97 protein-coding genes and 1 pseudogene (1 of these 98 only partly in view) are annotated in these 115,343 nt (G+C 67.4%); 38 read left to right on the top strand and 60 right to left on the bottom strand.

Features of this window, described 5'->3' with window-relative positions:
* Positions 1–161 precede the first annotated feature (161 nt).
* From VGR67_09790 to VGR67_09750, 9 genes are all read left to right on the top strand, one after another.
* Complete coding sequence (locus tag VGR67_09790) at positions 162–2,483, top strand: M1 family aminopeptidase (protein HEV8336696.1); 2,322 nt, start codon at positions 162–164, stop codon at positions 2,481–2,483.
* Positions 2,484–2,551: 68 nt separating this feature from the next.
* Positions 2,552–2,740: a hypothetical protein gene (locus tag VGR67_09785; GenBank protein ID HEV8336695.1), complete on the top strand. Its 189-nt coding sequence runs from the start codon at positions 2,552–2,554 to the stop codon at positions 2,738–2,740.
* Positions 2,741–2,882: 142 nt separating this feature from the next.
* Positions 2,883–3,380: a VOC family protein gene (locus VGR67_09780; protein ID HEV8336694.1), complete on the top strand. Its 498-nt coding sequence runs from the start codon at positions 2,883–2,885 to the stop codon at positions 3,378–3,380.
* Positions 3,370–3,792, top strand: a complete 423-nt coding sequence (locus tag VGR67_09775) for a gamma-glutamylcyclotransferase family protein (protein ID HEV8336693.1) — start codon at positions 3,370–3,372, stop codon at positions 3,790–3,792. The genes VGR67_09780 and VGR67_09775 overlap by 11 nt, the downstream gene beginning before the upstream one ends.
* Positions 3,793–4,081: 289 nt before the next feature.
* Positions 4,082–4,510, top strand: coding sequence for an SRPBCC domain-containing protein (locus VGR67_09770; GenBank protein ID HEV8336692.1), 429 nt, complete (start codon positions 4,082–4,084; stop codon positions 4,508–4,510).
* 203 nt (positions 4,511–4,713) lie between these two features.
* A complete protein-coding gene (locus VGR67_09765; GenBank protein ID HEV8336691.1) occupies positions 4,714–5,832 on the top strand; it encodes a prephenate dehydrogenase/arogenate dehydrogenase family protein in 1,119 nt (372 codons plus the stop codon).
* A 29-nt stretch (positions 5,833–5,861) separates the two neighbouring features.
* A complete protein-coding gene (locus tag VGR67_09760) occupies positions 5,862–6,359 on the top strand; it encodes an isoprenylcysteine carboxylmethyltransferase family protein (protein HEV8336690.1) in 498 nt (165 codons plus the stop codon).
* A gap of 303 nt (positions 6,360–6,662) precedes the next feature.
* Positions 6,663–7,148 (top strand): anthrone oxygenase family protein, encoded by a 486-nt coding sequence (locus VGR67_09755; GenBank protein HEV8336689.1) that lies wholly within the window; start codon positions 6,663–6,665, stop codon positions 7,146–7,148.
* 211 nt (positions 7,149–7,359) lie between these two features.
* Positions 7,360–7,692 (top strand): hypothetical protein, encoded by a 333-nt coding sequence (locus tag VGR67_09750; protein ID HEV8336688.1) that lies wholly within the window; start codon positions 7,360–7,362, stop codon positions 7,690–7,692.
* Between the two features lie 609 nt (positions 7,693–8,301).
* On the opposite strand, the gene VGR67_09745 is transcribed toward VGR67_09750, so the two are convergent.
* From VGR67_09745 to modA, 4 genes are all read right to left on the bottom strand, one after another.
* Positions 8,302–9,423: a porin gene (locus tag VGR67_09745; protein ID HEV8336687.1), complete on the bottom strand. Its 1,122-nt coding sequence runs from the start codon at positions 9,421–9,423 to the stop codon at positions 8,302–8,304.
* 225 nt (positions 9,424–9,648) lie between these two features.
* Positions 9,649–10,755 (bottom strand): molybdenum ABC transporter ATP-binding protein, encoded by a 1,107-nt coding sequence (gene modC / locus VGR67_09740; protein ID HEV8336686.1) that lies wholly within the window; start codon positions 10,753–10,755, stop codon positions 9,649–9,651.
* A complete protein-coding gene (gene modB / locus VGR67_09735) occupies positions 10,755–11,426 on the bottom strand; it encodes a molybdate ABC transporter permease subunit (protein ID HEV8336685.1) in 672 nt (223 codons plus the stop codon). The genes modC and modB overlap by 1 nt, the downstream gene beginning before the upstream one ends.
* Positions 11,423–12,205, bottom strand: coding sequence for a molybdate ABC transporter substrate-binding protein (modA, locus tag VGR67_09730; protein HEV8336684.1), 783 nt, complete (start codon positions 12,203–12,205; stop codon positions 11,423–11,425). Before modA ends, modB begins: the two co-directional genes overlap by 4 nt.
* Positions 12,206–12,345: 140 nt before the next feature.
* Between modA and VGR67_09725 the strand changes: the two genes are divergently transcribed.
* Complete coding sequence (locus tag VGR67_09725) at positions 12,346–12,810, top strand: LysR family transcriptional regulator (protein HEV8336683.1); 465 nt, start codon at positions 12,346–12,348, stop codon at positions 12,808–12,810.
* A gap of 291 nt (positions 12,811–13,101) precedes the next feature.
* On the opposite strand, the gene VGR67_09720 is transcribed toward VGR67_09725, so the two are convergent.
* The 5 genes from VGR67_09720 to VGR67_09700 form a co-directional block, all read right to left on the bottom strand.
* Positions 13,102–13,479, bottom strand: a complete 378-nt coding sequence (locus VGR67_09720) for a tetratricopeptide repeat protein (protein HEV8336682.1) — start codon at positions 13,477–13,479, stop codon at positions 13,102–13,104.
* A 192-nt stretch (positions 13,480–13,671) separates the two neighbouring features.
* Complete coding sequence (locus tag VGR67_09715; protein HEV8336681.1) at positions 13,672–14,181, bottom strand: hypothetical protein; 510 nt, start codon at positions 14,179–14,181, stop codon at positions 13,672–13,674.
* 10 nt (positions 14,182–14,191) lie between these two features.
* Positions 14,192–14,947: a succinate dehydrogenase/fumarate reductase iron-sulfur subunit gene (locus tag VGR67_09710; protein HEV8336680.1), complete on the bottom strand. Its 756-nt coding sequence runs from the start codon at positions 14,945–14,947 to the stop codon at positions 14,192–14,194.
* Complete coding sequence (locus VGR67_09705; protein ID HEV8336679.1) at positions 14,944–16,761, bottom strand: fumarate reductase/succinate dehydrogenase flavoprotein subunit; 1,818 nt, start codon at positions 16,759–16,761, stop codon at positions 14,944–14,946. The genes VGR67_09710 and VGR67_09705 overlap by 4 nt, the downstream gene beginning before the upstream one ends.
* Complete coding sequence (locus VGR67_09700; protein HEV8336678.1) at positions 16,761–17,582, bottom strand: succinate dehydrogenase; 822 nt, start codon at positions 17,580–17,582, stop codon at positions 16,761–16,763. Before VGR67_09700 ends, VGR67_09705 begins: the two co-directional genes overlap by 1 nt.
* Positions 17,583–18,043: 461 nt before the next feature.
* Between VGR67_09700 and VGR67_09695 the strand changes: the two genes are divergently transcribed.
* The gene (locus VGR67_09695; protein HEV8336677.1) at positions 18,044–20,653 is read left to right on the top strand and encodes a tetratricopeptide repeat protein; all 2,610 of its coding nucleotides are present in this window, start codon (positions 18,044–18,046) and stop codon (positions 20,651–20,653) included.
* Positions 20,654–21,079: 426 nt separating this feature from the next.
* Here the strand turns inward: VGR67_09695 and VGR67_09690 are convergent.
* The 5 genes and pseudogenes from VGR67_09690 to VGR67_09670 all read right to left on the bottom strand — a co-directional run bounded on the left by VGR67_09690 (position 21,080) and on the right by VGR67_09670 (position 24,534).
* Positions 21,080–21,388 (bottom strand): annotated as a pseudogene (locus tag VGR67_09690) (ankyrin repeat domain-containing protein).
* A gap of 302 nt (positions 21,389–21,690) precedes the next feature.
* Positions 21,691–22,608, bottom strand: a complete 918-nt coding sequence (locus VGR67_09685) for a winged helix-turn-helix domain-containing protein (protein HEV8336676.1) — start codon at positions 22,606–22,608, stop codon at positions 21,691–21,693.
* 28 nt (positions 22,609–22,636) lie between these two features.
* On the bottom strand, positions 22,637–23,683 hold the full coding sequence (locus VGR67_09680) for a methyltransferase (GenBank protein ID HEV8336675.1): 1,047 nt from the start codon (positions 23,681–23,683) through the stop codon (positions 22,637–22,639).
* Between the two features lie 50 nt (positions 23,684–23,733).
* Positions 23,734–24,084, bottom strand: coding sequence for a redoxin domain-containing protein (locus VGR67_09675; protein ID HEV8336674.1), 351 nt, complete (start codon positions 24,082–24,084; stop codon positions 23,734–23,736).
* A gap of 3 nt (positions 24,085–24,087) precedes the next feature.
* Positions 24,088–24,534, bottom strand: a complete 447-nt coding sequence (locus VGR67_09670) for a hypothetical protein (GenBank protein HEV8336673.1) — start codon at positions 24,532–24,534, stop codon at positions 24,088–24,090.
* Between the two features lie 207 nt (positions 24,535–24,741).
* Here VGR67_09670 and VGR67_09665 point away from each other — a divergent pair, with 207 nt between their 5' ends.
* Positions 24,742–25,566, top strand: a complete 825-nt coding sequence (locus VGR67_09665; GenBank protein ID HEV8336672.1) for an RMD1 family protein — start codon at positions 24,742–24,744, stop codon at positions 25,564–25,566.
* A gap of 50 nt (positions 25,567–25,616) precedes the next feature.
* Positions 25,617–25,811 (top strand): hypothetical protein, encoded by a 195-nt coding sequence (locus VGR67_09660; protein ID HEV8336671.1) that lies wholly within the window; start codon positions 25,617–25,619, stop codon positions 25,809–25,811.
* 85 nt (positions 25,812–25,896) lie between these two features.
* Here the strand turns inward: VGR67_09660 and VGR67_09655 are convergent, their stop codons facing one another.
* The gene (locus tag VGR67_09655) at positions 25,897–27,084 is read right to left on the bottom strand and encodes a hypothetical protein (protein ID HEV8336670.1); all 1,188 of its coding nucleotides are present in this window, start codon (positions 27,082–27,084) and stop codon (positions 25,897–25,899) included.
* A 396-nt stretch (positions 27,085–27,480) separates the two neighbouring features.
* On the opposite strand from VGR67_09655, the gene VGR67_09650 reads away from it, so the two are divergent.
* From VGR67_09650 to VGR67_09630, 5 genes are all read left to right on the top strand, one after another.
* A complete protein-coding gene (locus tag VGR67_09650) occupies positions 27,481–27,603 on the top strand; it encodes a hypothetical protein (protein ID HEV8336669.1) in 123 nt (40 codons plus the stop codon).
* A 120-nt stretch (positions 27,604–27,723) separates the two neighbouring features.
* A complete protein-coding gene (locus VGR67_09645) occupies positions 27,724–28,098 on the top strand; it encodes a response regulator transcription factor (GenBank protein HEV8336668.1) in 375 nt (124 codons plus the stop codon).
* Positions 28,099–28,263: 165 nt separating this feature from the next.
* Complete coding sequence (locus VGR67_09640; protein HEV8336667.1) at positions 28,264–28,575, top strand: hypothetical protein; 312 nt, start codon at positions 28,264–28,266, stop codon at positions 28,573–28,575.
* Between the two features lie 167 nt (positions 28,576–28,742).
* Positions 28,743–29,132 carry a PRC-barrel domain-containing protein gene (locus tag VGR67_09635; protein ID HEV8336666.1) on the top strand — a complete coding sequence of 130 codons (390 nt, stop codon included), beginning with the start codon at positions 28,743–28,745 and terminating at the stop codon, positions 29,130–29,132.
* Between the two features lie 216 nt (positions 29,133–29,348).
* Positions 29,349–30,077 carry an SIMPL domain-containing protein gene (locus VGR67_09630; GenBank protein ID HEV8336665.1) on the top strand — a complete coding sequence of 243 codons (729 nt, stop codon included), beginning with the start codon at positions 29,349–29,351 and terminating at the stop codon, positions 30,075–30,077.
* Positions 30,078–30,107: 30 nt separating this feature from the next.
* On the opposite strand, the gene VGR67_09625 is transcribed toward VGR67_09630, so the two are convergent.
* Together VGR67_09625 and pepE are read right to left on the bottom strand one after the other, a co-directional pair.
* Entirely contained in the window at positions 30,108–32,138 is a 2,031-nt protein-coding gene (locus VGR67_09625) for a M13 family metallopeptidase (GenBank protein ID HEV8336664.1), read from the bottom strand.
* Positions 32,139–32,482: 344 nt separating this feature from the next.
* Entirely contained in the window at positions 32,483–33,196 is a 714-nt protein-coding gene (gene pepE, locus VGR67_09620) for a dipeptidase PepE (protein HEV8336663.1), read from the bottom strand.
* Between the two features lie 285 nt (positions 33,197–33,481).
* Between pepE and VGR67_09615 the strand changes: the two genes are divergently transcribed.
* The 4 genes from VGR67_09615 (at position 33,482) to VGR67_09600 (ending at position 38,399) form a co-directional block, all read left to right on the top strand.
* Positions 33,482–34,009, top strand: a complete 528-nt coding sequence (locus tag VGR67_09615; GenBank protein ID HEV8336662.1) for a hypothetical protein — start codon at positions 33,482–33,484, stop codon at positions 34,007–34,009.
* Positions 34,000–35,646, top strand: coding sequence for a type IV pilus twitching motility protein PilT (locus VGR67_09610; protein HEV8336661.1), 1,647 nt, complete (start codon positions 34,000–34,002; stop codon positions 35,644–35,646). The genes VGR67_09615 and VGR67_09610 overlap by 10 nt, the downstream gene beginning before the upstream one ends.
* A 65-nt stretch (positions 35,647–35,711) precedes the next feature.
* On the top strand, positions 35,712–36,074 hold the full coding sequence (locus VGR67_09605; protein ID HEV8336660.1) for a hypothetical protein: 363 nt from the start codon (positions 35,712–35,714) through the stop codon (positions 36,072–36,074).
* A gap of 162 nt (positions 36,075–36,236) precedes the next feature.
* Complete coding sequence (locus tag VGR67_09600) at positions 36,237–38,399, top strand: prolyl oligopeptidase family serine peptidase (GenBank protein ID HEV8336659.1); 2,163 nt, start codon at positions 36,237–36,239, stop codon at positions 38,397–38,399.
* Between the two features lie 203 nt (positions 38,400–38,602).
* On the opposite strand, the gene VGR67_09595 is transcribed toward VGR67_09600, so the two are convergent.
* From VGR67_09595 to VGR67_09560, 8 genes are all read right to left on the bottom strand, one after another.
* Positions 38,603–39,775 carry an ABC transporter permease gene (locus VGR67_09595; protein ID HEV8336658.1) on the bottom strand — a complete coding sequence of 391 codons (1,173 nt, stop codon included), beginning with the start codon at positions 39,773–39,775 and terminating at the stop codon, positions 38,603–38,605.
* Between the two features lies 1 nt (position 39,776).
* Positions 39,777–40,937, bottom strand: a complete 1,161-nt coding sequence (locus VGR67_09590; protein HEV8336657.1) for an ABC transporter permease — start codon at positions 40,935–40,937, stop codon at positions 39,777–39,779.
* The gene (locus VGR67_09585) at positions 40,934–41,650 is read right to left on the bottom strand and encodes an ABC transporter ATP-binding protein (GenBank protein HEV8336656.1); all 717 of its coding nucleotides are present in this window, start codon (positions 41,648–41,650) and stop codon (positions 40,934–40,936) included. The genes VGR67_09590 and VGR67_09585 overlap by 4 nt, the downstream gene beginning before the upstream one ends.
* Positions 41,651–41,684: 34 nt before the next feature.
* Positions 41,685–42,851, bottom strand: a complete 1,167-nt coding sequence (locus tag VGR67_09580; GenBank protein HEV8336655.1) for an efflux RND transporter periplasmic adaptor subunit — start codon at positions 42,849–42,851, stop codon at positions 41,685–41,687.
* A 115-nt stretch (positions 42,852–42,966) separates the two neighbouring features.
* The gene (locus VGR67_09575; GenBank protein HEV8336654.1) at positions 42,967–44,625 is read right to left on the bottom strand and encodes a hypothetical protein; all 1,659 of its coding nucleotides are present in this window, start codon (positions 44,623–44,625) and stop codon (positions 42,967–42,969) included.
* A 253-nt stretch (positions 44,626–44,878) separates the two neighbouring features.
* Entirely contained in the window at positions 44,879–45,295 is a 417-nt protein-coding gene (locus VGR67_09570; GenBank protein HEV8336653.1) for a DUF2752 domain-containing protein, read from the bottom strand.
* Positions 45,295–46,080 carry a YIP1 family protein gene (locus tag VGR67_09565; GenBank protein ID HEV8336652.1) on the bottom strand — a complete coding sequence of 262 codons (786 nt, stop codon included), beginning with the start codon at positions 46,078–46,080 and terminating at the stop codon, positions 45,295–45,297. Before VGR67_09565 ends, VGR67_09570 begins: the two co-directional genes overlap by 1 nt.
* A gap of 471 nt (positions 46,081–46,551) precedes the next feature.
* A complete protein-coding gene (locus VGR67_09560; protein ID HEV8336651.1) occupies positions 46,552–47,367 on the bottom strand; it encodes a diguanylate cyclase in 816 nt (271 codons plus the stop codon).
* 113 nt (positions 47,368–47,480) lie between these two features.
* Between VGR67_09560 and VGR67_09555 the strand changes: the two genes are divergently transcribed.
* From VGR67_09555 to VGR67_09535, 5 genes are all read left to right on the top strand, one after another.
* Positions 47,481–50,288 (top strand): alkaline phosphatase family protein, encoded by a 2,808-nt coding sequence (locus VGR67_09555; protein HEV8336650.1) that lies wholly within the window; start codon positions 47,481–47,483, stop codon positions 50,286–50,288.
* Positions 50,285–51,175: a tRNA pseudouridine(38-40) synthase TruA gene (truA, locus tag VGR67_09550; protein HEV8336649.1), complete on the top strand. Its 891-nt coding sequence runs from the start codon at positions 50,285–50,287 to the stop codon at positions 51,173–51,175. Before VGR67_09555 ends, truA begins: the two co-directional genes overlap by 4 nt.
* Before the next feature lie 350 nt (positions 51,176–51,525).
* The gene (locus VGR67_09545; GenBank protein HEV8336648.1) at positions 51,526–52,881 is read left to right on the top strand and encodes a hypothetical protein; all 1,356 of its coding nucleotides are present in this window, start codon (positions 51,526–51,528) and stop codon (positions 52,879–52,881) included.
* A gap of 160 nt (positions 52,882–53,041) precedes the next feature.
* Positions 53,042–55,462 carry an ABC transporter permease gene (locus VGR67_09540; protein ID HEV8336647.1) on the top strand — a complete coding sequence of 807 codons (2,421 nt, stop codon included), beginning with the start codon at positions 53,042–53,044 and terminating at the stop codon, positions 55,460–55,462.
* Between the two features lie 678 nt (positions 55,463–56,140).
* On the top strand, positions 56,141–56,437 hold the full coding sequence (locus VGR67_09535; GenBank protein ID HEV8336646.1) for a hypothetical protein: 297 nt from the start codon (positions 56,141–56,143) through the stop codon (positions 56,435–56,437).
* A 343-nt stretch (positions 56,438–56,780) separates the two neighbouring features.
* Here the strand turns inward: VGR67_09535 and VGR67_09530 are convergent, their stop codons facing one another.
* The 14 genes from VGR67_09530 to VGR67_09465 form a co-directional block, all read right to left on the bottom strand.
* A complete protein-coding gene (locus VGR67_09530; protein ID HEV8336645.1) occupies positions 56,781–57,080 on the bottom strand; it encodes a cytochrome C oxidase subunit IV family protein in 300 nt (99 codons plus the stop codon).
* Positions 57,080–57,829, bottom strand: coding sequence for a cytochrome c oxidase subunit 3 family protein (locus VGR67_09525; protein ID HEV8336644.1), 750 nt, complete (start codon positions 57,827–57,829; stop codon positions 57,080–57,082). Before VGR67_09525 ends, VGR67_09530 begins: the two co-directional genes overlap by 1 nt.
* Positions 57,819–59,444 carry a cytochrome c oxidase subunit I gene (gene ctaD / locus VGR67_09520; protein ID HEV8336643.1) on the bottom strand — a complete coding sequence of 542 codons (1,626 nt, stop codon included), beginning with the start codon at positions 59,442–59,444 and terminating at the stop codon, positions 57,819–57,821. Before ctaD ends, VGR67_09525 begins: the two co-directional genes overlap by 11 nt.
* The gene (gene coxB / locus VGR67_09515; GenBank protein ID HEV8336642.1) at positions 59,441–60,445 is read right to left on the bottom strand and encodes a cytochrome c oxidase subunit II; all 1,005 of its coding nucleotides are present in this window, start codon (positions 60,443–60,445) and stop codon (positions 59,441–59,443) included. The genes ctaD and coxB overlap by 4 nt, the downstream gene beginning before the upstream one ends.
* Positions 60,435–61,295: an SCO family protein gene (locus VGR67_09510; protein HEV8336641.1), complete on the bottom strand. Its 861-nt coding sequence runs from the start codon at positions 61,293–61,295 to the stop codon at positions 60,435–60,437. Before VGR67_09510 ends, coxB begins: the two co-directional genes overlap by 11 nt.
* Positions 61,292–61,708, bottom strand: coding sequence for a hypothetical protein (locus VGR67_09505; protein HEV8336640.1), 417 nt, complete (start codon positions 61,706–61,708; stop codon positions 61,292–61,294). Before VGR67_09505 ends, VGR67_09510 begins: the two co-directional genes overlap by 4 nt.
* A complete protein-coding gene (locus tag VGR67_09500) occupies positions 61,695–62,897 on the bottom strand; it encodes a hypothetical protein (protein ID HEV8336639.1) in 1,203 nt (400 codons plus the stop codon). Before VGR67_09500 ends, VGR67_09505 begins: the two co-directional genes overlap by 14 nt.
* Entirely contained in the window at positions 62,894–63,502 is a 609-nt protein-coding gene (locus VGR67_09495; protein HEV8336638.1) for a cytochrome c, read from the bottom strand. Before VGR67_09495 ends, VGR67_09500 begins: the two co-directional genes overlap by 4 nt.
* Positions 63,486–64,031 carry a DUF3341 domain-containing protein gene (locus VGR67_09490; GenBank protein ID HEV8336637.1) on the bottom strand — a complete coding sequence of 182 codons (546 nt, stop codon included), beginning with the start codon at positions 64,029–64,031 and terminating at the stop codon, positions 63,486–63,488. The genes VGR67_09495 and VGR67_09490 overlap by 17 nt, the downstream gene beginning before the upstream one ends.
* A complete protein-coding gene (nrfD, locus tag VGR67_09485) occupies positions 64,018–65,412 on the bottom strand; it encodes an NrfD/PsrC family molybdoenzyme membrane anchor subunit (GenBank protein ID HEV8336636.1) in 1,395 nt (464 codons plus the stop codon). Before nrfD ends, VGR67_09490 begins: the two co-directional genes overlap by 14 nt.
* Positions 65,409–68,402, bottom strand: a complete 2,994-nt coding sequence (locus tag VGR67_09480) for a TAT-variant-translocated molybdopterin oxidoreductase (protein ID HEV8336635.1) — start codon at positions 68,400–68,402, stop codon at positions 65,409–65,411. The genes nrfD and VGR67_09480 overlap by 4 nt, the downstream gene beginning before the upstream one ends.
* Before the next feature lie 39 nt (positions 68,403–68,441).
* The gene (locus VGR67_09475; GenBank protein HEV8336634.1) at positions 68,442–69,086 is read right to left on the bottom strand and encodes a cytochrome c3 family protein; all 645 of its coding nucleotides are present in this window, start codon (positions 69,084–69,086) and stop codon (positions 68,442–68,444) included.
* A gap of 134 nt (positions 69,087–69,220) precedes the next feature.
* Positions 69,221–69,475, bottom strand: coding sequence for a glycine zipper domain-containing protein (locus VGR67_09470; protein ID HEV8336633.1), 255 nt, complete (start codon positions 69,473–69,475; stop codon positions 69,221–69,223).
* A 117-nt stretch (positions 69,476–69,592) separates the two neighbouring features.
* Positions 69,593–73,492, bottom strand: a complete 3,900-nt coding sequence (locus VGR67_09465; protein HEV8336632.1) for a myxosortase-dependent M36 family metallopeptidase — start codon at positions 73,490–73,492, stop codon at positions 69,593–69,595.
* 474 nt (positions 73,493–73,966) lie between these two features.
* Between VGR67_09465 and VGR67_09460 the strand changes: the two genes are divergently transcribed.
* From VGR67_09460 to VGR67_09450, 3 genes are all read left to right on the top strand, one after another.
* Entirely contained in the window at positions 73,967–75,397 is a 1,431-nt protein-coding gene (locus VGR67_09460) for a HAMP domain-containing sensor histidine kinase (protein HEV8336631.1), read from the top strand.
* Complete coding sequence (locus tag VGR67_09455; protein HEV8336630.1) at positions 75,394–76,818, top strand: sigma-54 dependent transcriptional regulator; 1,425 nt, start codon at positions 75,394–75,396, stop codon at positions 76,816–76,818. The genes VGR67_09460 and VGR67_09455 overlap by 4 nt, the downstream gene beginning before the upstream one ends.
* Before the next feature lie 269 nt (positions 76,819–77,087).
* Positions 77,088–77,708 (top strand): hypothetical protein, encoded by a 621-nt coding sequence (locus VGR67_09450; GenBank protein HEV8336629.1) that lies wholly within the window; start codon positions 77,088–77,090, stop codon positions 77,706–77,708.
* A gap of 89 nt (positions 77,709–77,797) precedes the next feature.
* Here VGR67_09450 and VGR67_09445 read toward each other — a convergent pair whose 3' ends face one another.
* Positions 77,798–78,481: an HAD family hydrolase gene (locus VGR67_09445; protein HEV8336628.1), complete on the bottom strand. Its 684-nt coding sequence runs from the start codon at positions 78,479–78,481 to the stop codon at positions 77,798–77,800.
* 77 nt (positions 78,482–78,558) lie between these two features.
* On the opposite strand from VGR67_09445, the gene VGR67_09440 reads away from it, so the two are divergent.
* The gene (locus VGR67_09440) at positions 78,559–79,515 is read left to right on the top strand and encodes a hypothetical protein (protein HEV8336627.1); all 957 of its coding nucleotides are present in this window, start codon (positions 78,559–78,561) and stop codon (positions 79,513–79,515) included.
* Positions 79,516–79,615: 100 nt separating this feature from the next.
* Here VGR67_09440 and VGR67_09435 read toward each other — a convergent pair whose 3' ends face one another.
* The 5 genes from VGR67_09435 to ispG form a co-directional block, all read right to left on the bottom strand.
* Positions 79,616–80,911 carry a phosphoribosylamine--glycine ligase gene (locus VGR67_09435; GenBank protein HEV8336626.1) on the bottom strand — a complete coding sequence of 432 codons (1,296 nt, stop codon included), beginning with the start codon at positions 80,909–80,911 and terminating at the stop codon, positions 79,616–79,618.
* Positions 80,912–80,995: 84 nt separating this feature from the next.
* Complete coding sequence (locus VGR67_09430) at positions 80,996–82,516, bottom strand: AcvB/VirJ family lysyl-phosphatidylglycerol hydrolase (GenBank protein ID HEV8336625.1); 1,521 nt, start codon at positions 82,514–82,516, stop codon at positions 80,996–80,998.
* Positions 82,513–85,164, bottom strand: coding sequence for a bifunctional lysylphosphatidylglycerol flippase/synthetase MprF (mprF, locus tag VGR67_09425; GenBank protein HEV8336624.1), 2,652 nt, complete (start codon positions 85,162–85,164; stop codon positions 82,513–82,515). Before mprF ends, VGR67_09430 begins: the two co-directional genes overlap by 4 nt.
* A 10-nt stretch (positions 85,165–85,174) precedes the next feature.
* The gene (locus VGR67_09420) at positions 85,175–85,963 is read right to left on the bottom strand and encodes an AcvB/VirJ family lysyl-phosphatidylglycerol hydrolase (GenBank protein HEV8336623.1); all 789 of its coding nucleotides are present in this window, start codon (positions 85,961–85,963) and stop codon (positions 85,175–85,177) included.
* Complete coding sequence (ispG, locus tag VGR67_09415; GenBank protein HEV8336622.1) at positions 85,960–88,047, bottom strand: (E)-4-hydroxy-3-methylbut-2-enyl-diphosphate synthase; 2,088 nt, start codon at positions 88,045–88,047, stop codon at positions 85,960–85,962. The genes VGR67_09420 and ispG overlap by 4 nt, the downstream gene beginning before the upstream one ends.
* A gap of 546 nt (positions 88,048–88,593) precedes the next feature.
* Here ispG and VGR67_09410 point away from each other — a divergent pair.
* Complete coding sequence (locus tag VGR67_09410) at positions 88,594–88,908, top strand: 4a-hydroxytetrahydrobiopterin dehydratase (protein HEV8336621.1); 315 nt, start codon at positions 88,594–88,596, stop codon at positions 88,906–88,908.
* A gap of 11 nt (positions 88,909–88,919) precedes the next feature.
* On the opposite strand, the gene VGR67_09405 is transcribed toward VGR67_09410, so the two are convergent.
* From VGR67_09405 to VGR67_09385, 5 genes are read right to left on the bottom strand one after another with little or no spacing between them, the layout of a single operon-like run.
* Entirely contained in the window at positions 88,920–91,862 is a 2,943-nt protein-coding gene (locus VGR67_09405; protein ID HEV8336620.1) for a tetratricopeptide repeat protein, read from the bottom strand.
* Positions 91,863–91,911: 49 nt separating this feature from the next.
* Positions 91,912–94,674: a zinc-dependent metalloprotease gene (locus VGR67_09400; protein ID HEV8336619.1), complete on the bottom strand. Its 2,763-nt coding sequence runs from the start codon at positions 94,672–94,674 to the stop codon at positions 91,912–91,914.
* Positions 94,675–94,685: 11 nt separating this feature from the next.
* Positions 94,686–95,012 (bottom strand): hypothetical protein, encoded by a 327-nt coding sequence (locus VGR67_09395; protein HEV8336618.1) that lies wholly within the window; start codon positions 95,010–95,012, stop codon positions 94,686–94,688.
* 26 nt (positions 95,013–95,038) lie between these two features.
* A complete protein-coding gene (locus tag VGR67_09390) occupies positions 95,039–95,359 on the bottom strand; it encodes a TMEM14 family protein (protein ID HEV8336617.1) in 321 nt (106 codons plus the stop codon).
* Positions 95,360–95,396: 37 nt separating this feature from the next.
* A complete protein-coding gene (locus tag VGR67_09385) occupies positions 95,397–96,191 on the bottom strand; it encodes a hypothetical protein (protein ID HEV8336616.1) in 795 nt (264 codons plus the stop codon).
* 223 nt (positions 96,192–96,414) lie between these two features.
* Here VGR67_09385 and VGR67_09380 point away from each other — a divergent pair, with 223 nt between their 5' ends.
* Positions 96,415–96,711, top strand: coding sequence for a hypothetical protein (locus VGR67_09380; GenBank protein ID HEV8336615.1), 297 nt, complete (start codon positions 96,415–96,417; stop codon positions 96,709–96,711).
* 7 nt (positions 96,712–96,718) lie between these two features.
* Positions 96,719–98,566: a lipase maturation factor family protein gene (locus tag VGR67_09375; protein HEV8336614.1), complete on the top strand. Its 1,848-nt coding sequence runs from the start codon at positions 96,719–96,721 to the stop codon at positions 98,564–98,566.
* Positions 98,567–98,596: 30 nt separating this feature from the next.
* Here the strand turns inward: VGR67_09375 and VGR67_09370 are convergent, their stop codons facing one another.
* From VGR67_09370 to VGR67_09360, 3 genes are all read right to left on the bottom strand, one after another.
* Positions 98,597–103,660 (bottom strand): M36 family metallopeptidase, encoded by a 5,064-nt coding sequence (locus VGR67_09370; GenBank protein HEV8336613.1) that lies wholly within the window; start codon positions 103,658–103,660, stop codon positions 98,597–98,599.
* Between the two features lie 97 nt (positions 103,661–103,757).
* Positions 103,758–105,176 (bottom strand): sulfatase, encoded by a 1,419-nt coding sequence (locus VGR67_09365; protein ID HEV8336612.1) that lies wholly within the window; start codon positions 105,174–105,176, stop codon positions 103,758–103,760.
* Positions 105,177–105,683, bottom strand: a complete 507-nt coding sequence (locus VGR67_09360; protein HEV8336611.1) for a VOC family protein — start codon at positions 105,681–105,683, stop codon at positions 105,177–105,179.
* 172 nt (positions 105,684–105,855) lie between these two features.
* Here VGR67_09360 and VGR67_09355 point away from each other — a divergent pair, with 172 nt between their 5' ends.
* The 4 genes from VGR67_09355 to VGR67_09340 are packed head-to-tail and all read left to right on the top strand — an operon-like array spanning position 105,856 to position 109,839.
* On the top strand, positions 105,856–106,668 hold the full coding sequence (locus VGR67_09355) for an SDR family oxidoreductase (GenBank protein HEV8336610.1): 813 nt from the start codon (positions 105,856–105,858) through the stop codon (positions 106,666–106,668).
* A gap of 2 nt (positions 106,669–106,670) precedes the next feature.
* Positions 106,671–108,140 (top strand): aldehyde dehydrogenase, encoded by a 1,470-nt coding sequence (locus VGR67_09350; protein HEV8336609.1) that lies wholly within the window; start codon positions 106,671–106,673, stop codon positions 108,138–108,140.
* Positions 108,137–108,583, top strand: coding sequence for a Rid family hydrolase (locus VGR67_09345; GenBank protein ID HEV8336608.1), 447 nt, complete (start codon positions 108,137–108,139; stop codon positions 108,581–108,583). Before VGR67_09350 ends, VGR67_09345 begins: the two co-directional genes overlap by 4 nt.
* Positions 108,580–109,839 (top strand): SGNH/GDSL hydrolase family protein, encoded by a 1,260-nt coding sequence (locus VGR67_09340; protein ID HEV8336607.1) that lies wholly within the window; start codon positions 108,580–108,582, stop codon positions 109,837–109,839. Before VGR67_09345 ends, VGR67_09340 begins: the two co-directional genes overlap by 4 nt.
* Here the strand turns inward: VGR67_09340 and VGR67_09335 are convergent.
* The 7 genes from VGR67_09335 to VGR67_09305 all read right to left on the bottom strand — a co-directional run.
* Positions 109,808–110,632, bottom strand: coding sequence for a methyltransferase domain-containing protein (locus VGR67_09335; GenBank protein HEV8336606.1), 825 nt, complete (start codon positions 110,630–110,632; stop codon positions 109,808–109,810). The genes VGR67_09340 and VGR67_09335 overlap by 32 nt on opposite strands.
* Positions 110,633–110,651: 19 nt before the next feature.
* Positions 110,652–110,846 carry a hypothetical protein gene (locus VGR67_09330; GenBank protein ID HEV8336605.1) on the bottom strand — a complete coding sequence of 65 codons (195 nt, stop codon included), beginning with the start codon at positions 110,844–110,846 and terminating at the stop codon, positions 110,652–110,654.
* Positions 110,847–110,910: 64 nt separating this feature from the next.
* Positions 110,911–111,534, bottom strand: coding sequence for a cyclase family protein (locus VGR67_09325; protein ID HEV8336604.1), 624 nt, complete (start codon positions 111,532–111,534; stop codon positions 110,911–110,913).
* Positions 111,535–111,538: 4 nt separating this feature from the next.
* Positions 111,539–112,321 carry a tryptophan 2,3-dioxygenase family protein gene (locus tag VGR67_09320; GenBank protein ID HEV8336603.1) on the bottom strand — a complete coding sequence of 261 codons (783 nt, stop codon included), beginning with the start codon at positions 112,319–112,321 and terminating at the stop codon, positions 111,539–111,541.
* Entirely contained in the window at positions 112,312–113,646 is a 1,335-nt protein-coding gene (locus tag VGR67_09315; protein ID HEV8336602.1) for an NAD(P)/FAD-dependent oxidoreductase, read from the bottom strand. Before VGR67_09315 ends, VGR67_09320 begins: the two co-directional genes overlap by 10 nt.
* A gap of 11 nt (positions 113,647–113,657) precedes the next feature.
* A complete protein-coding gene (gene kynU, locus VGR67_09310; GenBank protein HEV8336601.1) occupies positions 113,658–114,965 on the bottom strand; it encodes a kynureninase in 1,308 nt (435 codons plus the stop codon).
* A gap of 14 nt (positions 114,966–114,979) precedes the next feature.
* On the bottom strand, positions 114,980–115,343 hold the 3' end of the coding sequence (locus VGR67_09305; protein HEV8336600.1) for an amidohydrolase family protein. The gene runs 665 nt beyond the window's last position; only the last 364 of its 1,029 coding nucleotides appear in the window; the start codon falls outside the window, past its right edge; the stop codon is at positions 114,980–114,982.

The raw sequence follows: 115,343 nt of genomic DNA, 5'->3' as shown, positions 1-115,343 counted from the left end.
CAGGTTGACCACGACGGAGGACAATGGCGGTGGCGGCCCTCCCTGCCAGCGCGGCGAGTATTGCCCGGCGGAGATGGACATGGCCCCAGTATCTGCGTAAGCTGGAGGCCTTCCTCAGGTTTTCGGCTCAAGGAGCCGTGTGCGTCGAATCGGAGGACGCGATGCCCAGATCAGCCCGCTTTCTCTTCCCGTCCCCAGGCGCGGTTTGCTTCCTCCTGCTGGCCGGACTCTGGCTGCTCACGGTCGACGGTCCTTGGGCTGCGGAAGGACCTGCCGCCGCGGAGACCGCTCGTCTCGAAGAGGTCTTCAACGGCTTCTACCGCGTCGGTCTCGACCTGGATCACCCGCTGCACGTCGAGAACCTCGCCTTCCAGAAGGACGCGATGGATCTGACGCTGAAAAGCGGGACGCTCTATTTCGCGCAGCCGTTCGAAGGTGTGATTACCGGCGCCTACTTCTCAGGACAGGGAACCGTCAAGGTCACGCTTCCCAACGCGACGGAAAAGAAGTCTCTCAAGCGTTGGACCGGCAAGGACACGTTCGACGAGCCGATCACCGAGGCGGTGCTTCGTTTCGACGATGGAAGCGAGAAAGTCCTGTCCGACGCGAAAGCCGGCGGGACCCCCGTGAAGGACGCTCAGGGATCGTGGGAAGCGCACAGCAAGGTCGACTACAACTCGGGGGACTTTCAGCTCGATTTCATGGAAAGCCGGCTGGGCAACGTGAAGAATCATGATTTCCTCTATCTCGAGGCCAGAACCGCCGACAACCGGAAGATCTACTTCGGCCACATGCCGGGAAACCGCGTGGAGAACGCTCTCCTGGGCGAAAAATCGGGCGGTGCGGCCGGTAAGCGTCTCTATGAGCCATGGAGCTCCTTCCACAAGAGGAGTGATTACGATGGGAAGGGAAACTACAACCTGATGCCGGAGGCGGACGACAAGCACGCCGCGGCGCTTCGCAACGTGGACATGACGGTCGAGATCCCCAATACGAAGTCGGTCCTTATCGACGCTCTGGTCACCGTGGAATCCCTCACGGAGGGCTTGAAGCTTCTCCGGTTCGATCTGGTGAACAACCTTGATGCCTCGTCGTGGGATGAAAAGGGGAGGCCGGTGACCGTGACCCGCGTGGCAGACGCCTCCGGCGCCGATTTGCCCTACGTTCACAAGTGGCATCAGCTTCTCGTCCTCCTGCCCAAGCCCCTGAGCCGGGGAGAAAAGACGCAAATACGAGTCGGCATCACCGAAGACACCATCATTCAGCTCACCCTGCGGTCCTATTGGATCTATACGACCTATTCCTGGTTTCCTCAGATGGGGGATCACGGGGGCCGCTACACCTTCGATTGGAAGGTCAAGATCGCCAAACCGCTGAAGGCGGCAGGCTCCGGGGAATTGGTGAGAGAGTGGGAGGAAGGGAAGATGAACTGCGGCGAATGGCGGAGCACCGTCCCGGTCATGTTCCCCTCGTTCATCTTCGGGGAGTTCGTGACCACGGATGGCGTTTACCAAAGAGAGGCGCCAGGCTCGGGGGAGGTGGCGTTGCGTCTCTACGCCGTTCGCGGCGGAAGCGGCGGCCCCGCGCTCAAGCCCGAGAACATCCTCTACAACGTACAGCAGGGAATCAAGGCCTATGAGAGTCTCTTCGGCCCGTTTCCCTCTCCGGATCTGGACATCACCGAGATGGCTCAAGGATTGGGCTTCAGCCAGAGCCCTCCGGGGGTCCTGTTCCTCAGCGGCGTCATGAGCGGAACCGGCGGGGGAGGGCGGGCCGATCAGGTGCTCTTCCACGAGCTGGCCCATCAGTATTGGGGAACGCAGGTGGGGTGGGTGGCCTCCGAAGATGATTGGATCAGCGAATCCTGGGCCGAGTATTCCGCCGGATTGATCACCGAAGGGATCGATCCCAAGAAATTCGCGGCCATGAGAAAGGATTGGAAGAAATTCGCCGCGGAATCCGAGCATGAGGCGACGATCGCCACGGCCTACCGATCCGAATGGCGCCTGGGCCTTCTCTACAGCAAGGGGCCGTACGTCGTGCACATGCTGCGAAGCTGGATGGGCTGGGAAAAATTCGCAAAGCTCGTCGGCAACATCCAGTCCAAGTACAAGGGGCGCAACATCAACACCGATACCCTGGCCCGGGAGGCGAGCAGCTTGATGGGCTACGACATGTTTCCCTTCTTCGACCAGTGGATCCGGGGCACCGGAATCCCGAAGGTGCACTATTCCTGGACCGCCGCCCCCGATGCCGACGGAAAAGTGCTGGTCACCATCAAGACCCGGCAGGAAGACAAGGAGAACTTCAAGGTCCTGCTGGTCCCCATCGCCTTCGATTTCGGCAAGGAGAAGCCGGTCGTGGTCAGCAAGCCGATCGTCAGCGCGGAGTCGGAGATCAAGATCAAGGTTCCCATGACCCCGAAGGACGTGCGTCTCGATGAGGAGGCGAGCCAGCTCGCCGATTTCATTCACGACAAATAAAAGCGCTCGAGACGCGTGCTCCCGTCCGCTGCCCGGTCGCCCCTCCGAGCCCATGCAACCTTTCCCTCTTGGCCAGAGTCATGCCCGCCGCGATCACCCGCTTTGGCGGCGAGATCATCGACCCCCGCCGCGGCTGGAGCGTCACCACCGGCGCGCTCCGCGCCTATCCGGGCGAAGCGCTGCGCGGCCGGGGGAGAGGTCTGACGGACCTCGCCCGGCAGGCGCCCGACCTGACGGTGACCCCGCCGGCTCCCTGAGATCACCCCTCGAACAAGGCGGCTCTCGAGCGGCCGGGAGAGGCGTGGGCGCCTCTGCGTTTGTGGGTTATTCTGGGGGCAAGGAGGGTCGGTTCGGTCGGAGCCTCGCGAGCTTGTTGGTCGAGGCCGAAAGGAGAACATCATGAGTCTCAAGCAGAGGATCACTCCGTGTCTGTGGTTCGACGATCAGGCCGAAGAGGCGGCGAAGTTCTACACGGGCATCTTCAAGAATTCGAAGATCACGACGATAAGCCGCTACGGGGAGGCGGGGCAAGAAATCCACCGGCGGCCGCCGGGTTCCGTGATGACGGTGGCGTTCGAGCTCGACGGGCAGGAATTCACGGCGCTCAACGGCGGACCGGTGTTCAGGTTCAACGAAGCGGTCTCGCTCCAAGTCCATTGCAAGACGCAGGACGAAGTGGATTACTATTGGGAAAGGCTCTCTCAGGGTGGAGACGAAAAGGCGCAGCAGTGCGGCTGGCTGAAGGACAAGTTCGGCCTCTCCTGGCAGGTCGTCCCGACCGTCCTGGTCGAGATGCTGACCGACTCCAACGCGGAGAAATCCCAAAGGGCCATGAAGGCGATGCTTCAAATGAAGAAGCTCGACCTCGACAAGCTCAAGCGGGCCTATGCCGGATAGCGCTCCACGAACGGTCGAGATATTCTTCTATGGCCTGTTCATGGACGTGGAGCTTCTCCGCCAGCAAGCGCTGGTTCCCAGGCGCCCGCGGCGCGCTTTCGTCGACGGATTCGAGATCCGCATCGGCGCGCGGGCCAGCCTCGTACCCGCGGCCGGCGGGCGCGCCTACGGCATGCTGATGGCGCTCCCGGCACCCGAGATCGCCCGGCTGTACCGGGCCCCCGGGCTGGAGCGATACCTGCCGGAAGCCATCCTGGCGCGCACGATGGAAGGCGAGGCGGTCCCGGCGCTCTGTTACAATCTGGCGGAGCCGCCAGGCCCTTCGGAGCGCAACGAGGCCTATGCCGCCCGGCTCCGGGCCGTGTTGTCGGCGCGGGGATTTCCCGAAGACTATGTAGCCTCCGTCCGTTAGTCTGGAGCGCGCGGCCGGCCTCGGCGGGCTCGTTCCTTCGACGCCGGGATCCGGCGCTCGCCCGCCTGCAGCGGCCCGGGGCCAACCCGCCTGAGATTCCGAGATGCGGCCGGGCGGCCGGCGGCCCGGCCCATCCAGGCGCACCTCTTTAGACCCTGCCCCTCCTCGGCGCGCCGGCGTCAGGGCCTTGAAGCCGGCTCCCCAGACAGACCATGCTAGACTCGCCATGAGAGGGGTACGGCCTGCCGGGAGCGCTTGGCGCCGTCCCGGCCCATCGAGAGGAGCTCCCATGGAGAAGAACTTGATCGCTCAGGCCTCCACCGACATCGACGCCTCTCCGAAGGAAGTTTGGAAGGCGCTTCTCGACCCCGAGGCGATCCGGCAATACATGTTCGGCGCCCGCGTCGACTCCGACTGGCGGGAAGGAAGCCCGATCGTCTGGCGCGGAGAGTGGAAGGGAAAGGCCTACGAGGACAAGGGGGTCGTCCTGCGCGTCAGACCGGAGCAGAAGCTCGAGTACAGCCACTTCAGCCCGCTTTCCGGCATGCGCGACGACCCGGAGAACTACCACACCGTCACCATCGAGCTCGCCCCGCGGGGAAATGGCACGCGCGTCACGCTGGCGCAGGACAAGAACCGCACGGAAGAGGCCCGGGACCATTCGCAGAAGAACTGGGAGATGATGCTCCAAGACCTGAAGAAAGTCGCCGAGACCTAGCGTCGCGTGTCCGGAATTCCGTTACGTCCGGTCCGCCGTTCCATCCAGGCAAGCCGCGCCCTCGCTGGCGGGCCGCGTTGGGCACCCGGCGATCAGGCGCGTGCCATCCGGCCTTCTGGGCGGCCTCGAGGCTAAGGCGATTTCTGAGGCGCAACCCTTGCGCCGCCGGGGGCCGGGACGTCCGAGCCGACGAGGTCGGATGCATGCGATCCAGAGACTCCGGAAGCGGTTCCCTGCCGCCCGATTCGCCGCGGGATGAAAACCTGGACGATCTGCGCGATCGCATCAGCCGGATCGATCAGGAGCTCGTGGCGATGGCCGCGCAGCGCGTCGCGCTCGCGCGGCGGGCGGGGGAGCTGAAGCGCCGGCGGGGAATCCCCACGGTGGACTACGCTCAGGAGAGGATCGTCGTGGAGCGTGCGCGCCGGGCCGCCCGGGAGCTGGGTCTCGGATCGGCAGTGGCGGAGGAGCTCATGGCCGGGCTCATCCGCGCTTCGGTGACGGCGCAAGACGACGACAACCTGCGCCTGGCGGCCGTCGGAACGGGGAAGACGGCGGTCGTCGTGGGAGGGGCCGGCCGGATGGGCCGGTGGATGGTCGGTTTCCTCTCGGCTCAGGGATTCCGCACCGGCGTCCTCGATCCGGCCGCCCCGGCGGAGACGAACGACGCGACCCGGCGGGCGCTCCCGTCCGCCGATCTCGTCGTCTGCTCCACCCCTCCCGCCGCTACAGCCAGGCTCTATCTCGACTGGCTCCAAGAGCCCCCTTCCGGGGTCGTGGTCGATATCGCCAGCATCAAGACTCCGCTGATCGAACCGATCCGGGCGCTGCAGCGCTCGGGCGGCCGCGTCGCCTCGATCCATCCGATGTTCGGTCCCTCCACCTACCTGCTGCGCGACGCCGACGTGGTGGTCTGCGACACGGACGACTCCGGAACGCTGGAGACGGTGGAGAGCCTCTTCCAGCCGACGACCGCCCGGCTGGTCCGCGTGCCGCTGGTCGATCACGATCGGATCATGGCCGATCTACTGAGCCTCGCCCACGCCTCCGCCATCGCTTTCGCCCTCGCCTTGCCCGCGACGAAGCCCCCGGTGCGGAGCACCTCCTTTCGCGCGCTGGAATCGCTCGCCGCGGCGGTCGTTCGCGAGAGTCCGGAGGTGTATTACGAGATCCAAGCGAAGAACCCGCACTCGCCCGCCGCCCTCGAGCGCTTGCGCGCGGCGCTGGACCGCCTGACCGCTTCCATTCGGGCGCAGGATGTGGATGGATTCCGTTCCCTTCTCGAGGAAGGAAGGACCCGGACGCCCGAAACGCCGGGATGAGCCGGTAACGTCCGGGGAGGCCCCCGCTGATGGCCCCATCGACGATGAACGGCGTCCTCCGGGACCCAAGCTCCGATTCCCCGGAAGTCGTCGCTTTTCCGCCCATGCTTTACTTGACCGCCTTCGCCATCGGTCTGGTCATGCATTTCCTCTTTCCCATCGGCCGCCTTCTCTCGCTTCCGGCCAGGCTGCTCGGCGTTTTCCTCATCGCGGCAAGCGGCGCCCTGGCGATTCCGGCGAAGAGGGCGATGCGCCGCGCCGGCACCAACATCAACCCCAAGCTCCCGGCCACCGCGATGGTCACCGACGGACCATTCCGCTACACGCGGAACCCTCTCTATCTCTCGCTCGCCGCTCTCTACGCCGGGCTGGCGCTGCTGATCGGCGCCGTCTGGCCGCTGGTGTGGCTCGTGCCTTTGATGATTCTCGTCCACTGGGGGGTGGTGCGCCGGGAGGAGCGTTATCTGGAAGCGAAGTTCGGGGACGCCTATCGAGCCTACAAGGCGAGGGTGCGAAGGTGGATCTAGCGCCTCGGGAGGGGCGGCAAACGCGCATCGTTCAGGGAGGGTGGCGCTCGCTGCTCGGTGCGGGCATGACTCGGCGCCCCAAGGCCGAGGCGGGAACGCCAGCGCGCCACGAGTAGCGCCATAGGCCCGCGCCTGCCCTGTCGACCCGCGGGCCGCCCCCCATTCCTTGCCGTTTTTCCTCGCCATCCCGGGACGACACAATGCGAGTTGAGGGGCCGGAGGACAGTTGGATTTGATGACCCTGGTGCCCCGACGCGGGCGGCCTGCGCCTGGAGCGTCGAGGCGCGACTGAGGAGGTCGTGCATGACCCGTCGCATCGTCTTGTTTGCGGGAATCCTGCTGACGGCCCTGGTGACGGGCGTGTTCTGGGGAACCTGGTTCACGCTCACGCGCTCGCTCGAGGCGTTTTCCCCCGCGGAATTCCTGCACATCGGGAAGACGATCATCGCGAACGTCGCGGTTCCGATGCGGCTCCTCATGCCCTCGGCCCTGTTCCTCTTGGTCGCAGCGGTATGGCTGCACCCGGCGAAACGTTCCGCGAGCTTCGCCCTCCTGGTCGCGAGCCTGGGACTCCTACTCGCCACGCTGCTGATCACTCTGCTGGTGGAGGTGCCGATCGACAATGAGATCCGCCGGTGGACCGTCGCCACGCTACCCGAAGACTTCGAGGCGAAGCGCCTGACCTGGAAGAGTTTCCACGCCTGGAGGACACTGACGTCGGTCGCGAGTCTGGGGGCGCTCCTGGCGAGTGTTCTGTCTCCCTCGGGCTCCGGCTACGCGAGTCGCTAGACGACGATAGCCCGCCGGGAGGCTCCCCGAGCGGCTCTCCAGCCGGTCAGGCGGAAAATTTTTGCCTTAGGGCGGCCGAGATTGTATAGTAACGGCTTCCCGGTCACTGAAAGGAGGGGCGTCAGACGCCTAGAAGAGTCTTCTTCTGCAGTTCTTTTGAGTGGGTGGGCTGGGTCCTGTATCGAAAACCACAATCGAAGGGGAGGTAGGCATGAGGAAAGTGGCGTTGATGACGGCAGTTCTTTTCGCCCTGGCGGCGGTTCTCGTTCCGGCGGGCTCGGCCCTGGCCGGCGACAAGGGCGGCAAGAGCCATGAGGCGAAGGGCGAGGTGGTTTCGGTCAACGTGGATACCAAAGAGCTGACCTTCAAGACCGACGCGGGCGAGACCAAGACGGCTGCCGTCCTGGGCAAGGCCATCGACACCTTGAAGAACCTGAAGCCCGGCGACAAGGTCACGCTGACCTGCTCCGACAACGAGAAGGGCGAGCACCTCGGAATCAGCGACATCAAGGTGACGCCTGCGTCGGGTTCCTCGGGTTCCTGAGAAACCGGCCAGATCCAGTCTCAGAGCCAAGCTGATTTCCACGGCCCGGAGAAAAGCTCTCTCCGGGCCTTTTTTTTGGCTCGTCATCGAGCTTCGTCACAGTTCACCGGGGCGGTAGACGCGCGTGAGGTGGACGCGTATCATGGCCTGGGTCCTGTGGGAGAACAGAGCGGAATGAGGCACCGATACTTGGCCGTCATGGCTCTGCTGCTGCTGAGTGCTCCTTGGCTCACGGCGGCTTCCCCATCAAGATCGTCGCCCAATGGAATGCGCCCCCGGGCGGAAGAACGAAGATCGAAAAAGTCATCGCTTTGGGCATCGCCGAGGATCGAGAGCTGCGCCGTCGATTCGAAGACAAGCTGGTGAGCCATCTGCTGGGAAGGAAGATTTCCTCGGTGACCAGCTACTCGTTGGTGCCCGATCTCATGCATCCGGAGAGCCGCGAGGAAATTCTCCAGCTTCAAGTCGGGCATTCAGGTCGGGAAGGCGTTCAGCCGGACCTTTGCGGTCTGGGCACGGCCCGAGGCCTCCTGGGGAGGGCATCCCCGGGAGGACTGGGCGCTGGAGGTGGCGATAGTCTGGACCGCCAAGTGAGCCGAGCCGCGGCCCTCACCAGATCGAGACGATCGACAGGCGAATCTCCTCGTTATGGAGCGGCACGGGCGTCTCGGAGCGATGCGTCCAATCAGTCTGAATCCTCACCTTCTCGCCCGGCGCAAACCAGTTGAGCCCGAACGTACGGGCCCGGATCGAATCGACCCCGGCTCCGCGATCGGAGTCCAGCTTCTCGTATCGTGCCGTGAGCTGGAAGCGGCCCGGCGGGCCGCCTCCGGGCAGGAGCAGCCCGGCCTGAGTGTAGTAAGTGTCGATGTGCCGGGTGTTCAAGGCCGGGTTGGCGTAGTCGTCCCGCCGGTCGAGATAGGCTCCTTCGAGCGTGAGCGACCATCGTCCGGTGAAAGGCTCCTCGTAGTAGACGTCCGCGGCCAGCGAACGGTAATTCCTCAGCTCCGTCGTAAAACCCGAATCGTCCCGCGAATCAAGGCGCCGATCCTGCCGATCCCCCTGGATCCCGAACTGCAGGACGCGCTTTTCGCCGAGCGTCGTGCCCGGATAACTGACTCCGGTCTCGCGCGTGAACCAGTTCCAGGAGAGGCGGGTGGAACCGCGCAGGGAGCTTTGGCTCGTCGTTCTCTCCTGATCGGAGCCGTCGAAGAGCGCGGCGCGATATTGGAAGCCGCCGGCATTGCCCCACACCATCCCACCCACGTCGCGCGATCCCTCGCGGGCGGGCCGGAGAGCGGTCAATCCGGCCCGTTCCACCAGGAGCAGGTCGAAGTCCCCTTGAAGGTTCTGGCGGAGAAACGGTACTTTGAACTGTCCGGCGAGCAGTTGAAAAGCGTCAGCCGGCTTGTAATTCAGGTAGGCATCCTTGACGCGGAATCCGGCGTCTTCGGCGAATATCTTGCTGGCGACGTTGTCCTGGCCGAACTGCAGGTATCCATCCAGACGAGGGGACAATTGCGCGCGCATGAGGAGCCGGGCCCGGCGAATCATGAAATCGGTCGTGCTCCCGTCCTGGGCCGGAGTGCCGGCCGGATACGGAAAATCGGGCCCCTCGCGGACTGCCCAGATCATGAGCCTGGCTTCGAGCTCGAGCTTTCCCTTCTCCCCCTCGGCCAGCGTGATCCAGGCGCGCGCCTCGGAACCGGATAGGGCGAGCAGAAACGCCAAGCCGAGGAGTGCTCTCCGCCAGGATCGACCGACACCAAACATGTTCGTCCTCCTCCATGATTGACCGTGGGGCGCGAATCCTGCGAACGGTAACACTCGAAACGAACTCCCTTCAAACCGAGTGAGTTTTACCGCGGGACGCTGCGCGAGCCGGAAAGTTTCGACAAAAGCAAGAACATCCGCTGTGCCATCACGGGTAGGCGGCGGAACGATACTACCCCGGTTTCAGAGCGCCGCGAGGACGCGGCAGGCCTGGGCCTTGAAGACGAGGTGGACCGGAAGACCGGGCCGCAAATCCAGCTCCCGGCGGGAGCGGGGCGTGATCGATGCGAGGACTGACTGTCCGGTCCCGGCCAGCTCGATCGTGACGGGGACGCTTGCCTCGACGCCGTCCCCCTCCGCCGCCTCCGTGACTTCTCGGACCACGCCCGGCAGAACGTTCTGCGCCGAGAGGCCGCGGGGAGGGTCGATCGCCAGGATCAGATCCTCGGCGCGCAGTCCGATGATCACCTTGCGGCCCCGGACCAGGCCGTCTCCGCGCAGGCGAACCCGGCATCCGGAGGCAAGGGCGACGCATGTCATACCCTCCTCTTCTTCCCCCACCTCCCCCCGCAGCGCGTTCTCGAATCCCTCGTCCCGTGCTATGGGGAAGACCCTCGGATCCGCGAAGGCTCTCTGCGCCGGGCCGCAGGCCAGCGTTCTTCCCTCTTCGAGAACGAGAATCTCGTCGCACAGGATCCGGATTTCGGTCGGATCGTGCGAGACGAGGATCGTCGGCAGCGAGAACTCCTCGCGAACCCGGAGAAGAAAGGGGAGGATCCGCCGGCGCAGCGGCAGGTCGAGGCCAGCGAGGGGCTCGTCGAGCAGCAGAAGACTGGGCCCGGAGCAGAGAGCGCGAGCCAGGGCGACTCGCTGCTTCTCGCCGCCCGAAAGCTTTCCAACCGGACGACGCTCCAGGCCATTCAGCTCCAGGACACGAAGCACTCTTTCGGGATCCAGGCGCCGGGGCGATCCTGCCGCGCGGCGCGTCCCGGCGAGCACGTTCCCCAGGACGTCGCGATGCGGAAACAAGAGTCCCTCCTGAGGCACGTAGCCCAAGCCGCGGTGCTCCGGAGGGAGGTTGATCCCCGACTCCGAATCGAGACAAAGACGGTTGGCGACGGCGACCACCCCGGACGCATCGGAGCGCAGGCCGGCAATCACCTCGAGGATCGTGGTCTTGCCCGCCCCGGAGTGACCGAAGATTCCCAGGAACTGAGAGCTCGTTTCCCAGCGGACCCTGAGAATGAAGCGGTCGAGAGGAACCGTCAGGTCGATCCGCAGCGCCGGCATCAGGCGGCCCTGCGATCCGGCTTCAGGAGAAGCTCCACGCACCAGATCGCGGCAAAAGCCAGGACGACGGTGATGCCGACGAGAATCATGGCTTCGCGATCGCGCCCCACCTGCATGTCGTTGAAGATCGCCAGGGCCAGCGTCTGGGTCCGGCCGGGAATGTTCCCGGCCACGATGACCGTGGCTCCGAACTCGCCGAGAGCGCGGCCGAATCCCAGGATCGCCGCGGCCAAAAGGCCGGATCGGGCCAGGGGCAGGGTGACGCCGAGGAAGGCGCGCCAGCGGCCGACCCCGAGGGTGCGGGCCACCGCCTCGAGGCGGGGATCGACCCGCTCGAACGCCACGCGGGCGGTGCGCGCGACCAGCGGCAGCGCCATGATGGCCGAGGCGAGGGCCGCCGCCTTCCAGGTGAGGAGCAGCCCCGGGTCGAATCCGAGGGTCCGCTCGCCCAAGAGACCGTCACGCGCGAGCAGGCGAAGCAGAAGATAACCGATCGCCGTCGGTGGCAGGACGAGCGGCAGGGCGGTCAGCGTTTCCAAGACGCTCTTGCCGCGCACGTCGTAGCGGGCGAGAAGCCAGCCGAGGAAGACTCCGGGAGGTAGGATGACCGCGGTCGCCGCGGCAGCGACCTTCAGGCTCAGGAGCAACGGAACCAGGGCGTCTCCGCTCACGAAGGATGCGCCAGCACGACGAATCCATAACGCTCGAAGGCGCGCGTCGCCTCCAGGCCGGTGAGCCAGGCGAGCAATCGCCGCACCGCCGCGGGATCCCCGGGGCCCTTCAAGGCGGCTAGCGCGTACGAAATGCGCGGGCCGTCCGCGGCCGGGACCTCGTACAGGATGCGCACCTTCCTGGAGATCGCGACGTCGCTCCGGTAGACGACCCCGGCATCGGCGGCGCCGCTTTCCACCAGGCTCAGGGCGGCGCGGACGTCGAGCGAAGGGACGATCCGGCCTTGCAGCGCGTCCCAAAGCCCGGCTTTTTCGAGCCAGGCCCTGGCATATTCCCCGGCGGGCACGGCCTCGGGATTGGCCAGGGCGAGCCGGCGGATTGCCGGCTGGTTCAAGTCCGCCGGTCCTTGAAGCGCGATGGCCGTATCGGCTGGGCCGACCACGACGAGGCGGTTCGAAAGCAGGGAGAGCCGGGAGGATCCGTCGACGAGCCCAGCGGCGGCGACCTTGTCCATCCAGGCCTCGTCCGCCGACAGGAACAGATCGGCCTTCCCGGCGGCGATAATCTGCCGGGCGAGATCGTTGGAGCCTCCGAAGTTGAACACCGGACGGATCCCCACCTGCGATTCGCAGCGAGGCGCGAGATCCTCGAGGACGTCGCGCAGGCTGGCGGCGGCGTAGACGGAAATCTCGATCGGCCGCTTTGGCGCGGCGGCGCCCAGCCCGCCTGCGAGGGCGGCGGGGAGCAAGAACGCTGCGATCCGGCGATAACTTCGCAAGGGCGTCCCCCGATCCGGCGGAGCGGCGTTTTCGGCAAGGCGCGCATTGTATATCATGGGATATATTGAGGGCAATCGCGGGCGCGAAGATTCGGCCCCACGGGCCCATCTCCGGATCCGTCAGGGTCGGAAAGGAAAGCATGCAGCGGCGGTGGGAAGCGCGACCTCGATGGCGGCTGATCGGCGGCCAGGAGATCGCCCTGGGGCCCGGGAAGGCGGATTTATTGGAGGCGATCCAGCGCCACGGCTCCATCACCGCGGCCGCGCGGGATCTCGGGATGTCCTATCGAAGAGCCTGGCTCCTGGTGGAGACGATGAATCGCTGTTTCCCCACGCCCCTGGTGGCGACGTCTCGATGGCGCGGGCGGGGAGCGTCGCTTTCCGAGGCGGGAAGGGAGGTTCTCAATCTCTATCGCGACCTCGAGCGAAAGAGCCTCCGGGCTGCGCGGCAGCCACTGCGCCGCCTGGAGGCGCTCCTGGGGATCGCGGCCACGAAGCCGGCCGGCTCGACGCGCGGATCGAAGCGAAGGACCGCGCGGCGTCGCCCGGCCGTGGGAGAGGGGCCACGCCCCGAGCGCCGCACGCGGCGGGCGGATGGGCCCTGATGCAGGATCCGAAGCGGACCACCTGGTTGCCGACCGGCATCTCCTTCTTGCGCATTTCGGCCCGGCCCGCCGGCGGCTGCCACGCGGCCGAATTGCCCTGCTCCGCGGTCTCGTAGCCGAGAAGGTCGTAGGAATCGATGACGAACGGCAGGCCTTCACCGGTGAGCGGAGCCGGCTTCGAAGCGATCTGGAAATGCAAGTGGGGGCCGACGGCGTTCCCGGTGTTCCCGACGTGGCCAAGCACCTCTCCGCGGCGCACCTTCTGGCCGGGGCGCACCAGGATGTCTGCCTTCAAGTGAGCATAGAGCGGCCCAGCCATTCGAAGGCCTTTTCCCGCTCTTTGAGCCGGGCGTAGGCGCGGCCGATTCGGAAGCGGACGCCCGCTTGCATCATCGGCATTCCGGCCAGGAGCGGATCGGCCTTCTGCAGCGCCTCGAGGGCTCGCGCCGTCTCCCCGATCTCCCAGAGCGACTGCCCCCACTGGTACCAGGCCGTGCCGTTGTCGGGCTCCTGGCTCGTGACCGTCTCGTAGGCCTTCGCCGCCTCCGCGAATCTGCCGGCCCGGTAGAGAGCCGCCGCGTCGCGCATCGCCGGCGATTCGCTCTGCGCTCGCGCCAGCGCCGGCCACAAGAGGGCCGCCGCCAGGGACGCCAGGATGATTCGTCTCATTCGATTCCTCCTCGAAGACTGGGGAAGACGACGCCGGCCCGGGCCGGCGTATCGGGTTTCCGTCGATGCGGCTTTTGTAAGCCACCCCGGCGCGGCGCGCTATCAAATTCTTGCTCGTGGGAAGGGGAGGCGGGAGCGGCCCGGGCGGCGGGGATCAGAGACTGAAAAGGAAGCGGGCCGGAACGGCCCCGCTCAGACGGGAGCGTCGTCCCGGAAAGCGGCCTCGCTTTCCTCGGCCGAGGCGCCCGACTCCTCGATGCGGTTGATGAGACGGGCGCAGGCGTTCCAGTGAAGAATGGCTTCCTCGTTGCCCGCGGGACTTATCGGCTGGGCGCTCTCGAAGAGGCGCATCGCTTCGCGCAGCCAGTCCGCTGCGACGCGGGCGGGTCGGTCTCCGGCCAGCTGGGACTTTCCCCAGCGCTCGCAGAGGATCCCGTCGTAATAGGCGCGATCGTACTCGCCGCGCAGGCGGGCAAGGACTTCCCGCGCCTCCTTGATCCCCGCGTGAAAGCCCGGCCGTCCGAACTGATCCGTCAGGCACAGCAGAAGCATGACCAGCGCTTCCTGGCGATCGGGGTCGGTTTGCAGGATGTCGCGGCAGATGCTCTCCGCCTGCCGCGGCTGGCTGAGGAGCCGATACCGATCGGCTTTCCGGAGCGCCTCGGGGATCGCTTCGCGTGAAATCGGTTTCATCTCGAACATGCCGGAACCTTTACGGGCGGCCCGCCGGCCGGAGCCAGTCCCACAGCTTCTTCAAGGGATCGTAGCGGCGGTCCACCAGCCGCTCCTTGAGGGGAATGATGGCGTTGTCGGTGATGGTGATGTTCTCCGGGCAGACCTTGGTGCAGCATTTGGTGATGTTGCAGTAGCCGATTCCCTGGGCGGCTCCCAGCTCGTCGATCCGATCCTCGACGTCGAGAGGATGCATCTCCAGCGCGGCCGCGTGGACGAAGAAGCGCGGGCCGATGAAAGCGTCGTGCCGGTGGTGCTCCCGCAGGACGTGGCAGACGTCCTGGCAAAGGAAGCACTCGATGCACTTCCGGAACTCCTGGACCCGCTCGACGTCCTCCTGCGACATCCGCCACGTCCCGTCCGGCGCGTCGGGTGGACGCGGCTTGAACGGCTTGATTCGTTTCTTCACCTCGAAGTTCCAGGAGACGTCGCACGCCAGGTCCCGGATGCGGGGGAAGGCGCGCATCGGCTCCACGGTCACGGGGGCCGCCAGCGAAAGCTCGGAGAGGCGAGTCATGCACATCAACCGGGGTTTTCCGTCGATTTCCGCCGAGCAGGAGCCGCACTTGCCGGCCTTGCAGTTCCAGCGCACCGCCAGGTCTCCCGCCTGCTCCGCCTGGATCTGCAGGATGGCATCCAGGACGACCATTCCTTCGACGACCTCGGTCGAGTAGTCCTGGAATTCGCCGCCGCGCGCGTCCCCGCGCCAGATTCGGAACGTGGCGGACGTCATCAGCCCTGCTCCTTGACGATGGCCGCGAGATCGGGCCGCATGTCGGGAATAGGCCTCCGCTCTACGAGCATGGCGCCGTCCGGGGCCGCCTTTACGACGACGTTGAACCGTCCCGCCTCCGGATCTTTCTTCGGATAATCCTCGCGGAAGTGGGCTCCCCGGCTTTCCTTTCTCGCGAGAGCCGAGCGCGTGATAGCCTCGGAAATCGTGAGCATGCATCTCAAGTCGAGGGCGGTATGCCAGGCCGGGTTGTACTGGCGGTTTCCCTCGGCGCGCACCTTTTCCGCGCGCTTTTCGAGCGAGGCGATTTCCTCCAACGCCCGCCGCATCTCCTGTTCGGTGCGGACGATTCCGACGAGATCCTGCATCGTGTTTTGGAGATCGCGCTGGATGACATAGGCGCCTTCTCCTTCGCCGGGCGGCCTCGAAAAGGGCTCCAGGGCCCCGCGGACCCGGCGCTCGACCGCTTCGGCGTCGGTCTGGCCGAGGCCTCGCTCCTTGGCGAACCGGGCGGCATACGCTCCGGCGCGCTTGCCGAAGACGAGAAGATCGGAAAGGGAATTCCCTCCGAGCCGGTTCGCGCCATGCAGCCCCGCGGCGCACTCGCCCGCGGCGAAGAGGCCGGGCACCGTCGACATCTGGGTCTCGGGGTCTACCCGCACCCCCCCCATCACGTAATGGGTGGTCGGCCCCACCTCCATCGCCTCCTGCGTGATGTCGATGTCGGCAAGTTGCTTGAACTGATGGTACATGCTCGGGAGCTTCTTCTTGATGCGCTCCTCGGCTCCGGAGATCTTCCGCCGGATCCAGGCGATGTCCAGAAAGACGCCCCCGTGGGGACTTCCCCGGCCGCTCTTGATCTCGCGCATGATGCAGCGCGCCACGTGATCCCGGGTCAGCAGCTCCGGCGGACGGCGGGCATTCCTGTCCCCCTGCGTATAGCGCCACCCCTCCTCCTCGTTGTCGGCCGTCTGGGCGCGGTAGTTCTCGGGGATGTCGTCGAACATGAAGCGCTTCCCGTCCTTGTTGAGCAGGATGCCTCCCTCGCCGCGGACTCCTTCGGTCACGAGGATTCCCTGGACGCTCGGGGGCCAGACCATTCCGGTAGGGTGGAACTGGACGAATTCCATGTCCATCAGCTCGGCCCCGGCTTCGAAGGCCAGGGCGTGGCCGTCTCCCGTGTATTCCCAGCTGTTGCTGGTGATCCGGAACGCCCGGCCGATCCCCCCCGTGGCGAGGATGATCGCTTTCGCTCTGAAGAGATGAAAGAACCCCCGCTCGCGATCATAGGCCAGCGCCCCGGCGACGGCGTCGCCGTCCTTGAGCAGCGACGTGACGGTGCATTCCATGTGAACGTCGATTCCGCGATGGACGCCGGTGTCCTGCAGGGTGCGAATCATCTCGAGTCCGGTGCGATCACCCACGTGGGCGAGTCTCGGATAGCGGTGCCCGCCGAAGTTCCTTTGGAGGATCTTGCCGTCCCGAGTGCGGTCGAACAGGGCTCCCCAGGCCTCCAGCTCCCGGACGCAAGCGGGAGCCTCCTTGGCGTGGAACTCCGCCATCCTCCAGTCGTTGAGGTAGCCCCCGCCGCGCATCGTGTCGGCGAAGTGCACCTGCCACGAGTCGCGCTCGTCGACGTTGGCGAGAGCCGCCGCGATCCCCCCTTCCGCCATCACCGTGTGGGCCTTCCCCAGGAGCGACTTGCAGACGAGGCCCACGGAGACGCCCGACGCCGACGCCTCAATGGCCGCGCGCAACCCAGCTCCGCCCGCGCCGACCACGAGCACGTCGTGTTGGTGCGCCTGGACTTCGGCCATCAGAAGATCCTCCAATCGCTCCAGATCCCCATCGAGAGCATGCGGACGTAGACGTCCGAGAAGGCCACCCAGAAGAGGCTCATCCAGGCCCAAAGCATGTGCCGGCGGTTCAGGCAGCTCACGCAGCGATAGGGCGTCCTGCCCAGCGGCCCCTTGCCCACTTCGTCGCGGCCCCCGCCGATCAGGTGCCGGAGCGAATGGCAGCTCAGCGTGTAGCCGCCGAGGAGAAAGACATTGGCGGCGAGGACCAGCGTCCCCACGCCGAGGCCGAAGCGCGTCGAACCGGTCCCCGGGTCCTCGAACCAAAGAGCCTTCCAGACGTCGGAGGCGAGAATGAAAATGAAGAGGAGGGCGACGTAGAGAAAGTAGCGATGGACGTTCTGGAGGATCAGCGGGAACGATCTCTCGCCCCAGTAACGCTGGCGCGGCTCTCCTACGGCGCAGGACGGCGGGTCCGCCCAGAATCCCTTGTAGTACGCGCCGCGGTAGTAATAGCAGGTGAAACGGAAGCCGCCCGGGGCCCAGAGAATCAGGAGCGCCGGCGAGAAAAGGAGCCACGAAGGCCACCAGGCCGGCTTCGCGCCGAACCAGGCATGGGGCGATTCACCGAAGATCTCGGGAGAGTAGAAGGGGGACAGGTAAGGTCCCCAATGGTAGTGATTTCCCTGCAGCGCCGCCCACGTCGCGTAGACGACGAAGGAGAGAAGGACGATGAACGTCAGGAGCGGCGCGAGCCACCAGGCGTCACGACGCTTGGTCTCGCCGAAGCGACGAGGCTCGGGGAGCGACCCTTCGAGGTCCGGCATTCCCTCGTTCTCCATGCGTCCGCCCTCGTGGGCGAAGACTCGCCGAGCGCCCGCTCATCGGGGATCTCGACCCCGGCGGGGCCCTATCATAGGACACTTGCCCCCGGGCGCCAAGGCTGGCAAGCACGGAGCGGTGGCGTTTCCCCACGTTCCGCCCGGCCGGCTCCGACTCGGCATCGGAGGCGACGGAGCCCGCCTGCCCCCGAAGCGAATCGACCGCCGACCTCCGATGAGCCGGGCCACCGGTGACGAGTCCTGCGGCACGCTATCCCCCCGCAGATCCGAAAGGCCAGCGACGCATTGGCATGGGAAGGCGTGGTGATTCAGATTGTCCGGTCGAGTCAGAAAACTCGTGAAACTTTTCACCGTGGCGGTGTCCGGGGGGCGCTCATCGGTGAGCCAGTCCTTTGGCTCGGATGGACAGCGTGCGCCGTGGCGGCTATCCTGCGTTCCCCGGAGCAGGAGGAGGCCCGATCGTGGCAGAGGAAACGCCGGAGCGCTGGCGCCGCATCTTCTCGATCTTCGAGGAAGCGCTGGAGCTTCCGCCCGGGAAGCGCGCGGAGTATCTCGACGCGGCGTGCGGCGAAGATGCCGATTTGAAAACCCGCGTCAGCCAGCTCCTCGAATCATCCAGCAAGCCGAGCGGCATCCTTGATGAGCCGCTGCTTTCCCCCGCCGCCCCTTTCCTCGATTCTCCGCCTCAGCCGACGAGCTCCCTTGATTCGTCAAGCGAAAGTGCATCGCCGGGCCCACCGGGCTCCGGCTTACAGCCCGGAGGAAGCCTCGGCCCCTATCGTCTTCTCCGGAAGATCGGGGAGGGAGGGATGGGCGAGGTCTGGCTCGCGGGCCAGACGGCGCCGCTGCGGCGGCAGGTGGCGCTCAAGCTGATCAAGGCGGGGATGGACACCCGCCAGGTCGTGGCGCGCTTCGAAGCGGAGCGGCAGGCGCTGGCGCGGATGGACCATCCCGCCATCGCCCGCGTCTTCGAGGCCGGCGAGACGCCGCGCGGCGCCCCTTATTTCGTGATGGAGTACGTCGAGGGGGAGCGCATCACCGCCTACTGCGACCGCGAGCGCCTCTCGACGCGCGACCGGCTGGAGCTGTTCATGCGGGTGTGCGAGGGAGTGCAGCACGCCCACCAGAAAGGGGTCATCCACCGCGATCTCAAGCCCTCGAATGTCCTGGTCGCGATCCAGGACGGCAAACCCATCCCGAAGATCATCGACTTTGGAGTGGCGAAGGCGACGGGAGAAAGGCTGACCGAGCGGACCATGTTCACCGAGCGGGGCGTCCTGATCGGAACGCCGGAGTACATGAGCCCCGAGCAGGCGGATCTCGGGGGGCCCGACACCGATACGAGAACCGACGTCTACGCGCTCGGGGTGCTTCTCTACCGGCTCCTGGTCGGCGCACTCCCGTTCGATCCGCAAGACCTGCGGCAGGCGGGCTTCGACGAGATACTCCGGAGGATCCGGGAAGTGGATCCCCCCCGGCCCAGCACCCGGATCAGCTCGATGGGCGAAGCCTCGACGGAGGCGGCGAAGAGCCGACGAACGGAGCCCGGGAAGCTGGCGAGCCAGCTGCGGGGGGATCTCGACTGGATCACCATGAAGGCGCTGGAGAAGGACCGCCGGCGCCGGTACGGATCCCCTTCCGAGATGGCCGCCGACATCTCCCGCCATTTGCGGGACGAGCCGATCCTGGCGGGGCCGCCCGGCGCCGGTTATCGCGCCGGGAAGTTCATCAGGCGGCACCGCGCCGGAGTCACCTTTGCAGCCCTGGTCCTGATCGGCCTCGCCGGTTTTGCCGTCGTGATGGCGGTCCAGGCCCGGCGAATCGCCCGGGAGCGCAACCGGGCCGCGCGGGTCTCGGAGTTCCTGACGGGGCTGTTCAAGGTGTCGGATCCGGGCGAGGCGCGCGGGAATTCGGTCACGGCGCGGGAGATCCTGGATCGGGGCGTCGACAAGATCGAGAAGGATCTCTCGAAGGAGCCCGAGGTCCAGGCGCAGCTCATGATGACAATGGGAAACGTCTATACGAACCTAGGCCTCTACAGGAAGGCCGAGCCGCTCCTGGAGAAATCGGTCGAGACCCGCCGACGGCTCCTGGGCGAGAAAAGCGACGAGACGCTCGTCTCGATGCACAATCTGGCCTTCCTGTACGGGCTCCAGAGCCGCTACTCCGAAGCGGAGAAGCTCTACGCGCATGTCCTCGTAATCCGGCGCGCGCTCCATGGGGAGAACCACCGGGACACGCTATTCTCGATGAGCGGTCTGGCCCAGATGACCATGCAGCAGGGGCGCCTCGACGAGGCGGAGAAAATCATGCGACGGGTCCTCGAGGCGCGGCGCGCCTCGCTCGGAGAGGATCATCCCGAAGCGATCGGCTCCCTGCACGACCTGGCGATCCTCACACTCGAGAGGCGGAGATACCCCGAAGCGGAGAAGCTCTACCGGGAGGTGCTCGAGAGATACGGGCGTATCTTGGGGGAAGATCATCCCTTCACGATGGCGACGATGCAGAACCTGGGAATTGCAATCAGAGCGCAGGGGCGGTACGAGGAGGCCGAGAAACTGTTCCGTGACACGCTGGAGCGGGAAAGACGCGTACTGGGTGAGGATCACCCCATGGCTCTGGAGGTGATGAACCAGCTCGCGAACCTGTACGACAGCCAGGGACGGTACGCGGAGGCCGAGGCCATCGACCTGCAAATTCTCGAGAAGCGCCGCCGCATCCTGGGTGACCAGAACCACGAGACGCTCTCCAGCTACAACAACCTGGGCAACATCTACCTCATGCAGGGACGATACGCCGAAGCGGAGTCGATGTATCGGAAGGCGCTCGAGGGGGACCTGCGCACCGTAGGGCCGGACCATCCCGACACGACCAAGGTCTACTACAACCTCGCTTGTCTCGCCGCCCTGCAGGGAGATCGCGCCCAGGCCCTCCGCCGGCTCGACGAGGCGGTGTCGCACGGATATTCGCATTGGGACGTGATGATGCGCGACTCCGACCTCGCGGTCCTGCGCGGCGATCCCGCCTTCGACGTCCTCGTGGCCCGGGCGAAAAGGAACCCCCCGCGGTAGCCCTCCCGAAACCTCAAGGCCCCGCTCGGCTCGCCGCCGCTCCCCCAGGGCTGTAGCGCGCCCCGGAGCCGCCGTTGGCCGTTTCCCCGACGGCGCTCAGGACCGGACTGCCCGGAGCGATCCGGAATCGTCCACCGTCAGCGTGGTGGCCCGGCCGTCGCGAACGGTGAAGCGGATGTGGACCGACTCCGCCCCCGCGGGATAGAAATCGAAGCCGCCGCGATGAAAGAGGAACCGCCGCGTTCCGCCCGTCCGGGCGATCCCGAGCCGGGCGTCGGCGAAGGTGACTTCGAAGCGATCCCGCGGCCCCTTTCCGAAGACGTAATCGCCGCACAGCATCTTCGCCTCCCGCTCCGCAAGGGGCTCGAGAGGCCTTTCGCTTCCCGCGGTATCGAGAGTCTTGAGAAATGCGGCCACCGACGCCGCGCCGCCCGCGGTCGCGTGATCGACCAGCGGAATGCCGTGGGGTCCCTTGACGCGCTCGATCCCCGGGAGAGCCCCGACGATCGATTGGACCACCTCGAGTTGGCCCAGCATGGCGGCCGAAAAAATCGTCGGCGGCGCTCCGCGCGAAATCAGAAAACGGGCGATTTCCCGCTGCCCCATGTGTGATGCCGCCCCCAAGGCCGTTTCCCAGTCGCCGAAGCCCCAGTCCCAGGAAGCCCGGGCGAGTGTCGGGCGGCTTTCGACCAACGCGGTGACCTTCTCCAGGCTGAAATGCGAGACGCCGACCATTTCCCGGACCAACTCGGGATCCTGCGTCGGGTAGAGCTCGTGCACGCCGCCGTCCTTGGGCTGCCCCGCAGGCGGCGCCGGCCCCGCAGCGGCCGCGGGAATCGTGGCATTCAGCACCGGGTACAGCAGCAGCGCGCTCGACTTGAGGAGAGAACGACGATCCATGCGGCTCATGGTGGCCTCCCAAAGTGAACAAGAGATCGGAGATTACGCGACCCGCGCGGGAATCACCCTGCAGGACGGCATGAGGAAAGGATGAAGGCGATCCGAGGGACGCGGCGGGATGAGCTCGGGCTTAGCAGCTAGGAGTCGAGCGGCAGAGCCGCAGGGGAGGGAGGTCGCAGCAGAGAATTGCGGACCGCGCCGGCAACCGCCTCCGCGATCTCGGATTGAAGCACGAGCCAGTCGGCTCCGGTTCGATCGAATCGGCGGGCCCACAGATGGGTCTCGTCCTCGGAGCGGATCAAATGGACGATGACGCGGGTTTTCTCTTCCCGATGCTGGAGCTGGCCCAGAACGACGTAGTCGGCGTGGAGGTCGCGGCCGATTTCCTTCACGTCCCGGAAGGTCCGCAAGCGCTGCAGGATGGCGGCATTCCCGATGACTCCCAGACGCCCGGGGCTCAGCTCCGCCAGGCGGGCGACCACCGCGTCGGAGAGGCTGCGGGAGGCGGAATCCAGCGCGGGGTTCCCCGTTTCGTTGTCGAAGGCCGCGACCGCCAGCCGAATCGTCGGCCGGGCGAAGAGGTGGCCGAGAGCGCCGCCCCGCCACAGGCCGGCGGCCAGCGCGGCCCCCCCTGCGAGAAGCAGCAGCGCGGCCAGGGCATGGGGCAAGACCCGGCGCGACCCGGAGTCTTGGGGCTCTGGCGGGTCCGGCCGAGGCTCTCCGGGCGGATCGGCGCGGACCGGAGCCAGAAACTGGAAGCCGCGGCGGGGCAGGGTCCGAATGTACGTCGCGGAATTGGCCGAATCCCCGAGCGCCGACCGGACCTGGGCGATGCAGTAGGCCAACCCGCGCTCGAAATCGACGAACGTGCCGGAGCCCCAGACGTGCCGCTGCAGCTCCTCCCGGGAGACGACCTGCCCCGGCTTCGATAGCAGAAACGCCAGAACCCTGGCGGGCTGCGGCTCGAGGCTCATCCGCACCCCGTCGCGATGAAGCTCGCCGCTTTGCGGGTTGAACTCGAAGGGGCCGAAACGGTAGATCAATTCGGTCGGCACGGAAAAACCCCGGAGTCAGGCAGGGCCGTCAGGCGGCCCGGCCCTCGACGATGCTCAGCGGGCAGGCGGTTGGAACGATCCTCTTCAACCGGAAGCCGGCCCCGGCGAGGAGATCCTGGAATTCGGAGGCGGTGCGCTCGCGCCCTCCCGTCATGGCCAGCATGTTGACGTCCAGGAGCTTTCCCCAGTGGGGGGCGTTGCCGCGCGGCACCACCGTGTCCACGACCAGCACCCGGCCGCCCGGAGCCAGCGCTTCCCGGCAGCTCTTCAGGATCTTCGTGCAGAGGGAGTCGTCCCAGTCGTGCAGGATGTACTTCATGATGTACGCGTCGGCCCCTTCGGGCACTCCCCGGAAGAAATCTCCCGCCACGAACTCGATGCGGCCGTGGAGCCCTTTCGCGTTGAGATACGGCGCCGCCTTGGCGCGCTCGACGGCGTGCGGCAGGTCGAAGAGAACTCCCCTCAGGCGGCGGTTGCGGCGCAGGATTTCCGCGAGGAGGTGGCCCTGGGAGCCCCCGACGTCGACCAGAGTGCGCAGCGCCGAGAAGTCGTAGGCCGCCGCGATGGCCGGGTTCTCAGTGCCCGAGAGGCTCGACATCGCGCGGGCGAAATCGCCTCCCTTCTCGGGGTGCTTCTCGTAGTACTCGAAGATCTTCATCCCGTGGACCCTCGGGAAGGCCGCCTCGCCGTTGCGAACGCTTTCGAGGATGTCCTGCCAGGCCTCCCAGTTGTAGTCTTCGACCATCATCACCGCGAAATCGCGCATCGAGCCGGGGACGCCGGTCCTCAGCGTGCCGGCGAGCGGCGTCAGCTTGAAGCGGCCGCCGGCGGTCTCCTTGAAGACCCCCACGCCGGCGAGAGCCCGCAGGATACGGTGCAGGGCGATCGGGTTCGCGCCGGTCTCCGCCGCCAGATCGGCGGCGGTCTTGGGGCCTTTCGCGAGGCGGTCGGCAAGCTCCAGCTTGGCCGCCACGTAGACGAGCTGGGAGACCCAGTAGCCGGTGACGAGGTCGAGCATCTGACCGGGGAGCGGCTTGCCGCCGCCGAGCTTCTTTTTTTTCACCTTTTTTTTCACCGACAGCCTCCTGGGGAACGTCTGGCGCCGTTTCATGGCGGTGGCCCCGATCATCTGCCCGGGGGAAGGCGGTCGATCGCGCTCAGGACTTCTTCAGGGCGCGCCCGCACGGTGATCGACCTGGTGAGATTGACCCAACGGATCGTCCCGCTCGAGTCGACCAGGAACTCGGCGGGCCGGGAGATGTCCTTTCCATCCGGTCCGCCCCCCGCATGAAGGAGATCGTAACGCCGGATCGCCTCCGCGTTCGGGTCGGACAAGAAGGTGAAGCTGAATCCCAGCTCCTGGCGGTGTCGGCGATTGACCTCCGGCGGATCGACACTGATGGCGAGCAGGCGGACCCGCCGCCGATCGAAGTCCCCGAGGCGTTCCTCGAAACTCCGCAACTCGGAGTTGCACAAGGGTCACCAATAGCCGCGATAGAAGATGAGGAGGGCTCCTTGGAGCGATTCTCCACCCTCGTGGCCGAGCAGCGCTGAGAGGGAGACGCTCCGGCCGTCCTGATCGGGCAGGGTGAAATCAGGCGCCGGCGAGCCGACGTGCGGCGCGCCGGACGAGACGGGGAGCTGCCGCGACGCGACGAGGACGCCGTAGCAGAAGAAGACGAGGATGAGAACCCCCAGACCCATCAAGACCGGCGCGAAAACCCTGCCGCGATAGAGCTGCGGCTCGCGATAGGCGCGGCCCAGCCCGCGGGCCAGGATCGCCAGACCCGCGCCAAAGAGGAGCAGATTGGCCCAGGGGAAGTCGCGCGTGATCGGAAAGCGCGTGAAGACCGGGACGTAGGTCAGGAAGGCGACCAGGACCGTCCCGAATCCCGCCCAGGCGGAGACGTTCCAGCGACGCTTCATGGAGACACTCCCAGAGTCCCGTCAGTATACCGTAAGGAGGGAGTCGCTTCGGGGGCGCCGCGCTTCCGGAGGGGACCGTTTGGGGCCGGATCGCACGCGCCGGCGCCGGCTGTTGACATCGCGATCGATAATCACGAGGATCGACAGGTCAACCAAGTTCCTTGGCTCCGGCTTCGCCGCTCCGCGACCCGGGAGGCGCCGCGACCCATGTCGATCGTCCCGAACGTCACGCTTCCCTTCCGGCCCGAGGCGGCGGAACGCGTCCGCGTGCGGGCCGTCTACCTCGAAGGGCAGGTCGACCTCAAGAGCTTCCGGGCGCGCCATCCCCATTACCCGGTGCTGGCCGCCGATCCGCTGGTGACCGAGCCGGTGCGCGGCAGCTATGCCGTCCTGACGAAATTCGGCTCGGTCGTGTTCTGGAAGTGCACCGACCGCACTCAGAGAGACTTCCTCGCCGACGTCGGATTGGTCATGGGAGACTCGCCCGACACGAAGATGGAGGAGGAGATCGAAGTGCTGGTCGGGGCGGGCGAGAGCGCGGTCACCTTCAACGAGGTGCGGCTCAAAGAGCTGACTCTGGACCGCATGACCATCATCTCGCTCACCGTCGCCCAGTCGGTGGCCCTGGATCACATCGAGCAGGTGGTGGCCGCGGCGCTTCGCCGCTTCGAGCCCGTGGTGAATTGCCTCCACGCCAGCGGCCGGCTGCGCCTTCCGGTGAAAGAGGTCCTGCGCGCCATCGGTTTCGCCCTTCAGGTCCGCTCGTCCGTACTGGCCAACCTCACGCTCTTCGACAAGCCGCCAGAGACGTGGGAAAGCGAGATGCTGGAGCGCCTCGACAGCCAGCTCTACGATTTCTTCGATCTGGAGGAGCGGCTCTCCGCCATCAAGGAGAAAGTCGTCTACTTCACCGACATGAGCTCGATGCTGATGAACCTGCTCAACCACCGCCGGACCGTGCAGCTCGAGCTGGCGATCCTGCTGCTGATCTTCATCGAAGTGCTGGTTTTTATCTGGTCGTTGATGCGCTGAGCATCTGCAACCTGGATTCCGGGTTCGCCGGGTCCGTCCGGGAGGTGCGCATGAAGTACTTCAATCTGTATCTCGTCGGGTACCTCCTGTTCCTGGGGGGCGTCCTGGCCGCACTCTGGAAGCTGAAGCTTCTTCAAAGGATCGGCGCGACCTGGGTTGTCATCGGCTGCGTCATCGCCGTCGGAGTCGGCTGGATGTGGGCCGTCTCGGCCGGCGCCTCGAAGAACATCAACCTCAACAAGTAGCCGTCCCCGCCAAAAAACAAGGCGCGCGCCTCACGAAACGATGGCGCGCGCCTTGAAGAAAGACGTCCCGCGAGCGGGGACGGCTCTAGCTGACGATCAGCAGGACCTCCTTGCCCTTGAAGAGATCGGGATCGAGAATCTTTACCCGGGCGCTGTGGCGGTCCTGATCGGTCTCGATCGTGAAGTCCCTGCCCTCCTGGTAGATCGCCGGAAGCACCTTCACCTTGCGAATCTCGGTCAGGCCGAAGGTCTGCGAATCCAGGTTGATCGTGGACCCTTCCCGGAGATCGATCGATTCGTCGTACTGGACGCCTTTGACGTTCTCCACGCGCTGGAGGACCGAGCTGAGGACTCCCTGATCCTTCAGCGTCCGCACGTCCGCGGCGTGGTAGAAGAGGCTGTTCTGCTGCGTCGCCATCTCGCTTTCGAGCTGGGCCTTGGCGGTCTCCAGCTGGGATTTGTCGGTCTCGAGCTGGGACTTGGTCGACTCGAGGTCGGCCTTGGTCACCTGCAGCGTCGAGACTTCCGCCTGCGCGACGTCCCGCTCGCTCTTGAAGGTGTCCCGCTCTTGGATGAGCTGGCGCTGCTTGGCCCGGCGCACCGCGAGCGGGGTCTGGCCGGCCTCACCCTGGGTCACGTACGTGCGGAAAACGTCCTGCTTCGGATCGTAGAAGAACCACACCTTGTTGCCCGGCAGCAGCTCATCGCTCAGGTCGATCTGGGAGAGAAGAGTCTTCGACTTCTCCGGGTCGACCTGCTTCTCCTGGGTCAGGAAGGCCATGGCCAGGTCGCGGTGCTTGTCGCCGTGCTTCACGACCACGAACTTGTCCGAGAGGTTCTGCTCCAGGCGCATCACGTTTTCCTGGAGTCCCCGGATGGTGTCCCGGTCGGCGATGATCTTCTGAAGGAGGGCCTTGTAGGAGACGTCCTTCTCCTCCGCCACGAGATTGTTGAGGACGTCACGCTGTTCGGGGCTCAAATCCTGGCTGAAGATCTCGCTGAACTGCAGCTGCGTCTCACCCGGCTTGCGGGACGCGTTGAACGTGTCGATCCGCTTCATCATGGTGTCGGTCGTCTTGTCGATCTCGGAACGGTCCTCCTTGAGCTGGGTGAGCAGCTCATCGGGGGTCTTCGCGGTCCCCGGCCCCTTTCTCGCGCAGCTCATCGTTCCAAAGCCGAGCACCATGAAGATCGCCGCGGCGGCGAGGCCGAAACGCGCCATCGACGCCGAACGTCCTTCGGCGGCCCGTGTGTCGAGTGTTTTGCCTATCATGGGACCTCCTGCGGGAAATGACGGCCCGCTCAATTGAGAGTTGTAAGAAGTTTGACATCAACAGCAGGATCCATGCCGACCATGGCCCCGCCCTTCGCCTCGCTTCGCCGGGAGATCTTCGCCTTTAAGCGACTCATTCCAAACATCCAAAGAGGGAATCGGGCCATCGCGAGTGGATCCAGCCCGCCAGCCGTTTGCCTAAAGAACCTACCATTCTTGTAATCGAAGGACGAATTTTGGACATCGATTTGCGAGGAGAGATCTCTACGTGATTCGCTGTAGGGAAAACACCGCGGAGGATTCCCTACCGAGAATGCAGGGAGATTCGGAGTTGTCGCTCGCGGCCGCGGGAGCCAGAGTACTGTGATCGACAACTCTCATTGAAGGAGGTCGTCCATGCAGGGTCCTCTTCGCGGTTTGCTGGCGGGCGTCGCGGCCTGGAAGCTCGGCGGCGGATGCCTGTCCACCATCCTGATCTTCCTCGTGGTGTTCTGGATGCTCGGCTACGTGAGGTGTTGAAGGCAGGGCGAGATCCCTATCCCGGAAGAGGCCCGCCGGATAGCGGTTTGGGGTGAACACCCCATACTGCCGTCGCCGCCCCCAAGCGCATAATGCCGTCTTCGAAAAAGGGGGACTCGCATGAACATCCTGATTGCCGATCAGAATCCTGGGTTCCGCAATGCTATCCGGCAGCTTCTCCAAGGGGGCGAGGTCGAAGAGGTGTGGGAGGCAGCGGACGGCGAGGAGGCGGTCGCCCTGGCCCGAGAGTTTCAGCCCGACCTTGTCCTGATGGAGATGACGCTGCCGCGGGTCAGCGGCCTGGAAGCGACCGCAATGATCAAGAAAACCGGAAAGAACGTCCAGATCGTCATCATGGCGGAGCAGACCGAGCCGGTCTACCGGCTGGCGGCGCTGCGCAGCGGCGCCGACGCCTTCATCCCGAAGGTCAGCGCCTGGGCCAGCCTCGTTCCGGAGGTGCCGCAAAAGGCGGTGAGGCGCGCCGGCGCTTCTTGAGCCCGGGTTCGCCGTCAAGACGCGCGTCTCCACCAGGCCTTTGGATCCTCGCCTTTCCCCCGGAAACCGCGAACCCGGGTAGACAAGGGCGCGTCCAGGGTTTATTCTCCTCGCTCCCACGATTCTCCGATGCGCGACTTTGACCTCGGAAGATACGAAGATACGATGAATGACCGTTTGAAATCGGCTTACGAGCTGGCGATCGAGAAGCTCAGCAGCAAGGACAAGAAGTCTGGGTCGAAATCGACCGCTCCCGAGAAGCTCTCCCCCCGCCAGAAGGAGCGGATCGCGCAGATTCGCCGCGAAACGGAGGCCAAGCTGGCAGAGCGGGAAATCCTTTTCCGCTCGGAGCACCGCGCGGCCGGGCATGATCCCGAGGCGCTCGAGAAGCTCGAGGAAGCCTACCGGCGGGACCGCGAGTCCGCTCTCTCCCGGCAGGAAGTCCGCATCAAGGAAGTGAAGCGCGGCAAGAAGTAGTACTCCTTCCTCCGCCGCCCGGCCGATCCCTCCTCCAGCGCGTCAGGAAAATCGGATGGGGTCAAAACCCTATCGCACCCGCCGATTCCGCTGCTTATCCTGATTTGCGTTCGGCCAATCCTTTTTGACGCGCGCGTGCCGGCGAGGCAAAAGAGAAAGGAGCGAGCATGCGGGAAGCGACGAGGCGGACGACGTCCCGGCCCAACGGGGGCGCGGTTCAGGCATCGAAGGTGCTCGGCGAAGAGGTCGTCAACCGCCAGAACGAGAGTCTCGGCAAGATCCAGGATATGGTGTTGGACGCGGAAGACGGCCGCGTCTCCTACGCGGTGCTCTCCTTCGGCGGGTTCCTGGGAATGGGCAACAAGCTTTTCGCCATTCCGTGGCAGGCGTTCGAGCACCACGCCGGGGAGGACAAGCTGATTCTCAACGTGGACAAGGAAAAGTTGCAGAACGCCCCGGGGTTCGAGAAGGAAGGTCGCTGGCCTGACTTCGCCGACCGCACTTGGGGAGAGAGCATTTACAGCTACTACGGGTACGACACCTACTGGGTGCCGTAACGTAGCCATGCGGGGCGCTCGCCGGCTCACGGGCAGGGTGGCGGGCGCCCCGCAGCTTCGAGCCGTTCCCCCGCGCCCCGCTGCGCCTTCCTGATTTTTCTTCCCGGCCTCCCACGATGGACATCGCCTTCTTCGGGCGCTATCCTGCTTCACCCGCGGTGGTCGTAGACGGCTCGAGTCTCGACGGACGGTCCGCACTCCAAGGAGGGAAAACCCATGACGAGTCTGAAGCGCCTGGCCGCGAGCCTGGCGTTCGCCGCGCTCGGCGTTCCGATCCCCGCGGCTGTCGCTCAGGATGCGGCCGACAAGCCGGTCCGGCCGACGATCCGCGTTTCCGGCGAGTCGACCGTCCAGGCGAAGCCCGATCAGGCCGAAATCGAGATCGGGGTCGTGACGCAGGCCCCGACGGGGCAGGCCGCGGCGGCTCAGAACGCCCAGAAGCAGGACGCCGTCCTCGCCGAGATGCGCAAGGTGCTCGGGCCCCGGGCCGAGATCAAGACGATCAGCTATTCCCTGAGCCCCAACTATCGCTATCCGAAGGAAGGGGGGCAGCCGACGATTTCGGGCTACACGGCCAGCAACGTCGTACAGGTCAAGACGCCCGATCTGCCGCAGGTGGGGCGGATCATCGACCTGGCCACGCGATCGGGCGCCAACAACGTTCAGGCGCTGCGCTTCACGCTGAAAGACGATCAGCCGGTGCGGAACCAGGCGCTGCGGGAGGCCGCGCTCCAGGCGAAGGGAAAGGCGGAGGCGCTCGCCTCGGCGCTGGGGGTGAAGATCGTCCGTATCCTTCAGGTGGAGGAAGGGGGACAGGCGCCCCGGCCGATGTTCGCCGAGGCGCGCCAGATGCTCGTCAAGGACCAGGCCGCGTCCACGCCCGTCGAGCCCGGGACGCTCGAGGTGCAGGGCTTCGTCTCGCTGGCGGTCGAGATCGGCCGCTAAGCAGCGGCCACCGGCCCGGCGCCGGCCGGATCACCACACCTCGCAGCGGCTCGCCGCCGGACGGACCATGGGAGCGTCGGCCGCGCAGCCGAATGCTCTCTGGAAATCGGCAAGGTTCGACAGCGGCCCGATGACCCGGTACTTCGCGATCGGGTGCGGATCTCCCTGGATCATCATCCGCTGCGTCTCGGGGCGGATCTCGTCTCCCCGGAACTGACCCCAGGCGACGAAGAACTGCTGGTCCGGCGTGAGGCCGTCGACCGGCGGTGCCGGCGGTTTTCCCTGTTGCGAGATCTGGTAGGCGCGGTAGGCGATCTTCGCTCCGGCGAGATCTCCGATGGCCTCTCCGAGGACGAGCTTCCCGTTGTGGTGGATCTCCGGCTCGATGAAGTAGCCGTCGAACTGGTTGACGACGCACGCGGTGCGCGCCTGGAAGCCGCGCAGGTCTTCCGCGGTCCACCAATTCTGCAAGCGCCCCTGGGCATCGTATTGGGCCCCCTGGTCGTCGAATCCGTGGCTGATCTCGTGCCCGATGACGACGCCGATCGCCCCGTAATTCACCGCGTCCGCGGCGTCCATCCGGAACGCCGGGGGCTGGAGGATCCCCGCGGGAAAGACGATCTCGTTCAGCAGCGGATTGTAATAGGCGTTCGAGGTCGGCGGCGTCATGCCCCACCGGCCGCGGTCCACGGGCTTGCCGACCTGCGCCCAGTCGTCCGCCACGTTGAACTTCCGCCCGGCGGCCGTGTTGGCCCAGAATGAGTCGCGCCGGATCTCCACCTTGCGGTAGTCCTTCCACTTGTCGGGGTAGCCGATCTTCGGGTTGAAGGTGGAGATCTTCTCCAGGGCCTTCTTCTTGGTGTCGGCCCCCATCCACTCCAGGTGCTCGATCGTCTCTCGCATCGCCAGCAGGAGGTTCTTGACCAGCTCCTGCATGCGGGCCTTCGCGGCGGGAGGGAAGTGCCTTTCCACGTATTTCTGCCCGAGCGCCTCGCCGAGGTCGGCGTCGGTCGACTCCACGCAGCGCTTCCAGCGCGGCTTCAGCTCTCCCGCTCCGGCCAGATACTTGCCGTAGAAGGCGAAGTCCTCGTTCACGAAAGGAGTCGAGAGGGCGCCGGCGGCGGAGTGCAGGAGCTGCCACTTGAGGTAGGTCTTCCATTCCGGCAGCGGCGAAGCGGTCAGGCGGCGCTCGACCTCCTGCACGAACTTCGGCTCCTGGACGTTCAGGTCGGATTTCGGCAGCGCCGCGCTCCGGAAGAAGCCGCTCCAATCGAAGTGGGACGCCAGGTGCTCCAGGGCGACAAACGTCATCTTGTGGTCGGTTTCCCGGGGGTCCCGCAAGGCGACGTTGTCGAGCGAGGCCGCCGCCAGCTTCTTCTCGAACTCGAAGACCGTCTGCGCCGCCGCTTGGGCCGCCGCCTCCTCGGTGCCGGAGAGATGAAACATCGCGGCCACGTGAGCCTGGTATTTCTCCCGGGCTTCCTGGAAGCGCGGTTCGGGCTTGAAGTAGTAATCGCGGTCGGGCAGCCCCAGGCCGGCGGCGTAGACGTCAGCGATGACGCGGCCCGGGTCGTGGTTGTCGGAGGCGGATCGCACGCCGAAGGGGACGGGAATCTGCAGCGTCTGGAACCGCCCGATCATCCGTTGCAGATCGGCCGGTCCTTTCATCGCGTCGATCTCGGAAAGCAGCGGGCGGATCGGGGCGATGCCGGCCTGCTCGATCCGTGGCTCGTCCATGCAAGAAGCGTAGTAATCGGCGATCTGCTGCTCCACGGCTCCCTTTTTCAGGCCCTTCTTCTGGGAGGCTTCATCGAGAATGCCCCGGAGCTGCTCCTTGGCCGACTCCCCGGAAGCCCAGCGGCGGCTCCATCGGGTCATGGAGGCGGGGATGGGGTTCGCGGCGCGCCAGGCGCCGTTGGCGTATTCAAAGAAGTCGCTGCAGGGATCGACGCTGCGATTCAGGTCCTCCGCGTAAACGCCGTGCTGCGGCTCGGAGCTTGCGAAGGCCGCCGCGCCCGCGCCGAAAACCAGGACAAGAACAGTCGCCAGGGTGCGCATCATCGTTACTCCTCTCGGTCTCCTATCGACGGAATATGGATAAGGATAGTACGGATAGTTACGGGACGAGTTTCCCGAAATTTCAGGACTGGGTGCCGCGTCTCCGAAATCCCGTTACATTCGGCCGTCGATCCATCCCGGCTGGCTGCGTTGCGCCTCGCTTGCGTACCGCATTGGGTACGCGGCACTTCGGCGCGCCTTGCCATCCGGGCGCCTCAACGGCCTCGATGTTAACGTGATTTCCGAGACTCAACACCGGCCTCGTCGAAGGCAGGATTCTCGTCCAGCGGGGCGGCGGGATTCAAGTCGGCCCGGTCGCAGAGGAGGACGGCGGGAGGGAAGCCGGCTCAGGTCGGCGCGCCGGAAAGGAGGAAATCGAGCGAATCACCCGGAGAAGCCTCGCGGGGCTCCCGGTTCTTGATGAAGATCCGGGCCTCCCGCGATCCTTTCAAGGTGATTCGGGATCCTTCGACGCGCAGCATCGTTCCCTCGCGCAGCCCCACGACGGGCGGGTCGTTCACCTCGTGAAACTGGCGGATCCTCTCCTCCCTCGTCTCCCCCTGATGGGTCGAGGCGGGGTCGGGATCGAGGTAGTGAGGATTGATGTTGAACGGCACGAGGCCCAGCGCGTCGAAGCTCGGCGGCTGCACGATCGGCATGTCGTTGGTCGTCTTGATCGTCAGGCAGGCGACGTTCGATCCGGCGCTCGCGCCGACGTACGGAGCGCCCGCCTCCACCCGCTGCCGGATGACGCCGAGGAGATCGAGCCGGTACAGCGCCTCCAGGAGGCGGAAGGTGTTCCCCCCCCCGATGAAGACTCCCTGAGCTTGGCGGACCGCATCTTGGGGATCGGGCGACTCGTGCAGCGAGCTGACCTCGATGCCCAAAGCGCGGAACCGCCGGCGCGCCAGGTCGGCATACGTGGTGCGATCGTGAAGCGCGAAGGGGACGAAGACGATCCGGCTCGCCTGGCCCAGGAAATCACGGAGCTCCGCCTCGCAATGGTCGAGATAGCCGCCCCCGTGCTGGGTGGAATTGCTGATGAGCAGCAACCGTTGCATGGCAGGAGCCCCCTGATTCGGAGACGAGGCATTCCGCGGACACTATAAATCGGTCCCCCAGGGCGGTAAAGCCGGAATATGGCGATCGGTGCTCCAACACGAGCCAATGCGTGCCCAATCGACTCCATCTGTCCACCTCTCTCCCTGCCCCCGTCCCGTTACAAAAGCGTTCAGGCCCCGATTCTGCGCCCGAAACGGTCCGGAGGACGGGGTGGCACAATCCCGTCCCGGGCACTAACTTAATGCGAGCGGAAGAAGCCCGTCTCACGACTCGGGGATTGAACGATGTCGCCCTTCACCCTCCTCTCCGAATACCGGATTCCGAAGCGCGAGGTTGCCGCCGAAGTCTCCTTGCTGGGCCAGCCCCGGAACGTGGTCAAGCTCTTCCTCGGCGATCGGGCTGAGAACCACAGCGGCCCCGAGAAGCCGAGCGACCTGTTGAACGGCTCCCGCCCCTTCTTTCCGGCGGTCGAGCCCCCCGACAGGTTCGTACTCCTGCATCGCGATTCGGTCACCGCTCTGTCGGTCGAGGCCGAGGTCGAATTCCCCGCCGAGGAGTCCTCAGGGGGCGCCGAGGCCGAGGCGGTCGCCAAGGTCCTGGTGGAGCTCGTCCTCCAGGACTGGACCAAAGTGCGCGGAACGGTGCAGTTCCTGATGCCCGAGGGGAGGCGGCGCCTCATCGATTTCCTGAACACCGGCGATCGGTTCCTCATCGTACGTGCAGACGGGCTGGCCCACTTGATCAACAAGCGGAGAATCGTGCGAGTCGAAGCGCTCGAGGCGGGAGGAGAGGAGGGCGATCGATGGCCCTGATCGACCGCCTGATCCTCACCATCTACAAGTACCGCGCCCAGGAGCTGATCGTGGCGCCAGGGGAGAAAGTTACCCTGGCGATCGGGGAGAGCCGGCGTTCCGTCTCGGCCGAGGCGGCCACCCGGCAGCAGGTGGAATCGTTGCTTCGGGAGATCCTCCCGGGTCACCTCGCCACCGCCGCGTCGGAGGACGGCAGCCATGAATTCCCCTATTCCTCGCCTTCGGGATCGGTGAAAGTCCGGGTGGAGCGAGGCCGGGGAACGCTGCGCCTGCGCGCCATCCCGATGCTCGGCGACGGGCTCGAGGATGAGGCCGCAGGACCGGCCCAAAGCGCCGGGGACAAGATCTCGCCCGCGCCGGCACAGGAGTCGAACCCGGCGATTCCGGCCGCTTCCGATTCCCGTCACGACCCGCGGCACCGCAGCCCTCTCCTTTCGACCATCGTGGACGATGAAGCGGGCCGGTCCTCACCGCTATCCGATTCCGCCGAGCCTGAAGCGGGAAGAGCCGCGCCGCCGATGGCGGCCGCAGCGGCTCCGGTGAGGGCGGGGGGAACCCAGGCCATGGAGGAGCTTCTCACGCGGATGGTCCGGGAAGGGTGCTCCGACCTGCACCTGTGCACCGGGACCGCCCCCTTCTTCCGCCGGGACGGCGACATGGTTCCGCTGAGGGAGGCCGCCCCGATGCCGGAAGCGGAGGTCCGCGAGCTCCTCTTCTCCATCACCCCGCGGATCAAGCGGGAAGAGTTCGAGACACGGCACGACACCGATTTTGCCTACGAGATCCCCGGCGCGGCGCGCTTCCGGTGCAACCTGTTCGTGGACCGGATGGGGGTGGGCGGCGTCTTCCGCCAGATCCCCTCGAAGGTCCCGACGGCCGAGCAGCTCGGCCTCTCCAAGCACATCCTGCAGCTCTGCGAGCTCTCCAAGGGGCTCGTTCTCGTCACCGGGCCGACCGGCTCGGGAAAGTCGACCACGCTCGCGGCCCTGATCGACTACATCAACCGGAACCGGACCGGCCATATCATCACGATCGAGGATCCGATCGAGTTCGTGCACGGCAACCAGAAGTGCCTGCTCAACCAGCGCGAGGTGGGGACGCACACCGAGGGGTTCAAGGAAGCGCTGCGCGCCGCCTTGCGTGAGGATCCCGACTGCATCCTGGTGGGGGAGATGCGCGATTTGGAGACGATCGCCATCGCCATCGAGACGGCGGAGACGGGGCACCTGGTGTTCGGAACGCTGCACACCAACACGGCCGCCTCCACGGTGGATCGGATGATCGACCAGTTCCCGGCGGACCGGCAGAACCAAGTCCGCACGATGCTCTCCGAGTCGCTCAAGGGGGTTCTGTCGCAGACACTCTGCAAGAAGAAGGGAGGAGGCCGGATCGCGGCGCTGGAGGTGCTGCTGGTGACGCCGGCCGTCAGCAACCTGATTCGCGAAGGGAAAGCCTTCCAGATCCCCTCCATCATGCAGACGGGGAAGGGGCTCGGGATGTGCACGCTCAACGACGCCTTGATGGATGTCGTGCAGAAGGGGCTGGTCACGCCGAAGGAGGCCTACTTCAAGTCGGTCTCCAAGTCGGAGTTCCGAGCGCTCCTGGAGCGCAACAACCTCAAGATCGACGCAGCCTGAAGCCGGGCCGTCTCACGGCCGAGTCGATTTGACCGTTCCTCCCGCTCCACTCTATTCTTCCCGCCATGAAGCCTCACCTCCCGCGCCTGCTTCCCAGAGACGTGTTCCTGCGGCGCGTCTTTCGATCCGTGCTGCTCTCGGCGGGGTTGATTAGCGGTTCGCTCGGGATCGGCGTCCTCGGCTATCACTTCTGCGCCGATCTCGCCTGGATGGACGCGCTCCTGAACGCATCCATGATCCTCACCGGCATGGGGCCGGTCGACCCCTTGAGGACCGCGGGAGCCAAGCTGTTCGCCTCCGCCTATGCCCTTTTCTCCGGAGTGGCCTTCCTGTCGATCGTGGCGGTCTTGATGGCTCCCGTGGTCCATCGATTCCTGCACCGCTTCCACCTGGAGCTGGGGGGAGACGATCCCGACCGGGAGCTGTAACGTCCGCGCCATCGACCCGACCCCCCCCGAATCGGCTGGTTTTTCCGCGCTGCCATCACGAAAAAAAAGCCAGGGGCATGAAGACGCCGGGATTGACCCACTGCCCCGGAATCGGTTACTTTTTTCTGCGCTACTCCAATATCAAGAGGACCCCCCATGACGATGACGAGATCAACCCGGCTCCTGGTACTCTTGCTCGCGCTCGCCCTGCCGCTCGGCGCCATCCTTTCCGATCCCGCCACCTTGAAATATCCCGAGACCAAGAAAGGCACGGTGGTGGACGACTATCACGGCGTCAAGGTCGCCGATCCCTACCGGTGGCTGGAGGATCCCGACGCGACCGACACTAAGGGATGGGTCACCGCCCAGAATGATCTGACGTTCGGTTATCTCTCCGGCCTGCCTGGCCGTGAAGCCCTGAAGAAGAGGATCACCGAGCTGTGGAACTACCCGAAGGTCACGACGCCGTTTAGGGAAGCGGGGCGCCTGTTCTACCGCAAGAACTCCGGACTCCAGCGACAGTCGGTCTTCATGACCCGCGCCACGCTCGACGGCGAGGTCAAGGCGCTGCTCGATCCGAACGTCCTTTCGCCGGATGGTTCGATTGCCGTGCGCGACTATTCGCCGTCCCCGGACGGGAAGCTCCTCGCCTATGCCACCTCCGAAGGCGGAGAGGACTGGGAGACGGTCCACGTGCGCGACGCAGTGACGGGCAAGGACCTGCCTGACAAGCTCGCCTGGGTGCGCTTCTCCTCCTCTTCCTGGACCAAGGACGCGAAAGGCTTCTTCTATTCGCGCTACCCCGAGCCGCCGAAGGGCCAGGAGAAGGCGGCGGCGCGCGACCAGAAGATGTACTATCACCGGGTCGGCACGCCGCAATCGGAGGACAAGCTGATCTTCGAAAGGAAAGACCTGCCGACTTGGTTCATCGGCGGCGGAGTCTCGGAGGACGGCCGTTACGTCGCCATCTACGCGGCGCGCGGGGCGGATCGCCGGAGCCGCCTCTACGCCCTCGATCTCGGAGACCCGCACAAGCCGGACCTCGCCGCGCCCGTAAGGCCGATCGCGGAGCAGGACGACGCCGAGCAGACCTTCCTGGGGAACGTCGGGACGACCTTCTACATCGTGACCGACCTCGACGCCCCGAAGCGCCGGGTCGTCTCGTTCGACTCGCGACACCCGGACCGGAAGAGCTGGAAGACGGTGGTGCCGGAGTCGGCCGACACGATGGAGGCGCTCGTCGTGGCGGGGCAGCGCGTGGCCGTCCAGTATCTGGTCGACGCCCAGAGCCGGATCCGAGTCTTCACCCTGGCCGGTAAGCCGGAAGGGGATATCCAGCTTCCGGGGGTCGGGACGGTGGAGCAGATGGGCGGGCGCAACGACACGCCGGAGCTGTTCTACTCCTTCACCTCGCCGCTGTCGCCCTCCACCGTCTACCGCTACGACTTCCGGACGGGGAAGACGACGCCCTTCGAGGCGCAGAAGCCGAAATTTGATCCCGCTGGGTACGAGACCAAGGAGATCTTCTGCAAGTCGAAGGACGGCACGCGCGTCCCGCTTTTCGTCAGCGCCCGCAAGGGGCTGCCGATGAACGGCGAGAACCCGACCTTGATGGAAGGCTACGGTGGGTTCGACATCAGCAACGCCCCGGTGTACGACCCCGACGTCCCCGCCTGGCTCGAGCGCGGCGGCGTCTACGTCACCGCGATCCTGCGCGGCGGCAGCGAATACGGCGAGGAGTGGCACCATGCCGGGATGCTGGAGAAGAAGCAGAACGTCTTCGACGACTTCATCGCCGGGGCCGAGTGCTTGATCAAGGAGAAGTACGCCTCCCCCTCGAAGCTGGCGATTCGCGGCGGGTCCAACGGCGGGTTGCTGGTCGGGGCGGTCATGGAGCAGCGGCCCGATCTGTTCGCCGTGGCGCTGCCCGCGGTCGGGGTGATGGACATGCTGCGCTTCCACAAGTTCACGGCGGGAGTCGCCTGGGTGCCGGAATACGGCTCCTCGGATGATCCGAAGGCCTTCAAGTATCTGCGGGCCTACTCGCCGCTGCACAACGTCAAGCCCGGCACCTGCTATCCGGCGACACTGGTCACGACCGCCGATCACGACGACCGCGTCGTCCCGGGTCACTCCTTCAAGTTCGCCGCCGCCCTTCAAGCCGCCCAGGGCTGCCCGAAGCCGGTGGTCATCCGGATCGAGACGCAGGCGAGCCACGGCTACGTCCCGACCGACCGCCGCATCGAAGAACTGGCCGATCTGTGGGCCTTCACGGCGGCGAACCTGGGAGTGCCGTTCGGCGACAAAGGCGGCGCGGCGCCGTAGGACAGGGGAGATTCGCCGAAGAGAAGCGCTCGTCGAGCTAGTGTTGCGTCTCAGAAACTATGTTAACACCGAGACCGTCGAAACGCCCGGATGGCAAGGCGCGCCGAAGTGCCGCGTACCCAACGCGGTACGCCAGCGAGGCGCAACGCAGCGAGCCGGGATGGATCGACGGTCGAATGTAACAGGATTTCGGAGACGCGACACTAGGCTTCCCGCAACGCGTTGACGATCTTGAGGCGCGCCGCGCGGGCGGCGGGGAAGAAGCCGCCGAAGAGGCCGATGGCGAGGGAGAAGACCATGCCGCCGGCGATCAGCTCGGGGGTCAGGCGGAAGTTGAAGAGGATCTCGGCGAAGGTGTTGAAGTTGTTGGTGCCGGTCGGATCGCTCAGGACGGTGTTGACGATGCCGACGGCGAGCGCCGCCCCGACCGCCCCGCCGATCAGGGCGATCAGGACCGACTCCAGTATGAAGGAGGCGAGGATCGACCAGCGCCTAAAGCCGAGCGCCCGCAGCGTCGCGACTTCGCGGGTCCGGGCTGAGACCTGCGCGTACATCGTGTTCATGGCTCCGAAGGAAGCTCCCACCGCCATCAGGATGCCGACGAAGTAGGCGAGGAACTGGAGCGGTTTCGCCGTGCCCATCTGCTCGGCGTAATAGACGTCTTCCGGCTTGGCGTCGAGCTTCACCTGCTGGTCGCCCTTGACCGCGGCGATGAAGCGATCGCGTGCGGCGCGATCGGGGGTGCGGACCCGGACGATCGAATAGCCACCGGTGCGCTTCGACTGCGACTGGACGTCATGGAGGTCGCCCCAGATCTCCGAGTCCTGCGGCGAGCCGTTGGCGTCGAACACCCCGACGATCGTCCACTTCTCGCTGCCCGCCTTGACGGTGTCGCCGATCTCCATGCCGGCGAAGCGCTGCTGCGTGCGGCGCGAGACGATCGCCTCGCTCGTCCCTTCCCGGAACATTCTGCCTTCCACGATGCGCATCGGGCGCAGGCCGAAGGCGGCCGGCAGCACGCCCCGCACGACGACGTTCGTCTTCTTGCCGTCCTTGCGCGGCACGTTGATGAGCGGCACCACCTCCGGGGAGACCAGCGGCTGTCCCTGCGCGTCCCGGGCGATCCCGGGGAGCCCCTGAATGACCGCGAAGCGCTCGTTTTCGATGAAGCTCTGGACGTCCGATTGGGCCCCGACGCGCATCACCACGACGTTCAACGGGGAGACGTTCGTCGTCAGCGTCTTGCGCACTCCCTCGGCGAGCGACAGGACCAGCAGGAAGACCATCACCACCAGCGCCACGCCCAGGATCGTCATCCCGGTGGAGAATTTCCGGACGAACAGGTTGCGGAGGTTGTACTTCAGCGGGACGGCCATGTCACACCACCTTGCGCAGGCCGTCGACGATCCGGACCCGCGAGGAGCGGATCGCGGGGACGAAGCCCGCAATCGTCCCGATCGCGACCGAAGCGGCGAGCGCCATCAGGATCGTGGTCGCCGACACGCGGAAGTTGTAGGCGAACGTCGCCACGGGCGAGTGTTTCATCCCCTCGACCAGCACGGCGGTGAAGGGGAAAGCGAACGCCACCCCGGCGATCCCGCCGAGGATCGCCAGCACCATCGCCTCCGCCAGGATGAGGGCCAGGACCTGGCCCTGGCGGAAGCCGAGGGCCCGGATGACGGCGATCTCGGTGACCCGCTCCCGGGCGCTCATCGCCATCGTGTTGGCCGTGATCAGGACGACGGTGAGCAGGACGATGATCGAGATCGAGCGCACCAGCATCTTGACGTTCCCCATCATCTCCAGGAACTGCAGGTTGAACTCCTTCTCCGGCATCGCCTTCACCGGAGCGTCGCTGTTCTCGAACATCGAGTTGATCGCCTCGGTCACCCGCGGCACGTCGTCGGGCGTCTTCACCCGCAGGAAGAAGATCCCGGTGGTCGACGAGCGCCCGGCCCAGGAGTTCTCCAGGTATTTGTTGTGGAAGAAGATGTTCGACTCGTCGCGCCCCTTGTAGATGCCGCGCAGGACGAGGTCGAGATCCATCAGGACGTAGGACCCCTTGATCTGAATCCGGTCACCGAGCTTCCAGTGATAGCGATCGATGAGCTGCTGCCCTGCGATGAAGGCGTCGCGCTCGCTCTGCCAGGCCTTGAGCTGGTCGGCGGGAATCTCCACGTCGGCGTTGAGCACCGGCCAGACTTCGGGGTCGGTCGACAGCTGGCCGAAGAAGTTCTGCGCCCGCTGGTCGATGTAGGTCCCCCCGAACCAGATTTCCGGAGCGACCGCGATCACGCCGGGGACCTGCTCGATCTTCTGCCGGTAGGCCAGCGGCATGAAATTCGCGAGCCCGGTGGCGTGCTGGACGACGATCCGTGTGGCCCCGAGCGTCCCCAGGGCGGCGTCGCCCGAGAGGGCGTTGAGCAGGGAGACCAGCACGACGATCAGGACGAGGACCAGGACGATCGAGCCGATCGTCAGGAACGCCCGGGTCTTCTTGCGGAAGACGTTCTTCCAGACGAGCCGGAAGAACTTCATCGCCGCGTCCCCGCCTGGGTCATTTCCTCGGGGCTCGCCGGCGTCAGGACCCCCTTGTCCAGGTGGACCATCCTTCCGGCCACCGCCGCGGCGCGGGGATCGTGGGTCACCATGACGATCGTCTTCTTGAACTCCTGCGACAGCCGCCGGAGCAGGTGCAGAATCTCGTCGGCGCTCTTGGCGTCGAGGTCGCCGGTCGGCTCGTCCGCCACCAGGATGGCGGGATCGGCGACGACGGCCCGCGCGATCGCCACCCGCTGCTCCTGCCCGCCGGAGAGCTGGCGCGGGTAATGGTCCATCCGATCCCCGAGCCCGACGATCCCGAGGGCGGTCTGGACGTGCTCGCGCCTCTCCTTGCGGGAGAGCCGGGTGAGGAGCAGCGGCAGCTCGACGTTCTCGAAGGCGGTCAGGACCGGGATCAGGTTGTAGAGCTGGAAGATGAATCCGACATGGTCGGCCCGCCAGCGCGCCAGATCTCCCTCCCCCATCGCGGAGACTTCGCTCTCGCCGACGAGGATGCGTCCGCGGGTCGGCTTGTCGATCCCGGCCATCAGGTTCAGCAGGGTGGTCTTGCCGGATCCGGACGGGCCCATCAGGGCCAGGAACTCCCCCGGCTCGACGGTCAGGTTGATGTCCTCGAGGACCGGGATCTCGATGGCGTCCCGCCGGTAGACTTTCGAGACATGCTCGATCACGATCTGGTGCTGGCTCACGCGCCCTCCTCTTCTTCTCGTCTTTCCCGGGCTTTCATTCCTTGATCCGGATTCTCGTCCCGTCGGACAGTTCCAGCCGGGCCGCGTCGGCCACCAGCGACTCCCCGCCGAGCAGCCCCTCCTGGATCTCCACCGCCCCCTCCTGTTCCTTGCCGGTCACGACCGCCCGGAAGCGGGCCCGCTCTGCCTGAATCAGGAAGACGCCCGGCTTTCCGTCCCGCGTGACCAGGGCGCTCTTCGGGACCTGCACCGTCGGCTTCGCGGGCTTCCCGGCGGTCGCCTCGGACGTGAAATTCACCCGGGCCGAGAGATCGGGAAGGATCTTCTCGTCGGGATCCTGGAACGCCACCTTGACCTTGACCGTCCCTTTCTGCCGATCGGCCGAGGGGATGATCTGCTTGAGGGCGCCATGGTAGGTATGGTCGGGGTAGGCGTCAAGGACGATCTCGGCCGGCTGGCTCGGCGCGAGGCGTGACAGGTTGCTCTCGTTCACGTCGGCGCCCACGTAGAGCGTGGAGAAATCGACCAGCGTCACGATGGCGCCTCCGTTGGAGGAGCCCTGTCCCGGAGAGCCGAACGGCGAGACCGCCTCGCCGACGTGCGCCCGCTTGGCCACGACGACTCCGTCGAAGGGGGCCCGCAGCACCGTGTAGTCGAGCAGAGCCCGGACGTAATTCACGCGGGCCCGCGTCGTCGACTCGCCGGCGGTCGCCGCGTCGAGGTCGGCCTGCGTGGCCAGCCCCTGCCGCTCGAGCGCCTGCTTGCGCCGGAGGTCGGAGTCGGCGTTTTTCCAGGCCGCTTGCGCGTCGGCGAGCTGGGCGTCGAGATCGGTGTGATCGAGCCGGGCGATCACGTCCCCCTTGCGGACGCGGGATCCCTCGGTGACGGCGAGCTGGGTGATTCGGGAGGTGATCTTGGGCGACAGATCGGCCCGGGTCTCGGCCTCGACGTAGCCCGAAACGGTGAGCAGGGTCAGCGCCTGACCCTGCGTGACCAGCGCGGCCGTCGTCTTCTCCACGGCGACGGCCCCGAAAAAGACGGAGGCGGCGAAGTAGGCGCCCACGGCCAGCGCCACCGCCGCCACGGAGGCCGCGATCAGCCAGGCGGTTGGACGCTTCGGCCTTTCGGCGTCGCGCCGAATCCGCAGCGAGGCCAGCTCGGGAGGCGGCTTCGGGGCCGGAGAGGATTGGGACGCTTCCATGGGCGCACGTTCCCTTGCGAGCGGGCGGTGGCGTTGAGATGATAGAAGACTCAAGTCTACCCGCAGGCCGGCGGGCAGGTCAACGGCGGCCGGGCTCCTGGCGCAGTCTGAGCCATTACTCTGGAACCCCACCGCCGGCGCCCACTGCGGCTCGATCCGGAGGCGGGGGAGCTCCCGTGGGCGCCGCCCGAGCCGGCCCTGGAGGCGCGCCCGCGGATCGGTCGACATCCCGGCGATAGAGAAAGAACCTGCCGCTCGTCCCCGCGAGTTTCCATCCATGCTCTTCCGGTTTCTTGCCCAGGTACTGGAAGACATAGCTCTCCCAATCACAGAACCATCGGACCCCTTCGGCATCCAGATAGTTCCACATCGTGTCCTGGAAGCGGAGGGCCTTGGCGTTCACCTTGCCGTCGACGTTCACGACTCGATCCCGGAAATAGCCGAGGGCCCCGGATTGGCCCGCGGCGACCAGCTCTCCGGTGGGCACGGACCGCTGGACCAGAGGAAGCTGCTGGTCGTGCCAGACGTTGCCGAGGAAGATCCACTTCGTTTCCAGGGCGGCGCATATCACCACCACCTCCGCCGCCAGCCCGGCGCCAATCAAGAGAACGATCCAGCGCCTGGTCTCATGCAAAGTGACGCACATCCAGCCGAAAGCCAGCGTGCTGAGCAGCAGAAGCGGAGCAAGGTACCGGGGATAGAAATGGATCGCCCAGCTCGAGAGGGCGTACCAGGCCGCGAGGATCGCGCAAGAGAGGAGCAGGTACCCGCCGAAGGCGAGTCCTCTCCGGGTTCTTCGGGACGCCGGATCCCCGAATCGCCGGAAACCCCGGATGGCGAGCCAGACGACCAGAATCCCCAGAAGGAGCTGCAGAAAATCGGTCGGAATGCTCTTGTAACGTCCTGTGTAGGCTGCGGGGAAGCCGTCCTCACCAAACGCCCACAGGGTTGAGCGGATCTTCGACCAGGAGAGACCCCAGGCCGTCTCAGCCTGGCCGCTTGTCGGCATCAGGGACCCGAAATAGACGTAGTTGTAGATCCACCAGGGAGCCGAGATGAGGAACGGAACCCCCGAGAGGATGGCCGCCTCCCGGAGGCGCCGGAGCCATCCGCCCGCCCCCCGCTTCAGCAACCGGTGCGCGGCGATCACGATGACGAGGAAGACGGCGTCGACTCGCGTGAGCACCACGAGTCCGAGGATGGCCCCGAGCGCCCAGAGGGTGCCGCTCCCCTCCGAGCCCAACTGGTAGACCCGCCAGACGAGGGCGAGGAAGAAGAGAAGGCATCCGGTCTCGAGCCCGTTGTAATGCTCGAGCAGGATGTCGGCGCTGCCCAGATAAAGCAGAGCCACCGTCAGGAAGACGGTCGTCCGTCTTTGCTGGTCTTCCCGGGGCAGCAGGTCTCGCCCGATGTGCCCCAGGAGAAAGGCGGTCGCCGCGCACAGTGCGAACTCGAGAATCCAGACATACCGAAGGGGCGCGTAGCGGTCCTCGCCGGCGAGCCAGAAGAAAGGTACCGTCGCGAAGGTGAAGAGCGGCTGGAAACCGTTCGTGGCGGTCGTGCCGTCGATGGTGATTCCCTGGCCCAGCGCGACGTGGCGGGCGACCGCGAAGGAATAGAAGGGATCGTCGGCCAGAGGATAATCAGCGAGCTTCTCGCGCCCGCGAATCGTCAGCGAAGCGTGCGCCAGCAGGGCGATTGCGACGAGGGCTTTGAGAATACCCGCGGACCAGCTGCTGGGCACGTCAAAGCGCTTGAGGGGAGATCGCGTCACGTCGGGAGCCCGCCGCATCTGGAGAGATATTCCAGGTTCTGAAGGCGCAATCTAGCATGGCCGATCGGCCATTGTCACGCCGCGCCTGGAGCGCATGGCACAGCGCTGCATCGCGTACCCCGCGTGGTACGCAAGCGAGATGTTGCGAGCCGGGATGGATCGACGGCCGGATTAGGAGCGGTTTGGACCCGGCGGCCGGAACCCGGACGTGGGTCAATCCGCCTCAATGTAACGGGATTCCGCGGACGACACTTCAGCGGAAGGCGATGAGGTAGAGCCAGTTCGCCCCGATGAGGAGCGCCACGGCCGCGCGGGCGGCGGCCTCTTCCCGTCGCTCCAGCCTAAGCAGGGCGAGACGCCATCCGGCGAGGCGGCAGGCGGCCGTGACGAGGCCGAGGACGACGGCGCCGGGGGCCAGCACCGCGACGAGGGGATTGTCCGCCAGCGCCACCAGCGGATGGGCGGCGGCGAGAGCGGCGAGGGCCCGGGTCGAGCCGCAGGCGGGACAGGGGATGCCGGTGAGGCTGTGCAGGGGGCACAAGGAAGGGATCCATTCCAAGGGGAGCTGCATCCGCAGCCACGCGGCGGCCGCGCCCAGCAGGGCGATGACCCCGAAGATGGCAGAGTAGGGGACGCTTCCCGGTGCGGGCGCGACGCGGACGATTCGCATCAGGCGCCGCCGCCCTTGAGCGCCGCGAAAAAGATGCCCGCGAACAGCAGGATACAGATTCCTGCCACCACGCAGCAGAGCGCCAGGGGGAGCAGGACGGCCACGGCTGCCTTGCCGGGAGGGATCTCGTGAGCTTTCGCCAGGCCGATGATCTGGCCGACGAGAGACCAGACGAGCGCCACGAAGCCGCCGCAGATCGGCACGAGATAGAAAGGCGCGGCGCTTCCCCACGCATAGGAGACGACGCGAACGGTGGCCTCGAATCCTTCGCGCGCTCCTCCGAAGACCCAGAGGCAGACGTGCAGAATGCCCGACCACAGGAAGACTACGATGAGAACCAACAGGGGAGCGAGAACGATTTTCATGATTTGCCCGACGACCTGGAACGCCGGGGAAAGGGTCTGCTGAGGGAGATCGAACCCCATGCTGCGCGCGAAGTCCAGCGCGCGCTCCCGCAGCGCCAGGTCCCAGAGGGAGCCTGCTACGACACCGACCCAGCCCAGGAGAGCCACGTATCCGAGGGCCGAGCCGAGATTCGCCCGCTTCGGCATCCTGCCGAAGAACGAGTCGGGCTCAAACAGGCAGGAACGGATGTTCTGAAGCAAGGCCGGGAAAAACCCCAGGCTCGCCCGGTTCTCCCACGGAATCCCGCCGGGGGCGGGAGCGGAAGGCGGGACGGGGCCTCCGCCTCCGGCCGCGCCGGCCGTGAGGGATCCGCCGCAGGAAGGACAGCGCACTCCCGCGTAGGCCTCAGGGATCTCCTTGCCGCAGAGCGGGCAGAACATCCTCTCTCCTCCTTGTTCAAAGTGGGCCCGATTTCACCGGCCGATAAGTTACACGTCTCGGAGGAACCACGCAAGGTGGTGTCGCGTCTCCTCAATCACGTGACATTCGGTCGTCGATCCATCCCGGGTCGCTGCGTTGCGCCTCGCTTGCGTACCGCTGTGGGTACGCGGCGCTTCGGCGCGCCTTGCGACCCGCGCGCCTCGACGACCTCGGTGTTGACGTGATTTCGGAGACGCGACACTCGTTTCTTCGGCCATTCCGAGAGTTCTCTGGGTTGTCGTTATGCGCGGGAGCTTCTCAGTGGATCTCCTGTGCGAGGGTTAGTCGTGTTTGGGTACGCGGCGCTTCGGCGCGCTTTTCCAGCCAAGATAGATCGGCGGCCGAATTCAAGACAGGTTTGGACCCGTCGGCTGGAACCCGCCGCGGGTCAAACCGTTGTGTGGGACGGGATTGAGGACATGCGAAATCGATTAGTTTGGGGTGCCGGCGCGCTTCCAGGGGACGCTTCGGACGCCCGGGCTCGAAGGAGAGCCGGGGAGATCGGGAGCGGCGTCGGAGGAGCGGCGTCGATCGGCCACGGTGAGGAGCTGGTCGAAGCTGTTCCCATCGTCCGGGTAGCTGGCGCTGCCCAGCGCCGGATGGACCCGGATCTCGGTGCCGGGGCGGGGCTCGACGCTCACGGCGAGAAGCGCCGTGCGCAGGCGCGCCTCGACGCGCCGCGCCTCCACTCGGGAGACGCCGGGAAGGACCAGGATGAAGTCCCTCGCCGCGTGCCGGATGCAGGTATCGCATCCCCGCATCTGGCCTCGCAGAGCGTGCGCCACGCCGCGCAGGAACCGATCGTGGACCGCGGGCTCCGACGCGACGGCCGCGGCGCCGGAGGGGAGGGCTTCCAGGGCGACCAGGGTCAGAGGCCGCCCTTGCGCCTCGGCGCGGCGGATCTCCTGCTCGAAGCTGACGAACAGGTAGCGGCTCTCGGAAGCTGAATCGGCCGCGGCCGGGGAGGGAAGTCGAGAGGGCGCCGGCCCGGCCGCGGGCGCCGCTTCCGCGATGCCGGAAAGGGTCGCCTCCGCCGCGGGCGGCTTCTTTCCGGAAGGCGTCGCCGTCCCCTCCTGCCGGAAGCCGCCGGAGAGGATTTCAATCACGGAGAAATAGGCGCGCTCTCGCGCCTCGGCGCCGTCGGCCCGCCGCTTCTCCCTTTCGATCCGCCGGCGCGCCGCCAGCGATCCGGCGAGGAAGCCGGCCCCGAGGACGAGCGCCAGCGTTCCGATGAGCAGGGCGTTCATGATGGCGTTCCCATGCCAGAATAAGGCTCCCAGCTCTCAATCTAGGCGCGGGGGCGCGCAAATGCAATGCGCCCGCCGCCTCGTCCCCCGAGGGAAGCGAGTATAATCGCGCCATGTCCCGGCGTTGGATTTTCCCGGTGGTCCTCTGCGTCCTCGTCTTCTCAGCCAGCCTGGTTCACGTCACCCCGGGGACCTTGGGGGTGCTGCGCGGGATGGCCGGCGGGAAGATGTTTCTCCTCGAGCCGGGCCTGCATCTCAGACTGCCGTTTCTCCAGCAGCTGACGCTTTTCCCGAGCGGCCCGTTCCAGTTCGATTTCGAGAAGGAATTCCTGTTCCGCGAGGGGAGCGGCGTCCGCCTGTCGGTCCATTTCGAAGGCGCGCTGCTGCGGGAAGCGCTCCTGGAGGTCGCGGGGCGCGCCGGCCCCCGCAACGGTCCCACCGTGGTGGCGGACGACCTCGAGGCTCTGCTGAACAGCTGGGCGGCCGATCACAGTGGCTCAGAGGTCGCGGAAGCTCCGGTCGAGATGAAGGAGCGTTTCAGCGGGGCGGCCCTGGCCAACGGCTTCCGGATCAAGTCGCTCACCATCCGCCGCTCGGCCGGCGCGGGAGCTTCCTCCGCGACCGGGACGAAGCCGTCGAACGGCGTGAAAGTCGTCCTCGTCGGGATCGACGGAGCGGACTGGCAGATCATCGACCCTCTGATGGCGGCCGGGAAACTCCCGTCGTTCGCGAAGCTCAAGCAAGCCGGCGCCTGGGCGAGCCTGCGCTCGATGGACCCGATGCTCTCGCCGCTGCTCTGGACCACCGTCGCCACGGGTAAGCCGCCCGAAGAGCACGGGGTCGTCGATTTCCTCGTTCTGGAGCCGGGCACGGGGCGGCGAACCCCCGTCACCTCCGCCTCCCGTAAGGTCCGGGCGCTCTGGAACCTTTTCAGCGAAGCGGGGCGTACCTGCGGCGTGGTAGCCTGGTGGGCGACCTGGCCCGCGGAGCGGGTGAAGGGGACGCTCGTCTCGGATCGAGTCGCCTATTCGCTGTTCGGTTCGGCGGACCACGCGGCGCTTCCGGGAGCCACCTTTCCGGAATCCTACGCCGAGACCGTGGGCCGGTTGCGGGTGGGGGAGGAGCAGATCACCGAGAGCGATCTGCGGCCTTTCGTGGAGATCACGCGAGCCGAGCTTGAGGAGGCCCGGAAGCGGGCCAAGCGGGATCCCGCCCTGGCCGCCCGGGATCCGGTCCTGCACCTGACGCGCATTCTCGCCGCCGGGCGGACCTATCACGCCTTGGCGCTCGACATTCTGGCGCGCGGTCAGCCCGATTTTTACGCCGTCTATTACCAGGAGATCGACGAGGTGAGCCACCGCTTCGCCCACTTCGCCGACCCGAAGATGGACATGGTCAGCGAGTCGGATCACCGCCGATTCCGCAAGGCCATCGAGGCCGTCTATCGGGACCAAGACCAAAAGCTCGGGGAGATCCTCATGCGGGTCGATCCTGCCAGCCTGGTTCTCGTCCTGTCGGATCACGGCTTCCGGAACGGGACGGGACGCCCGCGGGACCAGCCGCCCGACCTCGAAGGGCAGCCGGCTCGCTGGCATCGCCCCTACGGGATTTTCCTGGCCGCCGGCCCGATGGTCGTTCCCGGGGAGAAAGACCCGGCGAAGCTCCTGGACATCGCCCCCATCGTCCTGGAGGCCGGGGGACTTCCCGCCGCGGCCGACATGCCCGGGGGGTTGCCCGAGAGCCTCTTCACGGCGTCGTTCCTCGCATCGCGTCCTCTCGGCCGCATCGCGACGTACGAGACGGGGGAAAGATCTCCCTCGGCGCCCGCCTCCCCGGAGAATCCCGAAGCGCAGCGCGCCGCCGCGGCGCTCGAGGAAAACCTCCGATCCCTCGGATACATCGGCGGCGGTCCGGCCGCAAAGGCCGGGCGGGACGCCGCGCCGGCGGCGGAGTCGGCTTTCTCGCACGCGAATCTGGCCGGGATCCATCTGCAAAAGGGAAATCTGCCGGAGGCGGAGCGCGAAGCGAAGAAGGCGCTCGCGCTGGCGCCCGGATACCTTCCGGCCCTGGTGTATCTGGCGCAGACCTACGAGCGGGAGAAGCGCTTCGCGGAGGCGCTTCCTCTGGCCCGCCAGGCGGCGCGCAGCGACAGCCCCGATCGCCAAAGCGGCCTCTATCTGCTGATCGCCAACCTCTACACCGCTCTCGGAAAGCCGAACGAAGGGCTCGCCGATCTCGCCGGCTTCTCCGTCCGCCGCGGCGACGAGGCCGACCTTCATGCCGCCATGGGAATCCTCAAGAAAGCTTCCGGCGACGCCACGGGCGCCGAGGCGGAGTACCGCAGCGCCCTGGCGGCCGATCCCACCGCTCAGGCGCCGATCCCGCGTCTCTTCGATCTCGGTGCGACGCCGGCGAGGCTGCGGGAGCTGGAGGCGAGCCTGCGGGCGGCGCTGCAGAAGAACGCCGATTCGGCGTTCCACCACAACTGGCTCGGGCTCGTCTACGACCGGATGGGCCGGATCGCCGAGGCGGAGAGCGAATACCGGGCCGCGTTGAAATCCGATCCGGAGCACGTCGGCGCGCTGGTGAATCTCGGCAATTTGCTCGCGAGGCAGAGGAAGCTCGACGAGGCGGGGCCGTTGATGCGGCGCGCCCTCGGGCGAGATCCCAGGAGCCTGGAGGCGCGCGTCGCGCTCGGCGCCGTCCTCGGGATCCAGGGAAAAAGCGATGAAGCGATCCGGACGCTGGAGGAAGGGCTGGCCTTGGGCCTTTCCGCCCCGTCGCTGTACAACGCCCTGGCGATGGCCTACTTTCAGAAGAGCGATCGGCCCAAGGCGGCGGCCGCCTTGAAGGAGTCGCTCCGGCTCGATCCCGACCAGCAGTCAGCCCGAGCGATGCTGCGAGACGTGGAAAAACCTTGAAGCGCCCCGCCGCTTTTCCGAAGCGCCAGGACCGCCGTCGTCCCGGAGGGCCCTCGCGGCCCTCCGGGGCTACCCGCGGTCCGCGGCCGCCGGCGCGCCCCGTCAAGGAAATCACGCCGGCCGCCGCCAGGAAGACGAAGACTCCGGAAGGCAGGGTCCGAAACCTGCGCCTCACCGTGGAATATGATGGGAGCCGTTACCGGGGCTGGCAGATCCAGTCGCGCGATAAGACGGTGGCGGGCGTGCTGACCTGGGCGGTCGGCAACGTGATCCGCGAGCAGGTGACGCTCTTCGGCGCTGGCCGGACCGACGCCGGGGTCCATGCCGACGGCCAGGTAGCCAATTTCCGCTGCCACACCTCGATGCCGGCGGTGCGCCTCCTCGAGGCGATCAATCAGGAGATGCCCCCCGACGTCAACGTGCTTCGGGTCGAGGACGTGCCGATGGACTTCCACGCCCGGCACCACGCGAAGCTCCGCCGCTACCGCTATCAGCTGGCCCTGCGGCGCAGCGCCTTCCTCAAACCCTATTCCTGGTGGCTGCGCGATCCGCCCGATCGAGAGATGCTCCGGGTGGCGGCCTCCTACTTGGTGGGGCGCCACGATTTCACCCCCTTCGCCGACAGCGGGCGCGCCATCGAGGAGCCTCTCGTGGAGGTCTACGAGGCGGCCTTCCAGGAGCAGGCGCCGCTCCTCCACTTCCGGATCGCGGCCGATCACTTTCTCCCCAGGATGGTCCGCCGGATCGTCGGCGTCCTGGTGCGGATCGGCCACCACGAATTCCCTCCCGAGCGCCTCAAGGAATTCCTCGCCGGCGCGCTCCCTCTGCCGGAGAACACCATGGCCCCGGCCGCTGGGCTCTTCCTCGAAAAAGTCGAATATCTCTGAAGACGCCCGCCGAAAAGACCTACCGTGGATTACGGGGTCGCGAGTTTCTTGACGCAGCGCGTGGAGACGACGACCAGCCTGGCGACAGCGGCCTCCCGGCGGGGCCGCCGGAAGAAACGGCGACCGTAATTTCACAAGGATGTAATCAACCGGGGAATTCCATTCCTCCCCTGAGGGCTCCCGGCCGCGGTCGCGACTCCGATTTTCGGATCGGCGAGAAATTTCCATCGGGACGGTTGACGCCCCGGAGGCCCGAACCTAGATTCATCCCCCGTCATTTGGCCATACGAGCTTTCATTCTCAAGGCCGCCTAACGAACGAGAGACGGTCGAGCAGGAACCCACAATCCCATGAGAATTCATTCCAGATTCCTGCAGGCCGGACTACTTCTCGGGGCTTTGTGCGGCGCGCTTCCCCAGGCCGCTTCCGCCTCGCCGTTCCTCGCCGGAGGGGCCGAGGAGCGCCTGGACCGGGTCCTGCTCTTCGAATCGCTCCGGGCTGCCGGCAAGGAGCCGGCCTCCTGGGCGGCCTATGAGGCCTCGCTGCGCCAGCTGATCGGCGAGATCGATCGGAGCCTCGGAACGCAGTCTCCTTATCGGACGGCGCGAAAAATCCACAAGATCCTCCACCATAGCTTCCTGCGGCGCTACGAAGCGGCCGCCGACGGCCTCGATGCCATCCTGGATCGGGGGGAGTACAACTGCCTGTCCTCGAGCCTGCTCTACGGAATCGTGGCGCGCGCCTTCGGGCTCGAGCCCCGGGTGGTCGAAGTCCCCCGTCATGTTTACGTCCGGCTGAAGCTCGGTCCGCGCGTCGTGGACGTGGAAACCACTTCCCGCATCGGATTCGACTTCCATCAGCGCCCCGAGCCGGAAGACCAAACCCGCATCGCGGGACTCGAATACGGCGGGTCGGGGGTCCCGGGATCGCCGGCCGCGGCCGCCGGGCTCTGGATCGAGGACCATGTCGTCGATCTCGAGCGCGCCGTGGCGTTCGTCTGGCACAACACCGGCCGGAGGGCCCTGGAGGGGGGCGATCCGCTGCGCGCGGCGATCCACTTCCGGGAGGAGGCGCAATTGCAGCCGGAGCTGGCGTTGCGCTCCGAGGTGCTGACCGCTTTGCTGGCGCGGGCCTTCCGCACGGAATATGAAGCGGGCCGCTTCGATTCGGCCTACCGGATCGCCGAAATCGACCTGCAGATTTTCCCGGCGCAGACGAGCGGGCGGGACCGCCTCCAGGCAGCCGCCTTGAAGCGCATCCGCGTTGCCTCCGAGAGTGGCGACGTGGCGGAAGCGGAAAGGATCCTCGATGCCGCGTCGGCCGCCGTCTCCTCGTCCCCGGACGCGGCGCGCATGGAGCGCGGCGCCTGTCCGCTCATCGCCGCCGCCGCCGTCCGGGTCGGCGATTGGGGGGGCGCGGAGCGCATGGCGGAGCGCTTCGCGAAAGCCCAGCCGGATCGCGCCGAAGCGCAGCGGCTACAGCGTTGGGTGGCGGCCCGGGAGCGGGAGGCCGCCCTCGAAAGGGAAGCGGCCGGATGCTCCGAGGTTTCCTCCGTTCCGGCCTTTTTCGTCCCTTACGGTCTGTTCCTGGCGGGCGACCCGCCCGCAACCCCCGGCGCCGCCGACGGTCCAGCCGAATCCCCGGCCTCCGGCTTCCCCGCGGCGCCGAGATCCTCCCCGCCGGCGCCCTCCTCCGTCCGGGACTGAAGCGCCCCGCGCCGCTTTTCTCACTCTGCCCGTAACATACGCAGAAGTCGGATCGTAATAAGATCAGGATGTCCCGATCCGCCGGATGCGTTATGATGAGCCTCCTGAAGCATAGGACCCAACACTTACAGTGGGAGCACCGAGTAACCGTCATTCTAAGATGATTTCCGATCTCCGCTACGCGCTTCGCCAGCTGATCAAGTCGCCCGGCTCTTCCCTGATCGCGGTCCTCGCCCTCGCGCTCGGGATCGGCGCGAACAGCGCGATGTTCAGCATCATCAACTCGCTCTTCCTGCGTCCGCTGCCCTACGCGAACCCCGAACGGCTGGTGCAGCTGAGGTCGTCGCTTCCGGAGCGTCAGCTCAACGACGTTCCCTTCTCCTGGCCTCGTTTCCTCGTCGTGCGCGACCACCAACAGGTGTTCAGCGACCTGGCGGTCGCGGCCTTCAACGGCTTCACGCTCAGCGGCCGCGACGCCCCGGAGCTGGTCCAGGGCGTGATGGCCTCGGCCAACTACCTGGCGGTGCTCGGGGTGCGACCGCTCTATGGGCGGTACTTCTCCGCCGAGGAGGACCGGGCGGGCGGCGCCGACGTCGTCCTGATCAGCTACAACTTCTGGCAGAAGCGGTTCCTAGGCAGCCAGGCAGCGCTCGGCCAGCCCCTGACGCTCGATGGCCGGCCCCACACGATCATCGGCATCCTGCCGCCGGCGCTTTCGCGTTTCCCGTTCAACCAGACCGACCTCTGGGCCCCGCGCCCGGTGGAAGTGCCTTTCCTCGTGCCGGCGCAGATTGACAACGGCGCCTTCACTTTCCAGGTCATCGGCCGCCTCAAGCCCGGCGTCACGCTGAAGCAGGCGCGCGAGAACGTGAGCCTGCTCGCCGGGAGCTACCGGGCAAAGTATCCGAAGAACGTCGACGCTCCCGCGCAGGCGGCCGTGGACCCCCTGCTCGAGAGCCTCGTGGGCAACCAGCGTAGGACGTTCGTGGTGCTCTTTGGCGCCGTCGGCTGCGTGCTTCTGATCGCCTGCGCCAACGTCGTCAATCTGCTGCTCGCCCGCTTCACCGGCCGCAGCAAGGAGGTCGCCGTGCGCCTCGCCCTGGGTGCCAGCCGGAGCTGCGTCATCCGGCCGTTCCTCTTGGAAAGTCTTCTCGTAGCCGTGATCGGCGCGGCCCTCGGTCTGCTCTTTGCGCAGTGGAGCCTCCAAGGGTTCCTCCAGGCCGGACGGGATTTCATACCGCGCTCCCTCGAGGTCGGAATCGATCCGGCGGTGCTCGCGTTCACCGCGGGCCTCGCGTTGCTCACGGGCCTGGCGATGGGCATCGTGCCCGCGCTGCGGGCGGCGAGTCATGACGTGAACGACGCCCTGAAGGCCTCCCCACGGGGGTCGACCCGCGGCGTCGCGGAAAGCCGTTTCCGGCTGGGCCTGCTTATCGGCGAGATCGCGCTGTCCCTCGTGCTCCTGGTCTCCGCCAGCCTCCTGCTCACGAGCTTCGCGCGCCTCCAGGGCGTCGCCCCCGGGTTCCAGCCGGCAGGATTGTTCGTCGGCTTCCTCAACGTGCCCCCGAGCCGGTACGAGACCAAGCCCGAGCTCGCGAGCTTCTACCACCGCGTGCTGGAGCGCATGGCCCAGCTCCCGGGCGTGAGATCCGTGGCGCTGAACGACGCTTTGCCGCTGAGCGGCGCCAACACGCAGGCACCCATAGCGGTCGCCGGCCGCGACCTGCCGCCGCTGAGCGAGCGTCCTCTGGCGCTCCGCCACCTGGTGAGCCCGCGCATGTTCGCCACCCTCGGCATCCGGCTCCTGGCGGGGCGCGATTTCGAGGATCGAGACAGCCCCGAGGCGCCGCACGTCGTCATCCTCAATGAGACGATGGCCCGCCAGTTCTTCGGCCGCGAGAGCCCGATCGGGCAGAAGCTCGTGACCGGCATGGGCCAGATCCAGTCGGAGGTCGTGGGCGTGGTGGCCGACAACCATTCGAACGACCTGACGTCACCCCCGGTGGCGGAGTATTTCCTCCCCATCCTGCAACGTCCCGAGAATTTTGCCTCTCTGGTTCTGCGGGTGGAGGGCGATCCGGCCGCCGTCGCCTCCGCGGCGCGAGCTGCCTTGAAGGAGGTCGACGCGGGATTGCCGCTGCTGGACCCACAGACGATGACGGCGCTCATCGCCCAGACGAGCGCGGATCGGCGCCTCGTCATGGTGCTGCTCACGATCTTCGCCGGGTTGGCGGTGGTGCTCGCCAGCATCGGACTCTACGGCGTGATGGCGTATATGGTCGGCCAGCGCACGGGCGAATTCGGCATCCGGATGGCGCTCGGGGCCGGTCCGGGCGCGATGCAGCGGATGGTCGTCATGCAGGGCCTGAAACTCGCGGCCGCCGGCATCCTGCTCGGCGCCATCGCAGCGCTCGGCCTGACTCGCCTGTTACAAAGCTTCTTGTTCGATGTCCAGCCCTTCGATCCACGGATCTACGCCGGCATCTCGTTGCTGATCGGCCTCGTCGCCGTCTGCGCGTGCTGGATTCCGGCCCGCCGCGCCGCCCGCATCGATCCCCTCGTTGCCTTGCGAGCCGAGTAGCGCCCGTGAAATGGACCACCGAGTAGGTTCATGGCAGTGGACCTTCGTTCACAATCGCGAGGAATCTTGCCAATTCATGCGATTGGCACCATGGCGCTGATTGAAGCCGATGTTTCGGCGATCACACGTCAACAGTTCAATTGTCTATAACACTGCTGAATTAAGAGTGTGATAACATTGAGCACAGATTGGATATATGTATGTGTGATTTTTGCGTTAAGCGTCGTGGTGTTGCTGTTAGGTCTAACCGCTAAGGTTCCTAAGTATGATCCAAGATCCTTGGATTATCCAGTCCTGAGGTTCCTTAGGACCGCTTCTATCCTAGCTGGTATCGGAGGATTCCCAATTTGCCTGCGAATAATCGGCATGATGTTTGGGATTGGCCGCTAATTCAGCACCGGGATTCTCCCCCTTGAGACGCTGGTTCCTCCAGGGAATGTCCTTGAGTGAGAAACGAGAGCAGAATGTTCGGGAGAATCGGGCGTTTGAGCCCAGATGTTCTTCTGCCGATGGCCTCATAGCACCGGAAGGGAATTCGGCGGGCACGCGGAGCCGGTTCTGGTAACCCCTAATATCCCCCGTCCTCTCGCAGCACCGCGGTCCAATCCCAGCAGAACCTAAGAATTCCAGCGCTCTCGGTGGCGCCTTGCCTGTACATTTGAAACAGGAGGCGATTATGTGGAACAAACAAGAGTTGGGTGGCCTGAAGAGTTTGATCGGCGTGATGGTGTTACTGCTCTGCACAACTTCTCCCCCCTCAAAGCCGGGCGGACGGAGACGAGTCAGGCGCAGGTCCTGGCCGGCATCGCGGTCGCCGTAGTCACCTGTGCCTCTCATCCTTGCCTGGGTGATAGCGAGCGGGATGTCCGAAAGCAACTGCATAACAAGATCGTTTCCGACGGCACCTTCTATTACAGCGATCTCGCCACAGCCTATCCACCGGCGCGGAAGTTCCTCTCCGGAGTTGCTGAATGAGATTTCGATCCTGAGTTAGACATGGTGAGTTTGAAGATCACCGATTTCCGTGCTGAACCCTCGCTCTTCCTTCCAGAACTTGAGCGCGCACTTCCAGGATGCCAGATGGAGCGGGACGATGACTTGGATACGGACAGCACGGACGATGAGGATGAGAGCGAGGGAGACTCCACGCGCGAATGGTCCTGCTCAACACAAGGTTACAGTTCGGGGGGACATTCTCGTTGAGATCTACCTCGCTCACGGTCTGCTGATCCTGGAGATGGGTCCCTGAGGCGGTGCGTCGAGAATCGGCCGCGACGGCCCGCCTTTGGGGGTCCTGAGCCGCGGCGCCGGCCCCCCGTCACTTGCCCGGGAAGGGAATCCACCCGCGGCTGGCGTAGTCGGTCAGGACGCTGATCAACAGCATCCCGAGCCAGGAGACCGCGAGCGCCAGGGTGAGCCAGATCAGCCGGGGGTTGTAGCGCACGTGCATGAAGTAGAGGATCACCAGGGTGGCCTTGAGGGTGGCGATGCCCAGCGCCACCGCCAGGTTGAGGCGGCCGAGGTCCGCGAAAGCCGCCCAGACGGTGACGATCGTGAAGAAGATCAACAGGGCGAACACGGTGACGTAGACGCGTCGAGGAACGATGCGCTCGGACATCAGGCGTGCCTGCCGATGAGGTAGAGCAGCGGAAAGAGGAAAATCCAGATGATGTCCACGAAGTGCCAGTACAGCCCGACGATCTCGACGGGCGCGTCGGCGCCGGGGCGGAAGCGGCCGCGCGCCGCCCCGAACAGGAGCCATGTCAAAAGGCCGAGGCCGATGACCATGTGGAGGGCGTGCATCCCGGTCATCGCGAAGTACAGGGAAAAGAAGATCTGAGCGTGACGCTGGAGGTCGGCTTCGGCGCCCGGATCGACCGAGGGGACTCCCGCGGCGATCGCCGGATCGGTCGCGGGGTCGAAATGGGCCGGAGCGTTCTCCTCCGACATCATGAACGAGGCCCCTGGGATCAGGCGCTCGACGAACTTGGCGTGATATTCCACTGCCTTGATCCCCAGGAACACCCCCCCGAGAAGCATCGTCAGCAGCAGGAACAGGGAAAGCGCCCGGCGGCGGCCCGTCTGCGCCGCGTGCACCGCGAACGCCATCGTCAGGCTGCTGCCGATCAGGACGACGGTGTTCACCCCCCCGAGGAGGACGTCGAGATGGCGGCTGGCCAGGGTAAAGGCCGCCGGAAAGCTCCAGCGGTAGACGGCGTACGCCAGGAACAACCCGCCGAAGAACAGGATCTCCGTCACCAGGAAGACCCACATCCCCAGGGTCACCGCCTCGCGCTGCTGCCCGGCGTCCTCGAACTGATGGGCGTGAGCGGTCTTCGGCCCTGCGACGCGCGCTTCAGCCGGCATAGACGCCTCGCTCCGGAACCGGAATCCGGTCGTAAGCGTACGCTTCCTCGGTCACGATCGGCGGCTCCGCGAAATTCTCGGTCGCGGGGGGCGAAGAGGTCTGCCATTCCAGACCGGTGGCGCCGAAGGGATTGGCCGTGGCGGCCTTGCCGTAGCGCATCGACCAGATCATGTAGACGAGAGGGATGAGGTAGCCGACCCCGAGGATCGAGGCGCCGGCGGTCGACATGACGTTGAGCACCTGGAACTCCGGCGGGTAGGCGTAGTAGCGGCGGGGCATCCCCAGGTAGCCGACGATGAACTGCGGAAAGAACGTCAGGTTGAAGCCGATGAAGACGATCAGGGCCGAGAGGCGCCCCCACCACTCGGGATACATCCGGCCCGTGATCTTCGGCCACCAGTAGTGCAAGCCCCCCAGGTAGGCCATCACCGTCCCTCCCACCATGATGTAGTGGAAGTGGGCCACGATGAAATAGGTGTCGTGGACGTGCACGTCGATCCCCAAGGTCGCCAGCATGAGTCCGGTCAGGCCGCCGATCGTGAACAGCCCGAGGAACCCGAAGGCGTAGAGCATCGGGGTCTGGAACGAGATCGAGCCGCGGTAGAGGGTGGAAGTCCAGTTGAACACTTTCACCGCGGAAGGAATCGCCACCAGGAAGCTGAGGATCGAGAAGATGAGCCCCGCGAAGACCGACTGGGAGCTGACGAACATGTGGTGCCCCCAGACCAGGAAGCCGAGCAGGGCGATCGCCAGGCTGGAGGCGGCGACGAACGAATAGCCGAACACCCGTTTGCGGGAGAAGCAGGCGATGATCTCGCTGATGACCCCCATGGCCGGCAGAATCATGATGTAGACGGCGGGGTGGCTGTAGAACCAGAAGAAGTGCTGGAACAGGACGGGGTCGCCCCCCAGCGCGGGGTCGAAGAACCCGAGATGGAAGACGCGCTCGAGCGCCAGCAGCACGATGGTGATGGCGATCACCGGCGTCCCCAGGATGACGATGATGCTGTAGGCGTAATGGGCCCAGACGAACAGTGGAAGGCGGAACCAGGTCAGCCCGGGAGCGCGCATCTTGTGGATCGTGACGATGAAGTTCAGCCCGGTGAGGATCGAGGAGAAGCCGCTGATGAAGATGCCCAGCGCCACGGGCACGATGTTGGTCGTCGTGTAGGCGGAGCTGTAGGGAGTGTAGAAGGTCCAGCCGGTGTCCACGCCGCCGATGACGATGTTGAACAGGGTGAACACCGCGCCGATGGTGAACAGGTACCAGCTCAGCAGGTTGAGCCGCGGAAAAGCGAGATCCCGCGCTCCGACCATCATCGGGATCAGGAAGTTCCCGAGGACCGCGGGAATCCCCGGGATCAGGAAGAAGAAGACCATGACGATGCCGTGCATCGTGAACATCTTGTTGTACGTGTCGGCGTGGAAGAAGTCGCCGGCGGGGGTGAGGAGCTCCAGCCTCACCAGCGCGGCGAACACCCCTCCCAGCATGAACATCAGCGTCACCGAGGTGAGGTAGAGCAGGGCGATCCGCTTGTGATCCACCGTGAGCAGCCACGAGCGGATTCCGTAGGCGGAGTTCAGGTAATGCCGGCCGGCCGGCGTGCCGCTCATGGCGTGGGGACCTCCTTGCCGGGGGACGGCGACCGCGCCGGAGCCACCGCGGCCGCAGCCGCGCCGCCCTGCGACTCGGCGCGCGACTTGAGATATTCGATCAACTCGAGGATTCCCTCCTCGTTCACCAGCCCGCGGAACGTCGGCATCACCGGGAGGTAGCCGGCCGTCACCCTGGCGGCGGGAAACAGGATCGCCTCGCGCAGGTAGGCGGCGTCGGCGGTGACGGTCTCGCCCGTCTGCAGGCGGATCGTGCTGCCGTAGAGCGCGTCGAGCGACGGGCCGCGGTCGCCCGAGCGGGCGGAATGGCAGGTCACGCACCCCAGGTCGTTGAACAGGCGCTCCCCGGCGGCCGCCATGGGGACCTGGCCGGGCCCTCCCGAAAGCCACGCCTGGAAGGCCTCCGGCTCCATCGCCTCGACCCATCCGATCATTCCCGAATGCTGCGTGCCGCAGTACTCGGCGCAGAAAAGGTGGTAGCGGCCGGGGCGGGTCGCTTGGAACCAGGTCGTCGTGTACCGGCCGGGCAGGGCGTCGGCTTTCACCCGGAACGCCGGAACGTAGAAACTGTGGATCACGTCCTCCGAGGTCAGGTTCAGCCGGACCGCGGTCCCCACCGGGACGTGCAGCTCGTTGATCTCGCGCCGTCCCGACGGGTGCTGCAGCTTCCACATCCAGCGCTTGCCCACGACGTTCACCGTCATGGTGTCGTCCGGAGGGCGGTTCAGCCGGAAATAGACGGCGGCGCCCCAGGCGAAAATCACCATCGCCAGGACAAAGGGGATCGACGACCAGAGGATCTCCAGGACGGTCGAGCCGTGGATCGGCGCGGGCGGCCTGTCTTTCGGGCGGCGCCGGTACTTGACGGCGAAGACGATCAGAAGCACCGAGATCAGGGTCGCGAAAAACAGAGCGAGCAGCACGGTCGTCACGAACAGGAGGTCGACCTCCCGCGCCTGCGCGGAGCCTTGAACGGGGAAGAGCGGGAAGTCAGAGTGCACGGGGGGCCGACTCCGGGGCCGCCGGGGAGCGCCGGCGGCGCTCGCGGCGGAGCATCAGAAGGATCACCGAACCGGCCCCGACAGCGGTGAGGGCGCCCGCGAGCCGCATGGCGGCCAGCGCCGCGAAGCCGTAACGGCCCGTGACGGGATCGTAGTGATAGCAGAAAAGCAGGAGCCGGTCGGCGAGCCTGCCGATCTTGCCCTCCGACGACTCGACCAGTGCCAGGCGCAAGTCCCGCGGCGGGAAATCGATTCCGTAGAAGACCCGCGAGATCCGTCCGGAGGGAGTCAGGATCAGGATTCCGGCGGCGTGGGCGAACTGGCCGCTGGCCTCGTCGTAGGCGTAGCGGTAGCCGACGCTTTCGCTCAGCCTGCGGATGGCCGGCTCCTCGCCCGTGAGGAATCGCCATCCCTCCGCGGCGCCGGGACGGCCGTAGCTCCGGACGTAGATCGCCTTCTTGGCCGCCGCCAGATCGGGCGTCTCCCGCGGGTCGATGCTCACCGTCACGAGCCGGAAATCCTTCCCCGGATCGAGCGCCAGGGTGCGCAGCGACGCGACCAGCCCGTTGAGCTCCATCGTGCAGAGCATCGGACAGCGGTAGTAGTTCAGCGTCAGAATCACGGGACGATGGCCGAGAAGCTCGGCCAGGCGAACCGCCCCGCCCGACTCGTCGCGGAAAACCAGATCCCCCGGCACCTCCCTCCCGAGCCGCTGCTCCAGCCCCACGCCGCGCAACACCGCCGGGGTGGGGTCGGCGGACGCGCGGGCCGCCGCTCCCCGGCTCGTCGCCGGTGCCAGCGCCAGCGCTGCCAGCGCCGAAAGCGCCACGATCGTCCCGCGCCGCCTCATCGCCGCCCGCCCGGGGCCCCGGCCTCGGGCGCTCCCGGCTCCGCCGCGGCGGCCTTTTCCGTCATCTCGATCGCCTGATCGATCGGGATCCTGACGATTCCCGCGCCGCGATCGACCCAGCCGTAGGACGAGAGCGCCGCGTCCTCCTCGGCGCGCAGCCGCCGCAGATCGTCCAGCGGGGTGTTCTGCAGCCGCGGCTCGGGAGGGACGTTGCTTCGGGTGCCGGCGAGCGTCGAGGGGATCGCCGGCCGCCTCTCCTCGCTGAGAGCGAGGTGCGCGAAGAGGGCCTTCATCAGGAAGAGGACGGCCACCATGCCCGCGAGAAGGGTCGCCAGCAGCCAGGCGAGCGTGCGAACCCGCGCGTCACGGGCTTCGTATCGGCCCGCTGCGCCGCCGTGCCTAGCGGGCGTCATCGATCGACTCCTTCAGGAACGGATCCCCCAGCGGCAGCAGCGGCTTCCTCTCGAGGAAGCGCAGGAAGAGCGCCAGCCAGATCCCCCCGACGGCCACGGGAGCCGCCAGATCCATCCAGTGGATCGCCAGCCGCCCGGGATGGAACGCCGGGGCGATCGTCCAGGCCACGTCGAGCAGCCGCGTGAGAAGCAGCAGCCCGGCGACCTGGGCGAGCCTCCGCGGGTTTCGCTTGAGCCGCATCGACAGCAGGAGCACGAAAGGGAAGGCGAACTGGAAAACAGCCAACGCCAAGCCGAACCACTGCCACCCTCCGGTCAGCCGCTTGAGGTACCAGGGAATCTCCTCGGGGAGGTTGCCGGCCCAGATGATCAGGAACTGGGAGAAGGCGAAATAGGTCCAGACCATCACGAACGCCAGCAGGAGCTTCCCGAGATCGTGAAAGTGGCGCGGGCCGATCCTGCCGCGCAGCGGCGGCCGGGCCGCCAGGCTCGCCAGGACCAGGATCGCGAATGCCAGGGCCGAGAGCGCCTGTCCCATCACGACCAGAAGGCCGTAGAGGGTCGAGAACCAGTGAGGCTCCAGCGACATCATCCAGTCGACCGAGGCGAACGTCATCGCCAGGACGTAGAGCGCGATTCCCGCGCCCGAGAGCTTCGCCAGCCGATCCACCAGCAGCGGATCGCCGGTGCGGTCCTGGCGATCGGACCAGCGGTTCAGGACGATGGCGAGCGCCGACCAGATCGCGAAGTAGACGACGGCCCGCAGCGTGAACCCCACGGGATTCAGATAAGCGCTCTTGTGCCGCAGAATCGGATCGGCGGCGACCAGCTTCTCGTCGGCCCAGGGATAGAGGCGGCGGAGGCCCGAGAGCAGCGGCGTGAACAGGACGAACAGGAAGGGAAGCGTCATCGCGGCGGCCTCGAGGAGGCGGCGCAGCACGACTCCCCAGGCGCCGCCGGAGAGGTGCTGGAGCATCAGGATGCCGAGGCAGCCCAGCGCGATGCCGAGCCACAGCGAATAACCGATGAGGTAGGAGCGGTAGAACTGCGGCGGATCGAGAAGCCCCCCCGCCAGCAGCGCGACGAATCCCGCCACGCCGACGAGCAGCGAGCGACCGCGCAGCGCCGCGAAGCTCGGAGCGGCCGCCTCGACGGCGGGCGTCTCGCGGCGCAGGGCGGCGGGGCTCATCGGCCGTCCCTCCCCGCCGCGGGCGCCGCCGGCGGCATCGATTCGAGCCGCTTCCTCTCCTCCGGCGGCACGGCGGCGAGCGGGGCGTGCTGTGACCATTGCAGCGCCCGGACGTACGCTACGATCGCCCATCGATCCGCCACGGGGATCTGGGCGGCGAGGCCCGCCTGCCGCCCGAAGCCCCGGGTGATCACGTCGAAGAGATAGCCCGGCCGCGCCTCGCGCAGCCGATCCTGGTGCAGCGTCGGAGGCCGCGGGTAGCCGCGACGCACCACCATCCCCAGCCCTTCGCCGAGGCGATCGTGGCAGGGAGCGCAGAAGATGTCGTAACGCTCGCGGCCCCGCTCCAGCGTCTTCCGATCGACCCGCAGCGGAATCCGCGGCGCGAATTCGGCGCCGCGCCTGCCCGCGAAGTAGATTTCGTCCTCCTCGAGGTGGCCGCGCGCGACGGTGCCCGGCACGGCGGGCCGCGCCGAGCGGTCGTCGCCCCAGAAGTCGCTGTGCTCCAGCGGCCGGTAGGCGGGCTGATCCGCCATCTTCTGGCGGCACGCCATGCCGCCCAGCAGCGCCAGAGCGAGGATCAGGGGCTCAGCTCGCCACTTCATAGACCTGACCCGGCGTGAGCGATTCGAGAAACAGGCGCGTGGCGGAGGCATCGAACTTCGGATCGCTCGCCTCGATGCACAGGAAGAAGCGGTCCCGGCTGGCGAGGCGGAACTCCGGGACGTTGAACACGGGGTGATAGGGCCGCGGCAGGCCGTTGAGCCCGAGCATTCCCAGCACCGCCGCAAGCGACGCGAAGAGGATGGTCAGCTCGAAAGTGATCGGGATGAACGACGGCCAGCTGTTGAGCGGCTTCCCTCCGATGTTCAACGGGTAGTCGACGGCGGAGCACCAGTACTGCAGCCCGAAGCCCGCGGCGCATCCGAGCAGCCCTCCCGCAAAGACGATCTTCGGAAGGCGCCCGCGGGTGCGGGTGCCGAGCGCCTCGCCCAGCTCCTCGATCGGAAACGGCGAGTAGCCGTCGATCCGCCGGTAGCCTTCCGCGTGCGCCCGCCGCGCCGCGGCGACGATGGAGGTGGCGTCCGCGAACTCGGCCATCAACCCGTAAAGAGGCGTCTCAGCGCGCGGCATGATCCTCCACCTCCGCCTCGGGCAGGATGGCGCGCATCTCGAAGATCGAGATCATCGGCAGGAACCGGATGAACAGGAAGAGCAGCGTCAGGAAGAGCCCAATGGTCCCGAAGAAGGTCGCGAAATCCCAGCGGGTCGGATAGTACATGCCCCACGAGGAGGGCAGAAAATCGCGGCTCAGGCTGACCACGATGATCACGAAGCGCTCCAGCCACATCCCCAGGCTCACCACGAGGGAGATCCCGAACAGGGAGGCGATGGAGTCGCGCACCTTGGAGAACCAGAGCAGCTGAGGGGTCACGAGGTTGCAGGCCAGAAGGGTCCAGTAGGTCCAGGCGTAGGGTCCCGTCATCCGGTTCAGCATCATGAACCGCTCGTTCGGATTGCCGCTGTACCAGGAGAAGAACGCCTCGATGGCGTAGCCGTAGCAGACGATCATCGACGTCGCCAGCAGGACTTTGGCCATGTTCCGCAGATGGGCGAGCGTGATGAAGTCCTGGAGCCCGTAGACTGCTCTCAGGGGAATGGCGATCAGGAGCACCATGGCGAACCCGGCGTAGATGGCGCCCGCCACGAAATAAGGGGGGAAGATCGTGGCGTGCCAGCCGGGGACGATGGCGATGGCGAAATCGAAGCTCACCACCGTGTGCACCGAGACGACCAGGGGTGTGGCGAGGCCGGCGAGGAGCAGCGACGCGACTTCGTAACGGTGCCAGTGCATGGCCGACCCGCGCCAGCCCATCGCCAGCATGCCGTAGAGGATGCGGGCGGCGCGCTTCTTGGATCGGTCCCTCAGCGTGGCCAGATCGGGGATCAGGCCGACGAACCAGAAGAGCGCCGAGACCGTGGCGTAGGTCGAGACGGCGAAGACGTCCCAGACGAGCGGGCTGCGGAAGTTCGGCCAGATCCCCATGGTGCTCGGATAGGGACCCATCCAGTAGGCGAACCAGGGGCGCCCCATGTGGAGCAGGGGAAACATCCCGGCGCAGGCGACGGCGAACAGCGTCATCGCCTCGGCGAAACGGTTGATGGAGTTCCGCCACGTCTGGCGCAGGAGCAGCAGGATGGCGGAGATCAGCGTGCCGGCGTGCCCGATGCCGATCCACCAGACGAAGTTGATGATGTCGAATCCCCATCCGACCGGGATGTTGTTTCCCCAGACCCCGATGCCGCGCGCCAGGACGACGCCGACCGCGACCAGGAAGAGCATCAGCAGCGCGAAGGAGACGGCGAAGCCGATCAGCCATCCGAACCGGGTGCCGCGCGCCAGCACGATCGAGCCGATCTTGTCGCTGATCGTGGCGAAGGTGTGGCCCGGCGCCAGCAGCGGCGGCGACCCGGCCGGGTCGGACCTGGCGTCGCGCGGATCCGTTTCGCTCACTCTTCTTCCTCATGTCGCGGGGTCAGGATCTCGGGGTTCGGGTTCGAAAGCGACGCCAGGTAGGTCGTCCGGGGACGCGTGTTCAGGTTCCCGAGAAGGGCGTAGTTCCGCGGGTCCTTCTTGAGGTTCGCGATCCGGCTGCCCGGATCATTCAGATCGCCGAAGACGATCGCCTCCGACGGGCACACCTGCTGGCAAGCGGTCAGGATCTCTCCGTCGCGGAGGGCGCGCCCCTCCACCTCGGCCTCGTTGCGCGCCGCGTTGATCCGCTGGACGCAATAGGTGCACTTCTCCATGACGCCCCGCGTCCGGACGGTGACGTTGGGATTGAACAGCAGCCGCGACGTGGGCGAGTCGTAGTCGCTGTACTGCAGGAAATTGAAGCGCCGCACCTTGTAAGGGCAGTTGTTCGCGCAATACCGGGTCCCGACGCACCGGTTGTAGACCATGTCGTTGAGGCCTTCGGAGCTGTGAGCGGTCGCCGCGACCGGGCAGACCTGCTCGCACGGCGCGTTCTCGCACTGCATGCAGGGGACGGGCTGGTGCAGCACGCTCGGCGATTCCGGATCGCCCTCGAAGTAGCGGTCGACCCGGATCCAGTGCATCTCGCGGTTCACTTTCACCTGATCCTTGCCGACGACGGGGATGTTGTTCTCCGCCTGGCAGGCGATGGTGCACGCGTTGCAGCCGGTGCAGGCGTTCAGGTCGATCGCCATCCCCCAGGCGTGACCGGCGTATTGCACGGCCGGAACCAGGGACAGCTCGGCCGGGGGATCCTCCTCGATCTCCTGCGCGAAGCGCGGGTGGCTGGCGTAGTGCGCCAGCGTCGCGTGGCGTACGATGGCCCTCCCCTCCATGCTCCCGTGGTCCTGCGTCGCCGCCAGGGAGTGCCGCGCTCCGGTGCGCTCGACCGAGACGGACGTCGCGATCCAGCGCGCCCCGGAGAGGCGCAGGGCGTAGGCGTCGAACCCGGCCTTCCGCCCGACTCTCCCGACCCGCCGCCTCCCGTAGCCGAGATGGACCGTCACCGAGTCGTCGGCGTGCCCCGGCAGGATCCACACCGGCGCGCGGACGCGGCGTCCGGCCGTCTTGAGCCCCACCATGTCCTCGTTTTCCAGCGACAGCCGGCGCGCCGTCGCGGGGCTGAGGATGGCGGCGTTGTCCCAGGTCAGCTTGGTGAGCGGCCGCGGCAGCTCCTGGAGCCAGCCGTTGTTGGCGAGACGGCCGTCGAAGATCGACGGGTCGGTCTTGAAGACCAGCTCCAGGCCCGCCGGAGCCGGGCCGGCGCCGGGCGTCGGCGGTTCGGACGCCCCGCGCCACCTCACTTCGCGGGGCGGCGCGGCGGTCCCGGCGACGAAGCCGTCGTGCAGCGCGCGGCGCCAGGGGTTCTCGAACCCTCCGGCCGGAAGCAGAGCGGCCCAGCGCTCTTTGACGATCTCGGCGCTCGAGCGCTGCGGCCGGTCGGTCAGGGCGGCGATCAGCTCGTGCGCCGTCTTACCGTGGTACAGCGGCTCGATGAGGGGCTGGAGGATCGTGACGCTCCCGTCGGGATTGCGCGCGTCGCTCCACGACTCCAGATCGTGCGCTTCCGGAACGTGCCACTGGCAGCGGGCCGCGGTCTCGTCGTCGTAGAGGCCCAGGTGCACGGTCAGGCCCACCTTCGCGAGCAGGGCGCCGAAGGGAAGGTCGGCGGGAGCGGTGAAGACCGGGTTGCAGCCGGCGATGAGCAGGAGCTGGACGTTCCGCGCTCCCATGTCGCGCGCCAGATCGGCGAGGCTCTCCGCGCCCGCCGCCGCCGCGTCGACCGGAGAATGGAGCGTTACGGCGGCGCCGAGGCTTCCCAAGACGTGGTTCATCGCGTGGGCCAGGGCATGAACCTCCGGCGGCTGACCGGGCCCCGCCACGACGAGGCTGCGGCCGGCTCCCCGCGCCAGATCCTTCGCCACAGCCGCCAGGTCGCGCTCGGAGATCCCCGGCACGCCGCGCGGCGGACGGGCGCCGGGAACGCCCAGCCGGGCGGCGATCGCCGAGGCGAGGGCGCGGATGTCGGAAGCGCGCACCCGGAAGCGATGATCGGCCCGGGCGCCGGTGAGGCTCGGCATGCTCTCCGCGACGTAGAGCCGGCTCATGGAGGGGGGCGATCCGGCGGCGCGCGCCTCTCCGGGCGGAGCGACGCGGCGCCGGCGCGCGAAGTCGCGGGCCCGGCGGAGATGCCCCGGGCCTTCCACGAGGAAATCGGAGTCGAGCGCCAGGATCACGTCGCACCGATCCAGGTGGTAGCGAGGCTCGAGCGTCTCGCCGAACGCGAGGCGGGCGCCGGCGAGGACGTTCTCCTCGTCGGCCGCCTCGTGCCGGCACCATCGGGCCCGCGGAAAGACGCGCAGGAGCTCCTCGATCTGCGCCGCCAGCGTGGGCGAAGTCACCGCGCCCGTGAGGAGGCGCACCCCCGAACCGCCGGTGGCGCGCTGCGCCTCGGAAGCCTCGCGAAGGACTCCCAGGAGATCCCCGTACGGGCGAATCTCGCCGAGGTGCGTGACGGTCTTCGAACGCTCCGGATCGTAGAGCGTGAGGAGAGCCGCCTGAGTGAAAGCGTCGGTCGCTCCGAGGCTTTCAGGATGCTCGGGATTCCCTTCGATTTTGACCGGCCGCCCCATGGTGCTCGTGACCAGGACCGGAACGGTCGCCCCCGCGAGCCGGATGGCGGTGGCGTAGCGCAGCGGCTTCCCGGGGACCAGCTCCTCGGGTTGCGTGACGAAGGGGACGATCTTCTCGCCGGAAGGAGGGGAGCACTTCGCCAGCCCCGCGAGCGCCAGGGAGGCGCCCATGAGGCGGAGGAACTGCCGGCGCCCCGCCGGGTCGTCCCATTCGGAGGCGAGCTCCGGAAACTCCCGCACGACAGCCTCCCGCACGCGCGCGGCGCCGGCGAGGTCCTCCAGGCTGCGCCACGGCGCCGCCGCCGACGGCCGCGTTGTTCCGGGCTTTTCGCTCATGCCTTGCGCTCCCTCGTCCCGTCCGGACGCGACCTTAACTTAGTGGTGGCACGTCGAACAGTCGGTGCGGGTTCGGACTTCGTACGATTTCACCAGCGCCGCGGCCGCGGGGCGGCCGCCCGGCGCATCCTCCATGCGGAACACGGCCTCCCGGGGGCTGAGATAATTTCCGGGATGGCGGTGGCACTCCAGGCACCATTCCATCTGCAGCGAAGCATTCTTGTACACCAGCGGCATCCGGTCCACCCGGCCGTGGCAGGTCACGCAGGCCACCCCTTTCGCGACGTGCACGCTGTGGTCGAAGTAGACGAAATCGGCCAGGTCGTCCACCCGGTTCCACTGCAGCGACACGCCGGTCCGATAGCTCTCCCGGACGGGTTCGAGCGCCGGAGAGTCGTTCCAGATTTGGCTGTGGCAGATCATGCAGGTCTGGGTCGGAGGGATGCCGGCGAACGCGGAAGTCTCGACCGAAGTGTGGCAGTAGCGGCAATCGAGGCCGATCCCCGCGACGTGATGCTGGTGGGAGAACGGCACCGGCTGGGTGACCGGAACGCCCTTTCCCGTGACGTAGGAAGAGCGCTGCACTTCCAGCAGGACCCAGAGCAGGCCGCCCACCAGGAACAGGGCGCCGAACAGGCTCACACGCGCGATGGTGTTGGTGCTGGGATGGAAGATCTGCGGCATGCGCGCCCGACCGCCCCCGCCGGATCCTTTGCGAAAAAGGGCGTCATGGTACCACAGAACGGCGAGGCGGGCCGGGGACCGAACGGGGGGCGGAGCGCGGCGGGGGTCCTACGCGGAGAAGGCCGCGGCGCCCTTCAGCAGAGGTCATCCTTCGACGGGTTGACCGTGACCGCCGTGCCGTGACCGACCAGGGCGCCGGTGGCGGCCCCGACCGCCGCGCCGAGGACGGTGCCGAACGGAAAGGCGATGGAGCTTCCCAATGCGGCGCCGGCGAGCGCTCCGCCGGCGGCCCCGATCCCGAGGCCCAGAGGGTGTTCGATCATACCGACGAGGGAAGGATTAGCGTTCGTCTCGGCAGTCAGGAGGGAATCCGTGTTTTTGTGAAACATACATGCTCCTCTCCCTCCCCCCGGCGTCAGGCGAAAACTCAACGAGCGGAGTGTACGTCGACAGGACGATGCCGGCCATGGGGTCTAACCCTACTCTCACGGGTGGGGGGCCGTCCATCAGGGGCAGATCGCGCCGCTCCGCGGGTTGTTCGCGGAGTCCTTTCCGAGATTCCCGCCGCAGCTGTTCCGGGCGCGAATCAGGTAGAAGAAGGCGCTGGCCGGGATGCCGGCGTCGGCGGCGGCCAGATTCGACTCCCCCGACTCCAGACAGACGGCCGATCCGAAAAGCGCCGGCGAGGAGGATCGGAGAAGGTCGTAGAGGACGGTCGAGCTCCCCGGGGAGGCCGGCGCCGTCCAGGAGAGCGAAGTGGTGGGGGAGCCGATCAGACCGAGCAGCCGCGCCTCCGAGGGAACGGCCCAGGTCGCGGGATCGAGGTCGGCGCAGTCGGTAAGATCGGGGACCCCGTCGGCGTCGCCGTCGACGCACAGGGCGCGATCCGGAACCAGGCCGCGGAAGGGAAGGTTGGTGATGCCCGTGAAGGCGATGTCGTCGATCTCCCAGCCCGGGGCGCCGACGGCGACGTCGGTGCCGATCCGGAACCGGATCCGCACGCTCTGACCGGCGTAACTCCCGCCCAGATTGACGGTCACCGTGGTGAACGCGGGATAGCCCGGGCTCACGCCGACGAACGCCGGGTTTCCGCCGAACGGGCCGCCGGTCACGAAGCCCGAATAGCTGGGCGTTGCCGCGGCTCCGATGTCGCTCCAGGAAACGCCCCCGTTGTTGGAGAGCTCGAGGACGCCGCCGTCGAAATAGGTGAGGGGATTCGTGGCGAATTCGAACGAATAGCGGTGCCGGAAGGTGAAGCTGAAGGATCCGGAGGGGGCCACGTTCAAGACCGGCGAGATGAGGTACTGGTCCGAGGACGCTCCCGAATCGGGGCCCCAGAAGCGATGGTCGGTTCCCGTCACTTCCAGCCGTTGCCACGGATGGGATTGATCCAGACTCGGGTTTCCGGTCATGGTCCAGGGAGGGGCGGCGCTTTCGACGGTCTCCGTGATCGATTGGTTCGGCAGGTCGTCGGCGTTGCCGCGCCGCAGGAAGGGGACGTTCACGGTGCCGGGGATCGTGGAGCCGGGATCCGAGAAGGCGATGTTGAAATCGAGCGTTTCGATTCCGGAGGAGGCCGCGAGGCTCACGGGGAGCGCCGCGGTGGTCGTGGCGAAAGGCTGGGTGGCCGGGAAGGAGAGCTGGCCGCCGTTCGGGAAGGAGACGAAGCCGTTCGTGGCGCTGACGACCCCGGTCGTGGCGCTCAGCGGGCCGGTGCCGACGTTCTTCAGCGTGACGGTCAGAGTTCCCGTCTCGGAGCCGTCCAGCACGCCGTCGTGGTCGCAATACAGCGGATCATCTACGAGCGAGGCGCTCACGAACGCCAGGTCGTTTCCGGCCGTGTAGCTTTCGACGACCCCCTGCTGGGTGGTCGAGAAGCGTTCCGGCGCGACGGCCCGCAGTCCCGCCCCGCGGCGCGCGAACGCCTGGGCGAAGAGGACGTAGTCGGCGGGATCGTTCGCATAGGTGGCCGCCAGGAGCGCGTCGCGCGCCTCCAGGAACGTCGGATCGATCGGCGTCAGCTTGTAGCCGGCGACCAGATAGTCGCGCATCCGATCCCGCGCCTGGTTGAAGGTGAGCCGGCTGTCGCGCAGCAGCGACGCGTAGCACTCCCACAGCATCGTCGTCCAGACCTCGCCCGTGTTGTGCACCTCGGCGTTGTTCGCTCCGTCGGCGCCGAACGCGATGGGGGCGGTGTTCGGCAGGGGAACGCCGTTGGCGATGTGCTGGAAGGTGAGCGGATCCTTGCTGAAATCGGTCGAGTAGGGGACGCGCCGGATCCCGAAGTAGTAGCCGTTGTTGCCGCCGCCGCTCATCGTGTAGCCGGCCAGCGCGTACACGCCGCTGAAGCTCGGGTTCGACGGCACGGCCGCGTCCTCCGGCTTGACGGTGAGCAGCAGCGCATGGAAGTCGCCCCAACCCTCGCCCATCCCCCCCGACTGCTGGGTGTTCAGGCCGTTGCCGTCGCCGATCAGGCGGTTGCTGATGTAGTGGCCCCATTCGTGCGCCACGATCTGGTTGTCGATCGTTCCGTCCCGATCGATCGCCGCTTCCCGGAAGATCGTGGCGTTCACGCCGCTCCCCAGCTGCGGGCGGATCGTGTTCCCGTCCGCCAGGTTCAGGGAGACCGAACCGATGGTGATCGTGACGCCCGGCGTGCCGCCCATCTCCGGCGGCACGGTGGGGCTCGAGGAAGAGGCGATGTTCGCGATGATCACGCCGATCGCGCCGTTCGCCTGGGCGTTCTGGACCTTGACGGTGAAGTTGCAGCCGCCGCGGTCGATGAAGGCGAGCTTCCCGCTGACCTGCGCCGCGTTGACGAACGGCGACTGGCAGCCGTCGTTGATCGTGCCGCCGGTCCCCGCGGTCGAGCCGTCGTTCACCAGCGTCACGTTCCCCGTGACGTTGAACGCCGCCGGCCCGAAGCTCGCCGTCCCGACGGAGTACGTCCCGGCGATGGCGGCCGGCGAGCTGACGGTCAAGGAGCGCAGGCCGTTTCCATCGAACACGTACATCTGCATCCGGGGGCGCGCCCCGTCGGCCGGTGTCGTCATGTCGGCATTGTTGCGGCCGCTGAAATCCTGGGCCTCGGCGCGGAGAGAGTCTCCCTCCAGCCCGCCGCGGCCGTAATTGGAGCTCTGGGCGTTGCCGGAGATCTCGTCGAAGCCGGAGTCGTAGTACCAGTCGTGGAAGAAATTGACGTCGAAGAAGAGCTGGGTGATCGACGCCATCTGCTGCGTCTGATTGGCCGAAGGGGAAAGCGAGGTGTTGTAGGTCCGGTCGAAGGTGTTGGCTCCCGTGGTCCCGGCTCGGAAGTCTCCGGCGGAGAATCCGTCGGGGGAGGCAAGGTCGGCGTAGGCGTCGGCGTTGTTCCCGAGCGTCAGCGTCGCGCCCGGCGGCAGCCACGGATCATTGGTGCTGAGAGGACCGTTCTGCAGGGTCACTAGGTTGGGGGCGACGAAAGGCGCCTGGTAGTGATCGGGCAGGCCGGTCGGATGCGGCGTCGGCGCGTTGCCTTGCGGGCCGTCGAACGGGGCGAAGAGTCCGGAGAGATCGGCCCAGACCCGGTAGGAGTAGGCATCAGACACCGTCAGGTCGTGGCGGAACAGGAGCCTGCCGTCCACCGCCGAGATCACGTACGAATAGTAGGCGGAAGTGGCGCTGCGCGGGGTTTCCAGATTGATTTCGACGTAATAGCCCGGCTCCAACCCCTCGGGCAGGTGAAAGTAGACTCGCTTCACACGGGCCGGTTGCAGCAGGCGCGGTCCGCCCGGAAGCGCGGGCGCCAGCTCGTACGAGGCGTACCCCCCGGCGCCTTTTCCGGCGATCCGGATGTCGCGCGGGTCGATCTCGGTTTCCTGCTGATCCCGCAGCGCCGCGGCGAGAGCCTGGGCCGCGTCCAGACGGAAAGGAAGGCGCCCGCGCCGGCCGTTCGCCGCCTTGCGTCCCGGGACCTGCCCCGACAGCGCGATGAGATCCAGCCGGCGATCCATGACCACCTTGAGCTGATCGCGAAACACTTCGATGCCGTCCACCGACTGCCCGAAGGCCGCGATGATGGCCCCCTTGCCGGTGTCGTGAACCCAGCGCAGCGGGGCGCCGGTGACGTCGGAGTCTTCCAGATGGTAGAGGGAGGCGTAGCGGGTGAGGTGCGCCCGGGCCGCCTGCTCCGGCCGCGCGGCGGGGCTTCCCGGCTTGGCGGATCCGGCCGGGGAGCGGGCGGCCCACACAAACGTGGGAACCCCGAAGCGCTCGTCGGTTGGATCGGCTTCCCGGCCTCGAGCAGCGCCTGTTCCCGGGGGGAGAGCGTCGGCTGGACCGGGAGTGTCCCGTTCTTCTTGGCCGATGCATCGAAGTTGGGATGATCCTGCGCGCGGACGGGTGCGATCGAGAGCGCCGCCAGGCACGCCACGGCAAGACAGCGCTGGGCAAAATTCATCGATGACGTTCCCGAAGAGAGAGAATCGCCCGCTCGCGATCCGCCCGGAGTGGCGGAAAGCCGCGCCCTCAAGTCCATGCAGAAGGCTGGCCCCGTCCCGTCAGCAAGAGTAACATATCTTCCCTCGCTTGCCCGGCATGATGCTTGCACACTTGCGAATCGCCTACAGGCCCCGAGGCCGCGAATACCGACCCGACGATACCGCCCGGGGGAGGTCCGGTTCCGTGACCAGGTCACCAGCAGTGTTGCGTTTCAGGAATCACGTCAACATCGAGGCCGTCGAGGCGCCCGGATGGCAAGGCGCGCCGAAGTGCCGCGTACCCAAAGCGGTACGCAAGCGAGGTGCAACGCAGCCAGCCGGGTTGGATCGACGGCCGAATGTAACGGGATTTCGGAGACGCGACACTACCATGCCGGCCGCTGAGTCGTTCCGAGGACGACCGTGACGATCCGTCTCGTCGGCTTGATGAGCCTCGTGCTCCTGGTGTCTCTCGCGGCGTTCGCCCTGCTGATGAACTCCTATCAGGTGGGCGTGATGAACGAGGTGACGCGGACCGTCTCGAACGCCGGGAAGGCGACGCTGAAGACCTTCATTTTCCACGCCGACGGCGACCCGGCGGGAGCCGCCGCGATCGTCGAGGCGGCGCCCGGGGCGCCGGCCGGAACCCACTCTTTCCAGTTTCGGACGAAGGACGCCGTCCCCTCGAAGGACGGCGACGGCGCCCAGGTCGTGATCGTGCGGGTCAAGGAGATCGCCTCCCTCCACCCGGAGGGCATCTCGGCTCCTCTCCAGGCCGCCCCGCGCTCCGATTCGCCCGAAGCGATGATCCCCAAAGTCCATGCCTACCAGAGAGAGGAACAGCGTGAGATCGTCCTTCCGGTTCCGACCCGGGCGTACCAGGATCTCTTCGCGGCCTTTCGCCGGCGCACCCTCCTGCTGTTCGTGGCGATCTTCGTGGTGGGCACCGCCCTCTCGGCCGGCCTGGCGGCCCGGTTCACCCGGCCGGTCCGCAAGCTCGACGCCGGAATCCGGCGTCTCACGCAGGGGGATCTCAGCGCCGAAGTCGAGAATTCGGGCCGCGACGAAATCGGCCGTCTGGCTCGCGGCTTCAACGAGATGACCCGGCGCCTCCGGACCAGCCGGGAGCGCGAGCGGGAGATGCGGCGGCGCGAGAAGCTCCTGGCGCTGGGGCGTCTCGCGGCCGGGGTGGCCCACGACGTCCGGAATCCTCTGCATTCGATCGGCCTGACGCTTTCGAACCTCGAGGAGACCGCCCGCCCCGGCGAGCCGGCGCCGGCCGCGGAATTCGACCGCTCGCTGGCGATCATCCGGGAGGAGATCCGCCGGCTCGATCGGCTGGTGGAGAATTTTCTGCGCTTCGCCCGCACCGATCACCGATTGCTCGCCCCGGTCGATCTCGCGAGGGTCGCGCGGGAGACCGCCCGGCTCGTGGAAAACGAGGCGCAGCGGCGCGGCATCCGGTTGAAGGTCGCCGTCGAAGGCGAAGTCGGAGCGCTTGCGGGGGACGAGGAGTCGATCCGCTCCTCCGTTCTGAACCTGGTCCTGAACAGCTTCGAGGCGCTGCCCGAGGGGGGCGCCGTCACCCTGTCGGTGCGCGGCGCCGGCTCGGAGGCGTGGCTGGAGGTGGTGGACGACGGCCGGGGCATCCCCGAGGCGGATCAGGAGAAGATCTTCGAGTTCGCGTACACGACGAAGGAGGACGGCCACGGGCTCGGGCTGGCGATGGTCCATCAGGTCGTCGTGGAGGATCACGGAGGGCGGGTGACGCTGCGCAGCCGGAAGGGGGAGGGAACGAGCGTTCTGCTGGCTTTTCCGCTTCCCAATACGCCGCGGCCGGAGGCCGCCTCGTGACCGGCCGCCGGGACGCGCCGGAGGCGGCGGCTGCGCGCCTTCTCGTCGTCGACGACGAGACGCATCAACGGGAGATGCTGTCGGGGATCCTGGAGCGGGCCGGCTACCGCGTGGAGGCGGCCTCGGGAGGACGCGAGGCGCTGGAAATCCTGGGCCGGAGTGAGTTCGATCTGCTCCTGACCGATCAGAAGATGCCGGGCATGGACGGGCTCGCGCTCCTCGAGCGCCTGCAAGAGCTGCGGCCGGAGACGCCCGTCATCCTGATGACCGCCTACGGCTCCGTCTCGGAGGCGGTGGCGGCGATGAAAAAGGGCGCGGCCGACTACCTGACCAAGCCGTTCGAGCGGGAGGAGCTGCTCCTGGTCCTCGAGAAGGCGCTGAGGCAAAGAAGGCTGGAGGCGGAAGTCGCGGCGCTGCGCGGGGCGCTGAAGGAGCGTTACCGGCTGGGCGGCATCCTCGGCACCTCCCCCGCCATGCGGGAGATCTTCTCGATCATCGAGCGGATCGCCCGCACCGACGTTCCGGTGCTGATTCGCGGCGAGAGCGGCACCGGCAAGGAGCTGATCGCCCGCGCCATCCACGCGCAGAGCCGGCGCGCCTCCGGGCCGTTCGTGGCGTTGAATTGCGCCGCGGTGCCCGAGGCGCTCCTCGAGAGCGAGTTCTTCGGGTACGAGCGCGGCGCCTTCACCGGCGCGATTCGCTCGCATCCGGGCCGGTTCCAGCAGGCCTCCGGCGGCACGCTGTTCCTCGACGAGATCGGCGCGATGCGGATCGATCTGCAGGCGAAGCTCCTGCGGGCGATCCAGGAGCGGGAGATCCAGCGCCTCGGTTCCACCGCCGCGGTTCCCGTGGACGCCCGGATTCTCTCCGCCACGGGCGAGAACCTGGAGGAGGCGATCCGCCGGAAGACGTTTCGGGAGGATCTCTTCTACCGCCTGAACGTCGTGCCGCTGCTCCTCCCGCCGCTCCGCGAGCGCGTCGAGGACATCCCCCTGCTCACGAGCCACTTCCTGCGCGCCTCCGCGGAGAAATTCGGCCGCGAGGCGTCGGTCCTCACCCCGGAGGCCATGGACAGGCTCCAGACTCATGCCTGGCCCGGCAACGTCCGGGAGCTGGAGAACTGCATCGAGCGCATGGTGCTTCTGGCCCGGGGAACACGCCTGGGCCTCTCCGATCTTCCGCCCGATCTCCGCCAGGGAGCGGCGGCGGCCGACGGGAGCAGCTCCGATTTCCAGCTTCCCCCGGGCGGCGTGCGCCTGCCCGAGCTGGAGCGCCATTTCATCCTGCAGGCTTTGCGCCGGACTCGCTGGAATCTGGGCCCGGCGGCGCGGCTCCTCGGGATTTCCTACAAGACTCTCCAATACCGGATCCAAAAATTCGGCCTCGAGCGCACCATGCCCGAAGAGGGAAGCTCTTCCTGATCGGCATCGCCGCACCTCATATGGAGCGGATCCGCCTCAAATGAGGCGGCCGGGAGATCGGCGCGGGCTGCCGAGGCGGCCCGGATCTCCGCCGGCGCCCCCGCGCCGGCGGCTCGGGCTGACTGGTACGCGGTGTGCAATAGGCTCGCGTCGCCGGCCGGATCGGCGAGCGATCCGGAAGCGGCGAGCAACTCAATTGGCCATGCGCCCGGCGGTCTCGCGCGTCACGCCGGCCGCGGCATGGCCCCATCCTCAAGAGGAGAGACGGCATGAATTGGAAGGCATCGCTCTGTGCGGGAATCGCGGCCGCATGCCTGACGGTGCTGGGGACGGCGTCCCCCGCCAAGCAGGCGGCGCCGATGGAGAAGTTCGACCTGGCCAGCCTCGCCAACGGTGAGACGCGGACCTTCGGCGAAGGGGACCATGCCATCACGGCGACCCGACAGGGCGCCGAGGTGGTCGTCACCTACGGAGACGATGGCGGCCGGAAGACGCTGCACTGCCAGGTGGGAAAGGACAGCTGCTATGCGATGACCCTGAGCGATGAGGGGAAGGCCCACGTCGTCGTGCTCGACAAGAAGTCGGGCCCCGACAAGGATCTGACCCGCATCGTCCTGGCCGACGGCGACGCCGACGAGAACGTGGTGACCGTCAGCGGCGACGGCGACGAGGAGCCCGGGATCCACGTCATCCGGATCCACGACGATGAGGGAAAGATCCTGCGCTGCCCGGAAGGAGACGCCACGCTGACGCTGAAGGACGGGGAGGAGGACAAGGGTCAGTATCTCTGTCCCCGTCACAGCCTCCGCATGGAGCTTTCCAAGGAGCCGATCCTCATCAAGAAGATCCGCGTCGACAAGAAATCGAAGGACAAGGACGCGGACGAATAACCGCGCTCCACCCCCCCCCAGCCGCCCGATAGGCGCTCCCGCCGAGGGAGCGCCTATCGGGCGGCACACGGAAAGCGAGAGTAGCAAGCTCATGCTCCGCTGCGCGGCGTCGGGAGGAAGTCGGCCAGATCGTAATGAAGCAGCTCGCCGACCCGCTCGACGGTGACGTCGGGCTCGGGGCGGAAGGACCCGGCCGCTGGGTCGAGGGCGTAATGCCCCTGGCGCGGAAAGACGGTGGTGACCCGGCCCCCCCAGGTCCGCTTCACGGCCGCCAGGATCCTCGTCTTGTCGTCCACGACGACGTAATGCTCCGCCGGATAGAGCTTCTCCACGTCGTCGAGCTCCCGCTCCTTGTGGACGTAGATGAGGACCCGCCCCCCCACGGCGTCGTAGAGACCCGAGCGCTCGATCTTGCGCGGCTGGAACACGACGTCTCCGTCCGAGAGGATCACCGCCGGCCCCCACGCGGCGACCCGCTCGAGGACGTCGAGCGATCCCGGGAAGAGGCGGTTCGCGAAGGGATAGTCGATCAGGAAGGACGACATCTCGAGGAGGCGCGGCTCCCGCGGACTCTCCTGCCGGTAGCGTTGGAGCGCCCCGAGATAGTCGGCGTAGCCGAGCTCGCTCCGCAGCTCCTCGAAGATCGCCCAGTAGCGCTCCTGGCGCTGCGGGCCCAGCAGCCGGGTCAGGTGCCTCCGGAGATCCGCAGCGATGCGATCGTTGTCGAGCAGCGTGTTGTCGACGTCGAAAAGAAATGTCACCTTCGGGATCATCGTCTTCCCTCCGCGTGCCCCGCCGGTCCGGCGGGAGCATTTGACACCCTAAACCGAATCCGACCTAGAATGTCGCCATGGCTCCCCGCGCCTTCTTTCTCCTCCTCTCGTTCGTGCTCCTCGCCGGCGCCGCGCCCGCGCCGAAAGGGGCCGCCGCGACGCCTGCCGCGCCGGCGCCGATGGCGGAGCTCTGGGTCGATCCCGGCGACCTCTCGTCCCGGAACCTGTTTTACGGTCCCGGCGGAAGAGGCTCCGTTCCCGATCCGGCCGTCGACTACCAGCTCCGGAAGCGGGACACGACGGGGCACAGCCAGGGCTATTACGTCCGCGATCCGGCCGGGCGTAAATGGAAGGTGAAGATCGGCGAGGAGGTCTCCTCGGAGATCGCCGCGTCGCGGATCCTCTGGGCGCTCGGGTACCGCCAGCCCGTCCTGCATTACGTCCCGCGGTGGCGCCTGCGCGGCGGTCCGGTCGCCGCGCCGCCGCCCGGACGCTTCCGCCTCGAATCGGGCTTCGAGAGCCAGGGCCCCTGGGACTGGCGGCGGAATCCGTTCGTTTCCAGCCGGCCCTACCGGACGCTGGTGATCGTCAACCTGCTGCTCAACAACTGGGACATGGCGGCGAGCAACAACCGGATTTATCGCTTCAAGCAGCCTTCCGAGGGGGCGGCGACCTGGTACGTCGTGCAGGATCTCGGCGCCTCGCTGGGAAAGACGCGCTGGCCGATCGGCACGCAGAACGACATCGAGGATTTCGAGAGCCAGGAATTCGTCCTGGGAGCCGAGGACGGGCGCGTCCGGTTCGACTATCACGCCCGGCACCGGGAGCTTCTGAGGGACCTCACGCCGCAGGACGTCGTGATCGCCTGCCAGACGCTCGCGCAGCTCACCGATCGACAGCTCGGCGACGCGTTCCGGGCCGGAGGCTATTCCGAGGATCTCGCGGCGCGCTTCATCCGCAAGATCAAGGAGAAGATCGCCCAGGGGCTCGCCCTGTCCGGCGCCGACGACGCTCGCCCGCGCCGCTCTCCCTAAGTCTTCGGAATTCCGTAACGAGACGCCCCGCGCGCCGGCGGCCGTGAGAGGCTGGCGGGCCCTTCTTCCTCCACGTCCCCGCTGCCGTTCGAGCGGGATCCTAAGGGCGCGGGCTGGGCACCGCCAGCAATCCCCAGGTCTGGAGGAGATCGCCGTCGCGGTGCCAGCGCTCGCCGATGTCGGTGCGGTAGAACATGTTCGGGATCATGACGCTCTTCACGCGGCCGTAGGTCTCGCGTCGGGCGTCGTCCATCGTGGGGCCGGAACCGGAGACGACGAGGGCGTAGCCGGAATTTCCGGCGAGGCGCCAGTCGCCGTCCACCAGCTTGATGTCGCAGGGGTGGAGACCCTCCTTGATTTCCTTCTTGAACAGGACCACGGCATCCTCCGAATACTTGCGGAAAGCGTCGGGATCGACGAAGGGAAACGGAGGGACGCCGATCACCACGCATATTTGGAAGCCGCGCTTGGTGCGCAGGTCGAAGCTCTCGCCCGCGGCCAGGGCGACGAGGAACTCGCCCCATTTCGACAGGACTCCTTCGATCTGGAGGTTGATCGTTGGATAGCCGAAGCGGGTCGTGAACTCCAGCGGATACACCCCGCGGCTGTTGGCGACACAGTTGATGTCGATGTATCCCACGTAACCGGCGAGCCGGTCGCGCATCTTCGCCAGCGTGTCGCGGAACAGCTGGACCTCCCCGGTCCAGAAGCCGCTGGTGCCCATCTCGCCGGTGGAAGGGCCGATGTCGTCGTTGAACATCCTCTTGTGCTCGAAGTTGATGAACGCGGGCAGGATGAAATCCTTCCCGTTGAAGAAGGCGCCCGCCGCGACCTCGACGCCGGCGACGTATTTCTGCACCTGGAAGCCGCGGATCTTCGAGCCCTTGCGATAGCGCTCCAGCATCGTCACGACGTCGCGCCCGTCCTCCTCCTGGCCGACGAACGACAGCACCTTGTCGTTCTGCGCCTTGCCGTTCGGCTTGACGACGTACCGATCGGGATTCGCCCGGATGAACTCGATCGCCGTGTCGAACGAGCTGAAGTCCCAGTAGGGGAGCGTCGTCATCCCGGCCGCCTTCATCTCGGACTGGCCGAAGTCGCGGTCGTCCTCGAGCTTGTCGCTGTATTTCGTCCCGCCGATGACGAGACGCCCTTCCTTGCGGAGCTTCTCGCAGACGTCCCCGAAGCCGGAGTCGTCGAACACGAAGAGATCGGCCCAGCTCTTCTCCGCCTCCCAGTCGTCCACTTTCGTGAGGAAGCCGTCGGCCACGTCCTTGTCGGCCTTGGAGAGGATGCAGTAGCGGACCTCGTGGCCTTCCTGGGAGACCTTGATGGCGAGGTCGTGAATGAGTCCCATGCGCGAGACGAACAAGAACTTCTTCGGCGCGATCGCCATCGGCGGATTCCTCCACGAGCCCTTTCATGTTACATCGCCGGCGGCGAAAAACACCCCTCTCCGAGGGCCGGGGTGGCGATTTTTTTATGGGCTGGAATCGCCGTCGGGGCGGTCGGGCGCCGCCATGAAGGCGGCGATGCGCCGGGCGAGCGCCTCGTAGTCCCCTCCGAAATGGTGGGAGCCGCGCAGGTGGAGGCGCGTCAGACCGGACCGAGGCTCCTGAGGGCAGCCCGAGTCGGCCGGCGAGCCCGATTCGAGACACAGGACGTCGAGACCCGTCGCGCTCTCCAGAGCGGGGCGCACCGGATGGGCGGTGGGAGTGGCGCTCGAGAAGATCCAATCGAGTGGGCTCACCTCGAACGTGGCGTAGCGTCCCGGCCCCAGCAGGATCAGGCCGGGAATCCGGCCGAGTGGTCCGGTCCGCTCCTCCGCCTGCGAGAGCGTGACGGCGACCACTTCCGCCCCGAAAGAATACCCTCCGGCGAACAGCGGCGTCTCCTCCGGAAGCGAGCCGGCGACGCGCGCCAGATCGCGCCGAAACTCCGCCGGCGTCCGCTCGCCCCAGAAGTAACGGAGCGTGCTCCAGCCGATGACCGCTACGCCGGCATCGTGAAGATGGGAGGCGACCTCCTGATCCAGCTCCATCCAGCCGCCGTCGCCGGAGAGGAAGATCAGCACCCCCTTGGCCGATTCGGGCCAAGTCACCACGAGCGGGAGATTCAGCGAATCGATCCGCCGATTGATCTCCTCGGGCGCCCGGTTCGGCGCCTTCGAGGGCTCCTTGCCCCGCCGCGTCTCCCAGATGCTGCCGCCTTCGAGGAACGATCCCACCGCTTCGTCGAAGGAGCTCCCCCAGTTCCTCGTGACTCCGAATCCGTGGCCGACCTTGGGAAGGAGAATCATCTTTCCCCCGCGGACCTCCTCCACGAAGCGGCTCATGGCGTTCGCGTCGCAGACCTGGTCCACCTTGCCCTGCAGCGCGATCCAGCCGGGGGCGCCCTCCGGGCCGGAAAGATCTACGGACGGGAGCGGGAGCATCGAGCGATGTTTCACAGGATCGTAGGTTGGTTTCCATTCACCCTGGCCGCAGACGGGACGCCTTACTTCGAGATCAGGGCAGAAGCCGAGGCTTACCCCTCCGGCGAACGATCCGCGCGGGGCCTGGACCAGCGCGCCGTAGACGACGGTGGCCCCCGAAGAGTACCCGACCAGGACGGGCCGGACGTATTCGGGAAACTTGTAGATCTTCTCCACGGCCTGGGCGATTGCCTCCAGCTCCCCCGCCGGATACCAGCACGGCGACTTCTGCTTCTCGGCGATTTCCTGCCAGGCAGGCATGGAGATTCCGACCACGACCGCTTCCCCGGCGAGCCGCTTCGCCATGCCGAGCACGCCGAGCTTCCACCCTCCGTCTCCCGAGACGAAGAGCACCACGCCCCGCGCGCGACGTAGGGGGAGAGGGTGATAAGTCGTGACCCGGCCCAGGATCGGGACGGTAATGGTCTCTTCCTGGAAATCGCCGCGCGCCGCGGCATCCTTCGACCCGGCCCATGCGGGATCGGTTGTGATGATGAGAAGCGCCAGAAGAAGGAGCGTCCGCATCATGCGGCCCGCCGCCGCGGGAAGAGGAGGGCGGGCCATCCTCCCGCGATCAGGACCGCCGTGCTGGTGACCGCCGCCGGCCAGTCCCACGGGCGCGGATAGGCCATGTAGCGCGGCTCCCACTCCGGCTCGAACTTCTCCTTGAAGCGGCGCAGCCCCTGGAAATTGAACCAGTGCTCCCCATGCCGGAAGAAGAGGTGGGCGAGCCTCTCGAAGGGTCGCGCCCAGTGCATCTCCCCGACCGAGGAGAGGGGGGCCATCCCCAGGTTGAACCGCGTGAATCCGCGGTCCTTGCCGTGCAGCATGATCTCGAGGAACAGGTACTCGATGACCCCTTCCAGATCCTCGCGCCCCTGCTTCTCCGGGCGATAGCGCATCAGATCGACCGAGATCTCCTCACCCGGGCGGCCTTCGAGAATGTTGGCGAATCCGGCGATCCGCCCGCCGGCGTCGCGCACCACGGCGCAGGGGAAGCGGGCCAGGTACTCCTCGTCGAAGCGCCCGATGGAGAATCCCTTCTCCGAGCCGTGCTTGCTCGCCAGCCAGGAGTCGGAGACGCGCCGCATCTCGGGCAGCAGGCTCCGCAAGGCGCCGCCTTCGACGATTTCGAACCGGCCGCCCGCCCGCTCCACGCGGTTGATCGCGTTGCGCCATTTCCGGGCCTTGTTCCCCTTCAGGTCGAAACGCTGCAAGTCGACCATCCCTTCCTCGCCCAGCTTGAAGAACGAGAAGCCGAAATCGTGGGCCGCGGGAAGCAGGGCGGGGGTGATCTGGTAAAGGATCACTTCATGGTCCCGCGCCGCCGCCTCTTCCAGGAAGGCGGCCAGCAGCGCGCGCTCCGTTCCGGGAGGGCAGACCGGGTCGGAATAGACGATGAGAAAGCGCCCGCAGGTGCGGTACTGCAGGAAGCCCTCGGGCGGCGGCTGATCGCCGCCGCCCGCCGCGGCGCTCCCGCCGGGACGGAACAGCGCCTTGTCGCCGGCGCCTACGAGAAGAGGATTGGTGCCCCGGGAGAGCCGGCGGGCGTCGCTGAGCGCCTGATCGATTTCGCCGGGGCCGGGCAGGCGATCCTGCGCCCTGGCCCGCTGCGCGTAATGGAACGCGGCGGCCGCGGCGGCGCAAACCAGGACGATCAGGGCGCGAAGAAAGCGGGCCTCCTGGGCCGTGGCTTCGAAGTGCCGGAAAGCGGCCGGAAGCTCCGGCACGGTGAAGGAACCGAAGCCCACCGCCGCGAACAGCACGATCGCGAACAGACCGATCGAGACGACGAACTCGAGCGGCGGCTGGAGCTTGCCCGCGTGCTGGAAGGTCCGCCGGAAAATGAGCAGGAGCGACACGGCTCCCAGCGACATGAGGGCCTCCTCGAAGTCGAGACCCTTCAGGAAAGTGGTCAGCGCCCCGGCGAGGAAGAGCGCCAGCGCCACCCGGTGGCTGGAGCGGTAGCCGCGCCGCAGGCCGCGCGACACGACCAGGAGAAAGAAACCCAGCAGGACCGACATCCAGTGCGAGATCTCGACGACTGCGAGCGGCACGCTCCGGTTCAGGAAGGCGACCCGGCCGGCGATGGCGGGCGTCGCGGCGCTTCCCAGAAGGACCACGCCGCAGAGGAAGGCGTAGCCGGCGATCGCCGTCCGCAGGAAGGCCCGGGTGCGGCGTCCCGCGCGGACCCGCTGTCCCAGCAGGAACAGAGTCGCGAAGATCCAGGGGACCAGGTAATAGATGACGCGGTAGAGGATCAGCGACGCCAGGAGCCGGTCGTGGCCGCCCGCCGCCTGGCCGAGCGTCAGCAGCCAATAGGCGTCGGCGGAGGCGAGCCCGCCGGGGATCAGGCTGGCGAGTCCGATGAGCTGTCCGAGGAAGAAGGCGCCCAGCGAGAGGGTCGCCGGCACGCCGGCGCGCATCCCGAAGACGGCCCAATGAAACACCAGCCACGCCAGAAGCCAGTCGGCCAGGGCGATGGAGGCGAGGGCGGTCGAGCCGCCTTCCCACTCGCGGAAGATCCGGGGCAGGCCCGGGAGCCGCCGGAGCAGGGTCAACGAGGCCGCGGTCAATCCGAGCGCGAGCGCTCCCAGCGCCAGCCGCCCCGCCAGCGTGTCCAGGCCGGCGGGAAGCGGCACCGCCGCCACGGCGCACCAGGCGAGAAGTCCGAGGGAAAACGAGACGAGGATGGCGCTCAGCGCGGAGTGCGCCCGTCTTCCGGCGACCCCGAGAGGCTTGTAGAGCCAGAGGCGCAACGCCGGTCCCGCCAGCGGCCCCAGGGTGAGGAAATTGCTCCAGGCGAACGTGATGACTCCGACTCCCCAGCGGTTCTCCACGCGCGGCGGCCGATCGAGCGGACCCAGGGCGGCGACGTCGTAGAGTCCCGCGAGGGCCAGATTGAAGCCGGTGAACAGCAGCATCGCGAGCACGAGGTCGGCGGGCGCCCCGTGCAGGATCCCCCGGACCGACAGGAGGTCGATCTTGCGCACTTCCTCCCAGCCGAGCCAGGCCGCGAGGCCCACCGCGAGCCAGGGCCACAGCGTCCGCAGGCGCAACAAGACGGCGGAGAGGAGAAGGGAGGAGCGCTCCGATTCGGCGGTGATCGCCGGGCCGGCCGCCTCCGCTTCGTCGGGGGAGGGACGCTCGGGCGAAGGGTCGGGCGACCGCGCCAAGGCCCCTCCTTCAGCGGCCCGGAGAGTTTTTTCGCGGGACCTGGAGCAGCCACGCCAGGCCCTCGGTGAGCCGGGCGCGAAGGTCGTCCTCGTGGCCCGCGAAGTGATGATCGCTGCCGCTGACGTGGATCAGTTTCTTGGGATCGGGGGCGCGGCGGAAGAGCGCGACGGCGTCGGAGTGGGCGTCTTCGTCCCCGTGGAGGAAGAGAATCGGAACGGCCTTCACGGTGGCCAGGGCCTCCGCCACCGAGAAGACGTGGTCCTTTTCGTCGAAGCCGAAGATCTCGAGCACCCGGAATTGCAGGCTGCCCACCTCATCGGGGCCGAGCATCACCAATCCGGCGATCGGGCTCCTTCCGGTCCAGGCCCCGGCGATCCGCGGGGCCAGGTCGGCGCCGAAAGAGAATCCCGCCAGGATGACCGGCGAGCCCTGGGGGCGCCCGGATGCCTTCAGCAGCGCCGCGACGTAGGCCTCGACATCGCCGGCGAGCGCCCGCGGATCGTCCTGGGGGTGCCAGAAGTACTTGAGGCTGTCCATTCCCCCCACCCAGTGCCCGGCGTCGGCGAAGAACCGGCCCAGCGTCTGGTCGAACCGGCGCCACCCACCTTCGCCGGAGATCAGCAGCACCGGTGGCCGGCCGGTCTCCTCGCGGGGAGGATAGACGAGGAGGCGGTAATCCCCCCGGGAGGTGACCACCGGGGCGCTCGACGGGTCGGAGGAGGCGGAGCCGAAGGAGGAGCCGGCGAGCAGCGCGGCGGCGAGGGCCAGCGCGCCGGTCGCGAGCGGCGCGGCGCTCATTCGCGATCGCGGCCGGCGGGGAGGGGCGCCTCGTTGACGGGATCGATCCATTTCCCCTCGGCCTGGATAAGGTGGATGAGGCGCTCGTCCGCTTCGGCGAAGGGAATGTCCTTCTCGACGAGATCCTTCCCGACGAACAGGCTCACCTTTCCGGGACCCCACCCGACGTAGCCGAAATCGGCGTCCGCCATCTCGCCGGGGCCGTTCACGATGCAGCCCATGATGGCGATCTTTACCCCCTTCAGGTGTCCGGTGCGGGCCTTGATCCGCCGCGTCGTCTCCTCCAGATCGAACTGGGTCCGGCCGCACGACGGGCAGGAGATGAACTCCGTCTTGATGAGCCGCAGGCGGGTTCCCTGCAGGACGTTGAAGCCGAGGCGCAGCGAATCGGCGGGAGAGCCGAAGCCTTCGACCCGCACCGCGTCTCCCAGGCCGTCGCACAGGAGCGCTCCCAGCTCGACCGAGGTGAAGAGCAGGGGGTCCTCGCGGCGCGACGCGTTGGAGGCGACGAGCAGGAGAGGCGAGGCGAGGCCCGACTCCGAGAGCTTCGCGGCGAGCCGGCGATGCAGGAGGATCCAGGGCGCTCCGGCGGGGAGATCGAGCGCCAGGATCGGCTCGGTGCCGCGAATCTCCTTCCAGCCGCGCGCCAGGCCGACGAGGGAGGCGATCGCGTCCTCCGGATCGCCGGGAAGGGCGGATTGAAGGCAGAGCGCGGCGCGCAAGGCCGGGGAGGAGGCCACTTTTCCCAGCGCATCGAGGCTTCCCGCTCCCGGATCGGCCAGCCGGACCGTCACCCGATGGCAGATCTCCCCGAGCGCGCCGAGCTCGGCGGATCCGAGCCGCGCCAGGGCCGCGAGCGGCGACCGGATCGACAACGCCGGAGGGGTCGGCTTGGCGTGCAGCAGGCGGGAGAGATCGCGCAATCCCGAGAGATCCGCCGGACGGTCGAGATCGACCTCCAGGATCTCGGCGCGCGCGTCGGCAAGGGCCGGGGCGCCCGAGAGGGCGAGAATCTCGGTCGCGAGGGCGGCCACGTCGCCGAGCGGCGCCGCCAGCAGCGATTCCACCCGGACCGGCTCCCCTCCGCCCAGGGAAACGCCGCCGACGTAGGTCTTCGAGCTGGGCCGCCGCGCATAGGTCGAGGCGGACGGGGCCGGTGGGACGAAGCTCGCGGCGCCGTCCCTCCCTCCCGCCGACGCGGCCTGCAGGACGTTGTATTTTTCCGCCAGCGCGAACGCCACCGGGATCTCGGCGACCGGATCCTCCGTCAGCGAAACGCGCAGGGTGTCTCCGATGCCGTCCTCGAGCAGCGAGCCGATCCCCACGGCCGACTTGATCCGTCCGTCCTCTCCGTCGCCCGCCTCGGTGACGCCGAGGTGGAAGGGGTAGTCCATCCCTTCCTGCGCCATCCGCCCCGCCAGGAGGCGGTAGGCCTGGATCATGACCATCGGATTGCTCGATTTCATCGACAGGATGATCTCGCGGAAGCCGTGCCGCTCGCAGATGCGGACGAACTCGAGGGCCGATTCGACCATCCCGAGCGGCGTGTCGCCGTATCGGTTCAGGATGCGATCGGACAGCGAGCCGTGGTTCGTGCCGATGCGCAGCGAGACCCCCCGCTCCTTGGCGCGCCGGACGAGCGGCTTGAAGCGCTCCTCGATCCGCTCGAGCTCCGCGAGGTACTCGGCGTCGGAGTATTCGCGGATCTTGAATTTCTTGGTGTCGGCGTAGTTCCCGGGATTGATCCGGACCTTCTCCACGTGCTCCACCGTCATCATGGCGGCGGCGGGGGAGAAGTGGATGTCGGCCACGAGAGGGACGCGGATCCCCAAGGCCTCCAGGCGCCGGCGGATGGCGGGAAGAGCCTCGGCGTCCCGGGTGCTGGGGACCGTCAGGCGCACGATCTCGCACCCGGCCTCGACGAGACGCCGGATCTGGGCGCTGGTCGCCTCCACGTCGGAAGTGGCCGGCGTCGTCATCGACTGCACCCGGATCGGGTTCGTTCCGCCCACCCCGACGTCGCCGACGCGCACCTCCCGCGTGGGACGGCGGCGGTAGACGCGGAAGATCGATGGATCAGTCATGCGCGAATTCTAGCCCACGGCGCGGAAGGGGAGCAAACGGCCCGGCGCTGGCGCCCGCGCCGGAATCGAGGCCCCCGGTTTGCCGCCGGGAGTTCTCATCCTATATATATGGGCGGTTTGGACCCGGCGGCCAAACGGCGCCGCGGGTCAAACCGCGCGTTGCTACTCGGGACCCGGCGGCCAAACGGCGCCACGGGTCAAACCGCGCGTTGCTACCCGGGACCCGGCGGCCAAACGGCGCCGCGGGTCAAACCGCGCGTCGCTACTCCGGACCCGGCGGCCAAACGGCGCCGCGGGTCAAACCGCGCGTTGCTACTCCGGACCCGGCGGCCAAACGGCGCCACGGGTCAAACCGCGCGTTGCTACTCCGGACCCGGCAGCCAAACGGCGCCGCGGGTCAAACCGCGCGTTGCATGCTCCGGAAACCGGCTCGTGGCGCGGGGCATCTGGTCACCCCCGTCGCGGACCGGACCGCGCGTCGCCGATCCGCAAGCCGGCCGGCGTGGATCACCCGACCTTTAGCTCAACTTCTGGAAGGAGACCGTCATGATAGAGAGACCCAAGAAGCTCGGCGACGCCGAAGTGGCGGCGGCCTTGGCGCATCTGCCCGGATGGAGCGTGGAGAAGGGGAAGCTGCACCGGGAATACAAGTTCAGCAGCTTCGTGGAGGCGTTCGGCTTCATGGCGAGCGCCGCCCTGGTCGCCGAATCGATGAATCACCATCCCGAGTGGTTCAACGTCTACCATACGGTGAAGATCGATCTGACGACGCACGATTCCGGAGGGATCACCTCGAACGACGTGGAGATGGCGAAGCGCTTCGAGAAGCTGGCGCGCGCCCACTCCGCCCCGGCCGACTAGGGTAGAGCGCCTCAGCGGTCGGCGCGCTTCGCCGGGAGGGCCGGCCTCTCCGCGGCCGCCGAGCTCCGGGCGACTTCCCGAACCGCGGCGCCGGCCGGGTAGCGGGAAAGATGCTCGTGGATCCGTTGCCGCTCGTTGTTGTCGTACGGGTGGTCGCGCCGGTAGGCGCCGGTGATCTCCTGCGCCGACTCGTTCGCCTTGAACCGGAGATAGAGCCGCCGCTCGGCCTCGGCCTCCGGTTTCTGTCCCAGGGCGCCGTAGGCGAGCATCAGCGTGTAGTGGGCCTGCAGATCCTCGGGGTCGATCTGCATGACCTTCTTCAGCTCGGCCACCGCCTCGGCGTGCTTTTCCTGGAGGAAGAGGACTCTCCCGATCGCGTTGAGGACCACGCGGTCCCGCGGATAGGACTGCTGCGCGCGGCGGTAATGGTCGAGCGCCTTCGAGTATTCTCCCCGGCTCTTGCTGACCTCGCCCTGGAAGAAGTGCGCGCGCGCCAGATCGGGCCCCCGCTTCAGCGCCTCGTCGAGCATCGTCTGGGCCGCGTCGAGGTCCCCCTCGGCGATCAGCGCGCGCGCCGCGTTCAGCCAGCCGTCCGCGTAGCCCGGCTCGATCCGCGTGACGGTCCGGAAGGCCGCCTCGGCCCCCCGCAGGTCGCCCTGCAGCAGGAGCCCGATGCCGTAGTCGTTCCAGCGCTCCCGATCTTCGGGGCGCGGCTCGGGTTCGGGAGGCGGGGGATCTCCGCGGCGGCGGATTTTCAGCTCGGCTTCCGCTTTTGCCAGAATGACGACCGGCAGGTCGGGGATCTCCTTCAGCTTTCCCGAGACGTCCGACGTGTCGCCGGTGAAGACCCACCCGCCGTCGTCATAGTCCTTGCTCGAGCTGAAATCGGGCTGGGCCGGGTCGCGGACGCCGGCGAAGGCCCAGTGGGTGTTCCACCAGGCGAATTTCCGGTAGTTGAGCTTGGCGCTGAGACGCACCGGCGGCTTCACGTCGGCGGGAAGATCGAGGCGGTAATGGACGGTGTCGGCCGCGCCGGGGGGGATCAGGTTCACGTAGAGGATCGCCCTCCCGGCCCAGGCGTTCCGCTTGTTGATGAGGTTGCCCTTCGCGTCCAGCATGAGCGATTTGTAGAAGTGCGCCGAGGGATCGACACGCCCCTTGCCGCCGTCCTCGAGGTAGCCGCTCCAGAGAAGCACCTTCCCGTCCGCGTCGACCGCCTGGAGCTCCGTCCAGACGTCGAAGGCGTCGACCGTCCCGCCCGGGAAAAAGTGCCCGACGCCGCGGGTGCGGACGACGAGATCGACGCGCACCGACTCCCCGGGCGCGGCGACGGGCCCGAGGCGGTCCAGCGGGGCATGTACCTTCCCCGTCGCCGGGACGGCTCCCGCCACGGCGCCGACGCCCGTCGCCTGCTCCTCGCCGACGGCGAAGAAGGAAGAGAGCGACGGGCTCGCCTCCGCCGGCCGCCGCGCGGCGGGTGGGGGAAGCGGCGCGGGCTCCGTGACGGCGAAGAGGTCCAGGGTCACTCTCCGGTCGGTCAGGAAATCGGTCACCGTCTTGAGCTGCTTCTCGTCCTGGTTCGCGGTCGGCAGGGCGGTGTTCGCGCCCGGGAACCGGTGAGAGTGGACGAGGCCGTCGTGATTCCCTTTGTCCTGGGAGGGGACGAGCGGCATGTGGCAGGTGACGCAGGTCGACGGCTGGGGGGGATAGTAGAACGATCGGGCGCCCTGACCCGAAACGGCGCTGGCCTGCCAGTTGTCGTAGTCGTTGAAGCCGCGAAACCACCGGTAGTTGTTGACGGGCACGTCGAGGTGGACCTTGTGACAGGACGAGCAGAACTCGGCGGCCTGCTCCCGGTGGAAGGGTTTCAGGAAGACGCGCCGGTGAGGCTCCGGGTTCACCTCGACCATGAAATCATGGAAGGCGCGGAGGACGCGGTTCTTGCTCACCGCGAGGTCGTGAAGCGGCGGATACTCGATCAGGTAGTCGCCCTGGCCCATCGAGCTGCGGACCTGGATGATCGAGTGGCAGGCGGTGCACCCCAGGCCGGCCTGGGCCTCCGGGCGGTGCAAGATCTCCTTGATGGGAGTGTCCATCATGCCGTTGAACAGCACGGCTGGGTCGTGACATCCGCCGCACCACTTCGAGGGCCGGGTTCCGACCATGTCCTGCATGTATTCGATCGATTTCCGGTACCACTGGTTGTTGAACGACGAGAAGTGGTGCGCTGAGGAGAACCACTGCTGATAGATGTCGGCGTGGCAGCCGGATCGAGAGCAGGTCTCCGAGGTCTCGGCCATGAAGAAGGTCGACGGGATCCGGCCGCCGGTCGTGGTATGCGCCGAGGAAGGGAAGAAGGGCCCGGCGGAGCCGCCCATCGATTCCCGGGCCATCTCCACGGGCGGCCGTTCCGGGTTGCGAATCACGTCCAGCGGGCGCGGGACCGACGCGACGTAAAGGCGGATCCCCGCGAACACCAGCAAGGCCGCGGCCCCGGCCGTCGCGGTCGCGCGCCAGGCTGGCCGGAAGCGCCCGCCCTCCGGGGCCTCACGGGTGGCGCGGCTCGCCAGATAGAGCCCCCACCCGACCGCCGCCGCCACGCCCAGCGCCACATGGAGGCGAACTACCGGGAGATGGGCACGCAGCGCGCCGTACTTCAGCAGGTAGATGCCGGCCGCCGCCGATCCTGCCAGGGCCAGGTACCCGGCGATCGCCGCCGCCCGTGCCGAGGCGGGAATGCCCGGCGCCCGCACGTGCCCCCAGCCGATGAGCAGGAACGGCAGCAGGAGCAGGACTCCGAGGACGATGTGCAGGAAGAGGCTGCCCACCCAGATCAAGGTGGGCGCCGCGAAGGCGCCGACGTAGGCGCTGTTGACCAGCAGGAACAGGAAGCCGGCCAGCAGCAGCCATTCCGCTCGGCGACCCTGAAATGGCGAAAAGGATCCCCGACTCATGCCTGGCAGTATAGCGCGGAGGCGCCGGGGCCGGAAGCGCGGAATCCGCTCAGGAGGCGGGCTTCAGCTGCGCCTGCACCTCCAGGACCCGGGTGATCGAGGCGTCGAGGTCTTCCAGGTGGGCGCGGCTGTAGCCGTCGAGCGCGGCGAGGCGCTGGGGCGAGCCCGTGACCCGGCGGATCCGGGAGCGGACTTCCTGGAGAGTCCGGCGCGCCACCTGGCCCGCCTCCGGCGGCATGCCGCGCGCCGGCGCCAGGACGAGGCTCCCCAGGCGGGAGACGTAAAGGCGCTGCAGCGCGCGGCGGCGGGAGGGAATCGATTCCCGGTCGCGGGAGATTCCGGCCTTCTCCAGACCGGCGAACGCCGTCGACTCGACGTGGGAGAAAAGCTCCGGCAGGGTCAGGGGAGAAGATCCCCGCGGCGATCGCCGCTCGTTGTCCAGGATCCGGGCCAGGCGCCGCGGCTCGAGCAGCGTGCCGAGGGCCGAGTCGTAGAGGAAAGCGACGCGCGAGTCGAGCGAGTAGTCGCTGGCGAAACGGTAGGGATAGTTCCAATCGAAGAGCAGGTCGCTCTTGAGCGACGCGAGCAGCTCGGGGGAGCCGGCGAAAGCGCCGGGGTCGAACACCTGCCGGTCCAGGATCGCCAGCGCCCGGCGTTGCACCGCCGGATCGACGGGGAAGACCGGCGGCGCGGGCGGCTTGGCCCTTCCCTCGGCGACGACGCGGTGGATCGTCTGCCCGCCCACGTGCCGGGCGGTGATGTCGATGTAATCCATCGCCACCGAGAAGATGGCGGCGTCCAGGGCCTGGCGGATCGCGCTGTAGTCGTGGCCCTCCTCGACGACCAGCTCCGGCAGCCGCGGCAGCACCTCTTTCTGGATCATCGTCAGCCGCGTCTCGGCGAAGCCGAGCGGGTCGCGCCCCAGATCGTCGGTGTTCGAGGAGGGATCGATTTCGGAAAGCGACCCGTCGTCGAACATCAATCCGGGCGTCGTCTCGGCCTGGCGCGCGAGGCGCGCCAGCTCCTGATCCTCCTGCTCCGGCGTCAGCTGATCGAGAGGGGCATAGAGGTAGGCTACGGCGAGATCGTCGTAGGCGCCGACGGAGTGCATGAAGTAGTCGCCCTGGGGCATTCCCGGTGGGGCGAGGTTGATCGGGTTGTAATCCATGATCGAGCCGGTGAACGGCTTCGATTCCGGGTTCCCGCTGACGCGGCCCGCGGCGACGTCTCCGGCGTCGGAGATCAGGCTGGCCTTGAAGTTGTGGGCGAAGCCGAGAGCGTGCCCGACCTCGTGGGCGGTCAGCTCGGCGAACGCCTCACGGGCGAAACGGTCCCCCTCCTCGGCGCTCTTTCCGAGAACTCCCCGCGATTGGAGCACCAGCCGCGCGAAGGCGATCTGGCTGCTGAACGAAGGGGAGAAATCGCAGGGGCGCGGCGCGCCGGGCCGCGAGGCGTCGAGGACCCGCGAGGCGATCCCGGTCGTCGCCGGGAGGAGAAAAGGGTCCTCCAGGGGGGAGGCGGTCTGCGGCGCCCTCCACCAGGCGTAGACCAGGTAGCGATGCAGGGTGTAGGACGGGAACTCTCCGTTCAGGTAGGCGTTCGCCTTGAGGATCTGCCCGGTCCTGGGGTCGGTGATCATGGGACCCGCCATGCCCGAGAAGAGCAGGTTGTCGCTCAAGTTCCAGTAGATCATCGAATGATGGATGTCGGTGGGATCCCAATCGGGATCCTCCGGCTGATCGAGCACCCGCATCGCGTTCTGGATCCCGACTTTCTCGAAGGCCCGGTTCCACCAGAGCGCCGCCTCCCGAATCCGGGGTCGCCACTCGGCGGGGGTGGCGCGATCGATGTAGAAGGTGATGGGCTCCTTCGCCGGGGAGAGCTTCGCCGACGGATCCGATTTCTCGACCTTCCAGCGGGAGAAGAAATGCCGGAAGGCGGAATCCCTGCCGCTGACGTCGGTGTAGTCCTTGTAAGCCGTGTCAAAGCCGCCGATCCGCTCGTCCGACTTGCGGGGCCTGAACCCGTCGTCGGGAAGCCGGAAGAGGTTGTAGTCCACCGAGACTTCCATGAAGCGCGGGTCCGCCAGTCGCAGCGGCATGGCGCCGCGGCGGCGGGCGGATTCTCCTTCACCGCGCGCCCCCGGGTCGCGCTGCTGCCGGAAGCGATAGTGGACCCGGACGACGAGGTTGTCGGGGTTGTCGTGCACCGAGGCGATCGAGGCGTCTTCGGGACTCGAGGCATAGCCGCTCTCGGGCGGCATGATTTGGATGAGGTCGGAGGAGAACAGGCCCGCCAGGTCGACGAGGGTCATGTGCCGATCCTCGGCCACCGGGATCGCTTTGGTCAGGAAGGCCGGAGAATCGGGAAAGGTCGCGTCGACGGCGACGCGGAACGGGGAAGAGGCCGAAGCCTGGTATTCCAGGTTTCTCTTGGCGAGGACGACCCGCTCGCCGACCTTGGAAAAGGACACCACCTGGGTCTCGATGCCGCCGCCGCGGACCGCCCAATCTCCCACCGCCTTCACCAGGAGGCCGGAGAGTCCCAGCGGCTTTCCGATCAGGGAATCGGGGACGTCGGCGAGAAGGCGCTGCGGGCTCTTGTAGAGGGTCAGGAATCCTTCCATCTTCTCCTGCCCTTTGATCACGTCGGCGAGCGGTTTCTTGTCGGTCTCGCCGCCCGGGGCGCTCTTCGCGGGGTCGTCCCCCTTTTTTCGAGGGGAGCCGGCGGCGGGTCCGACGGCCTGCGGAGCCAGGAGGAACAGCACCGTCAGGAGCATGAGGACGCGTCGTGCCGAGGAGCGCTGCTTCAAGGGGGCCTCCCTCAGGAATCGCTGTTCAGGATTTTTCCCGTGGCGTGCAGTTCTTCATACGTCTCGGCGGAGGGATTGTTCCAGAATTCCTCGATCGCCTCGTGGACGTCCCGGAGCCGGCCCATCTGCTCGGCCTGCAGGCCGCTGGCGCGTATCCGCGCCGTGGCCACCGCCAGCTCGGCGAGCGTCTTCGTGCCTTCGTCCCCCTCGAGCAGGGAATCGAGAAAGGCCCGCTGAGAGACGCTCCACGATCCGCCGGGGCGACCGAGGAGCTCCGAAAGCCAGTCAATCAGCTTGTCGCGCGTTCCGGGACCGGGATGCATGGCCGAGGATACCATACCCCTGCGCGCCTTCCGGCGGCGCTTCAGGGACGGGAGAAGGAGCAGAAACAGAGGATCACGAGCACCGCCACGCTGATCACGACCATCAGCCCCGCCGGCATGAACTTCCGCCCCCGGGCCAGGCGATAGCCGAAGAAGACCGCGAGGACCAACGCCACGATCAGAGCGATCCGATCGCCAGCGGGATTCCCGCGAGCCGAGAGGATCCCGGCGAGGAAAAGCAGCGCCGCCGAGATCGCCCCGGTGATCAAGGAAGGGAGGCTGGACGCCTTCCGATAGCCGAGCCAGCCGCCGGCGAGAACGAGCGCGCCATAGACGAACGTGGTGACGGCGGCCGCACTCATCGTCCGCTCCCGCCGGCGGATCGCGCCCCCCGCCGGCTCATGGGGCGGAGCCGCCGCCGGTCTTGGCGAGCCAGCCGGTGTAGGCCCAGAGTTGATCGCGCTGCTCGGGCTCCAGGTTCCGGTAGTGAGGCATCTGGATTCGCTGCCTCCGAATGAAGCGGGCGGCCAAAGGGTTTTTCGCCAGGCGGGGGATTCCGCCTTCCTGGATCCACAGGTCGAATTCCTTCCGTCCCCGGACGAGATCCTTGAAGTCGTCACCGTACCAGCCCGGGATGAATCCGGTCAAGGAGCCTGGATTGGGGAGCCCCCCCGAACCGCCGGCGCCGTGGCACGAGAAGCAGCCCCACGTCTTGGCCGTCTGATATCCGCTCCCCGCCGGCGAATCCGCGGGCGGAGCCGCCATCTCCGACAGGACCATGAAGGCGGCGACGAGATCCTCCTCGTCGGAGCCCCTCAAGACATCTCTGAAAGAGGGCATGGCGATCGCCGCGCGCGGCGAACCGCCCGTCGAGCCGACTCGGGAGTCCACTTTCGGCGTGCTGCCGTTCAAGAGATACTTCCGTACGTCCTCGGCGTTGCTGACGTACATCATCGAGACCCCGCCCCATGCGGGAACCTCGAGATCGCGGATTCCGGGATCCTTGATCCCGGAGCGTCCCAGGTCGCCGTGGCACGAGAAGCAGCCCAGCTCCCGGGCCCGCGCCATCCCGCGCCGGACGGGATTTGCGGAGCGGGCGCTCCAATACCGGCGGACGCTCCAGGGCCCGGCGAGAATCGCCGCCAACAGAAGCGACAACAGCGCCAGCACGACCAGGGAAGCGCGACGCCTCAAGGCCTGTCTCTCCGCCAAGGTGAAAGTCGTCCCGCCGCCGTGAATAAGGACGAAGAGAATGTCACAGCGCTGCAGTGTAAACCGGATCCCTCCGATTGTCATACGCGCTGACTTTGAAACGAGCGACATTGAGTGTATCTTTGATCTCGGATGACAACCAGGCTGAGGCGCGCAGGGTTGGGGCCTCAATGCCTTAAATATTTGACCCTGACTGGAGGCTTGGATGCGAACGCCCTCTCGAAGACCTTCCCGCTCCAGGGCGGTGAAAGAAGTGCACGCCGGGCTGAGTCACCTCACCCGCGGGCTGCGGATGCTTGCCCGCGAAGTAGTAAGGGAAGCTTCTCGCGCCGGCAAAGTGCGGAAAACGAAAGCTTCTCCCGGCCGCCGTCGACACGGCCGGTACATCGGGCTGATCCGCAACCTCCCGCAGCGCAAGAAAGCCCAGGTCCGGGCCGTCCGGGCCGAGAAGGGCGTCGAGGCCGCCATCAAGATGGCGATGGAGATGCGCCGTACCCGCTGATTCGCCGATTCGCGACCGGCCGATCCTGATTTACGACGGTGACTGCCATTTCTGCCGCCGGTGGATCGCGCGCTGGCGCGAGGCGACCGGAGAGCGGGTCGATTACGCGCCCTACCAGGAAGCCGCCGCCCGCTTTCCGCAGATTCCCGCAGCGAATTTCCGCGCCTCGGTGCAGCTCGTCGAGACCGACGGCCGCGTCTTCACCGGCGCCGAAGCGGCCCTGCGCGCGCTTTCTCACGCCCCGCGTCGCGGCTGGCTCCTCACGCTGTACCGAAGGCTGCCCGGCGCGGCCGCGATCATGGAGGCTTCCTACCGGCTGGTGGCGCGCCATCGGGTGGCTTTCTCCCGGATCACCCGGTGGCTGTGGGGCTCTCACCTGGAGAGGCCTTCCCATTTCCTCACCCGCTGGCTTTTCCTGCGGCTCCTCGGCCTCATCTACCTCGTCGCTTTCCTGTCGCTCGGAGTCCAGATCGCGGGGCTGGTGGGCGCCAAGGGGCTGCTCCCCTCCGGCCGTTTCCTGGAAGCGCTCTCGGCCGCGATGGGGAGCGACAGGTTCCGGCTCGTTCCCACGCTCTGCTGGCTGAACGGTACCGACGGATTCCTCCATTTCCTATGGATTGGCGGCGCCGTCCTGTCGGGGCTGCTGGTCGTGGGAATCGCGCCGGGGCCCGTGCTGGTCCTTCTTTGGGCCTTCTATCTGTCCCTGGCCGCGGTCTGCCGCGAGTTTCTGAGCTTCCAATGGGACGTCCTGCTCCTGGAGACGGGATTTCTGGCGATTTTCTTCGCGCCCTGGCGCCTCCTGCCGGGCTTGGCAAAGGAGTCGCCACCCTCTTCCGTCGCGCTGGGACTCATGAGGTGGCTCCTGTTTCGTCTCATGTTCGCTTCGGGGGTCGTGAAGCTCGCGAGCGGCGATTCGACGTGGCGCGGGCTGACCGCCCTGCAGGTCCATTACGAGACCCAGCCGCTGCCCACCTGGATCGGCTGGTACGCGCACCAGCTGCCCCTCGGATTCCACCGCGCCTCCGCCGCGCTGATGTTCGTGGTGGAGCTCGCCGTTCCCTTCCTCATCCTCATGCCGCGCCGGCCGCGGGCGATGGCCGCCGCGGCCATCGTCGCGTTCATGGTCCTCATCGGCCTGACCGGCAACTACGGTTTCTTCAACCTGCTGGCCGTGGCGCTGGCCGTGACGCTGCTCGACGACGCCTTTCTAGCGCGGTACTTCCCGCGCCGGGTGCGCCCCCTCGCGGGCGTCCGCCGGCCTCCAGGCCTGGGGGCCCGGCTGGGGCGGAGCGCGGCGGTCGCGGCGGCGATCCTGCTGGTGCCGCTGGGTTGCATGGCGCTCGGCAGGAGTTTTCGGAAGCCTCTTCCCTGGCCCGAGCCGCTCCGGCGCTTCGAGGCCTGGATGGCGCCGTGGCGTTTGGTGAGCGGCTACGGTCTGTTCGCCAAGATGACCACCACCCGGGACGAGATCATCGTCGAGGGGAGCGCCGACGGGGCGGCCTGGCTTCCCTACGAGTTTCGCTGGAAACCGGGCGATCCGGCCCGCGCCCCGGCGTTCGTGGAGCCGCACATGCCGCGCCTCGACTGGCAGATGTGGTTCGCCGCGTTGTCGGACGCGCGGTCGAATCCGTGGTTCCAGAATCTCATGGTCCGGCTGCTGCAGGGCTCCGAGGACGTGACCGCGCTGCTCGCGGTGAACCCTTTCCCGGACGCCCCTCCCCGCTACGTCCGGGCGCGCCTGGTGCGCTACCGCTTCACCGATTTCGCCACCCGCCGCGCCAGCGGTCGCTGGTGGACGACGGTGGACCGGGGAATCTATTTCCCTCCCGCCTCCCTGCGCGCCCCCGGATCCTGAGGGTTCGGGCGGCGCGCCAGGCTCCCGGGCTCAACGCAGCGTGACGAGGGCCGCCGGGGCGAGGCAGTTGTTCCCCTCCTGGCTTTCCAGAACGCTCCCGGTGTCGTCGGCGCAGGCGAGCAGGTAATAGGACCCCGGGGGGGTTGCGGCCGGGATCGTCACGTTGACGGTGCCGGTGGAGGCGACGCCCGGAGCCAGCGTTCCGATGGTCCGCGCTCCCGTCAGGAGCCGATCGGCCGCGTCCCGGAGAGGGTCGAGCGAGAGGTAATAGCGCGTCGTCGAGGAGCCGGCGCTCCCGGTTCCGAGATTCGTCACTGTGTCGGTGATCTGGAACGCGCCGCCCGGAGAAGCCGAGCCGGGAGGATTGGAGACGGCGGTCGCGGCCAGGTCGGGCTTGGTGATCTGCACCACGGCCGCGGCGGCGAGGCAGTTGTTCGCCTCATCGCTCTCCGCGACCGCGCCGAAATCGTCGGCGCAGGCCAGCAGGCGATAGCTGCCGGGCGCCGTGGCGGAAGGGACCGAGACCCCGACCGTTCCGGTGGAAGACGCCCCGGCGGCCAGCGTCCCGACGCCGCGCGATCCCGTCAGCAGGACGTCCGACGGATCGCGCTGCAGGTCGAGGGAGAGGTAAAACCGGACCGCCGAGCCTCCCGCCGATCCGTTTCCCTGGTTCTGGACTGTGTCGGTGATCGGGAACGCGCTGCCGGCGCCCGCGGCGGCCGGAGGGTCGCTCACCGATGCTTCGATCAGGTCGGGCCGCGTCACCTGGATTTTCGCCGAGGAGGCGCGGCAGTTGTTCCCCTCGTCGCTCTCCCCGACGGCGGCGAGGTCGTCGGCGCAGGCCAGGAGGAAATAGGCCCCGGCGGGCGTCGGCGCGGGCACCGTCACGCTGGACGTGCCCGCGGAGCTGGCGCCGACGGCCAGCGCCGCCACCGCACGGCTGCCTCCTAGTAGGAGATCTCCCCCGTCCCGTACCGTGTCGGTCGAGAGATAGTGCCGTGTGACCGATCCGGCGGCGGCCGCGGTCCCTTGATTGGCCGCGGTATCGCTGATCAGGAAGCTGCCGCCCGGGGCGGCGCTCGCCGGTGGATTGCCGACGGAGGTCTCGACAAGATCGGCTTGCAGCACCTGCAGCCTGCCGGAAGAGACGCGGCAGTTGTTCGTCTCGTCGCTCTCCGCGTCGAGGTCGGGATCGTCGGCGCAGGCGATCAGGTAGTAGAGCCCGCCCGGAATGGCCGCGGGGACGGTCAGCCCGGCGGCGGCGGTGGAGACCGCGCCGGGAGCTAGGGCCGGCAGGCTGCGGCCTCCGGCGAGCGGCGGATCGGACGCGTCGGGCTGCGGATCGAGGGAAAGGTAATAGCGATTCGCCGAGGCGCCCGCCGCGGCGGCTCCCTGATTCGTAGTGGTGTCGGTGGCCGTGAAGGAGGAGCCGCTCGCGGCGATGGCCGGTGGATCGGAGACCGTGAGGACGGCCAAGTCGGGTTGCAGGGGGAAAAAGCAGCCGCCCGTCTCCCGCGGAGAACCATGACTGTCGGCGCCGTACGGTCCGGTCCCGCAGCTGTTCCGGGCGCGGACGAGATACCAGAACCCCCCGCCCGCCGGCGGATCGTCAGGGTCGGAAGCCGTCCCGGCGGCGACTCCCGTCGCCACGCAGATCTCCGATCCTCCGCCCACGGGAAGCTCTCCGAGATTCCCGCGCACCACGTCATGGACCGTCGCCGCGCCGGCGCCGGGCGCCGCCGAGGACCACGACAGCGAAGCTCCGTCGGCCGCCAGGGCGAGGTTTGCGACCTCTCCCGGCGCCGCGAACGAGCCGCCGTTCCAAGGGGCGCAGTCGCAGGCGTCCCCAGAGCCGTCGCCGTCCAGATCCTCCTGCGCGGGGTTGAACGCCGAGGGGCAATTGTCGCAGCTCGAGCCGAGCTGATCTCCCTCGGGATCGGGGGAGCTCTCACAGCAGGCGAACGCGGCCGGGGTGACGACGAGCGACCAGGAGTTCAAGGCGCCGGTGTCGAAGATCTCGTGATCTGCCACGAACACCTTCCAGTTGCCGGCGGCTCCGATTCCGGCGAGATGGCCGAGCTGTCCCGCGGCGTCGGGGAAGTCCCACGCCGGCGAGTTGAGGGCCGGCCGCCAGCTTCCGGAGAAGGGGGCGGCGGATTCGCCGGCGACCAGCAGATCCTGCGAGGCGGAATCGTCGAAGCGGGTGTTCAGGAAGTTGTTCCCGGCATTTCCTCCCAAAAAGCAGCCGAACGGAGGGATGCACCCGACCGGTCGATACACTAGGTCCGCCCCGAATCCGTTCGGACCCTTCAGCTCCACCGTCAGATCTCCCACGGCGGTGTGCGTGAGGCTGTCGAGGCGAAGGCCGAGGTCGGCGATTTCGAGGTCGGAGGCCACCGGGAGCGTGTCGGTGACTCCGCGGGGATCGTACTCCGGAATTCTCAGGCCGCCGGGAATCGTCCGGGTGAAGGTGATCGTCGCGCCGTTTCCGTCGCGCCGGCCCACCCGGAGGATCAGGTCGGCGCCCGAGATCCCCAAAGAGCTGGAGATCTGGAGGTGAAGCGGGACGGCCCCGCCGCACGGCAGGGAGCCGAGACGCAGGCGGAAGGGATCGCCGCCGGCCGTTTCCTCGGAAGGAATCGCGCCGTAATCGGAATCGGCATCCAGGATCGTCACCCCGGGCGCCGTCGTGCTGAGCGTGGCGGAAACCGACCCCGCGCCCTTCGAGGCGGCGCGCCAGGGATTCCGCACGCCGATGCGCAAGGCGATCTCCTCGCCCGGATCGGCGAAGCCGTTTCCGTCGCCCGCGGCGTCGTCCACTGCGATTCCCGCCGCCTCGAGGCTCGGAAGGTCGAACGACTCTCGGACTCCGACGTGGGTGGCGATCCCGAGGGAGGCTTCGGCTCCATAGCCCAGGCCCCGGTCGGCGAATCCTCCCCAAAGCGCCTCTTCATGGGCGCAGGCGAAGGCGGCGCAGTCGGCGTCGAGCAGCGCGTCGCGCGCCTGCGTGAAGCTCGGATCCAGGGGAGTCATCTTCAGTCCGCCGGTCACGATGCGCAGCATCGCCTCGTTGCCGGCGGCGACGTCCCCTCCTTCGGCGGCGATCACCCGGCTGCGGGCCTCCCAGAGCGTCAGCGCCCAGATCTCCCCGAGGTTGTGGACCTCGGCGGCTCCGTTCCTCTCGAAATTGAGAGGGCTGGGCGGATAGCCGCCGGCCATCGACGCGGTCGTGTCGTCCGCGTCCGCCCAGGTCAGGGGGTTGACGGCATTGTCGGTGCTGTACGGAAAGCGCCGGATTCCGTCGACGTAATTGTCCGAAAAAGTCCCGAGCAGGGAGTAGGTGGCGTAGGCGCCGGCGGGATACTTCCCGCTCGGGTCGTCGCCCGGGGCGGCATTGAGCAGCGAGAGCGCGTAGAAGTCGCTCCATCCCTCTCCCCTGCCGGCCCCCGGGATCCAGTTCAATCCGGCCGCGTCGCCGATCAGCCGGTTGGAGACTCCGTGCGTCAGCTCATGGAAGGCGATGACCGCGTCCAGGGCGCCGTCGCGCGGCGGCGCCGGAGAGCTCCAGAGGAACATCCGCATGATCCCGGGGAGACCGTCCGGCCCCACCGAGAAATTCGCGTTGTTGGCGCTGCCGGCGTCCGCTCCTTGCTGCGCCTCCGCCAGGATCGGATCGCCCGCCGTTCCGCCTCTGCCGAAATTGTCGGACTGGAAGTTGCCCGAGGCTTCGTCGAACCCCAGCCGGTGGAGACGATCGTGGAAGAAATTCGCAAGGTAGAAGAGGTGCGTGACGACGCCGCGCTGGAAGCCGGGAGTGGAGGGATCGTCGCCGGCGTTCGGATCGCCGGCCAGCGGCGGCGGAGTGAAGGCGAAGCTGCGGGGCGAGCTTCCCAGAAAATCCCGGTTCCTTCCCGCGGCGTCGGGATTGCCCAGCGGCCGCCCGCCGGCGTCCAGCGCGGGCGCGTCGGGAAGATCGTCCCCGTTCCGATCGAGATAGGCGTCGACGTTGTTGCCGGTGGTGGTCGCGCCGCCGTCGGGAATCCAGCCTTCCGGGCTTGCCGTCAGGTCCCGCCGGAGGGTCATCGACTCGATGCTCCGCGGGATCGCCGGGAACTGCGTGCCCTGACCCGGCAGGGCCGGGCTCGGAGACGCCGGGGCAGGGCTGTCGGCCGGGACGCCTCCCGCCTGCGTCGCGACGCTGAAGCGGGCCTCCTGGGAGGACAGCGTGCAGCGGATGTTCTTGCGGTAGAGGAGCGTGCCGCGCAGCGCGTCGACCAGCACGTACCAATCGGCGTCGGGCATCGCCGCCACGTGGGACCACGCCGGGATCAGAACGCCGGGGGCGAGAGGAAAGTAGAGAAGCTCGGAGCGGCGAAGCGTCGCGCCGCCCTCTCCCGCCGCGGCTCCGAGGCTCGTCCGGGCGAGGCTCCACGAGGCGGCGGCCGACAGCGCCGGGCGCGGAGCGGAGAAGTCGGCGATCCCCGGCACGAGCCGCCCCACCGTGCGGACGAGCGCTCCGCGGGAGTCGAACAGAACTCTCGTCTCGCTTTGGAAGACGCGCAGCCCGCCGGCGACTTGGCGAAGGCGCACCATGCCCACGACCCCGGCGCGCGCGGCGCTCTCTCCCAGAACCTCCAGACGAGCCGCCTCCGGCTCGCTGAGTCCGTAGACCGCGGCATGGGCGCGGAGGAACTCCACCGCCGACTCGGCGAGAGTCTGGCCCGCCCGCCGCGGGGCGAGCGGCGCGGCGCCGGCGCGGACCACTTCCGGGCCTCCGGTCGCGGAGGAGAATTCGACTCCGGCGCCGGGCGAGTCGAGACGGAGGGAGCGGAGGGCCTCCTCCATCGAGCGCCTCTTGTCGCGGGCGGTCCGGGCGACCCGATCCGGCTCGCGCCCGAGCCCGTCGCGCATCAGGTTCTCCAGCTCCGCGACGCCCTGGATCCGGATGTCGTAGTTCCCCACGCGCGCCGGCTTCTCCCGGGTCGGGAGAGGCGCCCCGCCGGGGCCTCCCGCGGCGACCAGGATCGGCAGGAGAGCCGTCAACAGGACGACGCGCCGCCCTTTCGGCGGTACGAAAATGTTCTCGATCGACACCCGTCCCTCCGCGGAACACGGCGCTGGCGCGCAAATCGCTGTGAGGATCCCAATGAATATTCGATGAAGGAGCGGGCGCGTCAAGCGGAGTCTGGCGTCAGTTCAGATATCCCAGAGAGCGGAGCTTCTTCTTGGCCTCTTCGTCCAGGTCGGGAGGCTCCGGCGGCCGGCCGCTGACGCGGTACAGATCGAGCGCCTGATACAGCGAGGAGGCGCGCGCCGCATCGGAGGAGACCACGTTGTGACGCTCCGACGGATCCTTCTCCAGATCGAAGAGCTCCAGCGTCGGCTGCGGGCGCGTGGGATAGCTGATCAGTTTGTAGCGGTCGCCGCGGGCCGAGAGGATCGTGCTGTGCAGCGGGAACTTGACGTCGACCCCTCCGAGGCGCATCGGCGCGGCCCGCGCTTCGCTGAGCGCCGATCCGCCGGGCGGGATGACGCCCGCCCGGAGGAAGGGGAGGAGGTTCCTTCCCGCCAGCCGCGGAGGCGGCGGCTGGCCGAGATAGTCGAGCAGCGTCGGGAGGACGTCCACCAGCTGGACGATGCCGGTCAGGCGCTTGCCCCGCAGCCCTTTCGCCGGGAACCGCAGGATCAGCGGCACCCGGATCGCCTCCTCGTTGAGCCGCGCGCCGTGGCTGAAGTAATAATCGCGATCGACCAGCGTCTCCCCGTGGTCGGCCGTGAAGGCGACGATCGTCTCGTCGCCGATTTGCTTGAGGATTCGGTCGATCTGAGAGTCGGCGTAGAGAATCTCGCCGTCGTACCGGGAGATGTATTCGAGCGGATCGCGGCTCACGGCGCCGGCGATCTCGAGGCGCTGGTAATCGGGGATCGCGGCCTCCTCGGGAAGAGGGTCGTATCTCCCTTTCCGGAACTTCTCCGCGAATCCGGCGGGCGGGTCGTACCGGCCGTGGGGATCGAAGAGGTGGACGAAGAGATAGTAGGGCGTTCCGGAGGGCAGCGACTTGAGCCAGGCCACGGCCTTGTCGACCGTCGCTCCGGCGGGCCGATCCTGGCCGGTGAAGCCATCGTCGTAGATCTCGAAGCCGCGGTTGAAGCCGCTCTGGCTGGCGATCATCGTGTAGCCGGAGACGAACGCCGCAGTGCGGTAGCCGGCCCTCGCGAGGATCGTGGTCAGGGTCTCGAGCTGCGGATCGAGAGGTGTGGCGTTGAAACGGTTCCCGTGCGCCGCCGGATACAGGCCCGTCAGCAGCGAGGCATGGGATGGGTTGGTGTTCACCGCCTGGGAGATCGCCTGGAGGAAGAGGGCTCCGCTCGCCGCGAGCCGGTCGATCGCCGGCGTGGTCGGCAGGGGATAGCCGTAGCAGTGCAAGTGATCGGCGCGCGCGGTGTCCAGCGTGATCAGCACCAGGCTCGGGGAGGGGCGGGCCGGCGCCTTCGGCGGAGCCGCCGGCGTGGCTCGGAGGAGGGCCGACAGAAGGAGAAGGCCGCCGAGGAGGCTGGCGGCCGCGCCCGCCGCCGCGGCCCTCCTCCGAGATGTTTCCGCGCCGTCCATCTAGGGCTTCCCCGACTGCTCCGCGGACCGCTTCGCCATCTGCTCCATGAAGCTCTTCGAGCGCTGCCGCACCTCGTCCTCCGTCAGGTCCTCCACGTGCGTGGCGAGCCCCCATTCGTGCCCGAACGGGTCGGTCAGCTTCCCGAACCGATCGCCCCAGAACATGTCGGTGACCGGCATGAGCACCCGCGCTCCGGCGCTGACGGCGCGGTTGAACGCCGAGTCGACGTCCTGGACGTAGAGGTAGATGCTCTGCGTCGTCCCCTTCAGCGTCTCGGGCGATCGGACGTTCGTTCCCGGGAGCTCGTCGTTCAGGAACAGCATCGAATCGCCGATCTTGAGCGCGGCGTGCATGACCCCCTTCCCGTCGGGGCCGTTCATCCGGGTCACCTCTTCCGCGCCGAAGGCCTTCTTGTAGAACTCGATGGCTCGATTGCCGTCCTTGACCGTCAGCCCGGGGGTGGCGGTGTGATGACCTCGAGGAACCGGATTGGACGCTTTGGTCATGATGCTCCTCCTTGAGTGAATGGGCCCCGCCCGCGCGGCGGCGGCCGGTGGTTCGTGAAGTCGATGGCAGGATGACACCATGCGGCCCGATCTCTGTCAAGGAATTGTTCCGGCGCCGGCGCCGCTCCCTTCCCCTTGACGCGCACGGAAGGGTGAGGATACTCTTCGGACCATGGCGGTGAGCGAGGAACGGCGGGCACTTCAGGGAAAATCGGCGCTCGTCTGCGGGGCGACGCGCGGGATCGGCCGCGCCTGCGCGCGGGAGTTCGCCAGGCTCGGCGCCCGGGTCACCGTGATGGCGCGCAGCGACGAGGGACTCCGCGAGGCGGTCGAGGAGATCGGCGCGGAGAGCGGGCGCGGCGGCCCGGCTCATGACGCTCTGCGCGCCGATTTCGACGATGTCGCGGCCGTGCAGCGGGTCGTGTCGGAGAGCCTCGCCGCGGGGGCCGGCTTCCACATCCTCTTGAACAACAGCGGCGGGCCGCCCGGAGGGCCGCTCCTGGACGCGGAGCCCGAGTCGTTCCTCAAGGCCTTCCGCCGCCACCTGATCTGCAATCACGTGCTGGCGAAGCTCCTCGTGCCCGGGATGAAGCAGGCGGGATACGGACGCATCATCAACATCGTCTCCACCTCGATCAAGCAACCGATTCCGGGGCTCGGGGTCTCGAACACCGTCCGCGCCGCGGTCGCCTCCTGGGCCAAGACGCTTTCCGCGGAGCTCGCTCCTTTCGGGATCACCGTGAACAACGTGCTCCCCGGGGCGACCCGCACCGACCGCCTTCTGCAGATCATCCGGGATCGCGCGCGGGCCTCCGGGCGCGGCGAGAAGGAGATCGAAGAGGAGATGAAACGCGACATTCCGGCCGGACGCTTCGGCGAAGCGGAGGAGATCGCCGCGGCGGCCGGCTTCTTGGCGCTTCCGGCCTCGGGCTACGTCAACGGAATCAGCCTGGCGGTCGACGGCGGGAGGACCACGGCGCTATGAGCCTGCCGCGCCTGCTCAACTACATCGGCGGGAAGCAGGTGCCGCCGGTTTCAGGCTCCTGGCTGCCGAACGTCGACCCGGCCACTGGATCGGTCTACTCCGAGGTCCCCGACAGCGACGCGCCGGACGTCGAGCGGGCGGTCGCGGCCGCGGCGCAGGCGTTTCCCTCCTGGTCCCGCGCGACGGCGTCGGAGCGCTCCCGGATTCTCCTGCGCATCGCCGATCTCATCGACGCGAAGCGGGAGGCGCTCGCCAGGAGCGAATGCGTCGACACGGGCAAGCCCCTGGCGCTGGCGCAAAGCCTCGACATTCCGCGCTCCTCGGCCAACTTGAGGTTCTTCGCCACCGCCATCCTTCACTTCCACTCCGAATCCCATGCCACCGATCATCAAGCGCTGAATTACACCCTGCGCCGGCCCCGCGGCGTGGCGGGGGTGATCTCTCCCTGGAACCTCCCGCTCTATCTCCTGACCTGGAAGGTGGCGCCCGCTCTCGCCGCCGGCAACACCGTGGTCGCGAAGCCCTCCGAAATCACCCCCATGACGGCGGCGCTCCTGTCGGAAATCTGCGTCGAGGCCGGGCTGCCCGCCGGGGTCCTGAACATCGTCCACGGCGCGGGCGCCAAGGCGGGCGCGGCGCTCGTCCGGCATCCGGGAGTGGGCACCCTCTCCTTCACGGGCGGAACGCGGACGGGGGCCGACATCGCCGCCGCCGCCGGGCCGCTCTTCAAGAAGATCGCGCTGGAGCTCGGCGGCAAGAACCCCAACATCCTGTTCGCCGACGCGCCGCTTCCGGAGGCCCTGGCGACGAGCCTCCAGTCCTCCTTCACCAACCAGGGGCAGATCTGCCTGAGCGGCTCGCGAATCTTCGTGGAGAGCAGCGCCTTCGAGCCGTTCGTCGAGCGCTTCGTCGCGGCCGCCAAGGCCCTGAAGGTGGGCGATCCGTTCGACGCGTCGAGCGACCAGGGGGCCCTGGTGTCGCGCGCGCAGCTCGACAAAGTGAGCGCCTACATCGACCTGGCCCGGAGCGAGGGAGGGCGGATCCTCTGCGGCGGAGCCCCGCCGGCGCGCCTGCCGGAGCGCTGCCGGGGCGGGTTCTTCATGGAGCCGACGGTGATCGCCGGGCTCGGCGTCGGCAGCCGCGTGAACCAGGAGGAGATCTTCGGGCCGGTCGTGACGGTCACCCCCTTCGAGGACGAGGACGAAGTGGTCACTTACGCCAACTCCACCTCCTACGGGCTCGCCGCCTCGATCTGGACGAAGGATCTGGCGCGCGCCCACCGGTTGGCGGAGCGCATCCAGTCGGGCACGGTGTGGATCAACTGCTGGATGATCCGCGATCTGCGCGTCCCGTTCGGGGGGATGAAGAGCAGCGGCGTCGGCCGCGAGGGAGGCGAGGAGGCGCTGCGCTTCTTCACCGAGCCGAAGAACGTCTGCGTCAGCTTCCGGCCGGCCGCGGCGGAGGCCCCATGAGCGCGAGGGAAGCGGGAAAGGACCGGGTGATCAGCCGCCGGGCGCCGGAGCCGGTGGGAGCCTATCCGCACGCCCGGCGGGCCGGCAACCTCCTCTTTCTCTCCGGCATCGGCCCGCGGAGGCGGGGCTCCCAGGAGATCCCGGGCGTCACGCTCGACGCGCAGGGGAAGGTGGTCGCCTACGACATCGAGATCCAGTGCCGCTCGGTGTTCGAGAACGTCCGCGCCGTCCTGGAGGATGCCGGCTCGTCCTGGGAGAACATGATCGACGTCACCGTCTTCCTGACGCGCATGAAGGAGGACTTTCCGGTCTTCAACCGACTCTACGCCGAGTATTTCTCCGGCGTCCAGCCGGCGCGCACCACCGTCGAGGTCGGCGCGCTTCCCACTCCGATCGCCGTGGAGCTGAAAGTGATCGCCACGATCGGCGATCCGGCGCGATGACCGTTCCCGCCAGCGCCCCGGCCGGGCCGGGGAGATCGCGCCACCGGTCCCTTTGGGCGCCGGGCTCGCTACCCGGCGCCGGGCTGATCGCGGCGGCGGCCGCGCTGTGGCCGGGCTTCGTGCGGCGGCTTGTGCCCCTGGAGTGGCAGCTCGGCAACATCGCCCCGGCGCTGCTTGTCCTGGAGATCCTGATCGGCGGCGCGGGGATCCTCTTCCTCCTCAGGCCGGACCTGCCCCGGCGCGCCTGGCTCCGCCTGTTTCCCACGCGCCGCGAGCTTCGTCTCAAGCTCCTGCTCCTGGCGGTGTCGGTATCGCTGGCGCTCGCTCTCTCCGAAGCGGTGTTGCGGATCACCGGCTACCCGTTCCGCACCCGCTGGACCCCCTCCGAGCTGACCCTGGCGCGCTTCGATCCCGATTTGGGCTGGTCCTACATTCCCGACCGGACGGTCACGCAGCGGTTCGGCTCCCACGGGCGGCCCATCCCGATGCACTTCAACGATCTCGGCGCCCGCGTCGGAGAGCCCGGGAAGCGATTCGATCGGCAGACTCCCACCGTGATCTTCGTGGGCGATTCCTACACCTTCGGCCATGGCGTGACCTACGAGGAGAGCTTCGCCGGCCAGTTCGAGAAGCAGGCCGGAGCTTCCCTCCAGGTCGTGAACCTCGGCGTCCAGGGATACGGGACCGACCAGTCGCTGCTGCTGCTCAGGCGCCATCTGCGCGACTTCAACACCAAGGCCGTGGTCTACACCTTCCTGCTCGATCACGTGAAGCGCAACGACAACGCCGACCGGAGGCTGTTGTTCCCCGGGGCGAAGTTCCTCGGAACCAAGCCGCGCTTCGCGCTGTGCGGCGGCTCGCTCGTGGAAGTGGAGAGGCCCCGCCGCTACGACGACCGGCGCGAGCTGCGCGTCGGCCAGGCGCTCCGGCTGGCCTGGACGAAATGGGGCCCTTCGCCCAGCGTTCCTCTGACGCGGGCGCTGGTCCGGCAGATGCGAGACGAGGTGGAGGCGAGCGGTGCCGCGTTCGTGCTGGTCCTCTGGACGAACCGCCATGCGCTGCCGCCGGGGGCAGTGGCGCGCGCCTTCTTCCCGGGGCTTCGTGTCAACGTCGTGGACACCGGATCGGGAGCGCCGGCAGACTGGGACTCCTACCACATCCCGGGCGAGTACCATCCCGACGCCCGGGCGCATGCCTGGGTGGCCCGGCTCCTCGCGGAGAAGCTCAGGGAGCTGGGTCTCGGCGCGACCCCCTGAGGCCCGTCCGGCCGCGGCGCGTCGCCACGAAGAAAATCCTTTGGAACGGAAAGACCACGCCGCGGGCGTCGGCCGGATAGGCGGTCCGGAGGCGGCGCTTCAGCGCGGCGAGGAACGCGGCGGCCTGCGCTGCCGGGAAGGCGGTGAGGATCGGGCGGAGCGTCGTTCCCCGCAGCCATTCCACGATCTCGGCGGCGGCCGCGAGGCGATGGTGGTAGGTGGTCTCCCACAGATCGACCTGGAATCCGAGCGCCCCGAGGCGCTCGGCGTAGAAGCGCGGAGCCTCGACGGCGGGCAGGGCCGCGGCCCGGGCGAGACTCGTTCTCCACCGCGGCTCGGCGAGGAGATCCTCGACGGCCCGCGACGCCGGCGCGCGGCGGTTGTTCGGGATCTGCACCGCCATCGTCCCCTTGGCGCCGAGAAGCTCGGCGAGCGACTCCAGGACGCGGCCGTGAGAGGGCAGCCATTGAAGCACGGCGTTGCTGACGATCAGATCGAGGGGCCGCGTCGGGCGCCAGCGCCGGAGATCGCGGCGGACGAATCGCAGGTTCGGACTGGCGGGGGAGCGCCGGGCGCGCTCCAGCATCTCCAGGGAGCTATCGACGCCCCAGACGGTGGCGCGCGGCCAGCGCCGCAGCAGGAGCCGCGTCAGCTCGCCGGTCCCGCATCCGAGATCGGCGATCCGCCGCGGCTCGATCTCCCCGACCCGCGCCAGGAGGTCGAGGAAGGGCCGGGAGCGCTCGCGCGCGAAACGCTCGTACTGGGCCGCGTCCCATCGAACCGCCGGTTCCATCGCCGAATCTCCGAGGAGTCTATTGGAGCGCTTTGGCACGGATGAGATCGGTTAACGCCACCAGGAGCGTCCCGGTCCCTCCCACGAAGCCCCACCATCTCATCCCGCGACGAACGATACCGAGCGCCGATCCGTCATCGCGCTCGACACGAATCCTCGATGCCGCAACGATCCCAACGGCTCCGATCACCAGGAGGTACATGTCGAGGCTCATGAAATCGCCGGTCGCTCGCAGTAAGCAAGACTCGCGCACCGGGAGCCGGCGGAGGCGAAACCGCTCATGATTGCCGGTCGCGCAGCACGGCGCGGACCGGACTGGCGTCGAAGCCCTCGAGCCGCAGCGGCAGGGCGATGAGCTCGTAGAGTCCCGCGGGGACGCCCGTCAGAACGAGCCCCTCGAGGATTGCCAGGTCGTGGTGCAGGCAGGCCCGATGGGAGGGGAGGTCCTTCGAGTGGAAGAGGTCGACGCTCGGCGTGTCGATCCCGACCAGCCGGACGCCCTGCTCGTGGAGGTGATCGACGAGCTCGGGGGAGAGCGCCGCGAAATCGTCGTTGAAGCGCTCCGGATCGGGGAAGGTGCCCGTGGCGAACAGGACGCGCTCCACCCGGATCGGGGCCGCGAGCATTGCGGGGAGGATGCGCGTGGCGAACGGGACGCTCAGCGCCACGACCTGACAGGGACCCAGATAGACATCGAGCGGGCGCGACTCGATCGCCGCCCCCTGGGCGGCGTAATGGCTGGGAGCGTCGGCATGGGCGCCGAGGTGGACGGTGGCGCGCAGCGTCGACAGGGTGAGGTTGTCCCCGTGGTTCATGTCGAGCAGCACTTCGCGGGCGGGCGGCGTGTCTCCCGGCCAGACCTGGAGCCGCGGCGAGACGACGGGGCTGATGTCGTAGATCATGGCGTCAGAACCGGTGCCGGATGGCCCAGAGATCCGGAAAATAGGACTTGAAGAGCGTCCCCTTGAGGAACTCGACCCCGGAGGTCCCCCCGGTGCCGATCTTGTTCCCGATGGTGCGCTCGGTGAGCTTCACGTGGCGATAGCGCCATTCCTGCTGCCCCTCGTCGAAGTCGGTCATCAGCTCGATCAGGATGGCGACCTCGGGCTGCGTGGTGTAGAGGCGATAGATCTCGTCCTGGACCCTGGCGTCGGGGACGGAGGGGAGCGCCACGTCCCGGTCGCGCAGCTCCGCCGGGATCGAGGCGCCGCGCTTCTCCAGGAAGTCGTAGAAGTGATCGAGGACCGTGCGCTCCGCGAGACGCCGCTCGAGCGCCGCGCGCTCCGGGGAGCCGGGGCGCTGGGAACCCAGGATCTCCGGGCGCTTCATCCCGAGCACGAACTCGATCTCGCGGTATTGCGCCGACTGGAAGCCGGAGGCGGTCTCCAGGCGATCGCGGAATCCCGAGAACGACAGCGGGGTCATGGTCTCCAGGATGTCGAGCTGGCCGACCAGCGTCTTCATCACCGTCCGGATCCTCTTGAACCCGGCGATCGCCTCGAACAGATGGTTCGCGGAGAAGTCGGCTTTGATCTTCTCCAGCTCGTGCAGCAGGAGCTTGAACCACAGCTCGTAGACCTGGTGGATGACGATGAACAGCATCTCGTCGTGCTCTTCCGGCCGGGAGCGCGGCTCCTGCAGCCGGAGCAGCTCGGGAAGCTTGAGGTAGGAGGCGTAGCTCAGATCCATTGGAAACCTCCGAGGACAAGGAGCGCGAAGGCGAGGACCAGGCCGAGCGCCCAGGCCAGGGCGATCCATTGGCGGCGGGCGCGCCGGACCGCCTGCGCGTAGGGAGTCCGACTGAACGTGACCATCGTGTAGAGCGGAACGAACCAGGCGGGAAAGAGGCGGTGCAGTCCTTTTTCGAGGCGCTTCTCGAACTGGAACAGGCGGGAGGCGGTCTTGTCCCGCATCTCCACGAAGTTGGCCAGCGACAGGTCGGCCAGGGCGTCGGTGTGCTCCTTGCGAAGACGCTGGAACTCCTCGAACGCCCGATCCCACCGCGGCGCGTGGCGCGCCAGGCATTCGTCCAGGACGACGCAATCCTCGAACGCGGCGTTCGCTCCCTGGCCGTAGAAGGGGACCACGGCGTGGCAGGCGTCGCCCAGCAGCACCATCCGGCCACCGTGGTGCCACGGCGAGCAGCGGATCGTCACGAGCGTGCTGGTCGGGTTCTCGACGTAGTCCTCCGCGAGTGTGGGCATGCGCGGGACGGCGTCCGGAAACCGTTCTTCGAAGAAGCGGAGGATTTCCGAGCGGGTCGTGAGGGCGGCGAAGCTGTTCTCTCCTCGAAGAGGCCAGAAGCAAGTGCAGGTGAAGGAGCCGTCGACGTTCGGCAGGGCGATCATCATGTAGCCGCCCCGGGGCCAGATGTGCAAGGCGTTCTTCTCCATGGCGAATCCGCCGCCTGGCGTCGCCGGCATCGACAGCTCCTTGTAGCCGTGCTCCAGAAAATCCTGGCGGTAGTTGAATCCCTCGATCCGCTGCATCTGGAGCCGGACCGCCGAGAAGGCCCCGTCGGCGCCCACCAGCAGGTCTCCCTCCGAGCGGCAGGTCTCGCTGCTCTCCACGTCGGCGAAGAAGGCGGTTCCGGCGCCCAGATCGACGCCGGTGCAGCGCTTCCCGAAATGAATCCGGACGTTGGCATGGCTCTCGGCGGCGTCGAGGAGCAGGACGTTCAGCCCGCCGCGCGATACGGAGCGGATCACGTCGTCCTCCCGGATGCCGTAGGGCTGCAGGCGGGTCTCGCCCTGGGGCGAATGGACCATCCGGCCGCGCAGGGGCACCGAAGCCTTCAGGACCCCGGCGGCCAGACCCGCTCTTTCCAGCGCGTGCAGGCCACGCGTGGAGATCGCGAGATTGATGGACCGCCCCTCCGCTCCCTTTTCCTTGCGGGGATCTCCCCGGCGCTCGAAAATTTCCACCTCGTGGCCCGCCCGCGCGAGGTAGATCGCCATCAGCGCCCCGCCGAGCCCTCCCCCCACGATGCTGAATCTCGCCGAGGACGCCGCCATCCCGATCTTCCTCAAGCCTCGGGAGCGGAGGGGCCGACGATCCCGGCCAGAATCCGGCTGAAGCGCAGGACCTCTTCGAACCGGTTGTAGAGGGGGACGGGAGCCACGCGGATCAGGTCGGGCTCGCGGAAGTCGGCGACGATGCCGCGCTCGGCGAGCGCCTGGTGCACCGCGCGGGCCCGGCTCGCGAAGCGCAGCGAGAGCTGGCACCCGCGCGCGGCGGGATCGCGCGGCGTGATCAGCTCGCAGGCCCCTCCCAGGGAAGCGAGCGAGGCCTCGAGGCAGGAGGTCAGGGAGACCGACTTGGCCCGCAGCGCGTCCATGCCGGCCTCCTCGAAAATCTCCAGCGAGGCTTTCAGCGGAGCCAGCGCCAGGACGGGAGGATTGCTGAGCTGCCAGCCGTCCGCTCCCGGACGGGGGACGAAGTCGGGCCGCATCTCGAAACGCGTCGCCGGATCGTTCCCCCACCATCCCCCCAGCCGGGGCAGCGAGAGATCGCCCGCGTGCGCGGCGTGGACGAAGCAGCCGCCGGCGGCGCCGGGGCCTCCGTTGAGATACTTGTAGGAGCACCAGACGGCGAAATCGATTCCCCAATCGTGCAGTTGCAGCGGGACGTTGCCGATGGCATGCGCCAGATCGACCCCCAGGGTGAGGCGGAGGCGCTTCGCCGCCGCGGCGATCCGCCCGAGATCGAAGGCCTGACCCGTCGCGTAGTTAACGCCCCCCAGGAGAACCAAGGCGATCCTCCCTTGCTCCCGCTCCAGCAGCGCCTCGAAATCCTCGGTGCTCGGGCAGGGCCGTCCGCCCGCCGGCCGGACGATCAGGATCTCCTCGTCGGGATCGATGCCGCGGCTCCGAAGATGCGTCTGGACGGCGTAGGCGTCCGAGGGAAAAGCGCGATCCTCCATGACCACGGCGGCGCGCCCGGGGCGAGGACGGTAGAAGGTGGCCATCATCAGATGCAGGTTCACCGTCAGCGAGTTCATGGCGACCACTTCCGAAGGCAACGCCCCCGCCAGCCGCGCCAGCGGAGCCGCCAGGGACTCGTGATAGCGGTACCAGGGATCCTCCTCCTTGAAGTGCGCGGCGCCCCCCATCCGGGCCCATGCTTCCATCTCCCTCGCCACCCTCTCCGGTGCCGATCGAGGCTGCAGGCCGAGGGAGTTGCCGCTGAAATAGATGAGCGGCTCGCCGCCGGGGCCCGGCGGCACGTGGAAGCGCGCCCGGAAGGAGGCGAGGGGATCTCGGGCGTCGAGATCCTTGGCGTGCGCCTCGGAGAAAAGAGGCTGGGTTGAGGCGTCCCCGCGAGGGCTGGGCATGGGCGAAGTCTCCGTCAGGAGAAAAATCGATCGTGATTCAGGCCGAGGAACTCGAGCGCCGTGCCCCGAAAGAGGCGATCGATCATCCCGGGAGTGATTCCTTCCACCGCCTCGATCGTCGTGCCGGGCACCGGCTCCCCCAGCGGGAAGGGATAGTCGCTCCCGAGCGCCACCTTGTCGCATCCCGCGAGATCCAGGATGACCTTCAGCGCGACGGGGTCGTGAACCAGCGAATCGAGATAGAACCGGCCGAGATAGGCGCGCGGAGGAACGGGGTTGTCCACGGCGCAGAGATCGGGACGGGCGGCGAAGCCTCGCTCGATCCGGCCCAGCGTTCCGGGGAAAGCTCCGCCCCCGTGCGCGAACGCGATCCGCAGC

This window comes from Candidatus Polarisedimenticolia bacterium (assembly GCA_036004685.1).
Lineage (GTDB): Bacteria > Acidobacteriota > Polarisedimenticolia > Gp22-AA2 > AA152 > DASYRE01.
Note: the sequence above shows the minus strand (reverse complement) of the source record. Positions and strands in the feature narration are given on the sequence as shown.

Coding starts and splice junctions, on each gene's coding strand:
- VGR67_09750 (HEV8336688.1), top strand. CDS start 7,360: ATGAGGAAAGTGGCGTTGATGACGGCAGTTCTTTTCGCCCTGGCGGCG.
- VGR67_09705 (HEV8336679.1), bottom strand. CDS start 16,761: ATGGCCGAAGTCCAGGCGCACCAACACGACGTGCTCGTGGTCGGCGCG.
- VGR67_09560 (HEV8336651.1), bottom strand. CDS start 47,367: ATGAACGCCCTGCTCATCGGAACGCTGGCGCTCGTCCTCGGGGCCGGC.
- VGR67_09660 (HEV8336671.1), top strand. CDS start 25,617: ATGAAGTACTTCAATCTGTATCTCGTCGGGTACCTCCTGTTCCTGGGG.
- VGR67_09610 (HEV8336661.1), top strand. CDS start 34,000: ATGGCCCTGATCGACCGCCTGATCCTCACCATCTACAAGTACCGCGCC.
- VGR67_09600 (HEV8336659.1), top strand. CDS start 36,237: ATGACGAGATCAACCCGGCTCCTGGTACTCTTGCTCGCGCTCGCCCTG.
- VGR67_09665 (HEV8336672.1), top strand. CDS start 24,742: ATGTCGATCGTCCCGAACGTCACGCTTCCCTTCCGGCCCGAGGCGGCG.
- VGR67_09775 (HEV8336693.1), top strand. CDS start 3,370: ATGCCGGATAGCGCTCCACGAACGGTCGAGATATTCTTCTATGGCCTG.
- VGR67_09360 (HEV8336611.1), bottom strand. CDS start 105,683: ATGACCAAAGCGTCCAATCCGGTTCCTCGAGGTCATCACACCGCCACC.
- VGR67_09320 (HEV8336603.1), bottom strand. CDS start 112,321: ATGGATCTGAGCTACGCCTCCTACCTCAAGCTTCCCGAGCTGCTCCGG.
- ctaD (HEV8336643.1), bottom strand. CDS start 59,444: ATGAGCGGCACGCCGGCCGGCCGGCATTACCTGAACTCCGCCTACGGA.
- VGR67_09580 (HEV8336655.1), bottom strand. CDS start 42,851: ATGGAAGCGTCCCAATCCTCTCCGGCCCCGAAGCCGCCTCCCGAGCTG.
- VGR67_09635 (HEV8336666.1), top strand. CDS start 28,743: ATGCGGGAAGCGACGAGGCGGACGACGTCCCGGCCCAACGGGGGCGCG.
- VGR67_09405 (HEV8336620.1), bottom strand. CDS start 91,862: ATGAGTCGGGGATCCTTTTCGCCATTTCAGGGTCGCCGAGCGGAATGG.
- VGR67_09490 (HEV8336637.1), bottom strand. CDS start 64,031: ATGCCGCGCGCTGAGACGCCTCTTTACGGGTTGATGGCCGAGTTCGCG.
- VGR67_09720 (HEV8336682.1), bottom strand. CDS start 13,479: ATGAGACGAATCATCCTGGCGTCCCTGGCGGCGGCCCTCTTGTGGCCG.
- pepE (HEV8336663.1), bottom strand. CDS start 33,196: ATGCAACGGTTGCTGCTCATCAGCAATTCCACCCAGCACGGGGGCGGC.
- VGR67_09445 (HEV8336628.1), bottom strand. CDS start 78,481: ATGATCCCGAAGGTGACATTTCTTTTCGACGTCGACAACACGCTGCTC.
- VGR67_09780 (HEV8336694.1), top strand. CDS start 2,883: ATGAGTCTCAAGCAGAGGATCACTCCGTGTCTGTGGTTCGACGATCAG.
- VGR67_09390 (HEV8336617.1), bottom strand. CDS start 95,359: ATGAGTGCGGCCGCCGTCACCACGTTCGTCTATGGCGCGCTCGTTCTC.
- VGR67_09525 (HEV8336644.1), bottom strand. CDS start 57,829: ATGCCGGCTGAAGCGCGCGTCGCAGGGCCGAAGACCGCTCACGCCCAT.
- VGR67_09630 (HEV8336665.1), top strand. CDS start 29,349: ATGACGAGTCTGAAGCGCCTGGCCGCGAGCCTGGCGTTCGCCGCGCTC.
- VGR67_09595 (HEV8336658.1), bottom strand. CDS start 39,775: ATGGCCGTCCCGCTGAAGTACAACCTCCGCAACCTGTTCGTCCGGAAA.
- VGR67_09670 (HEV8336673.1), bottom strand. CDS start 24,534: ATGAAGCGTCGCTGGAACGTCTCCGCCTGGGCGGGATTCGGGACGGTC.
- VGR67_09570 (HEV8336653.1), bottom strand. CDS start 45,295: ATGCGAATCGTCCGCGTCGCGCCCGCACCGGGAAGCGTCCCCTACTCT.
- VGR67_09715 (HEV8336681.1), bottom strand. CDS start 14,181: ATGTTCGAGATGAAACCGATTTCACGCGAAGCGATCCCCGAGGCGCTC.
- VGR67_09440 (HEV8336627.1), top strand. CDS start 78,559: ATGGCTCCCCGCGCCTTCTTTCTCCTCCTCTCGTTCGTGCTCCTCGCC.
- VGR67_09555 (HEV8336650.1), top strand. CDS start 47,481: ATGTCCCGGCGTTGGATTTTCCCGGTGGTCCTCTGCGTCCTCGTCTTC.
- VGR67_09770 (HEV8336692.1), top strand. CDS start 4,082: ATGGAGAAGAACTTGATCGCTCAGGCCTCCACCGACATCGACGCCTCT.
- VGR67_09430 (HEV8336625.1), bottom strand. CDS start 82,516: ATGATGCGGACGCTCCTTCTTCTGGCGCTTCTCATCATCACAACCGAT.
- VGR67_09565 (HEV8336652.1), bottom strand. CDS start 46,080: ATGTTCTGCCCGCTCTGCGGCAAGGAGATCCCTGAGGCCTACGCGGGA.
- VGR67_09340 (HEV8336607.1), top strand. CDS start 108,580: ATGACCGTTCCCGCCAGCGCCCCGGCCGGGCCGGGGAGATCGCGCCAC.
- VGR67_09365 (HEV8336612.1), bottom strand. CDS start 105,176: ATGGACGGCGCGGAAACATCTCGGAGGAGGGCCGCGGCGGCGGGCGCG.
- VGR67_09645 (HEV8336668.1), top strand. CDS start 27,724: ATGAACATCCTGATTGCCGATCAGAATCCTGGGTTCCGCAATGCTATC.
- VGR67_09335 (HEV8336606.1), bottom strand. CDS start 110,632: ATGGAACCGGCGGTTCGATGGGACGCGGCCCAGTACGAGCGTTTCGCG.
- VGR67_09380 (HEV8336615.1), top strand. CDS start 96,415: ATGCGAACGCCCTCTCGAAGACCTTCCCGCTCCAGGGCGGTGAAAGAA.
- VGR67_09500 (HEV8336639.1), bottom strand. CDS start 62,897: ATGAGCCCCGCCGCCCTGCGCCGCGAGACGCCCGCCGTCGAGGCGGCC.
- VGR67_09650 (HEV8336669.1), top strand. CDS start 27,481: ATGCAGGGTCCTCTTCGCGGTTTGCTGGCGGGCGTCGCGGCCTGGAAG.
- VGR67_09450 (HEV8336629.1), top strand. CDS start 77,088: ATGAATTGGAAGGCATCGCTCTGTGCGGGAATCGCGGCCGCATGCCTG.
- VGR67_09640 (HEV8336667.1), top strand. CDS start 28,264: ATGAATGACCGTTTGAAATCGGCTTACGAGCTGGCGATCGAGAAGCTC.
- VGR67_09505 (HEV8336640.1), bottom strand. CDS start 61,708: ATGACGCCCGCTAGGCACGGCGGCGCAGCGGGCCGATACGAAGCCCGT.
- VGR67_09760 (HEV8336690.1), top strand. CDS start 5,862: ATGGCCCCATCGACGATGAACGGCGTCCTCCGGGACCCAAGCTCCGAT.
- VGR67_09410 (HEV8336621.1), top strand. CDS start 88,594: ATGATAGAGAGACCCAAGAAGCTCGGCGACGCCGAAGTGGCGGCGGCC.
- VGR67_09530 (HEV8336645.1), bottom strand. CDS start 57,080: ATGTCCGAGCGCATCGTTCCTCGACGCGTCTACGTCACCGTGTTCGCC.
- VGR67_09315 (HEV8336602.1), bottom strand. CDS start 113,646: ATGGCGGCGTCCTCGGCGAGATTCAGCATCGTGGGGGGAGGGCTCGGC.
- VGR67_09420 (HEV8336623.1), bottom strand. CDS start 85,963: ATGAGCGCCGCGCCGCTCGCGACCGGCGCGCTGGCCCTCGCCGCCGCG.
- ispG (HEV8336622.1), bottom strand. CDS start 88,047: ATGACTGATCCATCGATCTTCCGCGTCTACCGCCGCCGTCCCACGCGG.
- VGR67_09605 (HEV8336660.1), top strand. CDS start 35,712: ATGAAGCCTCACCTCCCGCGCCTGCTTCCCAGAGACGTGTTCCTGCGG.
- VGR67_09345 (HEV8336608.1), top strand. CDS start 108,137: ATGAGCGCGAGGGAAGCGGGAAAGGACCGGGTGATCAGCCGCCGGGCG.
- VGR67_09700 (HEV8336678.1), bottom strand. CDS start 17,582: ATGGAGAACGAGGGAATGCCGGACCTCGAAGGGTCGCTCCCCGAGCCT.
- VGR67_09755 (HEV8336689.1), top strand. CDS start 6,663: ATGACCCGTCGCATCGTCTTGTTTGCGGGAATCCTGCTGACGGCCCTG.
- VGR67_09435 (HEV8336626.1), bottom strand. CDS start 80,911: ATGGCGATCGCGCCGAAGAAGTTCTTGTTCGTCTCGCGCATGGGACTC.
- VGR67_09325 (HEV8336604.1), bottom strand. CDS start 111,534: ATGATCTACGACATCAGCCCCGTCGTCTCGCCGCGGCTCCAGGTCTGG.
- VGR67_09475 (HEV8336634.1), bottom strand. CDS start 69,086: ATGCCGCAGATCTTCCATCCCAGCACCAACACCATCGCGCGTGTGAGC.
- VGR67_09725 (HEV8336683.1), top strand. CDS start 12,346: ATGCAGCGGCGGTGGGAAGCGCGACCTCGATGGCGGCTGATCGGCGGC.
- VGR67_09495 (HEV8336638.1), bottom strand. CDS start 63,502: ATGAAGTGGCGAGCTGAGCCCCTGATCCTCGCTCTGGCGCTGCTGGGC.
- VGR67_09540 (HEV8336647.1), top strand. CDS start 53,042: ATGATTTCCGATCTCCGCTACGCGCTTCGCCAGCTGATCAAGTCGCCC.
- VGR67_09625 (HEV8336664.1), bottom strand. CDS start 32,138: ATGATGCGCACCCTGGCGACTGTTCTTGTCCTGGTTTTCGGCGCGGGC.
- VGR67_09545 (HEV8336648.1), top strand. CDS start 51,526: ATGAGAATTCATTCCAGATTCCTGCAGGCCGGACTACTTCTCGGGGCT.
- VGR67_09510 (HEV8336641.1), bottom strand. CDS start 61,295: ATGAGGCGGCGCGGGACGATCGTGGCGCTTTCGGCGCTGGCAGCGCTG.
- VGR67_09355 (HEV8336610.1), top strand. CDS start 105,856: ATGGCGGTGAGCGAGGAACGGCGGGCACTTCAGGGAAAATCGGCGCTC.
- VGR67_09615 (HEV8336662.1), top strand. CDS start 33,482: ATGTCGCCCTTCACCCTCCTCTCCGAATACCGGATTCCGAAGCGCGAG.
- VGR67_09790 (HEV8336696.1), top strand. CDS start 162: ATGCCCAGATCAGCCCGCTTTCTCTTCCCGTCCCCAGGCGCGGTTTGC.
- VGR67_09470 (HEV8336633.1), bottom strand. CDS start 69,475: ATGTTTCACAAAAACACGGATTCCCTCCTGACTGCCGAGACGAACGCT.
- VGR67_09765 (HEV8336691.1), top strand. CDS start 4,714: ATGCGATCCAGAGACTCCGGAAGCGGTTCCCTGCCGCCCGATTCGCCG.
- VGR67_09590 (HEV8336657.1), bottom strand. CDS start 40,937: ATGAAGTTCTTCCGGCTCGTCTGGAAGAACGTCTTCCGCAAGAAGACC.
- VGR67_09480 (HEV8336635.1), bottom strand. CDS start 68,402: ATGAGCGAAAAGCCCGGAACAACGCGGCCGTCGGCGGCGGCGCCGTGG.
- VGR67_09395 (HEV8336618.1), bottom strand. CDS start 95,012: ATGGTATCCTCGGCCATGCATCCCGGTCCCGGAACGCGCGACAAGCTG.
- VGR67_09655 (HEV8336670.1), bottom strand. CDS start 27,084: ATGATAGGCAAAACACTCGACACACGGGCCGCCGAAGGACGTTCGGCG.
- kynU (HEV8336601.1), bottom strand. CDS start 114,965: ATGCCCAGCCCTCGCGGGGACGCCTCAACCCAGCCTCTTTTCTCCGAG.
- VGR67_09330 (HEV8336605.1), bottom strand. CDS start 110,846: ATGAGCCTCGACATGTACCTCCTGGTGATCGGAGCCGTTGGGATCGTT.
- modC (HEV8336686.1), bottom strand. CDS start 10,755: ATGCCGGCGCTGCGGATCGACCTGACGGTTCCTCTCGACCGCTTCATT.